113 protein-coding genes, 1 tRNA gene and 1 pseudogene are annotated in these 113,916 nt (G+C 53.3%); 45 read left to right on the top strand and 70 right to left on the bottom strand.

Annotation, left to right across the window (positions count from 1 at the left end; genetic code table 11):
* The first annotated feature begins 195 nt into the window (after window positions 1–195).
* On the top strand, window positions 196–1,173 hold the full coding sequence (locus tag H6F67_RS17705; RefSeq protein WP_190767940.1) for a diguanylate cyclase: 978 nt from the start codon (window positions 196–198) through the stop codon (window positions 1,171–1,173).
* A gap of 246 nt (window positions 1,174–1,419) precedes the next feature.
* Here H6F67_RS17705 and H6F67_RS17700 read toward each other — a convergent pair whose 3' ends face one another.
* The 6 genes from H6F67_RS17700 to H6F67_RS17675 form a co-directional block, all read right to left on the bottom strand.
* Window positions 1,420–1,785 carry a hypothetical protein gene (locus tag H6F67_RS17700; protein WP_190767939.1) on the bottom strand — a complete coding sequence of 122 codons (366 nt, stop codon included), beginning with the start codon at window positions 1,783–1,785 and terminating at the stop codon, window positions 1,420–1,422.
* A 67-nt stretch (window positions 1,786–1,852) separates the two neighbouring features.
* The gene (locus tag H6F67_RS17695; protein ID WP_190767938.1) at window positions 1,853–2,740 is read right to left on the bottom strand and encodes an ABC transporter permease; all 888 of its coding nucleotides are present in this window, start codon (window positions 2,738–2,740) and stop codon (window positions 1,853–1,855) included.
* Between the two features lie 115 nt (window positions 2,741–2,855).
* Window positions 2,856–3,341, bottom strand: coding sequence for a nuclear transport factor 2 family protein (locus H6F67_RS17690; RefSeq protein WP_190767937.1), 486 nt, complete (start codon window positions 3,339–3,341; stop codon window positions 2,856–2,858).
* Window positions 3,342–3,351: 10 nt separating this feature from the next.
* Complete coding sequence (locus H6F67_RS17685) at window positions 3,352–4,020, bottom strand: DUF6962 family protein (RefSeq protein ID WP_190767936.1); 669 nt, start codon at window positions 4,018–4,020, stop codon at window positions 3,352–3,354.
* Window positions 3,957–4,439, bottom strand: coding sequence for a pentapeptide repeat-containing protein (locus H6F67_RS17680; protein WP_190767935.1), 483 nt, complete (start codon window positions 4,437–4,439; stop codon window positions 3,957–3,959). Before H6F67_RS17680 ends, H6F67_RS17685 begins: the two co-directional genes overlap by 64 nt.
* A 133-nt stretch (window positions 4,440–4,572) precedes the next feature.
* A complete protein-coding gene (locus H6F67_RS17675) occupies window positions 4,573–4,962 on the bottom strand; it encodes a hypothetical protein (RefSeq protein WP_190767934.1) in 390 nt (129 codons plus the stop codon).
* Between the two features lie 159 nt (window positions 4,963–5,121).
* On the opposite strand from H6F67_RS17675, the gene queA reads away from it, so the two are divergent.
* Window positions 5,122–6,207, top strand: a complete 1,086-nt coding sequence (gene queA / locus H6F67_RS17670; RefSeq protein ID WP_190767933.1) for a tRNA preQ1(34) S-adenosylmethionine ribosyltransferase-isomerase QueA — start codon at window positions 5,122–5,124, stop codon at window positions 6,205–6,207.
* Here the strand turns inward: queA and H6F67_RS17665 are convergent.
* Together H6F67_RS17665 and moaD are read right to left on the bottom strand one after the other, a co-directional pair.
* Window positions 6,194–6,958, bottom strand: coding sequence for a hypothetical protein (locus H6F67_RS17665; protein WP_190767932.1), 765 nt, complete (start codon window positions 6,956–6,958; stop codon window positions 6,194–6,196). The two genes, queA and H6F67_RS17665, sit on opposite strands and share 14 nt — an antisense overlap.
* Window positions 6,959–7,065: 107 nt before the next feature.
* The gene (gene moaD / locus H6F67_RS17660) at window positions 7,066–7,320 is read right to left on the bottom strand and encodes a molybdopterin converting factor subunit 1 (protein ID WP_190767931.1); all 255 of its coding nucleotides are present in this window, start codon (window positions 7,318–7,320) and stop codon (window positions 7,066–7,068) included.
* Between the two features lie 92 nt (window positions 7,321–7,412).
* On the opposite strand from moaD, the gene H6F67_RS17655 reads away from it, so the two are divergent.
* On the top strand, window positions 7,413–8,678 hold the full coding sequence (locus H6F67_RS17655; RefSeq protein ID WP_190767930.1) for an ABC transporter substrate-binding protein: 1,266 nt from the start codon (window positions 7,413–7,415) through the stop codon (window positions 8,676–8,678).
* 4 nt (window positions 8,679–8,682) lie between these two features.
* Here H6F67_RS17655 and H6F67_RS17650 read toward each other — a convergent pair whose 3' ends face one another.
* Window positions 8,683–8,874, bottom strand: coding sequence for a hypothetical protein (locus tag H6F67_RS17650; RefSeq protein WP_190767929.1), 192 nt, complete (start codon window positions 8,872–8,874; stop codon window positions 8,683–8,685).
* A 123-nt stretch (window positions 8,875–8,997) separates the two neighbouring features.
* Between H6F67_RS17650 and H6F67_RS17645 the strand changes: the two genes are divergently transcribed.
* From H6F67_RS17645 to H6F67_RS17635, 3 genes are read left to right on the top strand one after another with little or no spacing between them, the layout of a single operon-like run.
* Window positions 8,998–10,551: a pitrilysin family protein gene (locus H6F67_RS17645; RefSeq protein WP_242020689.1), complete on the top strand. Its 1,554-nt coding sequence runs from the start codon at window positions 8,998–9,000 to the stop codon at window positions 10,549–10,551.
* Window positions 10,552–10,563: 12 nt separating this feature from the next.
* Entirely contained in the window at window positions 10,564–12,033 is a 1,470-nt protein-coding gene (locus H6F67_RS17640; protein WP_190767927.1) for a pitrilysin family protein, read from the top strand.
* The gene (locus H6F67_RS17635) at window positions 12,034–13,353 is read left to right on the top strand and encodes a glutamine synthetase family protein (protein ID WP_190767926.1); all 1,320 of its coding nucleotides are present in this window, start codon (window positions 12,034–12,036) and stop codon (window positions 13,351–13,353) included. It begins immediately after the preceding gene.
* On the opposite strand, the gene H6F67_RS17630 is transcribed toward H6F67_RS17635, so the two are convergent.
* From H6F67_RS17630 to H6F67_RS17600, 7 genes are all read right to left on the bottom strand, one after another.
* The gene (locus tag H6F67_RS17630) at window positions 13,350–13,709 is read right to left on the bottom strand and encodes a carbon dioxide-concentrating mechanism protein CcmK (RefSeq protein ID WP_190767925.1); all 360 of its coding nucleotides are present in this window, start codon (window positions 13,707–13,709) and stop codon (window positions 13,350–13,352) included. The genes H6F67_RS17635 and H6F67_RS17630 overlap by 4 nt on opposite strands.
* Window positions 13,710–13,861: 152 nt before the next feature.
* On the bottom strand, window positions 13,862–14,170 hold the full coding sequence (locus H6F67_RS17625; protein WP_190767924.1) for a carbon dioxide-concentrating mechanism protein CcmK: 309 nt from the start codon (window positions 14,168–14,170) through the stop codon (window positions 13,862–13,864).
* Between the two features lie 187 nt (window positions 14,171–14,357).
* Window positions 14,358–14,936 (bottom strand): hypothetical protein, encoded by a 579-nt coding sequence (locus H6F67_RS17620; protein ID WP_313926854.1) that lies wholly within the window; start codon window positions 14,934–14,936, stop codon window positions 14,358–14,360.
* Between the two features lie 91 nt (window positions 14,937–15,027).
* The gene (locus tag H6F67_RS17615; RefSeq protein ID WP_190767923.1) at window positions 15,028–15,495 is read right to left on the bottom strand and encodes a MarR family winged helix-turn-helix transcriptional regulator; all 468 of its coding nucleotides are present in this window, start codon (window positions 15,493–15,495) and stop codon (window positions 15,028–15,030) included.
* Between the two features lie 138 nt (window positions 15,496–15,633).
* Window positions 15,634–19,212 carry an alkaline phosphatase gene (locus H6F67_RS17610; RefSeq protein WP_190767922.1) on the bottom strand — a complete coding sequence of 1,193 codons (3,579 nt, stop codon included), beginning with the start codon at window positions 19,210–19,212 and terminating at the stop codon, window positions 15,634–15,636.
* A 344-nt stretch (window positions 19,213–19,556) separates the two neighbouring features.
* Window positions 19,557–19,697 carry a hypothetical protein gene (locus H6F67_RS17605; RefSeq protein WP_190767921.1) on the bottom strand — a complete coding sequence of 47 codons (141 nt, stop codon included), beginning with the start codon at window positions 19,695–19,697 and terminating at the stop codon, window positions 19,557–19,559.
* Window positions 19,698–19,780: 83 nt separating this feature from the next.
* The gene (locus tag H6F67_RS17600; protein ID WP_190767920.1) at window positions 19,781–20,869 is read right to left on the bottom strand and encodes a glycosyltransferase; all 1,089 of its coding nucleotides are present in this window, start codon (window positions 20,867–20,869) and stop codon (window positions 19,781–19,783) included.
* 285 nt (window positions 20,870–21,154) lie between these two features.
* On the opposite strand from H6F67_RS17600, the gene glcD reads away from it, so the two are divergent.
* Complete coding sequence (gene glcD, locus H6F67_RS17595) at window positions 21,155–22,624, top strand: glycolate oxidase subunit GlcD (protein WP_190767919.1); 1,470 nt, start codon at window positions 21,155–21,157, stop codon at window positions 22,622–22,624.
* A gap of 184 nt (window positions 22,625–22,808) precedes the next feature.
* Here glcD and H6F67_RS17590 read toward each other — a convergent pair whose 3' ends face one another.
* Window positions 22,809–25,349: a sigma 54-interacting transcriptional regulator gene (locus tag H6F67_RS17590; protein ID WP_190767918.1), complete on the bottom strand. Its 2,541-nt coding sequence runs from the start codon at window positions 25,347–25,349 to the stop codon at window positions 22,809–22,811.
* Window positions 25,350–25,484: 135 nt separating this feature from the next.
* On the opposite strand from H6F67_RS17590, the gene H6F67_RS17585 reads away from it, so the two are divergent.
* The 3 genes from H6F67_RS17585 (at window position 25,485) to recR (ending at window position 27,720) form a co-directional block, all read left to right on the top strand.
* Window positions 25,485–25,775 carry a hypothetical protein gene (locus H6F67_RS17585; RefSeq protein ID WP_190767917.1) on the top strand — a complete coding sequence of 97 codons (291 nt, stop codon included), beginning with the start codon at window positions 25,485–25,487 and terminating at the stop codon, window positions 25,773–25,775.
* 12 nt (window positions 25,776–25,787) lie between these two features.
* A complete protein-coding gene (locus tag H6F67_RS17580; protein ID WP_199304484.1) occupies window positions 25,788–27,002 on the top strand; it encodes an MFS transporter in 1,215 nt (404 codons plus the stop codon).
* Window positions 27,003–27,108: 106 nt separating this feature from the next.
* Window positions 27,109–27,720, top strand: coding sequence for a recombination mediator RecR (gene recR, locus H6F67_RS17575; RefSeq protein WP_190767994.1), 612 nt, complete (start codon window positions 27,109–27,111; stop codon window positions 27,718–27,720).
* Window positions 27,721–27,737: 17 nt separating this feature from the next.
* Here recR and H6F67_RS17570 read toward each other — a convergent pair whose 3' ends face one another.
* Genes H6F67_RS17570 through H6F67_RS17560 form a run of 3 tightly spaced genes read right to left on the bottom strand, consistent with a single transcriptional unit; the run spans window position 27,738 to window position 28,966 of the window.
* Window positions 27,738–28,073: a DUF1294 domain-containing protein gene (locus H6F67_RS17570; RefSeq protein WP_190767916.1), complete on the bottom strand. Its 336-nt coding sequence runs from the start codon at window positions 28,071–28,073 to the stop codon at window positions 27,738–27,740.
* 5 nt (window positions 28,074–28,078) lie between these two features.
* Window positions 28,079–28,396 carry a cold shock domain-containing protein gene (locus H6F67_RS17565; RefSeq protein WP_190767915.1) on the bottom strand — a complete coding sequence of 106 codons (318 nt, stop codon included), beginning with the start codon at window positions 28,394–28,396 and terminating at the stop codon, window positions 28,079–28,081.
* A 33-nt stretch (window positions 28,397–28,429) separates the two neighbouring features.
* The gene (locus tag H6F67_RS17560; protein WP_190767993.1) at window positions 28,430–28,966 is read right to left on the bottom strand and encodes a response regulator transcription factor; all 537 of its coding nucleotides are present in this window, start codon (window positions 28,964–28,966) and stop codon (window positions 28,430–28,432) included.
* Window positions 28,967–29,242: 276 nt separating this feature from the next.
* Here H6F67_RS17560 and lipA point away from each other — a divergent pair, with 276 nt between their 5' ends.
* Both lipA and psaX read left to right on the top strand, forming a co-directional pair.
* Window positions 29,243–30,142, top strand: coding sequence for a lipoyl synthase (gene lipA / locus H6F67_RS17555; protein WP_313926853.1), 900 nt, complete (start codon window positions 29,243–29,245; stop codon window positions 30,140–30,142).
* Between the two features lie 140 nt (window positions 30,143–30,282).
* Entirely contained in the window at window positions 30,283–30,426 is a 144-nt protein-coding gene (psaX, locus tag H6F67_RS17550) for a photosystem I protein PsaX (RefSeq protein WP_190767914.1), read from the top strand.
* Between the two features lie 66 nt (window positions 30,427–30,492).
* Here psaX and H6F67_RS17545 read toward each other — a convergent pair whose 3' ends face one another.
* A complete protein-coding gene (locus H6F67_RS17545; RefSeq protein ID WP_190767913.1) occupies window positions 30,493–31,359 on the bottom strand; it encodes a branched-chain amino acid ABC transporter permease in 867 nt (288 codons plus the stop codon).
* 379 nt (window positions 31,360–31,738) lie between these two features.
* On the opposite strand from H6F67_RS17545, the gene H6F67_RS17540 reads away from it, so the two are divergent.
* A complete protein-coding gene (locus H6F67_RS17540; RefSeq protein ID WP_190767991.1) occupies window positions 31,739–32,515 on the top strand; it encodes an RNA polymerase sigma factor SigF in 777 nt (258 codons plus the stop codon).
* A gap of 63 nt (window positions 32,516–32,578) precedes the next feature.
* On the opposite strand, the gene H6F67_RS17535 is transcribed toward H6F67_RS17540, so the two are convergent.
* Window positions 32,579–32,848 carry a hypothetical protein gene (locus H6F67_RS17535; protein WP_190767912.1) on the bottom strand — a complete coding sequence of 90 codons (270 nt, stop codon included), beginning with the start codon at window positions 32,846–32,848 and terminating at the stop codon, window positions 32,579–32,581.
* A 70-nt stretch (window positions 32,849–32,918) separates the two neighbouring features.
* Entirely contained in the window at window positions 32,919–34,097 is a 1,179-nt protein-coding gene (locus H6F67_RS17530) for a M20 family metallopeptidase (protein WP_190767911.1), read from the bottom strand.
* A gap of 265 nt (window positions 34,098–34,362) precedes the next feature.
* Between H6F67_RS17530 and H6F67_RS17525 the strand changes: the two genes are divergently transcribed.
* A complete protein-coding gene (locus H6F67_RS17525; protein ID WP_190767910.1) occupies window positions 34,363–35,439 on the top strand; it encodes a hypothetical protein in 1,077 nt (358 codons plus the stop codon).
* 11 nt (window positions 35,440–35,450) lie between these two features.
* Here the strand turns inward: H6F67_RS17525 and H6F67_RS17520 are convergent, their stop codons facing one another.
* Window positions 35,451–35,870, bottom strand: a complete 420-nt coding sequence (locus H6F67_RS17520) for a fasciclin domain-containing protein (RefSeq protein WP_190767909.1) — start codon at window positions 35,868–35,870, stop codon at window positions 35,451–35,453.
* A 184-nt stretch (window positions 35,871–36,054) separates the two neighbouring features.
* On the opposite strand from H6F67_RS17520, the gene H6F67_RS17515 reads away from it, so the two are divergent.
* Complete coding sequence (locus H6F67_RS17515) at window positions 36,055–36,483, top strand: DUF4112 domain-containing protein (RefSeq protein ID WP_190767908.1); 429 nt, start codon at window positions 36,055–36,057, stop codon at window positions 36,481–36,483.
* Window positions 36,484–36,528: 45 nt separating this feature from the next.
* On the opposite strand, the gene H6F67_RS17510 is transcribed toward H6F67_RS17515, so the two are convergent.
* The 4 genes from H6F67_RS17510 to trpS all read right to left on the bottom strand — a co-directional run bounded on the left by H6F67_RS17510 (window position 36,529) and on the right by trpS (window position 40,200).
* Entirely contained in the window at window positions 36,529–37,260 is a 732-nt protein-coding gene (locus H6F67_RS17510) for a glycosyltransferase family 25 protein (protein ID WP_199304482.1), read from the bottom strand.
* A gap of 216 nt (window positions 37,261–37,476) precedes the next feature.
* Window positions 37,477–38,022, bottom strand: coding sequence for a GNAT family N-acetyltransferase (locus H6F67_RS17505; RefSeq protein WP_190767907.1), 546 nt, complete (start codon window positions 38,020–38,022; stop codon window positions 37,477–37,479).
* A complete protein-coding gene (locus tag H6F67_RS17500; protein ID WP_190767906.1) occupies window positions 37,997–38,947 on the bottom strand; it encodes a methylenetetrahydrofolate reductase in 951 nt (316 codons plus the stop codon). The genes H6F67_RS17505 and H6F67_RS17500 overlap by 26 nt, the downstream gene beginning before the upstream one ends.
* A 242-nt stretch (window positions 38,948–39,189) precedes the next feature.
* Window positions 39,190–40,200, bottom strand: a complete 1,011-nt coding sequence (gene trpS / locus H6F67_RS17495) for a tryptophan--tRNA ligase (protein ID WP_190767905.1) — start codon at window positions 40,198–40,200, stop codon at window positions 39,190–39,192.
* 162 nt (window positions 40,201–40,362) lie between these two features.
* Here trpS and H6F67_RS17490 point away from each other — a divergent pair, with 162 nt between their 5' ends.
* Window positions 40,363–41,823, top strand: coding sequence for a DEAD/DEAH box helicase (locus H6F67_RS17490; protein WP_190767904.1), 1,461 nt, complete (start codon window positions 40,363–40,365; stop codon window positions 41,821–41,823).
* Here H6F67_RS17490 and H6F67_RS17485 read toward each other — a convergent pair.
* From H6F67_RS17485 to H6F67_RS17465, 5 genes are all read right to left on the bottom strand, one after another.
* Entirely contained in the window at window positions 41,820–42,107 is a 288-nt protein-coding gene (locus tag H6F67_RS17485) for a hypothetical protein (protein ID WP_190767903.1), read from the bottom strand. The genes H6F67_RS17490 and H6F67_RS17485 overlap by 4 nt on opposite strands.
* A gap of 67 nt (window positions 42,108–42,174) precedes the next feature.
* Entirely contained in the window at window positions 42,175–43,104 is a 930-nt protein-coding gene (locus H6F67_RS17480; protein WP_190767902.1) for an NAD-dependent epimerase/dehydratase family protein, read from the bottom strand.
* A gap of 40 nt (window positions 43,105–43,144) precedes the next feature.
* Window positions 43,145–43,822: a 5'/3'-nucleotidase SurE gene (gene surE, locus H6F67_RS17475; protein ID WP_190767901.1), complete on the bottom strand. Its 678-nt coding sequence runs from the start codon at window positions 43,820–43,822 to the stop codon at window positions 43,145–43,147.
* 8 nt (window positions 43,823–43,830) lie between these two features.
* Window positions 43,831–44,547: a hypothetical protein gene (locus H6F67_RS17470; protein ID WP_190767900.1), complete on the bottom strand. Its 717-nt coding sequence runs from the start codon at window positions 44,545–44,547 to the stop codon at window positions 43,831–43,833.
* An 84-nt stretch (window positions 44,548–44,631) separates the two neighbouring features.
* Window positions 44,632–45,168 carry an SRPBCC family protein gene (locus tag H6F67_RS17465; protein ID WP_190767899.1) on the bottom strand — a complete coding sequence of 179 codons (537 nt, stop codon included), beginning with the start codon at window positions 45,166–45,168 and terminating at the stop codon, window positions 44,632–44,634.
* 199 nt (window positions 45,169–45,367) lie between these two features.
* Here H6F67_RS17465 and H6F67_RS17460 point away from each other — a divergent pair, with 199 nt between their 5' ends.
* Window positions 45,368–45,565, top strand: a complete 198-nt coding sequence (locus tag H6F67_RS17460) for a hypothetical protein (protein ID WP_190767898.1) — start codon at window positions 45,368–45,370, stop codon at window positions 45,563–45,565.
* Between the two features lie 11 nt (window positions 45,566–45,576).
* Here the strand turns inward: H6F67_RS17460 and H6F67_RS17455 are convergent, their stop codons facing one another.
* The 4 genes from H6F67_RS17455 to psbN all read right to left on the bottom strand — a co-directional run bounded on the left by H6F67_RS17455 (window position 45,577) and on the right by psbN (window position 47,966).
* A complete protein-coding gene (locus H6F67_RS17455; RefSeq protein ID WP_190767897.1) occupies window positions 45,577–46,347 on the bottom strand; it encodes an alpha/beta fold hydrolase in 771 nt (256 codons plus the stop codon).
* Window positions 46,348–46,380: 33 nt separating this feature from the next.
* On the bottom strand, window positions 46,381–46,836 hold the full coding sequence (locus tag H6F67_RS17450; protein WP_190767896.1) for an NUDIX hydrolase: 456 nt from the start codon (window positions 46,834–46,836) through the stop codon (window positions 46,381–46,383).
* A 93-nt stretch (window positions 46,837–46,929) separates the two neighbouring features.
* The gene (bcp, locus tag H6F67_RS17445; protein WP_190767895.1) at window positions 46,930–47,427 is read right to left on the bottom strand and encodes a thioredoxin-dependent thiol peroxidase; all 498 of its coding nucleotides are present in this window, start codon (window positions 47,425–47,427) and stop codon (window positions 46,930–46,932) included.
* A gap of 407 nt (window positions 47,428–47,834) precedes the next feature.
* The gene (psbN, locus tag H6F67_RS17440) at window positions 47,835–47,966 is read right to left on the bottom strand and encodes a photosystem II reaction center protein PsbN (protein WP_190767894.1); all 132 of its coding nucleotides are present in this window, start codon (window positions 47,964–47,966) and stop codon (window positions 47,835–47,837) included.
* Between the two features lie 78 nt (window positions 47,967–48,044).
* On the opposite strand from psbN, the gene psbH reads away from it, so the two are divergent.
* The 4 genes from psbH (at window position 48,045) to H6F67_RS17420 (ending at window position 50,523) form a co-directional block, all read left to right on the top strand.
* Complete coding sequence (gene psbH, locus H6F67_RS17435) at window positions 48,045–48,248, top strand: photosystem II reaction center phosphoprotein PsbH (RefSeq protein WP_190767893.1); 204 nt, start codon at window positions 48,045–48,047, stop codon at window positions 48,246–48,248.
* 196 nt (window positions 48,249–48,444) lie between these two features.
* Entirely contained in the window at window positions 48,445–49,038 is a 594-nt protein-coding gene (locus tag H6F67_RS17430) for a DUF1517 domain-containing protein (RefSeq protein ID WP_190767892.1), read from the top strand.
* 35 nt (window positions 49,039–49,073) lie between these two features.
* Window positions 49,074–50,000: a hypothetical protein gene (locus H6F67_RS17425; RefSeq protein ID WP_190767891.1), complete on the top strand. Its 927-nt coding sequence runs from the start codon at window positions 49,074–49,076 to the stop codon at window positions 49,998–50,000.
* Complete coding sequence (locus H6F67_RS17420; protein ID WP_313926852.1) at window positions 49,939–50,523, top strand: DUF4112 domain-containing protein; 585 nt, start codon at window positions 49,939–49,941, stop codon at window positions 50,521–50,523. Before H6F67_RS17425 ends, H6F67_RS17420 begins: the two co-directional genes overlap by 62 nt.
* A 2-nt stretch (window positions 50,524–50,525) precedes the next feature.
* Here H6F67_RS17420 and H6F67_RS17415 read toward each other — a convergent pair whose 3' ends face one another.
* From H6F67_RS17415 to H6F67_RS17385, 7 genes are all read right to left on the bottom strand, one after another.
* Complete coding sequence (locus H6F67_RS17415) at window positions 50,526–52,064, bottom strand: trehalase family glycosidase (protein WP_313926851.1); 1,539 nt, start codon at window positions 52,062–52,064, stop codon at window positions 50,526–50,528.
* A gap of 35 nt (window positions 52,065–52,099) precedes the next feature.
* Entirely contained in the window at window positions 52,100–54,883 is a 2,784-nt protein-coding gene (gene treY / locus H6F67_RS17410) for a malto-oligosyltrehalose synthase (RefSeq protein ID WP_190767890.1), read from the bottom strand.
* 11 nt (window positions 54,884–54,894) lie between these two features.
* Window positions 54,895–56,715, bottom strand: coding sequence for a malto-oligosyltrehalose trehalohydrolase (gene treZ / locus H6F67_RS17405; protein ID WP_190767889.1), 1,821 nt, complete (start codon window positions 56,713–56,715; stop codon window positions 54,895–54,897).
* A 114-nt stretch (window positions 56,716–56,829) separates the two neighbouring features.
* Window positions 56,830–57,945, bottom strand: a complete 1,116-nt coding sequence (mutY, locus tag H6F67_RS17400) for an A/G-specific adenine glycosylase (protein ID WP_313926850.1) — start codon at window positions 57,943–57,945, stop codon at window positions 56,830–56,832.
* 3 nt (window positions 57,946–57,948) lie between these two features.
* A complete protein-coding gene (locus tag H6F67_RS17395; RefSeq protein ID WP_190767888.1) occupies window positions 57,949–58,281 on the bottom strand; it encodes a DUF760 domain-containing protein in 333 nt (110 codons plus the stop codon).
* Window positions 58,282–58,519: 238 nt separating this feature from the next.
* A complete protein-coding gene (locus tag H6F67_RS17390) occupies window positions 58,520–59,002 on the bottom strand; it encodes a GNAT family N-acetyltransferase (protein WP_190767887.1) in 483 nt (160 codons plus the stop codon).
* Window positions 59,002–59,937, bottom strand: coding sequence for a folate-binding protein YgfZ (locus H6F67_RS17385; RefSeq protein WP_190767886.1), 936 nt, complete (start codon window positions 59,935–59,937; stop codon window positions 59,002–59,004). Before H6F67_RS17385 ends, H6F67_RS17390 begins: the two co-directional genes overlap by 1 nt.
* A 207-nt stretch (window positions 59,938–60,144) precedes the next feature.
* Here H6F67_RS17385 and H6F67_RS17380 point away from each other — a divergent pair, with 207 nt between their 5' ends.
* On the top strand, window positions 60,145–60,894 hold the full coding sequence (locus H6F67_RS17380; protein WP_190767885.1) for a metallophosphoesterase: 750 nt from the start codon (window positions 60,145–60,147) through the stop codon (window positions 60,892–60,894).
* Between the two features lie 70 nt (window positions 60,895–60,964).
* Here H6F67_RS17380 and H6F67_RS17375 read toward each other — a convergent pair whose 3' ends face one another.
* Entirely contained in the window at window positions 60,965–62,128 is a 1,164-nt protein-coding gene (locus H6F67_RS17375) for a class I SAM-dependent methyltransferase (RefSeq protein ID WP_190767884.1), read from the bottom strand.
* A 514-nt stretch (window positions 62,129–62,642) separates the two neighbouring features.
* Here H6F67_RS17375 and glgB point away from each other — a divergent pair.
* Entirely contained in the window at window positions 62,643–64,919 is a 2,277-nt protein-coding gene (gene glgB / locus H6F67_RS17370; protein ID WP_190767883.1) for a 1,4-alpha-glucan branching protein GlgB, read from the top strand.
* Between the two features lie 35 nt (window positions 64,920–64,954).
* On the opposite strand, the gene H6F67_RS17365 is transcribed toward glgB, so the two are convergent.
* Window positions 64,955–66,106, bottom strand: coding sequence for a site-specific integrase (locus H6F67_RS17365; protein ID WP_190767882.1), 1,152 nt, complete (start codon window positions 66,104–66,106; stop codon window positions 64,955–64,957).
* A gap of 187 nt (window positions 66,107–66,293) precedes the next feature.
* Between H6F67_RS17365 and hemH the strand changes: the two genes are divergently transcribed.
* The gene (gene hemH, locus H6F67_RS17360; RefSeq protein WP_190767881.1) at window positions 66,294–67,457 is read left to right on the top strand and encodes a ferrochelatase; all 1,164 of its coding nucleotides are present in this window, start codon (window positions 66,294–66,296) and stop codon (window positions 67,455–67,457) included.
* A gap of 33 nt (window positions 67,458–67,490) precedes the next feature.
* On the opposite strand, the gene H6F67_RS17355 is transcribed toward hemH, so the two are convergent.
* Window positions 67,491–68,057, bottom strand: a complete 567-nt coding sequence (locus H6F67_RS17355) for a DUF4126 domain-containing protein (protein ID WP_190767880.1) — start codon at window positions 68,055–68,057, stop codon at window positions 67,491–67,493.
* 107 nt (window positions 68,058–68,164) lie between these two features.
* A tRNA-Arg gene (locus H6F67_RS17350) sits at window positions 68,165–68,237 on the bottom strand.
* A 300-nt stretch (window positions 68,238–68,537) separates the two neighbouring features.
* Here H6F67_RS17350 and H6F67_RS17345 point away from each other — a divergent pair.
* The 4 genes from H6F67_RS17345 (at window position 68,538) to H6F67_RS17330 (ending at window position 71,689) form a co-directional block, all read left to right on the top strand.
* Window positions 68,538–69,221, top strand: coding sequence for an Npun_F0813 family protein (locus H6F67_RS17345; RefSeq protein WP_190767879.1), 684 nt, complete (start codon window positions 68,538–68,540; stop codon window positions 69,219–69,221).
* Window positions 69,222–69,326: 105 nt separating this feature from the next.
* Window positions 69,327–70,229, top strand: a complete 903-nt coding sequence (locus H6F67_RS17340; RefSeq protein ID WP_190767878.1) for a hypothetical protein — start codon at window positions 69,327–69,329, stop codon at window positions 70,227–70,229.
* A gap of 175 nt (window positions 70,230–70,404) precedes the next feature.
* Window positions 70,405–71,412, top strand: coding sequence for a transposase (locus H6F67_RS17335; RefSeq protein WP_190767877.1), 1,008 nt, complete (start codon window positions 70,405–70,407; stop codon window positions 71,410–71,412).
* Between the two features lie 112 nt (window positions 71,413–71,524).
* Entirely contained in the window at window positions 71,525–71,689 is a 165-nt protein-coding gene (locus tag H6F67_RS17330) for a metallothionein (protein WP_190767876.1), read from the top strand.
* Between the two features lie 88 nt (window positions 71,690–71,777).
* Here H6F67_RS17330 and H6F67_RS17325 read toward each other — a convergent pair whose 3' ends face one another.
* The 4 genes from H6F67_RS17325 to H6F67_RS17310 all read right to left on the bottom strand — a co-directional run bounded on the left by H6F67_RS17325 (window position 71,778) and on the right by H6F67_RS17310 (window position 78,996).
* Complete coding sequence (locus H6F67_RS17325) at window positions 71,778–75,590, bottom strand: SdrD B-like domain-containing protein (protein ID WP_313926849.1); 3,813 nt, start codon at window positions 75,588–75,590, stop codon at window positions 71,778–71,780.
* A gap of 120 nt (window positions 75,591–75,710) precedes the next feature.
* On the bottom strand, window positions 75,711–77,111 hold the full coding sequence (locus tag H6F67_RS17320; RefSeq protein ID WP_190767874.1) for a 1-acyl-sn-glycerol-3-phosphate acyltransferase: 1,401 nt from the start codon (window positions 77,109–77,111) through the stop codon (window positions 75,711–75,713).
* 8 nt (window positions 77,112–77,119) lie between these two features.
* Entirely contained in the window at window positions 77,120–78,115 is a 996-nt protein-coding gene (fmt, locus tag H6F67_RS17315; RefSeq protein WP_190767873.1) for a methionyl-tRNA formyltransferase, read from the bottom strand.
* Window positions 78,112–78,996 carry an OmpA family protein gene (locus H6F67_RS17310; protein ID WP_190767872.1) on the bottom strand — a complete coding sequence of 295 codons (885 nt, stop codon included), beginning with the start codon at window positions 78,994–78,996 and terminating at the stop codon, window positions 78,112–78,114. The genes fmt and H6F67_RS17310 overlap by 4 nt, the downstream gene beginning before the upstream one ends.
* 263 nt (window positions 78,997–79,259) lie before the next feature.
* On the opposite strand from H6F67_RS17310, the gene H6F67_RS17305 reads away from it, so the two are divergent.
* Window positions 79,260–79,943 (top strand): hypothetical protein, encoded by a 684-nt coding sequence (locus H6F67_RS17305; protein WP_190767871.1) that lies wholly within the window; start codon window positions 79,260–79,262, stop codon window positions 79,941–79,943.
* 94 nt (window positions 79,944–80,037) lie between these two features.
* Here the strand turns inward: H6F67_RS17305 and H6F67_RS17300 are convergent, their stop codons facing one another.
* Window positions 80,038–80,499 carry a hypothetical protein gene (locus tag H6F67_RS17300; protein ID WP_190767870.1) on the bottom strand — a complete coding sequence of 154 codons (462 nt, stop codon included), beginning with the start codon at window positions 80,497–80,499 and terminating at the stop codon, window positions 80,038–80,040.
* A gap of 108 nt (window positions 80,500–80,607) precedes the next feature.
* Between H6F67_RS17300 and H6F67_RS17295 the strand changes: the two genes are divergently transcribed.
* The gene (locus H6F67_RS17295; protein WP_190767869.1) at window positions 80,608–81,027 is read left to right on the top strand and encodes a hypothetical protein; all 420 of its coding nucleotides are present in this window, start codon (window positions 80,608–80,610) and stop codon (window positions 81,025–81,027) included.
* On the opposite strand, the gene H6F67_RS17290 is transcribed toward H6F67_RS17295, so the two are convergent.
* Together H6F67_RS17290 and H6F67_RS17285 are read right to left on the bottom strand one after the other, a co-directional pair.
* Window positions 81,004–81,150, bottom strand: a complete 147-nt coding sequence (locus H6F67_RS17290) for a hypothetical protein (RefSeq protein ID WP_190767868.1) — start codon at window positions 81,148–81,150, stop codon at window positions 81,004–81,006. The genes H6F67_RS17295 and H6F67_RS17290 overlap by 24 nt on opposite strands.
* Window positions 81,151–81,162: 12 nt before the next feature.
* Complete coding sequence (locus H6F67_RS17285) at window positions 81,163–82,158, bottom strand: RNA polymerase sigma factor, RpoD/SigA family (RefSeq protein ID WP_190767867.1); 996 nt, start codon at window positions 82,156–82,158, stop codon at window positions 81,163–81,165.
* A 964-nt stretch (window positions 82,159–83,122) separates the two neighbouring features.
* Between H6F67_RS17285 and H6F67_RS17280 the strand changes: the two genes are divergently transcribed.
* The gene (locus H6F67_RS17280; RefSeq protein ID WP_190767866.1) at window positions 83,123–84,115 is read left to right on the top strand and encodes a response regulator transcription factor; all 993 of its coding nucleotides are present in this window, start codon (window positions 83,123–83,125) and stop codon (window positions 84,113–84,115) included.
* 12 nt (window positions 84,116–84,127) lie between these two features.
* The gene (locus H6F67_RS17275) at window positions 84,128–84,751 is read left to right on the top strand and encodes a hypothetical protein (protein WP_190767865.1); all 624 of its coding nucleotides are present in this window, start codon (window positions 84,128–84,130) and stop codon (window positions 84,749–84,751) included.
* A 249-nt stretch (window positions 84,752–85,000) separates the two neighbouring features.
* Here the strand turns inward: H6F67_RS17275 and H6F67_RS17270 are convergent, their stop codons facing one another.
* On the bottom strand, window positions 85,001–85,279 hold the full coding sequence (locus tag H6F67_RS17270; protein ID WP_190767864.1) for a hypothetical protein: 279 nt from the start codon (window positions 85,277–85,279) through the stop codon (window positions 85,001–85,003).
* A 259-nt stretch (window positions 85,280–85,538) separates the two neighbouring features.
* Here H6F67_RS17270 and tatC point away from each other — a divergent pair, with 259 nt between their 5' ends.
* On the top strand, window positions 85,539–86,342 hold the full coding sequence (gene tatC, locus H6F67_RS17265) for a twin-arginine translocase subunit TatC (RefSeq protein ID WP_190767863.1): 804 nt from the start codon (window positions 85,539–85,541) through the stop codon (window positions 86,340–86,342).
* 46 nt (window positions 86,343–86,388) lie between these two features.
* Here tatC and H6F67_RS17260 read toward each other — a convergent pair whose 3' ends face one another.
* Window positions 86,389–86,706: a DUF3067 family protein gene (locus tag H6F67_RS17260; RefSeq protein ID WP_190767862.1), complete on the bottom strand. Its 318-nt coding sequence runs from the start codon at window positions 86,704–86,706 to the stop codon at window positions 86,389–86,391.
* Window positions 86,707–86,764: 58 nt separating this feature from the next.
* Complete coding sequence (locus tag H6F67_RS17255) at window positions 86,765–86,932, bottom strand: hypothetical protein (protein ID WP_190767861.1); 168 nt, start codon at window positions 86,930–86,932, stop codon at window positions 86,765–86,767.
* 83 nt (window positions 86,933–87,015) lie between these two features.
* Here H6F67_RS17255 and petC point away from each other — a divergent pair, with 83 nt between their 5' ends.
* Window positions 87,016–87,558, top strand: coding sequence for a cytochrome b6-f complex iron-sulfur subunit (gene petC, locus H6F67_RS17250; RefSeq protein ID WP_190767860.1), 543 nt, complete (start codon window positions 87,016–87,018; stop codon window positions 87,556–87,558).
* Window positions 87,559–87,601: 43 nt separating this feature from the next.
* Window positions 87,602–88,579, top strand: coding sequence for a cytochrome f (gene petA, locus H6F67_RS17245; protein ID WP_190767859.1), 978 nt, complete (start codon window positions 87,602–87,604; stop codon window positions 88,577–88,579).
* 110 nt (window positions 88,580–88,689) lie between these two features.
* Here petA and H6F67_RS28530 read toward each other — a convergent pair.
* Window positions 88,690–88,977: pseudogene (locus H6F67_RS28530) on the bottom strand (DUF29 domain-containing protein).
* A gap of 128 nt (window positions 88,978–89,105) precedes the next feature.
* On the opposite strand from H6F67_RS28530, the gene H6F67_RS17235 reads away from it, so the two are divergent.
* Window positions 89,106–90,449, top strand: a complete 1,344-nt coding sequence (locus H6F67_RS17235) for a DUF3370 domain-containing protein (protein ID WP_396798332.1) — start codon at window positions 89,106–89,108, stop codon at window positions 90,447–90,449.
* A gap of 1 nt (window position 90,450) precedes the next feature.
* Window positions 90,451–90,576, top strand: a complete 126-nt coding sequence (locus tag H6F67_RS28180; protein ID WP_277874606.1) for a hypothetical protein — start codon at window positions 90,451–90,453, stop codon at window positions 90,574–90,576.
* Between the two features lie 56 nt (window positions 90,577–90,632).
* Here H6F67_RS28180 and H6F67_RS17230 read toward each other — a convergent pair whose 3' ends face one another.
* From H6F67_RS17230 to H6F67_RS17215, 4 genes are all read right to left on the bottom strand, one after another.
* Entirely contained in the window at window positions 90,633–91,457 is an 825-nt protein-coding gene (locus H6F67_RS17230) for a carbonic anhydrase (RefSeq protein ID WP_190767858.1), read from the bottom strand.
* A gap of 1,015 nt (window positions 91,458–92,472) precedes the next feature.
* Complete coding sequence (locus H6F67_RS17225; RefSeq protein ID WP_190767857.1) at window positions 92,473–92,736, bottom strand: hypothetical protein; 264 nt, start codon at window positions 92,734–92,736, stop codon at window positions 92,473–92,475.
* Window positions 92,737–92,889: 153 nt separating this feature from the next.
* A complete protein-coding gene (locus H6F67_RS17220) occupies window positions 92,890–94,185 on the bottom strand; it encodes a hypothetical protein (protein WP_190767856.1) in 1,296 nt (431 codons plus the stop codon).
* Between the two features lie 76 nt (window positions 94,186–94,261).
* The gene (locus H6F67_RS17215; RefSeq protein ID WP_190767855.1) at window positions 94,262–96,799 is read right to left on the bottom strand and encodes an ATP-binding protein; all 2,538 of its coding nucleotides are present in this window, start codon (window positions 96,797–96,799) and stop codon (window positions 94,262–94,264) included.
* Between the two features lie 175 nt (window positions 96,800–96,974).
* Here H6F67_RS17215 and H6F67_RS17210 point away from each other — a divergent pair, with 175 nt between their 5' ends.
* From H6F67_RS17210 to H6F67_RS17190, 5 genes are all read left to right on the top strand, one after another.
* The gene (locus H6F67_RS17210; protein WP_242020686.1) at window positions 96,975–97,853 is read left to right on the top strand and encodes a circadian clock protein KaiA; all 879 of its coding nucleotides are present in this window, start codon (window positions 96,975–96,977) and stop codon (window positions 97,851–97,853) included.
* 40 nt (window positions 97,854–97,893) lie between these two features.
* On the top strand, window positions 97,894–98,214 hold the full coding sequence (kaiB, locus tag H6F67_RS17205; RefSeq protein WP_199304481.1) for a circadian clock protein KaiB: 321 nt from the start codon (window positions 97,894–97,896) through the stop codon (window positions 98,212–98,214).
* 7 nt (window positions 98,215–98,221) lie between these two features.
* Window positions 98,222–99,781: a circadian clock protein KaiC gene (gene kaiC, locus H6F67_RS17200; RefSeq protein WP_190767854.1), complete on the top strand. Its 1,560-nt coding sequence runs from the start codon at window positions 98,222–98,224 to the stop codon at window positions 99,779–99,781.
* A 171-nt stretch (window positions 99,782–99,952) separates the two neighbouring features.
* A complete protein-coding gene (locus H6F67_RS17195; protein ID WP_190767853.1) occupies window positions 99,953–100,783 on the top strand; it encodes a hypothetical protein in 831 nt (276 codons plus the stop codon).
* 262 nt (window positions 100,784–101,045) lie between these two features.
* On the top strand, window positions 101,046–102,509 hold the full coding sequence (locus tag H6F67_RS17190; protein ID WP_190767852.1) for a S8 family peptidase: 1,464 nt from the start codon (window positions 101,046–101,048) through the stop codon (window positions 102,507–102,509).
* Here the strand turns inward: H6F67_RS17190 and H6F67_RS17185 are convergent.
* Window positions 102,500–103,642, bottom strand: a complete 1,143-nt coding sequence (locus tag H6F67_RS17185; protein ID WP_190767851.1) for a Ycf66 family protein — start codon at window positions 103,640–103,642, stop codon at window positions 102,500–102,502. The two genes, H6F67_RS17190 and H6F67_RS17185, sit on opposite strands and share 10 nt — an antisense overlap.
* Window positions 103,643–104,098: 456 nt before the next feature.
* On the opposite strand from H6F67_RS17185, the gene H6F67_RS17180 reads away from it, so the two are divergent.
* Window positions 104,099–105,127: a tetratricopeptide repeat protein gene (locus H6F67_RS17180; RefSeq protein ID WP_190767850.1), complete on the top strand. Its 1,029-nt coding sequence runs from the start codon at window positions 104,099–104,101 to the stop codon at window positions 105,125–105,127.
* Window positions 105,128–105,221: 94 nt separating this feature from the next.
* On the top strand, window positions 105,222–107,510 hold the full coding sequence (locus tag H6F67_RS17175) for a hypothetical protein (protein ID WP_190767849.1): 2,289 nt from the start codon (window positions 105,222–105,224) through the stop codon (window positions 107,508–107,510).
* A gap of 4 nt (window positions 107,511–107,514) precedes the next feature.
* On the opposite strand, the gene H6F67_RS17170 is transcribed toward H6F67_RS17175, so the two are convergent.
* The 6 genes from H6F67_RS17170 to H6F67_RS17145 are packed head-to-tail and all read right to left on the bottom strand — an operon-like array spanning window position 107,515 to window position 113,456.
* On the bottom strand, window positions 107,515–109,026 hold the full coding sequence (locus tag H6F67_RS17170) for a GMC oxidoreductase (protein ID WP_190767848.1): 1,512 nt from the start codon (window positions 109,024–109,026) through the stop codon (window positions 107,515–107,517).
* Between the two features lie 11 nt (window positions 109,027–109,037).
* Window positions 109,038–109,646 (bottom strand): heme-copper oxidase subunit III, encoded by a 609-nt coding sequence (locus tag H6F67_RS17165; RefSeq protein WP_190767847.1) that lies wholly within the window; start codon window positions 109,644–109,646, stop codon window positions 109,038–109,040.
* A 3-nt stretch (window positions 109,647–109,649) separates the two neighbouring features.
* A complete protein-coding gene (gene ctaD, locus H6F67_RS17160; protein WP_190767846.1) occupies window positions 109,650–111,347 on the bottom strand; it encodes a cytochrome c oxidase subunit I in 1,698 nt (565 codons plus the stop codon).
* A 12-nt stretch (window positions 111,348–111,359) separates the two neighbouring features.
* A complete protein-coding gene (locus H6F67_RS17155; protein ID WP_190767845.1) occupies window positions 111,360–112,337 on the bottom strand; it encodes a cytochrome c oxidase subunit II in 978 nt (325 codons plus the stop codon).
* 18 nt (window positions 112,338–112,355) lie between these two features.
* The gene (locus H6F67_RS17150) at window positions 112,356–112,958 is read right to left on the bottom strand and encodes a DUF2231 domain-containing protein (RefSeq protein ID WP_190767844.1); all 603 of its coding nucleotides are present in this window, start codon (window positions 112,956–112,958) and stop codon (window positions 112,356–112,358) included.
* A complete protein-coding gene (locus tag H6F67_RS17145; protein WP_190767843.1) occupies window positions 112,959–113,456 on the bottom strand; it encodes a DUF2231 domain-containing protein in 498 nt (165 codons plus the stop codon). It lies immediately after the preceding gene.
* 243 nt (window positions 113,457–113,699) lie between these two features.
* Here H6F67_RS17145 and H6F67_RS17140 point away from each other — a divergent pair.
* On the top strand, window positions 113,700–113,916 hold a 217-nt coding region (locus tag H6F67_RS17140), incomplete at its 3' end, for a helix-turn-helix domain-containing protein (protein WP_190767842.1).

The following is a 113,916-nucleotide window of genomic DNA, read 5'->3' as shown; positions in this document are numbered from 1 at the left end:
TTTCTTCTTCTGGCCTGTTAAGCAATAATGCTAAGATAACGCTCCTTTTGTAAACGCCCTCACTCCTTGCTGCCGATCGCCCCCAGTCGTTTTTGATTGCGATCGATGGCGTGGAGTTGTTTTGTTTGGCGCTGCTGCCGTTGTTGCATTTATCCCCGTTCCATCCGTGTTATTTTTTGATCTACAAATCCCTGAATGGATGCATCAATTCTCTTGGTCGGCAACGGTGCATTTCGATCGTTGCTGCTGAAATCGATTCAAGAACTGGCCGCTTTTACCGTTGAGGTTGCGCCGAACCCGGACGAAGCTGCGCCGCTCATTCAAGCTCAACAGCCGGACATTTTGGTGATGCAGGCAAGCTTGCCCGGTTGCCTGGAGCTGTGTCGCCAAACGAAAAACCAAAGCCGACTCGCGTGGATTTGCTGCATTCTGCTTGACGATCGCCCCTGCCCCGCTCGCCAAATTCAGCAGGCAATCGCCGCCGATGCGCTCGAAGCAAGTGCCGACGGCTATGACTGGATTGTACTTCAACCTTCAAACACCGAAATTCTTTCACAGCAGCGTTTGCTTCAGGCTCATATTCGATCGGGTCTGCGGCGCGTGCAAAACCATCGCGAACTGATGCGAGCCAACGATTTGCTGTCGGCGATCGCGCTATCCGACCCGCTTACCGAACTGAACAACCGTCGCGCCTTGGAATGGGAACTGCCGCGCCAAATACACAGTGCGCGATCGCAAAAAACGCCGATTAGCCTGATGATGCTCGATGTTGATTTCTTCAAGCACGTCAATGACACCTATGGGCATCTGGTTGGCGATCGCGTTCTGACGCTGCTAGCAGCGCGGCTGCGCTATAACCTACGCTTCTATGACACGCCGTTTCGCTATGGCGGCGAAGAATTTGTGATTATTTTGGGCAACACCAACTGCAAAGGAGCGTCACGGATTGCACAGCGCATTTGTCGCTTGATCGGCGATCAGCCGTTTGAAATCAATGCTGGCTTGGAACTGCAAATCACAATTAGTGCCGGAATTTCAACGCTGCTGGATGACGACGACGCTAAAGGCATCAGCTTACTGAGGCGAGCCGACGAAAACTTGCTGCAAGCCAAGTCGCAAGGCCGCAATCGCGTTGTCGGCTGCTGGAATCTCGACACCACCAGTCGCCGCTAAGCTAAATCGCCAACAATGCCACTTTGCGCGATCGCCCTTCGCAAGGCTTGTTTTGCCGCTGCCTGTAGGCGTGGAATCGATTGGGTAATGCTGCCCGTCTCACACTTGAATTTGCATACAGGACTGAAGCAAAGCCGCGAATTAAAATTCCGGCTGAAAGCGCAAACGCATTGAAATGGCTTCCTGAATGCCTGCCATGATAGCGGGCATTGAGTGAAGTGGAATTTCTTGATAGGTGAAGCCGAATTAGGGCGTGGTCACAGGTGCAGGCTGAACTTGCTGCTGCAACAGTTCAAGCTGGCGCGATCGAAAATCCGACGCTTCGCTGTTGATCGTTTCGCTCTGCTGCCGATTGAACTCGTCGGGGGGCATGTATCCGCCCGAAATTGCTCGCTGTACCAAATCCATGACGCTGCCCATCTGCCCACTACCGTTCTCCGAAAACGGATCAGATGTGAAAGCACCGTCACCACTTTGAGGATTGAGCAGCAGGGCATCTGTTCCACCACGAGCCGGAGGCTGCACAGGCGCTTGAGCAAAAGCAGGCGCGGCGATCGCACAGGCCATCACTCCGACCATTAATCCAGCAGCACGCACTGTAGAAATCTTCATAGCAAGCTTGAAAAGAGTGAGTTAATGCTTAGTCTAGCTGACGTAGTGGAGTTTGAAAGGATTCCGATCAGGCAAAAGTGCGCCGCAGCAAGCCGCGAATGCTCAAAAAGGCGATCGCATCAAACCCGATCAAAACCAGCAGTGCGGCTCCCAGCGTCACATCACCAAACGGCGCATTCATCACGACGCTGCCCAGCGACCAGTCGGAATGCAAATAGAGGTAGCGGATCGGCTCGATCGCGTAGCTCAAGGGATTAAGGCTTGCTACCCACTGCAACCAGCGCGGCATAAACGCCAGCGGCGCCAGCGCCGTACTTGCAAACAAAAGCGGCAAGTTTGTCACAAAAATGGCCGCAATCAGTTCAACGTGACCAGGCAGCGCAAACGCTAAACCCAAGCTCAACGCCGTCACGCCCAAAACTAGCAGGAGCACGATCGCCGCAACGAGCAACAGTTCGATCGCTCCGGGCAAACCTGCGCCCAAGGCGGCACTTGCCGCTACGATCGCCGCTGTTTGAATCATGCTCAGCGTGGCGATGAAGATGGCGGAGGCAAGGACGATCGAAAAGCGCGAAGTCAACGGGGCGACCAGCAGCCGATTGAGAAAGCCAAATTCGCGATCGAACATCACAGGCAATCCGGCGTTCAGCGCTCCGGCAAACGCCGTGAAGACGATTACGCCTGCGCCCAGAAACTGACCGTAGTTCGTGCTCTCGCCAAACAAGCCCTGCGGCGCATTTTGAAACAGTGCACCAAACAGCAAAAGCCACATCAGCGGCTGAATCACGCCTGCAATCAGCGTCGTCGGACGCCGCTGAAGCTGAATGAACAAGCGGCGAGTCAGCGCTCCGGTTTCCTGCACAAATTCGGGGAAGCCCGCAGACTGTTGGGCTTGAGCCGGACGAAGCGGAGCATCTTGAAGATTGGCGGGGGGTGGCGTTAGCGTTTGACTCATGAGGCTGTCCTCGCGTTGAGTGCGGTATTGATTTTTGCAAAGCTCGATACCTATCTAGCCTAGCGCATGTTCTGCGAGCGGCTACAGCGCGATCGAGTCACCGCTTCACAGCCCTCTATTGTCCTTGCAAAGCCTGTCCTTGCAAAGCTGGATGAATCGAGCGATCGCCCTCACTCACCGTCACCGTCTGCCGAATTCCACAAATCAACCAGCGTTCATCGATTTGGACGAACTGATGGTAGTAATTTCCGGCTGTATCAAGCCGCTGTGCATTGATTTCGCGCGTCGGATCGAGTCGAAAAATGTAGTAGGCGGAATCGCATTCCGCAGAACTGCCTTGAATTTTGACTGCATGATTTGTGCTGATGTGGAGCGTTCGCAGATGAGCAAGGCTTTTCGATCGCTGCTGTACATATTCCGCTGCCGCAATGCGTTTGGGCGCTTCACCGCGAAACTCTGAGTAGTCGATCGCGACTTCCTCAGTGAGCAAATCGCGCAGCTTTTGCCAGTCTTTGCGATCGAGCGCATTCGCAAAACGAACAATCGTCTCGATAATTTTGGTGCGGTCAATCAACCACTGAACTTCGGCTAAATTTTGCATGGCGATCGACTCAGAGATCTTGACTCAATCTTGCGCCTTGAAAAAACAAACCGATCGCGCCCATTTGCACCAGATGAAACAGGCCGTTCGCATCGAACACACCGATCGCCCAGCCGCTTTGCTGAACGCCTGCCGCAAAACCCGAAACCAAGACGCCCGCCGCAATCCAGCCTGCAATCCGAAGAGAACTGCCCCAAAGCTGAAGCATCAACATTAGCACCATTGCCGAAAGATAGTCCGCAACGCCCAGCCCGAAATTTGCCAAATAGAGCGCTAGACCAATGAAGCAAACAGCTTTAACAGCCGCGATCGTCCACCAGCCAAACTGCTGCGATCGCGGCACAGCACTCACCACGCTAGCGGCCAGCAGGCAAAAGCTGACGCCGCTCAGCGCACAGAGCATCAGCCGCCACAGCCAATTGTGCAGCGTCGGATCAAGCCAGAAGATGAAGCCGTGAAATGTGCCGCCCAAAATGGCCGCGATCGCGAGACAGACAAATGCTCCGCTCCAGAAATGGCAGGCCGTTTGCCGAAGTGGAATCAAACAGCCTGCAAAAACGATCGCTTCTAGAGCAAGCGCATAGTCGGTCAGCGTAGTTGCGGGTTCACTCAGCATCAGCGAGACGAACGAGGGCAGTTGCGATCGGCCATTTTGCCGTTGGGTTCGATCGTGTGGCACAAGCGCAACTCGGCATAGCGAGATTTGGAGATGTTCGCCTCTTTGAGATTTGCGCCGCTGAAGTCAGTCGCAACCAGATTGGCAAGCGTCAAATTGGCTTTGCGTAAATCAGCATCTCGCAAATTGGCAGCGGCCAAGTTTGCACCCTCCAAGTTTGCCCTTTGCAAGTTGGCATGATTGAGATTGACGCCGCGCAAATCTGCGTCCTTGAGGTCTGCCCCGCTGAGGTCACACTTGACGCAAATTCGCTCTTGCAGCAGCTTTTGCATCTGATCGAGATTTGCAGCTTGAGCAGGCGGAATCCAAACCCAAAAAACCAGAAGCACGATCGCGATACCGCTTCGGAACGCCACGATCGCACGTTGCAAACTTAAAATCTCCCGGAACATCGCGATCGAACACCGAATCGAATTCAACATGGTTGTCTTGTCAAACAAAAAACGGCTAGCTTGCAGTATGCCCCGTTTTTCAGGGCGATCGATCACAAAAGACCACAAAAAAGGAGCGTAAGCCCCACGCCCCCAACTCATCTGCTCAATTTTTCTAACCTGATCAGGCCAGCGTTTCCGGGCAATAGCCGAGTCCCTGGACGAACTGCTGGCGGAATTCTTCGATTTCGGTGCGATCGGGCTGACCGTGCGAAACGATCGCCACCTGATAGCGACGCATCACCTCAACGGGCGACTGTCCGGTTTCCAAACCCCACAGCGCCATGCGGACGCGAATATCCGGTTCGCAAGGGATGCCAAGCTCGTTGAGATAGGCGCGGAGATTGCCTTCTTCCGCTTCCGTCAGCGGGTGGAGCAGCTTGACCTTGACCACCCAGCCGTCGATCTGGTGAATGACGGTGATGAAGCGCAGAGAGAGCCAAGGACTGCCATGAAGATGTTCAACCACCCTCAAGGTTAAACTGGCATTCGCGAGGTGATAGAGAAATTCCATAGAAGCGAACACCCCAGCAGTTACGAAACAATTCGACATCTCCTATTGTTAAGGAAAGCTGACCTGTCGAGTAGGGGAATGCTCCCCGATCTCGCATAGGGAATTCTCCCCAATTTCAGCAACTTTGCGGATTGCAATTGCTCGATCGCCTGATAATCCATGACCCACGCCGACACCACGACCAACCTCGATCGCTTACTGAGCAGCTACGACTATGACCTGCCACTCGATCGCATCGCTCAAAATCCCGTCGTACCCAGAGATAGCGCTCGACTGCTCGTCGTCGATTCACCCACCACGCATCAGCATCGCATCTTTCGCGATCTGCCGGAGTTGCTGCGCCCGCACGATCTACTGGTCTTAAACGATACTCGTGTGATTCCCGCCCGACTGTATGGGCGTAAGTCAAATGGCGTTGAGGTGGAAGTGCTGCTGCTGGAGGAACAACAGGTGAATCAGTGGTTGGCCTTGGTGAAGCCTGGAAAGCGTTTGAAACCTGGTGCGGCGATCGAATTTGGTGACGGGTGGGTGCAGGCGGTCGTTCAGTCGGTCGATCGCGCCACAGGCGGACGCATCCTCAAGTTCGACGTACCCGAAGGAAAATCGCTGCTGCAAGTGCTGCCGGATCTAGGAGTTGTTCCCCTGCCGCCCTACATCACGCAGGCGGAAATCGACCCAGAGCAATATCAAACCGTGTACGCCGCGCAACCGGGAGCCGTTGCCGCGCCGACTGCGGGCTTGCACTTCACGCCCGATCTGCTCGATCGCCTTCGAGAACAAGGAATCGATCGCGCTTTTGTGACGCTGCATACTGGAATCGGCACGTTTCGCCCGGTCGAAGTCGAGGACATTACGACGCATCCGATGCACGGCGAATGGCTGGAAGTTCCCAAGGCAACGGTTGAGCGGATTGAGCAGGCGCGATCGCAAGGCGGTCGGATCATCGCCGTTGGCACAACGGTAATTCGTGCTCTCGAAGGAGCCGCAGCCGAAAGCGGCAAGCTGGAGCCGTTCTGCGGCAAAACGAATTTGTTTATCTATCCGGGCTTTGAGTGGCGCGTAATTGATGGGCTGATCACGAATTTCCATTTGCCCAAGTCCAGCCTGATGATGCTAGTGAGTGCGCTAATTGGGCGATCGCGCCTGCTTGCCCTATACGAAGAGGCGATCCGAGAAAAGTATCGCTTCTATTCGTTTGGTGATGCGACGCTGATTTTGCCCGAAGCTCGGCTTACAGCAAGTTGAAGCGCTGAAGCTGAAGATCGATCGCGTCCGGCAAGCTTTTGTGCAAATCGGTTTTGCTGCTGTAGACGATGCGGTTGCGTCCGGGCAAATCGAAGGGAAACTGTCCGCCGAATTCCGATCGCTCCATCTGAGTCAGCAAAATTTGCTCGGATCGCTTGCACTGAAGCGCGTAGCCGAGTTCGACACAGACGTTGGGACTGGGAATTAGCTGGGCGGGCGTGGTGTTCAGTCGATCGATCGCCGTGCCATCCGCGATGAACAGCAAACTTTGGCGAATTTTTCGCATCAGGGTACTGCTCATGCGGATCGGGCCATCGCTGAGACGGTGCGATTCTTCCAGCATCAAGGGCAGGCGCGATCGACGGTTGGCTTTGTCGAGGTAGGCTTGAATTTCGTTGCGGAGCAGTTCGCTCGATTCCTTGAACTGCGTTTGATAGCACAAGAACACGATCGGCTCTAGCGTCGCCATGATGTCTTGCTTGGTGAAGTAGATTTCGTGGCTGATCAGGTCGATGTTGGAAATCGCGTAGCCGCCGCTGCCTTCGATGTAAAACTCGATCGGTTCGCCTTCGAGGTAGCGCTGAAACCATTCGGACTGCTTCACCTCTTCGCTGTCTTCCAGAAAATCGGCTCTGAGCGCGGATTTGAGCAGGCTGTTTTTGCTCAGGCGCAGATCGTGCGGGCGTTTTTCAAGGTCGCGGACGGGTTCATATTCGCGCAAATACCAGGCTTTCAGCGCAATGATCGCCATAATACACCTGTACTCATTTAGGTTAGTTTATCATATCGGAAATTGAATCGCATTTCGAGGGCGATCGCGGAATTTCGATCGGGTGTCGGCTAGAGGGCGATCGATCGTTATCCGCCGCTGACGGGGGGAATTAGGACGACTTCATCGCCGTTTTTGAGTTGTGTTTCGGGTTCGACGAACTGTAAATTGACGCCGAATCGGGTGAGATCGCGCCATTTTGCAAGTTCGGGGTGTTCGGTGATTAGGCGATCGCGTACCGAGGCAACCGTTGCATCAGCAGGCAATTCAAGCTGCATTTCCGGCACTTGATACGCTTCTTGATAGGCGGCAAATAGCTTGAGCGTTACGGTAATGGTCGTCATCTTTTGTAATTAGTAAAGCTTCACTGATCCTATTTCGATCGAAGCAGGTTCGATAAAATTTGAGGCAGGACAACGGTTAGAAATTTGATTTGATGTTGAAGTCAAAGTTATTACGATATGTGGCGATCGCGTGGGCAGTGGCGATCGCGCTGATTAGCTGCCAAAGTGCCACGCCTCTAGATGCGAATGCTGTGACAGTGAAGCTCAGCGGTTGGGGCGCAAGTCCGACTGAGCAAAGTTTGATGCAGCAGCTTTTACAAGATTTTGAGCAGACGCATCCAAAAATCAAGATTCGCTATGAAGTGATCAACGATCAATACATGGACGTGATCAAAACGCGATTGATCGGTGATGCTGCGCCGGATGTATTTTATTTGGATGTGTTTCAAGCACCGTTTTTGGTGAGTCAAAACGTTCTAGAACCACTTGATTCTTATGTCGGCTCAGACTTTGATTCGGCTGATTTTGAAGCACCATTGCTGAATGCATTTCGCTATGAGAATCGCATTTACGGCTTTCCGAAAGACTTCTCAACGTTGGCATTGTTCTACAACAAAACAATGTTCGCCGCTGCCGGATTGTCGCGTCCACCGGAAACCTGGGATGAACTGCGGGAATTTTCTAAGAAGCTGACGATCGACTCCAACAAAGATGGAAGAATCGAACAATATGGCTTTGGGGTTGCACCGGAATTAGCGCGTCAAGCCATGATGATTCGAGCAGCGGGCGGCGAACTCGCAAACTCCGAAGGGAGAGCAACTTTTGCAAGTGAAAAAGCAATAGTGGGACTGCAACCTGTGATCGATCAGTATCGCCAAGACCGCACCTCGGCGCAAAAATCTGACGTCGGGACAAACTCCGGTAGCGAGATGTTTGGACAGGGAAAAGTGGCGATGGTGATTGAAGGAAATTGGGCAATTCCTTATCTACAAGAAACCTTTGCGGATATCGAATTTGGGACAGCGGAAGTTCCGAAGCTGGGCGATCGCCGCAGCAATACGGCCTTTACCGTTGCCTACGTGATGAATCAGCAATCGGAGCACAAATCGGAAGCATGGCAACTGATTTCTTACCTGACGAGCAAAGCCGGAATGCAGCGATGGACAAGTACCGGATTCGCTTTACCGACGCGAAAATCGGTAGCGAAAACGTTAGGATTCGATCGCGACCCGTTGCGATCGGCGTTCATTGCGGGCGTACCTTACGCGCAACCTTGGCAGGCGGGAGCGTATGCGGAAACGTTGATGAATAACTTTGACAATCAGTTCATCAGTGCGCTGCTGGGTGAGCAGTCGCTTTCTGAGGCAATGCAGCGGGCAGAAGAGGCAGCGAATCAGCAAATTGAGGCGATGCAGTGAAAATTCACTCCAGTTCCTCTAACTCATCGATGTTCTGAGTTTGAGCATTCAGCAATTGATTTTCGTAGCGGCGATTGCGGCGGCGACCTTTGGCAGGGGTGGCTCGCTTGATTGATCGCTTGTCGATCACGATGCGATCGAGGTCTTGGGCATCGTCCCAACTGTGAAGATCGGTGGTGTAGGTTCGCCGTGCCATCGGTTGACTCAACAGGTTTTGTTAAGAAATATAACAAGATTGCTTCCCCAGCGGTGGAAGCTCCGTCATCCGCTGATGTTCGTAAAAATCTTTATGCTGGATAGTGTTGATCGATCGCCTGCTATGAAGCAATTTCGTTTCGTCCTTGTTCGTCACGTCACTGCGCTGCTGTGTTTGCTGCTGAGCCTGTTTGCTTGGGGCGGTTGGCCGCTGAGTGCGTTTGCCCAACCGAATATTCAACCGTATCTTGATCGCGTGGTCGATCGCGTCACGGAATTTACGCTGGACAACGGCATGAAGTTCATCGTGCTGGAGCGGCATCAAGCTCCGGTGATCTCGTTTATGACCTATGTGAACATCGGCGCAGCCTATGAAGAGATGGGAAAAACCGGAGCCGCGCACTACTTAGAACACTTGGCATTTAAGGGCACATCGCGGATTGGGACGACGAACTATGAAGCCGAGAAACCCTTGCTCGATCGCATGGATGCCTTATTTGATCAAATTCTGGCGGCAAGAGCGGCGAACGATACGGCAAGCGTCGATCGGCTTCAGGCGGAGTTCGATCGCGTCCGGGCAGAAGCCGCGCAGTACGTGAAGCAAAACGAATACGGACAAATTGTCGAGCAGGCGGGCGGCGTCGGTCTGAATGCAACCACTTCCGCAGATGCAACGCGCTATTTCTACAGCTTTCCCTCAAACAAGCTGGAACTGTGGATGTCGCTGGAGTCTGAGCGCTTTCTCGATCCGGTCTTTCGCGAATTCTACGAAGAAAAAGACGTGATTTTGGAAGAGCGCCGGATGCGAACAGATAACTCCCCGATCGGCAGAATGATCGAAGCCTTCCTCGAAACTGGATTTCCCAATCATCCCTATGGTCGTCCCGTGATTGGTACAGAAGAAGACTTGCGGAACATGACCCGCCGCGACATTCAGGAACTCTTTGACACCTACTACACGCCAGATAACATCGTTGCTGCCGTTGTTGGCGATGTTGATCCCAACGAAGTGCGGCGACTGGCCGAGATTTACTTTGGTCGGTATGAGGCGCGATCGGGTGCGCCAGATCTAACCGTTGCCGACATTGCACAAACCGAACCACGAGAATTCACGCTGCAACTGCCCAGCCAACCTTGGTATCTCGAAGGCTATCACCGCCCACCGATCACCAATCCCGACAACGTGGTGTATCAGATGATCGACGGCTTGCTGGTCGGTGGACGAACTTCGCGGCTGTATCAATCGATCGTGCAAGAACAGCAGCTTGCCCTTGATGTGGCAACGGCGAACGGATTTCCGGGCGATCGCTACCCCACGATGATGCTGATCTACGCTCTCACTGCTCCCGGTCACACGGTTGACGAGATCGCCACCGCCTTTGCAGCCGAACTCGAAAAGCTGAAAACCGAACTGGTTTCGCCCAACGAACTCGATCGCATCAAAACGCAAGCCCGCGCCGGACTGCTCTACACGCTGGCTTCCAACGAAGGCATGGCGAGTTTGCTGCCCGAATACGAAGCCAAAACCGGAAGCTGGCGAAATCTCTTTGACGATCTCAAGGCGATCGAAGCTGTGACTGCCGCAGATGTGCAGCGCGTGGCGCGATCGACCTTTCGCGCCGAAAATCGCACGGTAGGCCGCCTACTGCCTACGGCTGAACCGCAACCCAATTCATAGGAGTTCTTGAAAATGCCGCGTCGAAATCGGACGATCGCCTATTTGCTGATGGCGATCGCAGTCTTTGCAATCACGCTAACTGGATGGGGTCGCGATCGCGCTTTGGCCGACACGCCGCGCCACTATACTGAACTGCAATTCGCACCCGCCCCCGAAGTCCGATTGCCCGACTACACTCGCTTTGAGTTGGAGAATGGGCTAGTCGTGTATTTGATGGAGGATCACGAACTGCCGATCGTCAGCGGGTCAGCGATGATTCGCACGGGCGATCGACTGGAACCTGCCGATAAAGTCGGACTGGCGGGCATTGTGGGTGAAGTGATGCGGAGCGGCGGCACAACCGAGCATTCCGCCGATGAACTCAATCAACTATTGGAACAGCGAGCCGCCTCGGTTGAAACCGGGATCGATATTGCTGTTGGGTCGGCCAGTTTCGGATCGCTGACCGAAGATTTGCCGGAAGTCTTCAATTTGTTTGCGGAAGTGTTGCGCCAGCCTGCGTTTCCACAAGACAAAATTGACCTGGCAAAAACGCAGCGATCGGGCGGCATTGCTAGACGCAACGACGACCCTGACGAAATTGCCGGACGCGAATTTCAAAAGTTGATCTACGGCGCAGAAAGTCCTTATGCCCGCACGATCGAATATGCCTCGCTTGCTAACATCAACCGCGAGGATATTGTCAACTTCTACCGCAGTTATTTCCACCCCAACAATATGCTGTTGGGCATCGTGGGCGATTTTGATCCGACTCAGATGCGATCGCTAATTGAAGCCGCTTTTGGTGATTGGCAACCCGACCCCGACCTGTCGCAAGAACAAACATTACCGACCGTCAATCAAGCGCAAGCAGGCAAAATTTTCCTGGTCGATCAGCCGCAGCTAACCCAAAGTACGATTCAAATCGGACACTTGGGCGGACGCTTAGATAATCCGGCTCATGCCGCTTTGTCTGTGCTGAATGAAGTGCTAAATAACTTTGGCGGACGACTGGTGAATGAAGTGCGATCGCGCCAAGGTTTAGCCTACGTTGTCTACGCTTTTTGGAGTCCGCGCTTTGACTATCCGGGCTTGTTCGTTGGTGGTGGACAAACGCGATCGGAAGCGACTGTTCCGTTTATTCGATCGCTCGGTGCAGAAATCGAAAAAGCGCGGACGACATTAGTGAGTCAAGCAGAACTCGATCGCGCCAAAGATTCAGTTCTAAATGCGTTTATTTTCAACTTCCAAACGCCCGCCCAAACGCTCTCTCGACTGATGCGCTACGAATATTACGGCTATCCGTCCGACTTCATTTTCCGCTATCAAAAACAGGTGGAAGAAACCACAGCCGAACAAGTCCAAATCGCTGCCGAAACCTATCTAAAGCCAGAGCAGCTTGTAACGCTGGTTGTGGGAAATAATGCCGCGATTAGTCCACCTTTAAGCGAGTTAGGCAGACCGATCGAATCGATCGACATTACGATTCCACCTGCGCCCTGAATGAGCAAGCTTTCTAAATTTTTGGATGCTCAAAAGATTCGCTTTGTCCGAATTTTGTGGTGCGACAATGCCAACATCATTCGCGGCAAAGCGTTTCATCGCAAATTTTTGAAAGCGCATCGATCGACTGGCATCGGTATCGCAATGGCACAGCAGGCGATCCCCGTCATGTACGATGCGCTGGCTCCCGATAGTGGCCTGACTCCAGTGGGCGAAGCATGGCTGATCCCCGACTGGTCAACGCTCAATGCTTTGCCCTACGCGCCCGGACATGCTCGCGTGATCGGCAATTTGGTGGTGAATGGTCGGCCTTGGGCGTTGTGTCCGCGTGAGTGTCTCAGGCGATCGATTCGCGCTCTCGCTGCCTTTGGTTTGCAGGCGAAAGCATCTTTTGAAAATGAGTTTTATCTGTTCAAAGATATTGATTCGCTGACTCCGGTGGATCGATCGGTCTTTGCCGCGACGCTTGGCATGGATCTCAATTACGCCGTCATTAATGACATTACCGAAGCACTAATTGCACAGAATATTCCAGTTGAACGCTACTATCCTGAATCCGGTTGGGGACAGCATGAAATCGCGATTCGCTATACGGATGCAATGGCCGCTTGCGATCGCCAAATTGCGTTTCGAGAAACCGTTCGCGGCGTCGCTTTGCAACACCATCTCCGCGCTTCTTTTCTGCCGAAAATCTTTGCAGATGCAGCAGGAAGCGGCTGTCATTTGCATCTCAGTTTGTGGCGCGACGGAGAAAATTTGTTTCCCAGCGAGAACGGCTTGAGTTCGATCGGACGCGCCTTTGTTGCCGGAATTTTGCATCACCTTCCCGCACTGATGGCAATCACCACGCCCAGCCCGAATTCCTATCGCCGCCTTCAGCCGCACTTCTGGAGCGGGGCGTTTCGCTGTTGGGGGGTGGACAATCGCGAAGCAGCGGTGCGTGTACCCAGCAATCCGATCGCTCCCAGCCCAACGCACATCGAACTCAAAACCGTTGACGCGACAGCAAATCCGTATCTGGCAATGGCAGGGACGATCGCAGCCGGACTCGACGGCATCCGCCACAATCTCCAACTCGGTGAACCTGTGAATCAAGATCCGGGTGATTTGAGCGAATATGACCGTCAGTTTCGCCAGATCGATCGCCTCCCCACGAATTTAGGCGAAGCGATCGATCGTCTCAGCCAAGACCAAGTATTGCTCGATGCGCTGGGTTCCGACCTCGCAAAAGCGTTCCTCGCCGTTCGCCGTGCCGAGTGGGAAGCGATGCGAAACATCGACCTTGCCGACGAAGTGAAGCTGCTAATTGAGCGGTATTAGGAATTGCTGCCGTTGAGTCGGCCAATGATGCGCGGCTGTTCGACGGCATCGCGGAAGCGCTCCACGCTGTCGCTGTAGGCGATCGGCAAGACGGCTTCGACGTTTTCGTGCGGACGGGGAATGATCACCCAGGATTCGAGGGTTCCACCGTAGACGTTTTCGACTGCGGCGATCCCCGCTTCCATTGCGGTTTTGACTTCGGACACATCGCCGCGAATGTTGACCGTGAAGCGGGCGCTCCCGACGCGAATGTATCCGACCAGCGTGACGCGACCTGCTTTGATCATCGCGTCTGCTGCCGCCAGCACAGCGGGAAATCCTTTTGTTTCAAGCGAACCAACTGCAACCGACGACATGACTCTCTCCCAAGTTCTACGAAGTAAACCCAAGCTTTATTGTACGTGCCTTTCCCTCACCCTAAATCCCTCTCCCCAAGGGAGAGGGACTTCCGATCCGGTTCTTGTCCCCCTTCTCCCTTGGGGAGAAGGGGTTAGGGGATGAGGGCATTTCAAACGCGGAACGGTAGGTCTTTATCGGTGAAGTCGATCGGCAACACGGCAACGACATTTTCGGGCGGATTCGGGATCATGTAGTGAACCATCACCTCGCCGCCAAACGTGCTTTCTGCCGCCGCCAATCCTGCATCCATTGCCACTTTGACTTCCTGCACACCGCCGCGAACGGCAACCAGCATATTGCCCCGCTCGGCAATGCCGTAATACACGATCGTCACCCGTCCCGCTTTCACCATCGCATCCGCCGCCGCCAGCACAGCGGGAAACCCTAGTGTTTCAATCACTCCAACGGCCTGCGGCACAGTTCACCTCGACAACGCTTGCGATCGCCATTGTACGCAGGTTTGCGACCCGATGGACGATCGTGAAGTTTCTCGATCGAATCATCGAGAAAGATAAATCACCCTTCAGTTTTCGTTACAAAATTTGCTTCACCGCTGACTCAGTTAGAACGGCTCAAGTCAGCGGTGAAATATGATGCTGATTTGACTAATTTGAACTTGTTTGGTTCTTTGCCTGAGTGGGTCGTCTTCCCCAAGGTTTCAAGACTGAAATTCCAATGATCACAAATAGGAAAAGCACCTGAATGATTGTCCCTAGCAACACACCTTTTGCATCAAAAGTGTAGATCGGATTTTCAAGGGCTTGTAACCCTTCGCGGCCAGAAAGTCTAGCCGCAACATTGCCCCAGGGAAATAGCCAGAACGTGCCAAAGATGACCAGTCCAGTTGTCAATATCCATTTTGTAATCACCCAGTAGAATTTCACAAAGCCATAATTTGTTACCCAGCAAAGGAAAGTTGCGGTCACAACTGAACCGATCGCAGCAGGAATCACAATCCAGTCATCGAGCAGCGTAATTGCAGAATCCAGCGTGTACAAAACTTCTGCATCAGTTGAATGGGTGTTTCTCAGTGACAGCAGAAACATACTCAAAACGGCTCCTGTCCAAAGTGCTGCAAAACCAATATGTGCTGACAGCAGCCAGTTTTTCTGATGGATAGTAAGTTTTGGCATTTGTCCTCCTGAATTGTTGTAATTGAAAGCCGCAAAACGTTGAGCCTGCACGAATTCAAGCTGTGCAGAACAAAAAATCAGCGTATTGATAGTTAATATATGAAGTAATTTTCAAAAAAGCAAGCTCATCGAGCTAAAAACACTATAAAAAATTTTCAATGATTCGATCGAGCAGCTTCAAAACCGTTGTCTGTTCTGCTTCAGATAGATCATTCGTAGCGCATTGAATCGTTTCCGCGCCCAGTGGAGGCAGCACTTTCATCAGTTGCTTTCCTTCATTCGTCAGCCAGACTCGGACAATCCGGCGATCGATCGAGTCGCGTTCTCGGTAAACAAGATTGCGATCTTCCATGCGATCGACGACTCCCGTTAAAGTTGCGCCTAACTGCTTCAGTTTGTCCGCAATTCCGGTTGTCGAAAGGCCATCTTCCTCCCACAAACAGCAGAGAACCAGATAGTGAAACGGGGTCAGACCGTAGGGCGCAAGTCGGTCTAGAAAATCGCGATACATCAGTTGAGAAGCGAGTTTCAGCTTGTATCCCAGGTTGTAAGGCGCAAGGGCATATCGCCATTGCTGAAGAAATTCAGCGTTTGAAGATGAATCAGGCATTGATATCGAAGCGGCGATTGCAGCAGATCGTTAGCGTGTTAATCATTTTACGTTGCTGATTCAACAAACCGTTGCAAAAGAAATCGTAGGAGCAGAAAATCCCGCCCCTACGAATCGCACAGCTTTTAATTCAAGCGATTAGGCAAACACAGAACTGGTAATCGAGCTAGCCTGCACCGATTTTAAGGTGGCAAGTCGATCGCTGCCTGCGCTGATCGTGGTGTCGCCGCCGTTTTGGGCGATCGACAAATCGCTAAACTGCAAGCCGCCACCCAGCGCAATTCGATCGATCGCGCTGTTGAAGGTAATCACCGTTGCGTTTCCGGTTCCGCGTCCGAGTTGGAGGCGATCGCGACCCGACCCAATGTAGATCAAGTCGTTGCCCGACGAGGCGATCGTGTTGTTGCCTTCTCCGGCGTAGATCGTGTTGTTGCCTGCGCCTGCGCGGATGAAGTCATCGCCCGCCCCGACATCGATCAGGTCGTCACCCGCTCCGGTCACGATGTTGTTTGCGCCTTCTCCGGCGTAGATCGTGTTGTTGCCGCCGCTGGCGTTGATGTAATCGTTGCCTGCTCCGGTGAAGATGCGATCGTCCCCTGCGGCGTTGGTATCGGTTCCCGCGCCCACCGTGATCACGTTGCGGCCTTCTCCGGCGTAGACGGTGTTGTTGCCACCCAGCAGGCTGATGATATCGTTGCCCGCTCCGGCGTACAGGGTGCTGTTGCCGCGACCGACTGAGAGACGGTTGTTACCTTCTCCCGCGTAGATCGTTTGGTTGCCGTCATCAGTGCTGACCACATCGTTGCCTGCGCCGACATAGACGGTGCTGTTACCCACGCCGATGTAGACACGGTTGTTGCCTTCTCCGGCATAAACGATGTCGTTGCCGCCGCCACCGATGAACGCTTCATCGGAAGAATTGCCAAACAGCGTGTCGTTTCCGGACGTGCCGTCGATCGCGCTGGAATCACCCAGTTCACCGAACAGCGAGAAGTACATTTGCTTGTAGATCTCGGTGTTGTCCAGCGTCGAGGGGAGGCGATCGGCGTTCAAGCCGTAGGATTTGGCGACGATGTTGCCAGGGAAGTCGGGCGTTCCGACCCAGCCGATGCCAAAGCCACCCATCGCGCCATCCAGACTCGGCTGCGACTGGAAAGCCGTCCAGGGAGCCAGCCGACCGTTTTGGCCGTCTAGCGGATTTTGGTTGGTTCCCACATTCGTCGGGTTGACGGGAATGGTGGGCGTGGTCGGTAGCGGCGTGGTGGGGAAACCCGGAGCGAACGGAGTCGGCTGCCAAACTTGCAGGCCGCCCGCCTCGCTGTCTGCGGCTGTCAAAATCATCGTGTTCGGGTCTACCGTGTTCACGAAGTTTTGGGCAACTCCGATCGCAGCATCGGCTCGCAGCGTCGCCTGAATCGTGGCGGCAGCATTGTTGCTGTTGGGGAAGTTGTCGGTTCCTTCTTCCTCGGAGGCAATGAAGAAGCCGTTGGGCGCGTTGCGAACCGATCGCAGTGCCCCTTCCATCATTTCGGCCACAGTCGGCGGATTCGGATTTCCGGGCTGACCGTAGGGCTGCAAGCCTCGCGCCTGCAAGTTTTCCTCGGTCGCGGTGTTGTAGGTGTCTTCCCAGGCAAACACGCCGAGGATTTTCTCGCCCGGTTGAATCGTCGCGAGTTCTTCGCGGGTAAAAATCACGCGATAGCCAAGCTGCTGCGCTTCCGCAATCAGGTTCAGCCCGTCCGTCCGCGCACCCACACCAAAACGTCCGGCCACGCCTTCCGGCAGCATCCAGCGTTCGCCGCCGCCCATGATCACCTGAGCGCCCGACTCCATGATGTGCTGGCGGACGATTTCGTTGTTGTCGCCTCGGCTGGACACTTCAGCAGCAAATGCGCCCGATCCCGGTTCGCTGATGCGGCCAGAGTTGATCATGACAACGGCTTTGCCGCGATCGCGAGCTTCTTCCAAAATCGTGCTGCCCACCTTTCCGGAGAACGGTGTCACACGGCTACCGTCTTCGTTCAGGCCGTAGGAATCTTGGAACACCTTGACGCCATTGGCATGAACGACACCGCTGCCATCTGAAGCACCAGTCAACTGGTCAGTCAAATGTCCCAGATAAACGCCCGTGTTGCTCATTCTGTCCCAGTTGAGGCGACCATCTGGCCCCTCGCTGACAAAGCGAGCCGCGCCAAACATCGCCGGACTGTGACCGTCGGGATGGAAGAAGATCACGTTGCCCGTTGTGCTGGTGGCGGCAGGCGCTTCAGGGGCATCGGCAACGCGAGCAGGCAGATCGACCCCGAACAGCGTCAAGTACATGGCGCGGTAGATGTCGGTGTTGTCTACGGTCACAGGCAGCGTATCGGCGTTCAAACCGTGCGCTTTCGTGACGATGTTGCCTGCAAAGTCCGGCGTACCAACCCAGCCGACGCCAAAGTTAAACGAATTGCCCTGCGCGTCTGGGGCTGAAGTGAACGGCTCGGTTCGAGAACCCGATCGCCCATCTAGCGGATTGTTGAACGCGCCCGATGGTTGACCGGGAATGTTCGTCGGGTTGGCGGGAACCGTGCCGACATTGCCCGCAGGCAGCGGATCGCGAACCTGTAAGCCGCCCGCTTCGCTGTCTGCCGCTGTGATGATCAGCGTGTTGGGATGGCGATCGTGAAACGCCAAGGCTTGACCGATCGCGCCATCCGTCCGCCGCAGCGCTTCGAGCATTCCCGCTGCGTTGTTGATGTTGCCGAAGTTGTCGGTTCCCTCTTCTTCCAAAACGGTGAGCGAGCCATTTTGAAACTTGGGATTGCGCTCCATTAGCGTTTGCGCCGCTGCCAGCATTTCGCCCACCGTCGGCGCAGAAGGCACGTAGGGAGCATTTCCGGTCGCAATCAAATTTTCCTCAACGCCGCTGAGGTTGCCCGTGCCAGTACGAACGTTGTCGTTAAAGGTGTCTTCATTGGCGAAGATACCGAGAACTTTTGTCGTGCGGCCATCGGCAACAACGGCGTTAAGCTGCTCTTCGGTATAAACGATCGTGTAGCCGAGCGACTGTGCCAGTTCAATCAGGTTGATGTTCGGACGCTGACTGGCAGATCTCGAAATGGCATCAAGCTGAGCGGCGGAGGTGGCGTAGGTCGCTCCGGCTGGCGGCTGAGTGCCAACAGGCAGATAGTTGACCAAGCCGCCGCCCAAAATCACATCAACACCCGATCGCACCACTTGCTCGGTAATCTTGGCGAATTGCGATCGCGGAAAATTCTCAAAGCCCGATAAGCCCGGAGGAACATCGGTTTGTCCGACCTGTGCCACAAACGCACCTGTACCCGGTTCTGCGATCGCGCCAGAGTTGATCAAAGCCGTTGCTTTATTGGCGGCGACGGCTTCTTCCACGATCGTCTGCTGCTTGCCCGACAAAGCCGTCAGCGGTGTTTCCAGGGCGCGGCCATTGGCGCCAACAGTGGGATTGCCGTTGGCGTCCCGAACCACTTCCAGGCCAAACGATTCGGCATAAGCTTTCACTCCGGTAGCGTGAGTGACAGCGCCCGCATTGGAAGTGCCCGTAAGCTGGTCTTCCATGTGCCCCAGGTAAACTCGCGCCTCATCAAGGTTGTCCCAGTTAAGCCGACCATCTGGGCCTTGAGCGACAAACCGCGCAAATGCAAAAGTTGCCGGACTGGTTCCGTCGGGATGAATAAAAATGACGTGATTGCCTGTCATGTCTTCTGAATTTGAAGGTAGATAATGTGGATGACCGACGAATTAACGCGATCGCAACTTCCAGCCGCTATTAGGTCAGCTAAATTCCTAGCAGCCTGCTGGTGTTGGGATCGAAATGCATCCCGAATCCGTTCGCGCTACGCCAACCTAGATTGCTGCAAGCGCAACCTGAGTCGAATGTTCGCAGCTTCGATCGACTAGCAACCGTGAAATTGTGGAGTCGATCGCACCTACCTTCTAGAATTTCAGTTCAGTATTAGCTCACGATTAATAAATTTCTAAGAATTGCAATGACTTCGATTAAGACAAAGTAGAACTCTATCGATTCATTCAATCGATAGAGTTCAGGCTTTGCTTGAAGCGATCGAGTCGATCGCTTCTGAGGCCAAGATGGTTTGGAACGCGGTTGGACAGCGATCGCCGCCTTGAAATGATGCACCCCAATACAGCAGTTTCTCCGCACCAGCACCAAGGCACGGAGACAAAAATATAAGTTAAACGTCAAGCTTGTAGATGGAAAACTGCACCGCAGTGAAGCGAGTTCTGCGTGCACCCCGACAGCACGAATTTAGAATTTTGCGTTGCTCAACGGCTGTGCAAATGGTGTGAGTTGAGCAGTCGCTTCACACATCAGCACCGGAGCACCAGAAAGCAACGCAGCGGTACTTTCCTTGCGCTCTTGTTCTTCGGCAGCATCAGTCTGTGGCTCAACAGAGCCTTGTTCGGTCGTGACAGGCTCGGCTGCCCACAGGTCAGCATAGAACTTGTAGCGGTAGCGCTCAGTATTACCTGTTGCACTTTCTACGGTGCGGTGAATGACCCACTCCGTGAGCATTTTCAAGCAGGCGAGGCGATCGCCCACAGGCATGGAAAACATCGAAATTGCTTCGAGGTACTTCCCAAAGCGCACCACAGGTGCAAGCACGCGGGGAACTTTTGACTTGGGCGCTTGACATTTACGCATGACTGCGTAGTTTCCGGCGTTCCGAGCCTGAATATGAATTGCGGTTTGAGCACCTGCATGGTCACGACGGCTAAACAGCCCTTCCTCAACGTAGCCAATGTTGCCTTGCAGCAGCATTTTCGCCAGCATTGTCCGCTCGGAACCCACGTAGTTACCCGCTAGCTGCGTTTTGGTGAGCAGATCCGATCGCATGACGCCATAAACTTCGTAGATGTCAATCGTCCACAAAATTGCCCAAAAGCGATCGCGGACTCGATCGCCACTGAGCCGCAAATTATTGTATTTGCCGATTTCTTGACTCTGTTCATCAATTTGCAGGGTGATGCAGTGCGCCATCGACAGAGAGTCGTCCTGTTCAAGCAGTTCCAAGCACCGCTGCAAATAGGTAGGTTTCAGCAAATCGTCGTGAGCAACCCACTTGAAGTAGGGCGATCCCTCAGGCTGAAAAACGAAATTGAAGTTGTTAACAAAACCGAGATTCTCTGACTGCCGATAGTAGCGGATGCGATCGTCTCGCTGAGCGTATTCGCGACAGATCTCACCTGTTGTATCGGTTGAGGCGTTGTCGCTAATCACTAAACGGAAGTCCGTTACCGTTTGCGCCAAGATCGAGTCGAGCGTTTCACGGATATGCTTTGCTCCGTTGTATACGGGCATCCCCAAAGTAATACGGGGCACAGTGTTATTCTTCATAAACGATTGTTGGTGAGGTCTACCAGAAGCGGCGGGATTTCATCCAGAGAACTACTGAGAATCTAACTGTTCCAACAATTCAGGGTCACGTGCTTCTACAGGGATTTACCGTTTCTTAACCGGGTTAGGAGTGTGAAAAAAGTTTCGGGGGATACACTTCTCTGCCGATGTACCCTACAATTATGATGGGGTGACTTTGAGCAATTAGCACTTTCAAATCTTTATGATTTGACTAGTCAATTTCTCTGATATTTCATGTTGGTTCAGTAGTTCCTCTGATACTTTATGCTTGCTCAAGATCTTCACCGAGACTGGAAACCGATCGTCCGCGAGTTTGAAGCTGCGATCGGCAAAGCGGGCGTGATTGCCAAGCGTGAAGAACTGCTTGTCTATGAGTGTGATGGTTTGACCAGCTATCGCCAACGTCCCCAAGTCGTAGTTTTGCCGCGCACGACCGAGGAAGTTGCCGCCGCCGTCAAAATCTGCGATCGCCACAACATTCCGTTTATCGCCAGAGGAGCCGGAACCGGATTGTCGGGCGGCGCACTGCCGATCGAAAACTGCGTTTTGATCGTGACCGCACGGATGCAGAAAATTCTTGATATTGACTTGGAAAATCAGCGAGTCGTTGTGCAGCCCGGAGTCATTAATAACTGGGTAACGCAGGCGGTCAGCGGAGCCGGATTTTACTACGCGCCCGATCCGTCCAGTCAGATTGTCTGTTCGATCGGCGGCAACGTCGCTGAAAATTCCGGCGGCGTTCACTGTCTCAAATATGGGGTGACGACAAATCACGTTTTGGGGCTGAAGGTGGTTCTGCCCGACGGATCGATCGCGGATATCGGCAGCAAAATTCCTGAAACGCCCGGATACGACCTTACCGGATTATTTGTCGGCTCAGAAGGCACACTCGGTATTGCCACTGAGATCACCCTGCGAATTTTAAAAGTTTCTGAAGCGATTCACGTTTTACTCGCGGACTTTACGAGCGTCGAAGCGGCAGGACAAGCTGTTTCCGATATCATTAGCGCGGGCATCATTCCGGGCGGCATGGAAATGATGGACAACTTCAGCATCAACGCGGTTGAAGATGTCGTCGCTACCAATTGCTATCCGCGCGACGCAACTGCAATTTTGCTGATCGAACTGGACGGATTAGAAGTCGAAGTCGCAGCCAACAGTCAGCGCGTCGAAGCGATCTGCCGCCAAAATGGAGCGCGAAACATTCGCATTGCCACCGATTCGATCGAACGCCTCACCTTATGGAAAGGCCGCAAAGCTGCTTTCGCTGCAATGGGAAAAATCAGCCCTGACTACTATGTGCAAGACGGCGTAATTCCCCGCACGAAACTTCAAGAAGTTTTAGCCGAAATCGAAGCGCTCAGCCAAAAGCACGGATATCCGGTCGCCAACGTTTTCCACGCCGGAGACGGCAATTTACATCCGCTCATTCTCTACAACAACGCCATCCCCGGTCAGCTTGAGCAGGTTGAAGAACTGGGCGGTGAAATTCTCAAACTCTGTGTCAAGGTCGGCGGCAGCATTTCAGGCGAACACGGCATCGGTGCAGATAAACGCTGCTACATGCCGGAAATGTTCAGCGAAACGGATCTCGAAACGATGCAGTGGGTGCGATCGACCTTCAACCCCAAAGGACTCGCCAACCCCGAAAAAATCTTTCCTACGCCGCGCACCTGTGGCGAGGCAGCAAGAGCGATCGATCCGGCATTATTTCCGAGCGTCGATCGATTCTAGCTGCATCACACGACGACTGGAGGATCGGACAATGCCGACAAGCAGCATCCACACACGCGGAAGCTATCAAACTCATCTCAGCGCTGCTCCATTCCATCTTCCGCACAAACTACCAGTTCTCGATCGCGTTTAACTGTGGTGAGCAGGGCGGCAGGTACTACATCACAGCCCCAGTTCCATTTTCCTACCATCCCACAATCAACTTCCAAAACAAACACCCGATCGCCAGGGTTGCCAAATGCTGCGGCAGCAAATTCGCGATCGGCTGTCGCGCAATATTTTGAGTCAGCAGCACACTCAGCCAAACCGAAACAATCAGCGTCACACCCTGCAAAAAAGCAATGATGATCGGGTCAGCCACCGCCACAGGCATTCCCACGTTCGACAGGCCAAAGGTTGCCAGCGTCACGGGCACAACCCGCCCCGCTTCCGTCAAACCCAATCTGAGATAGTGTGCCAAGCTGCCGCCCAACACAAGCGGTAGATATCCATAAGCTAGTTCTAGAAACGGTTTGGGCTTGAGGCGATACCGTTCCGGCGCTGCGCGATCGACCAGTTGCAGAATGGCATGGGCAGTTAGAGCGATCGCACCCGGAACCGACAGCGCAACCATCGAAACGCCCGCATGAACGCCAAAATTTTCAAGTCCCAACTGCCAGCCAAACTGCGCCTCAATTTCTGGCAGACGATGCAGCAAAACCGCGCCAAACAGCAAAAATAACAGCGAGACTTCTGCGGCTGTTGCCGTGTGCGTCGTCCACAGTTCAATGCCCGGTGGCCGCAAATTCAGTTCGACCGATCGATGCGGACAAGCCTTCAAACAGGTCATACACAACACGCAGTTGCGATTGTCTTGAAGCTGCGCCGGATGCGAATAGACCGGACAGCCATTCGTTTCCATGCCTTCGCCTTTTTGCGGCCCGCCTTTGTAGCACTGATAGGTCGTGCAGGTGGCCGAGCAAATGCCCTGCTGCGCTCGCAGTTCCACGATCGACAGCTTCGCAAACAATCCATTCATGCCACCGATCGGACACAAATATCGACACCAAAACCTGCGCTCAAATAAAAGCGAAAAGATCACCGCACCGGAGGTAATGAGCAGCAGCAAACAGGCCGACAGATACGCAACGTTTTCGAGATTCCACAACTCTTCCCACAGCAAAATCAAGGCAAACAGGCCGAACAAAAACCAGCCGCCCCATCGTTCTGCCTGCTGACGCGGCCAAGGCAATAGCTGACGCGGCCACAGCTTCAACGAAATGGTCTGCGCCAGTTCGCCGTAAATCATGAACGGACAAAATGCACACCACAATCGCCCAACAAACGGAAATCCGATCAGGATAATCGGCCACCACCACGCCCAAAATAGATTTAGCCCGATGTTAGAGTCGCGAGACTGCGGTGCGAGAAACAAGATGGCAACGACGATCGCAAACGCCGTTAAGGTAAAGCCATAGTTAATTCGATCCGGCCACCAGTCGCTCCGCAAAAACTGCCGCAGACGCGGATATGTGTTGAGCAAATTGACGCGAAACCGTTTGCTGCGGGTACTCGCTGACCAAAATACTTCTTCGGTGAGGACAGCAGCGCGGTCGCACTGCACGATCGCCCGTGCCAGCAAACCTTCTAGTTCTGCCAAATTTCCGGGAAAATCGTAGCCTTGCAGTCGCCGCAACGCTTCTGGGGCAACGTCCGGCGGCGTAATGCCCCGCGATCGCGCAATCAAGCTGAGGTAATACTTCACCTGCGCGGCAATGTCTGCTTTTCGCACCCGCAGCGGCGGCACTTTGATCGAATGGCCGATCAGCGATTTGCGATCGATCTTGGGCAGCGATCGCTCGGTTGTCAACATAATTCGAGCTTCCGATCGCTTCACAGTGGCATCCGGCTGACCAATGGGTGTGTATTCACCCGTTTCCAGCAGACGAATCAGTTTGGCTTCTAGCTCGATCGGAAAATCCTGCATGTTGTTGAGCATCAGCGTTCCCCTGCCGAGCCATTCAAGCAGCCCAGGTTTGCCGCCCACGCGCCCAAACAAATCCGCGCCACTAGACTGCAACGTGTCGCAGTTCACCTTGATCAGCGGCTCGTGGCGATCGCTCGACCCAAAGTGAATTAGCGCGGCAATGTTGTCTTTTCCCAATCCTGGCTCGCCCAAAATCACAACCGGACGGCGATCGCTTGCCGCCTTTTTAATATCACTTCGCAATCGCACCGCATACCGACTCGACCCAACAATGCCGCGCCGCACTTTTGGAACTAGATAAGGCCGCAAAGCCGTTTGTCTAGCTTGCTCAAACGCCAGCTTTGAAGAAATTTCGCTCAGTTCAGCCGCAAGCTGACGCGAAACCGTCAGGCCAATTTCGGGAAACTGCTGGGCGATCGCCTCAAACTTCGAGCGATCGATCGTCCACAGTTCACACTCGGTCAGCGTGATGATTGTTTGTTCCGCCAGTCGATCGAGCAGCAGTTCACGCAGACAGAGGACGCTGCCCGCCAGCAAGCTCGTCGCGTTGGCCGCACTCGTCGGGCTGGTGCGATAGCTTTCAAGATGTCCGTCTTTGAGAATGTAGAGCGCAGGCGGAGCCGTATCTTCCAAGACAAGACGGCGATTTGCCTGAACGATCTCGATCGAAACGGCCTCAGCGATCGCCGCCAAAGCGACATTCGAGAGCGATCCGAGCAGCGTATTGTCTTTTAGCCACTGCTGACGTTCCGCATTCATTGCTCCACCTCGCGATCGCTGCACTAAAACTCAGTCTACAGTTTTGCTTTTAGAGACCGTTGGCAAAATCAATGGATCTTATTGAGGCAGGCATTCCTAAAATTGGATTTTGTCCGGCTACTCTCAACCCAAATCATGCGCTTTCAAATTGGAAATCCGCTGCATCTCTCGCCGCCATCCGCTTATGAAGATGCTTTGCTTTCAGCCCTGGCCTTCTTTCGCCAACAGCCCCGCGAAACGCAAGCGCTCAACTGCTTATCGATGTATCTGCGCCAGTCAGAATCGCGAGTGATCAGCGAACTGAAATACTACGCCGCTCAAGCTGGACTTGATCCTCAAGCGTTGCTGATGCTGATTCACACCAACCCGGCTGAAGCAGAAGCCCTGATCGCTCAGGCGTTGGGCGATCGCAATGCGTCACCCTAAAACGTCTACGATTTGATTTCCACTCATTTTGCAGGAATTGTGATGTCGATCGATACGCCTCGCGCCAAAGTGCTGCTGCTGGCTTTGTGTCAAGCACTCGCCATGACCGGAAGCATTGTGCTGTTTACCACTGCTGCACTGGTTGGTCAGTCGCTTGCGGCCAACAAAGCACTGGCAACACTGCCGCTAGCTCTGCTACAAATTGCCACAATGCTCACCACGATTCCCGCTTCTTTGCTGATGCAGCGCATCGGGCGACAGCTTGGATTCATGGTCGGCGTTTTAATCGGTTTGGCTGGAGCAAGTTTGGCGATCGCAGCCATCTTTGCCGCCAACTTCCCGCTGTTTTGCTTCTCCACCATTTTGTTTGGCAGCTTCAACGGCTTTGTCGGCTTCTACCGCTTTGCCGCTGCCGAAATTGCCAGCGAGAAATTTCGATCGCAGGCGATCGCGTGGGTGGTAGCAGGCGGGGTGATCGCTGCTCTGTTGGGGCCGCAGCTTGCCACTTGGTCAAAAGATGCTCTGACCGCAACCTTTGCAGGTTCCTACGCGGCGATCGCCCTGCTGCAAATTCTCTCGCTGGCCGTTCTCCTGCTGCTGAAAATGCCGCGTCCTGCTCAAGCAGAGCGGGGCTATTCGGGGCGATCGATTCCAGAAGTTGTTCAGCAGCCCGTCTTCCTCGTCGCCATCTTGGGCAGCATGTTGGGCTATGGCGTCATGGTGCTGGTGATGACGGCAACACCGTTGGCAATGGTAGCGCAGGCACATCCGTTCCAAGAAGCCGCACTGGTGATTCAGTGGCACGTCCTGGGCATGTTCACCCCGTCGTTTTTCACGGGCTATCTGATCGCTCGCTTTGGCGTGCTGAACATCATCGGTGTGGGTGGCGTGCTGAGCTTGATGTGTTTGGCAATGAATCTGCTCGGATCGGGACTGGTGAATTTTTCGATCGCCCTCCTCCTCCTTGGCATCGGCTGGAACTTCCTCTATATCGGCTCCACCACGCTACTCACCGAAACCTATCAGCCGGAAGAACGTGCCAAAACGCAAGCCCTGCACGACTTTCTCATGTTCGCCTTTGTCGCCCTGGCAACAATGCTCTCAGGCACGGTTTTCCAGCAGATGGGCTGGTATGCGGTGAACTGGGCGGGCTTACCGATGGTTGCCGTTGTGCTGATTGCGGTTCTGTGGCTGCGGCAGCAAAAATCGATTTTCCTTTCTCGCTAATCGATCGGAGATTGCTGCTGCCAAAGTTCGGCAAGGCGAACAAGTTCGGCTGTGGATGCGATCGCACCAGTGCGCCACCAGTCGCTATGATCAAGCTTTGGGTTGAATTGGAGGAAGACTCACGGTTTACACACGCCCCCTCGCTCGCTTGATCGAGCAGTTTCAGCGCTTGCCTGGTGTTGGCCCCAAAACGGCTCAACGGCTGGCGCTGCATGTCCTCAAACGCCCCGAAGCCGAAGTTCATGCGCTGGCTCAAGCCCTTGTCGAGGCGCGATCGCAAGTCGGCCTGTGTTCGGTGTGCTTTCACTTTTCGGCTGAACCCGTTTGCGAAATTTGTCGATCGCCCAGCCGCGATCAAAACACGATTTGCGTCGTTGCCGATTCGCGTGACGTAATCGCTCTGGAGAAAACGCGAGAATATCGCGGCAAATATCACGTCTTGGGCGGCTTGATCTCACCGATGGACGGCATCGGTCCCGACCAGCTTCACATTGTTTCGCTCGTCCGGCGCGTCAGCCAGCAGAGCATTAAAGAAGTAATTTTGGCGATCAGTCCGAGCGTTGAAGGCGACACCACAACGCTGTATGTCGGCCAACTGCTCAAGCCGTTTACGAAAGTGACGCGAATTGCTTTTGGTTTGCCGATGGGCGGCGACCTGGAATATGCCGACGAGGTGACGCTGGCGCGGGCATTGGAAGGTCGGCGCGAGCTGGAGTAGAAGTGCGATCGCACTCCTCAACTTATTAAAAGACGATTCCCGATCAACTTCAACAGCGCTTCACTCAAGAGGAGTGAGTCAAACCAAAAAGCAAGGTGGAGAGCGACGATCGATCGAAACAAAAACTGATATGAGGTCTTGCTGATCTTGTGGTGAAACGTTCGCTGTGCAACGAAGCCGCCGATCCAGCCACCCAGCAGGTCGAACAGAAGCAAATTGCCTTCTGGAACTCGCCATTTGCCTTGCTCAGCACGATATTTATCGTCACGATACAGCGCAAAGCTCAGCAGACTCATGACGCAGTACAAAAGCAGCGGAATTGAGTTGACCGCTGTTAATGCCAGATGAATCACTCCCCCTACAGGCAACGTAGACAGCAGCGCAACCTCAATCCAAGTTGAAGATGAAGTGGTTCGTTGCGGCGATCGCTGGCACTGGTTGCCAGAGCTTGGGCGGTTGCTCCAACAATTCGAGCGTTAGAGGCGTAAATTTTGCCAGCTTGATCAGTTGCCAACTGATAGAAAATTGTGTCTCCGACTTGAGGACGGCGAGTTACGGTTTTCACCTGAGAAATATGGAGAAAAACTTCTTTGCCGCCCTCGCTGGGCTGAATGAATCCAAAACCTCGGTCGTCCTTCCAAGTAACGAGTTGACCCTTGTGCAAATCGGATTTCATGCTGACTTTGAGTCAAACGAACTTGCTGTTGGTCTACTTTAACTTCTGGCGAATGAATGTCAAAAGCTGACCCATTTGCTTTTTGAGCAGGTCAATTTCGGCCTGCATTTTTTCGACCTTTTGGTTGAGCGCGGCAACATCTGCGCTGCCCGCGTCGGCGACGGTGGCGACCTGTGCAGGCGTCGGCTGCGGCCATTTCTTGTACTTCGCCATTGCCGATCGAATCGCCTCGACGAGTTCGCGCTGCTCAAACGGCTTTTCGATGAACTCGAAATACTCGAACGGTTCGGGAATTTTTTCGGTCACTTCTTCTTTGCGACCGGACATCAGCACCAAGGGCGCTCGCAAATTCGCCTGTGCATTAATCTTTTGAAACACTTCCCAACCGCTCAAGCGCGGCAGCAGAAAGTCGAGCATGATCAAATTTGGCCGCTCTTGCTGAATGGCGTTGAGTCCTTCCACTCCGTCTTTGGCTTCCAGGACTTGAAAGTTACCTTTCGGCAACATATCGCGTACCATGTTGCGAATGACTCGGCTGTCATCAATGACGAGAATTTTGTGACTTGCCACAACGGACTCCTGTGAAGTGACTGGAACGATCGAAAGCTTTTCTCCTGCAATTTGGGATGGAGCAAAGCCAAGGTAGAGTGCAAAGCAGCGAGAAGCCGCGATCGGGCTAACTTGCGCCAACAGCAACTAGTTTAACTGCTGGCAGCGTTGCTGCGATCGACTGACTTCAGCTTGCGGCAAACGCCACACTTTCATTAGATAGCCCAAATTACCAAGTTTCTCCACAGCCAGATTGCTCATTAGAATCGAAACAGTCCCGATCGTCTTCCATTTGCTGTGAATCCACCGACTTCTTCTCGCCGCCCGATCGAACCGCCATCCGAAAAACTGCCTACTTGGTTGAAAGGCTCGATCGGCAAAGCCAGCGAAATTTCTACTGTTCAGCAAGTCATCAAGCAGCGGCAGATTCACACGATTTGTGAAGAAGGCCGCTGCCCAAATCGCGGCGAATGTTACGCCCAAAAAACCGCCACGTTTCTGCTGATGGGACCAACCTGCACGCGATCGTGCGGCTTTTGTCAGGTCGATAAAGGCCACGCTCCGATGCCGCTCGACCCCGACGAACCGCAAAAAGTCGCAGAATCAGTTGCCCTCCTCGGTTTGCGCTACGTTGTTCTGACTTCGGTTGCGCGGGATGATTTGCCGGATCAAGGTGCAGGTTGGTTCGCACAAACGATGCAGACGATTCGTAATTCCAATCCCGACACGCAAATCGAAGTTCTGACGCCGGATTTCTGGGGCGGTCACGGTTCACAAATCGATCGCATTGCCACTGTCGTTCGCGCCCGACCCGCCTGCTATAACCACAACATTGAAACGGTTCGTCGCCTGCAAGCTCCTGTCCGGCGCGGCGCAAAATACGATCGATCTCTCCAAGTCCTTCAAACGGTTAAATCGATCGATCCCACGATTCCCACCAAGTCCGGTTTGATGGTCGGTCATGGTGAAACGGAGGCTGAAATTATCGAAACCTTGCGAGATCTCCGGGCGATCGATTGCGATCGCGTCACGATCGGGCAGTACATGCGTCCTTCGCTTTTGCATCTGCCTGTGCAGAGATATTGGACGCCAAAAGAATTCGATCGACTGGGCAACATTGCACGCGAAATGGGCTTTTCACATGTCCGCTCTGCTCCGCTAGTCCGCAGTTCCTATCATGCGGGAGAGGAGTCGTAACTCGCAAAATTCGCCTTGAGAAGCAGAAACAGCAAGATTGAATTTTGCCACAAGGAAGATTTGTCGGGGTACGTTTAATTGAATAATGAGTAAACGATCCCGCATGGGATTACTGAAGTTTACTAGAGGAAATTTCACGTATGACTGCTAAATCTGCTCCTGGGTCAGAACCTCCTGTGATCGGCGGCAGAAAACCGCCCTACCCCTACCGCACCTTTTGGGCGCTGCTGCTGCTGGCAGGTAACTTTTTGATTGCCGCTTTTTACTTCGGCATTCTTCACTAAACTGCATCAAAAATTCGATCGCTGGAGGCTGCAATTTTGCGTCTCCAGCTTTTTGTTGAATTCCGGCTACATTGTGCCGCGAAAAATGCCCTGCGGACGCACCAGCAGCACGGCCACCATGATCATTAGGGCAATCCCTAGCTTGTATTCCGAAGGAAGCCAATAGCTGCTCACTTCTTGGGCAATGCCAATCACAAACGCTCCGGCGATCGCGCCATACGGATTGCCAATTCCGCCCAAAATCACCGAGGCAAACATCGGCAAAATCAAAAACCAGCCCATATTCGGACGCACAGCGGTAATGATGCCGTACATGCCGCCACCCAAGGCAGTCAGTCCCGCCGCAATCACCCAAGTCCAAATCACAACGCGATCGACGTTGATCCCCGACACTCGCGCCAGGTCGGTGTTGTCCGCAACCGCTCGCATCGCCTTGCCAATTTTGGTATTTTGCAGCAGCAAATGCAGGCTGACGATCGCCAGCAGTGCCAATCCAACCACGATCAGACGGTAGAACGGAATCCGCAGACCAAAAAAATTGATCGCGCTGATCACAGGCAGTTCATACGACTGGTTAGCGCCGCCCCAAATCAAGATAATGCCGTTGCGTAGAAATAAAGCGAGTCCGATCGAAATGATGATCAGCGTAGTCGAGGTGGCGCGGCGATCGCGCATGGGCGACCACAGCAGTTTTTCGCATAAAAGGGCGACAGCAATGGTCAAAGCGGCACCGACGGCGATCGCCAGCCAAATCGGAAGGCCGATCGCGTTCATCAGCAAGCTAAAGTACGCGCCCAAGGTCATGAAGTCGCCATGTGCGAAATTGGAGAGCCGCAAAATTCCATAAGTGAGCGTCAAGCCAACAGCGGCCAGCGCAATAATGCTGCCAACGGCAATGCCGTTCATAAGAAGTTGAATAATTTCTGCCGTCATAAATTTTCAGTCGAATCGTCGTTCTGTGAGAAGATGGAGTCTACACGAAATCAGGGCTAAGAGCATCTCAAGTTTAGTCATCTGTCTGAAAGAAGATGTTGCTGCTGCTTCACACTCTCTTTAACAGATTGCGATCGCACTTTGCTTTCTTACTGCAAGCAACGCTGATCTCGGCAATCGATGTAACAATAGTCTAGGAAATTCCGAGGCACATCAGGAATTGAGTTCCGTGAAATTGCAGTTGTACGCGAATCAAGCGAACGAATAACTTTATCTGCATTGGGCAGCTTCAGCGGCAGCAGGTGATGATTTCGATCGCAACCCGCTTGCTGAACGAAGACTATCAAATCGAGTGCTTACCTACCTGAAATCGTCTATGATGCCTACCTCCGTCACGAAAGAGCTAAAGAGCGAAAGCCTGCAACTGCTGCGAGAATATCAAAAGTCGCCTTCCGCCTCTGTTCGCAATCAGCTTGTGCAGCTCAACCTCGGCTTGGTTCGGAAAGAAGCGCATCACTGGATCAATCAGTGCACTGAGAGTTATGAGGATTTGCTACAGGTTGGCAGTTTAGGGCTAATTCGCGCGATCGAGCGTTTCGATATGGCCAAAGGCCACGCCTTTAGCTCGTTCGCCATTCCCTACATTCGTGGCGAGATTCAGCACTACCTGCGCGACAAAGGCTGTCCCGTCCGCATTCCCCGCCGCTGGCAAGCTTTGCAGCGTCAGGCCGTCCACATGACGCGCGAACTACGGCAGCAACTCGATCGCCAGCCGACCGATGCCGAACTTGCCGCCGCCCTTGACATTCCGATCGAAGAGTGGCAAGAAATTCGCTTGGCGCACCGCAATCGATCGCCCCTCAGCCTCGATGCGCCCATGCGCGACGAAGAAGAAGGCTCCGCCTCGCTAGTTGAACTGCTGCCCGACCCGCAATACCGCAGCTTCCAGCTTGCTCAAGAAGACCAAATTCGCTTGCAGCAAGCGCTAATTCAGCTTGAGAAGCGCACTCGCGAAGTTTTGGAATTTGTTTTCCTACACGACCTGACGCAAAAAGAAACGGCAGAGCGATTAGGCATCAGCGCTGTCACCGTTTCGCGTCGCGTCAAGAAAGGACTGCATCTGCTGAAAAAGTCGATGCTTGGCTTAGGCAGCTAGTTTTGGCTAGCAAGATTGGTAAAACAGCGATCGCCCTAACGGAATCGATCGCCGTTTTGCGCTTCACAAATTTCCGTCTAATCCTGGTCCAATTTCGACTCCGGGCGGGTCAAGCTGAATGGTCGCAGTGGGGCGATCGACATCCGTGAGCAAATCGCTTAGTTCATTCACCTCCACGCCGATCGCTTGACAAGCCTGCTTGAGTTCCTGCTGAAACTGGCTGTAGTCGCTGCCGTAGCCGCATAGTTCAGCCGCCGTTTCAATGCCCTGTTTCGCATTGGCCTTCGCGCAGTCGATCAGTTCCAAGCCTTTGAGCGGTGTAGGTGAAGCCATCGCAAATTCCTCTGTTATGTTTCAAGTAAGTTACCTGCTTGCAAGGGCGATCGCATCTCTCTGGAGGAATTCATCGAGTCTGCCAGTACCGATAGGCGGCATACGCCATTGTGACGACACCCGTAACAATGCAGGATTCTTCGACGTGAAACTGTGGATGGTGCAGTGGGTAGTTGGGACGATCGGCAAAAGCGACGCCCAAGCGAAACATGGTTCCGGGCGCATGGTCGAGGTAGATCGAAAAATCTTCGGCTCCCAAAGACGGCTCCATGAGAAGCTGCACGCGATCGCGCCCCCATGCTTCTTCAGCAGCAGCTTCCATCAGTTGCGTCAAGGCCGGATCGTTCTGCACCGAAGGTACGCCGCGCCGATAGTTCATTTCATACTTGGCGCCGTAAGTTTGACAGACGCTCGCCACAATGTTTTCAATCCAGGTTGGCAGCATGGCACTGGTTTCTGGATCGAGCGATCGCACCGTCCCCAGCAGTCGCACCTGATCGGCAATCACGTTTGGCGCACGTCCGCCACTGATCTGCCCGATCGTCAGCACAATCGGTCTAAGCGGATTTTGGGTGCGGCTAATTGCCTGCTGAAGAGCGGTGATCACCTGAGAAGCGATCCAGATAGCATCGATCGCTTCATGTGGTCTTGCGCCGTGACCCGATTCGCCCATGATCACCAGTTCCAAATCGTCGGCGGCAGCGGTGAGTGCGCCGTAGCGAATGCCGATCGATCCGCCGGGAATTGTAGGAAACACATGAACGCTAAAAATTGAACTGACGTTTTGCATAACGCCATCTTTCACCATCCACGACGATCCTTGTGCTGTCTCCTCGGCAGGCTGAAACAAAAAGCGAATTTTTCCCGGCAGCGGTTCGCCCAACTGCGCCAAAATCATCGCCGTTCCCAAACCGACCGTCGTGTGGACATCGTGACCGCAAGCGTGCATGATTCCCGGCTGGCGCGAAGCGTAGTCTAATCCGGTGCGTTCTTGAATCGGCAGAGCGTCCATGTCTGTGCGGATGGCAAGCAGGCGATCGTCTTGTCCTGTGCCGTCAAGTTCACCGACTACCCCAGTTTTGCCGACTAGCTCTTGCACATGCAGTCCAGATGAGGAGAGAACGCCTGCCACATACGCGGCAGTTTGATATTCCTGCCCGCTCAGTTCCGGATGACTGTGCAGGTGGCGGCGAATCTCGATCAGGCGAGGGGCAAGGTTGGCGGCAAGGTCTTTAATTCGGCTGAGCATCGGCGGATCATGCGGAGGAACATTCCCTCATGATATGCAGAAGTTAAGATTCTTTACCGTCTTTCGTGATGCAGATAACAGCGATCGCCCGTTCCTGAAAGCGGGATTTTGCCCATCTCACTTCAATTGAGTGATTTTTAATTTAGTAATTAAAGATTGCATGAAGCGAAGAGCAAAGATTGCATAAAGCGAATATAAAGCAGGAGAATGAATTGAACCCAGAAAGTCAGGGAGCGCATCGATTCAAACCGCATGAGGAAAAACGATGCGAAGAGCCAGATTATTTTTCTCTCGATTTGCGATCGCGCTGTGGGCTGTTGTGACGATCGCATTTTTGATGCTGCTCACGTCCAACGCGCCCCGCGTTCCGAAGTACACGCCGTTTGCAAGCTTGGCAATTCGCGCCGATTCGATCGTCCATTTACCAAATCGCATCTTCACTTGTACTCGTGAAAATCAACAGTTCGAGTGTCAAGCTGAGATTCAAAATCGCCTGCTTAAAGTAAACTTAAGTCGCGATTCCCAATATCAATTTGATGACTATCAGTTCAGCCGTTGCGACGCTTTTTTTGACGGCAAATCGATCGAGTGTGAGAACGTCGGCTCAACTTATGCGCCCGTAATTTCTCAGCTTTATGAAGTCAAGAACTTGGGTTTAAGTGCTTCCGAACTGCGATCGATTCAGCAGCAATATTGGGGAATCAATTTGCTGATGCAGTTAGGAGAAATTCGTATCTTTTGGATTAGCACAGGGCTGTCGATCGCCGCTGGTCTGATTGCCGCTAGTTTCGCTTGGCAGTGTCCGAACAAGCTGACCAAAATCTTTGCGAGCTTGATGTGTGGATTGGGAGCGTATCAGATTGGGTGGAGCTTTTTGGGACGTGTTCCGTTCGATGCAGTCACGCCTTACGGAATCGTTCCAGAAACTTGGAGCCTGATGGTTCAGGTGCTTGCGATCGCTACCGGAATTGCGGCCACGATCGCCACCATTGCTCTGTTGGGGCAGCGATCGAACCGCGCAATTAGAGTGCTGCTGAGTCTGGGAATCAGTGCAAGCATTTTTGGTTTGTGCTGGCAGGTTTTTGGCTGGGTAATCAGAGAAATTGCGGGATTTGTCGGCTTCAGTTTTGGAATTGATACTTCGACCATTGCCACGACAATTCTGCAAACTTGGCTGAGCGCAGCGGCGATCGCTCCTGCGATCGTAGCCGCCGTTTTGCTATGGTCGCGCACTCCTCGATCGATCAAAGCATTCCTCGCAATTAGCAGCGGGTTTGGTGCAGTGGCAATCGCGACGAACTTCTTTCTATTTCTGCTGCTCGGATTAGGATATGCCGATTAGGTTGAGCTTGTTTAGGTGCCACCTGCAAGCATGGCAGGCATGATCACACCGTCAATAATGTGAATCACGCCGTTGTCAGCCAAGATGTCAGTTTTCGTGACGGTGGCTTCGTTGACCTTGAGGCTGTCGCCATGCTCGATCGCCACGACCGAACCTTCTTCGGTTTCAGCTTCTTCGAGTTCTGCCAGGTTTTCAGCCAGCACTTCTCCAGGCAGCACGTGATACATCAAAATCCGCTTTAGCTTGGGTACATCTTGCAGCAGTGCGTCAACCGTACCTTCCGGCAGTGCCGCAAATGCATCATCAGTGGGAGCCAAGATCGTAAACGGGCCAGGGCCGTTGAGAAAATCGACGAGTCCGGCAGCTTCGGCGGCAGCAAGTAAAGTGGTGAACGATCCGGCCTGCGATGCTGTTTCTACCAAATTTGCCATAGTGCGCTCCAATATGATTTTGTGTGGATCATCAATCGATCGCCTCACATTTCACATCCTTCGCAAGAGCGACATTGGAAAACTGCGTATTTCTCTTGATAGGTAAAAAGTTCTGTCCTGTGGAACTGGGCGATCGATCGCCCAGTCCATAGAATCAGAAATATCAATATTATTGTGCCGACGGATGAATACCGTACAACGTATCGCGACGCTAAATCGAATTCGCAAACTCAGCCGCCTGTTAGACAGTTCCTTTCGCATTCCATTCACCGGATTTCGCTTTGGACTTGATCCGATTATTGGTTTGATTCCTGGTGCAGGCGATATCATCGATACAATTTTCTCGGCCTATTTGATCTATCTGGCAACGCAGTTTGGTCTGCCAGGAAAAACGCTACAAAAGATGATTTTCAACATTGGATTAGAAGCCGTTGTTGGAACGGTTCCTATCGCTGGCGATCTATTCGATGCCTATTTCAAGTCAAACATTCGCAACTTGGCATTACTAGAAAAACATCTGCAAGAAACTGAACCGGATTTGACCGAAGCCGATTCAGAAAATCTCGACAGTGCAAAAACAATGGTGGGTGCAGGCTCTCAAACGGGCGTTTAGCCATTAGGCAGAAAGCGGCTTTGCATTTCGATCGCTCTGCAAATGCTAGACAGTTGAATTACGCCTGCGCCAGTCTTTCACGGTTCGTAATGTGCTCAAAAGTTGGGCAAATGCGGGCAGCGTTTCAAACCACTTGTAGCCTGCGATACTGCTGGGTGACGATCGCTGCAATCCCAAACTTGGGTTGGCAATTAACGTGGTCAATTCGGGATGCAGCATCCGAAAAGTCGTGTATGCACCATCAACATGCATGGGGCCACCTTGTGGATGTCCAGGCGGACGGCTTAACACTGCTTCCAAGAAATCGACCAGTTGAGCGATCGTGTTTCGATTGAAAGCAATAAAATGAGCAAGCACTAAGGGCTGAGAATATTGTTGAAAGATTCCTTTAGTGCTAGGAGCTAAGTTTTCGCCATGTCCAGGATAAACAATATCCCAGTTCAAAGACTCTAGCTCATTCACAATTTGAGCTTGCTGCTTGATTAAGAAGCGAGTAAACAGCAAATCATCTTCCAGGATCAGCACGTTGTTTAAATTTTCGCGTTTTGCTTCCTTCAGCACCGCCAGATGACTTAGGAAGCAACCCCTCGCACCAAGGCTAGGAAAATCACCTTGATCGGCAGGCTTGATGGCGGGAAAGAAAACGACTCGTGATGGCTCAACAGAACCAAGCATTTTCAGTTCCTGCTCCATCTTCTTGCGCCGATCGATTCTTTCAGGAAGATTAATAACGTAAGACTTTTCAAAGAAATTCAGCAAAGAAGATTTAGGTGTCATAATTAACCGTCTAATTGGCTATTGTTTCTGAGCGAGTTATCGAACAGACTCGATCGATCCAACTCCTCGGCTGCATATCAGCACTTTTCCTGCAACTATCCATCGCTCCTACAAAAGATTACCCACTTTTTAAGAACGTTAACAGGAACATTGCAAAATCAAGCTTGCATTCTTCACTTTTCGTTTAACCGAATTGCGAATCTCAAAAAGGTAGCTTCATTTTGCTGATCGATCGCCCCGCAGCAGTGCAAACGATCGCAAATCGTGAAATGTGCCTTTCCAAAATCCATAGTCGCGCAAAATGCCTTCTTCTTGAAAGCCGAGCTTTAGTAGCAGTTGGGCAGATGCCGTGTTCTCCAGCATTGTAAATGCTTCAAAGCGGTTGATGTGGGTCGATCGCCAACCGTAGCCAATGATCGCGGTGAGCGCTTCACTCATGATGCCTTGTCGCCAGTAGGCAGGGGCAAGTTCATAGCCTATTTCGGCGCGAAAGCCCGGACGCAAGGAGAAGCCGCACGACCCAATGAGACGATAGCTGGACTTGAGCGCAATGCCCCAGCGAACGGCCTGACCGCTGCGGAAGCGATCGCTGCGATGCAAAATGATGCGTCTAGCCTGCTCGATCGAGGCGATCGCCTCCAAGTCAAGGTAGCGCGTCACGTCAGCATCCGCATAAACGTGATACAGCGCTTCGGCATCTGAAAGCTTTGCCGCCCGTAGAATTAAGCGATCGGTTTCAAGTCGGGGAAACGAATCGCTCATAGCTGTGCAGCGAGGGAATTCCAGCGCGATCGAGAATTTCGGGAATTAGATCTTCGCGGCGCACGGCCATCAGGTGAACGCCCTGACAAAGCTGTTTTGCCTGCTGCACCTGTTCGGCAGCGATCGTTACGCCTTCTTGCAGCGGATCGCGAGCGGCTTCGAGGCGATCGATAATTGTTTGCGAAATCTGCACGCCTGGAACGTTGCGGTTGATGAACTGTGCATTCTTGGCCGACTTGAGCAGAAAAATTCCGGCCAAGATCGGCTTATTGCAGCCTGCCGCAATTTGATCCATGAATTTTTCCAGGCGATCGAAATCGCAAATCAGTTGGCTTTGAAAGAATTGCGCTCCGGCTGAGAGCTTGCGCTCAAAGCGCGACTGCAAACCCGACCAGCTTCCACACTGCGGATCAATCGCCGCCCCGACAAACATATCGATCGCGCTGTCAGGCAGCGGTGTATCGTTCGCGTCCACTCCTTGATTGAGCTTGTGGATCAGCTTGATCAGGCGCACCGATTCGAGTTCAAACACGCCTCGCGCCTTGGGATGATCGCCCGCCTTAATCGGATCGCCCGTCAGCGCCAGAATATTGCGAATCCCCAATGCCTGAGCGCCCATCAAATCCGCTTGCAGCGCGATCGAGTTGCGATCGCGGCAGGCCATTTGACAGATTGGCTCAATTCCATGCTGAAGCAAAATGGCCGAAGCCGTCAGCGACGACATCCGCAAAACGGCACGACTGCCATCGGTGATGTTGACGGCATGGACGCGATCGCGCAGCAGTTTTGCCATCTCGATCATGTGGCAGGGATCGCCTCCCTTCGGCGGCATTGCTTCCGCCGTAATCAGAAATTCTTGCGCTTGAGCGGCGGCACGAAAGCGAGTTAAAGGCGTGAGAAGTTGGGGAGTTGGGCGATCGGACATGAGCTAATAAATATGGATTTGAATCGTCGAACAGAATAACGAGGGCAGGGAAAAGAGGTAGACTCTTCTACCCTAACCTCTAGGCCGTGCTTTAAAGCCCACTTGATCCTCCCCAACCCTCCTTACCAAGGAGGGAGTCATCCTCAAAGTCCCCCTTAGCAAGGGGACAGGGGGATCGATCGCAAACGATGCACCTCTTTTGGAGCTTTTACAACACGCCCTAAGCCCCAACGCCGAACCGCTCACTCAGGAATGGTGTAGCCAAGCGCATTTTTCACTTTGGCAAGCGTCACGTTGGCGATCGCCTCCGCCTTCTCTTTACCTTCGCGCAGCACCGACTGAATGTATCCCGGTTCCGCCATGATTGCGTGATATCGATCTTGAATCGGTTTGAGGGCGGCGATCGTCGCCTCGGTTAAGAGCGGTTTGAACTGTCCCCAACCCATATCGGCGCATTCTGCCGCGACTGCTGCTTTCGTTTGGTTCGACAGCATCATGTAGAGCGTCAACAGGTTGTTGCATTCGGGGCGATCGACATCGCCAAACACCAAGCCGCGAATCGGGTCGGTTTTGCAGCGCTTAATTTTGTACTGAATCTGATCGGGCGGATCGAGCAAATTAATTCGACTCAAATCTGACGGATCAGACTTTGACATCTTCTTGGTACCGTCCGTCAGGCTCATCACCCGCGCACCTTCTGCCCGAATCATCGGTTCCGGCAGCTTCAAGATCGGCTCATCTTCTTTGCCAAACTGATAGTTCAAGCGAGCCGCAATGTCGCGAGTCAGCTCAAGATGCTGCTTTTGGTCTTCCCCAACTGGAACTTTATCCGGCTCATACAGCAAAATGTCTGCCGCCTGCAACACCGGATAGGTGAGCAGTCCGGTTCCAACATTTTCCCCTTGCTTGATCGCTTTTTCCTTAAACTGCACCATGTCGTCCAGCCAGTTCAAGGGCGTGATGCAGGTGAGCAGCCACGCAAGTTCGGGATGGGCAGGAACATGGGACTGAACGAAAACGGTCGATCGCGCCAGATCAATGCCGCACGCGAGATACATCGCTGCCACCCCGTAGGTATTTTCGGCCAGCACTTTCGGGTCGTGCGGCACGGTGATGGCGTGCAAATCGGCCATGAAGAAAAAGCTGTCGTAGTCTTCTTGCAGTTCGACCCAGTTGCGAATTGCACCCAGATAGTTTCCCAGGTGCAAGCCTCCGGTCGTCTGAATTCCAGAAAGAATACGTGGCTTGCCCATAGCGATTGAGTGCGGATGATGAACGGTTCCCCTATTATCGCCCACGATCGAACGGTAGAGGCAGGGCACGCCGTGCCCCACGACAATTCATCCCGCTAACCCACCAGCGATCGCCAGCCTCGCCAGGCCTACAATAGGTTGAAACCCCCTTTCCTTCGTACAATGCCTCGCCCTGCCATTTTGAAGTTCGATCGCGGCACGCTCGTTTTGCATCCACCGCCCAAAGGCAAAGCCTGGATCGATTTTGCGACCTGGGACGATCGCATCGAGCGCTTTCGGATTCCGGCCAACCAGTATCGATCGCTGGTTGAAACTTTGCAGGCCGAAGGAACCCCATTTACCGACGAAGCCAAGGAATTTGCGCCGATCGCCTTGGGCAACCTGCTCGATCGCCAACCTTATCCGCACCAGCAAGAAGCCCTCGACGCTTGGGTGCAGGCCGGACGGCGCGGTGTCGTTGTTCTACCCACTGCCGCAGGCAAAACCTTTTTGGCACAGATGGCAATGCAGGCTACGCCTCGCAGTACGCTGATTACCGTGCCGACGCTGGACTTGATGCATCAGTGGTACGCCCAACTGCTGGAAACCTTTCCAGATGTCGAAGTGGGACTGTTGGGCGGTGGCTCACGCGATCGCACTCCTATCCTCGTTGCCACTTACGACAGTGCGGCCATCCACGCTGAAAGCTTGGGCAATCGCTACGGTCTGCTGATCTGCGACGAGTGCCATCACTTGCCCAGCGACTTCAATCGCGTGATTGCCGAATATGCGATCGCGCCGTATCGCCTCGGTTTAACAGCTACACCCGATCGCGCCGATGGTCGCCATGCCGATCTGGATTTTCTGCTGGGACAGGTCGTCTACGCTCGCACGGCAGAAGATTTGGCGGGTCACGCCTTGGCCGAGCATGACATTGTGCAGATCAAGGTGAAGCTGACGGACGAAGAGCGCGATCGCTACGATCACCTGATGGGAGTGCGAAATGCTTTCTTAGAGCAGGCGCGAATTCGGCTTGGTTCGGTGCAGGGCTGGCAGCGATTTGTGATGGCAAGCGCTCAGTCGCAAGCGGGCAGGCGGGCAATGCTGGCGCATCGAGAGTCAAGAGCGATCGCCCTCGGCACTGAAGGCAAACTGCGGACGCTGACAGAACTGATGGCGCGACACTTTCCCGAACAAACCTTGATTTTCACCAACGACAACGCCACCGTTTACCGGATTTCACAGGATTTTTTGATTCCTGCCCTGACACACCAAACGCCCGTCAAAGAGCGACACGACATTTTGCAGCAGTTTCGCGAGGGTCAATATCGAGCGATCGTTGCCTCTCACGTCCTCAATGAAGGCGTCGATGTGCCAGAAGCAAGCATCGCAATTTTGCTGTCGGGCACAGGCTCAACTCGCGAATACATTCAGCGTCTAGGCCGCGTGCTGCGAAAAGGACAAGTTGGCAAACGCGCCATTCTCTATGAAGTGATTGCGGAAGAAACGACCGAAGAGGGCATTTCACGAAGACGACGCGACGTGAAGCCGCAATCGCCCCAGCAGCTTGAACTTGTGCCCGATCGCCCGCAGCAGTTTCGCGCGGCGGAATCGGGAACGAAATGGCTTCAGGAGGAACCTTAGTCGCGATCGAAACAGCGGTAAGCAGCTTCGGCCATCAGTTCAGAAATGTCAGGTCTGCCGCGCTTGTGAAACAGGTCAGCTAGCGAGTTGAAAATTTGAAAGTCCGTAATTCCCTGCGCTTCAAGGCTTTTGAACTCACGAACGGTGATCGTGTAGGCTTGCTCTGCCGACATGGACGACTCGATCGAGTTTTTGGAAGGCTCCATAAAAGTCACGGTGTTTTTTGCCCAGCGTAGCGTCGGGGCGGCAGTGGGAAATCGATCGCAAGATTGAAAAGCAAACATAGACGCTGAAGTTTACGGGCGATCGAAGCGCTTAAACCTCGATCGCCCGAAATTCACAGCTAACTGATTACGAAGCGGCGAGGATTTCGTCATCGACGGAGAAATCGATCTCAGCGCGATCGCGTCCACTCGCCAGATAATCGTTTTGGAACGAATCTTTGAGGCCGGAAACCAAATCAAACTGCGGTTTCCAATTGAGTTCCTGTTTGGCTTTGTGGATGTCGGTGAAAAAGTGCTGAGCCCGCATCGGAAAGGCTTTGCGCTTGCCGAAGTCAAAGGCTGTCGGATCGTAGTGGACGATTTTGAGATCGTCGGCGGATTTGCCCACTGCGATCGCACAAGCTTTTGCCAAACCATCAAAGCTGACGGCGCGATCGCCAGAAATATTGTAAATTTGCCCGATCGCCTGCTGATTTCCTAACACGGCTGCCATTGCCGCTGCCAAATCCTGCACATGGCCGAACTGCGTCAGGTGAACGCCCGAACCGGGAATGGGAACGGGGCGATCGCGAACGATGCGATCGAAAAACCACGCTTCGAGGTCGTTGTAGTTTTGCGGGCCATAGATATAGACCGGGCGAATTGAAGTGAAGGGAACGCCCTGCGAATCGAGATAGTCTTCTGTTTCAAATTTGCCTTTGTGACGACTTTTCGGATCGACCGGATCGCCTTCAACGTGCGGCATCTGGTCAGATTTGCGATAGACGCCTGCCGAACTGACGTAGACAAAATGCCGCACTTTATCGCCAAGTTCGACCAGTGGCGCAGTATCGCTCAGTTCGCGTCCGTTGTTGTCGAAAATGGCGTCGAACGATTCGCCTGCCAGCTTGTCTCGAAGCTGAGCCGCATCGGTGCGATCGCCTTGAATCTGCTCGACGCCAGCCGGAGCGGGCTTGTTGCCGCGATTAAACAGCACGACTTCGTGCCCTTGCTCCAGCAGGATTCGCGTCAGGTAAACGCCAATAAAGCGCGTGCCGCCCATCACCAAAATTCGCATCGATCGCCTCCCGATCAAACCGTCATGTTTGATCCTACGGTCAAAGGCGGATCAGCGTGATGGCAATGCTGCCCGAAAAGCACACATCCACATCCGATTGCGGATCGCGTTTGCGCTGGCTGTATTCGCCGCTGTAGCGAAAATTGTCGCCGTCTCGCTCATAGGCCACCGGAAGCGGCTGACGGCACAGCGGACAAAAGACAATTTCCGGTTCGGGCGATCCCGGTGCGAGATGTGGAAAATTGACGTTCCAAAAGCTGCCAGGTTCGATCGATTGCGGCAAGAGCTTATCGAAGACGCGAGCGGCTTGCTTCGCGGCCATGTCCCAATCGATCGCCAGTCCACGCTTGATATAGTGCGAAACGGCAATGCCCGGAATGCCCAGCATTGCCGCTTCTCGCACAGCCGCCACCGTACCAGAGATGTAGGTATCCGAGCCTAAATTGCCGCCCGCATTGATGCCGGAAAGCACATAGCTGACGTCTGGCACAAGCTGGCTGAGGGCGAGGCGGGTGCAGTCGGCAGGTGTGCCATCGACGGCATAGCGAAATTCATTGCGTTTGTGAACTGGGATCGATCGCGTCGTCGTGACCTGATGACTACAGCCGGAATGGTGATGCAGCGGTGCTACGACAATGCCTTTGCCATCGATCGCTTGCAAAAGTGCTTGCAGTCCGGGCGCATCAATGCCGTCATCGTTCGTGAGTACGAAGGTCATGATCCCAACTAGTTGCCGATCGCCTCAGCAAAGCCAGCGTCATACAGACAAATGGCGTAAAGCTGCGTGGAACTCAAATTGGGCACAGTCTGCTGAGCTTCTGTTTCAGTCATGCCTGGAGCCGTGCAAAAGCTTGATACTACAAAGCTTGTTTGCTCTGGCGTGCCGAGCAGTGCTTCAAAGCTGTCTAAACGGTTGAGGGTTTCAGCGGCTTTTTGCAACGTGGCATCAACGAGCAGATCGATGGATTCTGGCGAATTGGCCGGAACAAAAATATCGTTGGCAACTGCCACTTCTAGGCGGGGGCGAATCTCGTCTGCTCCGCCACCTGCCAGATAGGAACCTGCCATTCTCGGCGTTAATCCGGGTTCTCTAGCTGCCCCTTCGCTCACGCCGAGCAAAAAGCTGGCCGCAAAAAAATTAGAGGCCGTATCAAGATAGCGAGCATAGGGTACGTTCACCGTTGAGCCATCGCCGCAGATCACCGAATCGCCGCCTGCACTCGCCTCCAGATTGACGCCGCCCGCCGTGACGCAGGTGAATAGGGTCGATCGAATATCGGGCGAAAACATTTCGGCCAGTCGGCTTCCTAATCCATCCAGTTCTTCCTGCGATGGTTGTCGAACCGGCTGGCTGTGGGCTGGAGCCACAACCACACCGCCACTTAGCCCGATCGCCACCATGCCGCCCCAAGCGATCGATCGCTTCAAAATTTTGCTTGCCATAACGCTCTTTTTTGCCAGAATCCATTCACGATAAGCGATCGTCGCTGGCAATGGCTAGGTCACAGCGTTACTGATTGCAAAGAACTATCGATTGCAAAGAACGTGCCGCATCGATCGCAAATTTGCAGGCAGATCGAGCTTCATGCCTTCTTGAATTAGCAGCGAGGGAACGGGGATCGCTGGCGTGGCCTGCACCGAGTAGGTCAGCAGCGTCCCGGTGTGAAAATCTTGCAGGCGAAGCTGGGCTGAAAAATCGCGGAAGCTGCCGCGCTCAAGCTGAAACAAAATTTGCTGCTGGTCAGCCGTTGTCGAGTCGATCGCCCTTAAGACAATTTCCACTTCTGCCGCAAACATCAAAACCGCTTTGCGCCCGACTTGATACAGCCGCTTGCCCTGCGAAATGCTGCCCAAAACGTCACTTCGCACAATGTCGGGAAAGTATTCAACCCAGCGCGGATAGTTTGTGACCTGCTGCCAGGCCGATGCCCGATCGATCGGTAAAAACAGTTGTGCCGTCACCGCTCCGCCCCAAGCCGAATGCGCCCGCGTTTGAATCTGCACTTCGCCACTTCGCAAAGCCGCCAGATTGTCACTTGTCGGGCGATCGATCGCGCTGACCATTTTTCTACCTCATCCACCACGCTATCCATAACGTTACTCGGCCTCGATCGGAATAACACAAGGCCAAGATGAAGCAGTCAATAAGTTTCGGTAAGAATTCAGAAAGTCAGTAGACGCTGGAGTGCCGACTCTCGACACCGAGCTGCGTGGCACAATGTAAATTCCGGGGAAATTCGGCAGACTTGAAGGAGAATTTGCTGTGAGGCGATCGCCCAATCTTGGTATCACCATCTTTCTTTATATCGCTGGCATTTTGCTGGTGATGTTTGCGATCGTGCTGCTGCTTCAAGCATTTAATGTGCTGCCGTCAATTCCGCGTGCGGCAGTTTGGGCACTTGTTTTGCTGGCCGTTGGATCTGGAATTTTAGCTGGAATTCGCAGTCAAGAATTGCGCTAAATCATGAATCTCTAGGCGAGATTTTGCAAAAAGCGATCGATCGCCGCAATTGCTTCGGGTTCACACAAGTTGCTGTCGGTTCCGACACAGGTTTCCACCTGCACTGAAGGCGCTTCGCGAGCGATCGTTTGGTTCACCGCCCTGACAGTCGCAGAATCCTGTTCACCTTGCAGCAGCAAAATCGGCACTTTTAGCCACGCGAGGCGATCGCGCCAGCCTTCTGCTTGAATTTCGCGGGCGCGGCGGCCAAGCAGCAGCTTAAAGCCGACGGGCGACTGCTCAAACGGTTGCTGATTGAGCCAGTCTGCACGCCTGAGCAGTTTGGCAACCAGGCGAAGCGGTTTGAGTAGAGCCGGAAAGCGATGCAAAACGCGAGCCATCTGCCAGCCTTGATTTTCCAGAAATACGCCTTCTGGGTTGAGCAGAACGATCGCCTGCACCTGTTCAGGAAACCTCAGCGCATAGCTGGCCGCAATCCACGCGCCGATCGAATCTCCAATCAGGCAAACTTGGCGGAGGCGCAGTGCTTCTAGCAGTTCTGCCAAGCACTCGACTTCCAGTTCGATCGAATAGTGCAGCTTGGGTCGTTCCGACTCACCAAAGCCCAGCAGATCCGGCACAATGCAGTGATAGCGCGAACTGAGATCGGAAAGCCACGATCGCCACTGGTTGCCGTCACTCCAAGCGCCATGCAAAAACACGAGCGTTTGCCCCCGCCCGCCTTCTCGCCAAAACAATTGACCTTGCGACAGGCGCAGACGAGCATTGCGAATCGGTGTCATCTTTGATGAGTCGATTTGAGAGAACAGTAGATGCTAAGCCAGCGTCGTTTGACCGTTGAGATAATCTTGAAGCTGGCGATCGTGGTCGTGCGACAGCGTACCGATCGGTAGTGCCGTCGGCAAAAATGCTTGCACGTCCCTAATTTCCAGCTTATCGTGAACCTGCATCGTTCCCTGCACAGCGGCTTCAACGACCACACAAATCGAGTGAAAGCGCGGGTCGCGATCGGGCGCGGAATACACGCCCACCAGCCGATTGATTTTCAGCAGTTCCAAGCCTGTTTCTTCCTTCAGCTCACGCTGAACCGAAGCTGAAATTTCCTCGCCCCAGTCCACAATGCCACCCGGTAAACTCCATCTGCCGTTGTCGTGCCGCTGCACCAGAACAATGCGGCCATCTGGCAAAACGGGAATAATGCTCGTGCCTGTAATGGGATGGCGAAAAATTACGCCGATCGCGGTTTGAACCAGCCGCCATAATCGATCCATAAGTAATAGAAGAACGCTAAATCGATTGTTTATCTAACTTCAAAAGATGCAGCACCATTCTCAAGACATTGTGAAACCCGAATTTTGACTGAACTAGGGCTGCTGTATTGCGCCTGATTCTTCAAACGACAGTGTAGCGAAGTCTGCCAAAACTTCAGCCGCATGAACCTCAGGCTTTACCTTCCGATAAATTTTTTCAATGCGACCATCTGCCCCCACCACAAAGGTACTGCGGCTCACGCCCATGTACTCCTTGCCCATAAATTTCTTGAGGCCATAGCTTTCATAAGCCGTTGCCACCTGTGCGTCCTCATCACACAGCAGCGGAAACGGCAAATCAAATTTCTGAGCAAACTTCGTGTGCGACTTGGCATTGTCCGTACTGATGCCCAGCACGATCGCTCCGCTTGCCAAATAGTCTGCATACGCATCGCGAAATCCACACGCCTCCTTTGTACATCCAGGCGTATTGTCACGCGGATAAAAATACAGCACCACTCGCTGCCCTCGAAAATCCGCTAGCCGCACCAACTTCCCCTCCGCATCCGGCAAAGCAAACTCCAGCGCAACATCCCCAACCTTCAAACTCATGGAATATCCCCAGAAATACAGCTTGATTGTAGGGCAAGAGGATGGAAGCTAGCGAAAAGCGAACAACACGAGAGGCGTGGACGACATCACCAATGTGGCGCACCTTGACCTTGCGAGTCAGCCCTTGCGTAGAAGTGCAGATGGAGCCTCCGAAGAGTTGCAGGATGAAGGAGGGGCAGCACCCCTAGGGGTGTGTTAAAACCTCCTGATGGTTAGAGTTCTCTACTGAGTCCCCCCAAATCCCCCTTAGGAAGGGGGACTTTGAGGGGTGGTTCGGCTCCCTCCTTGAAAAGGAGGGTTGGGGAGGATCAAAGGGTTTGAAAACACGGCCTAACCTCCAGTCAAGGGTTTGGGAAAGCAAAAGTAGTCTAAACGGCGATCGCCCCGTCCCTCAGCAACCCAAACCGCTAATCTTCATGATCCTCAAACGGATCTTCTAGCTCCTTTGAAGGCGGCCCAAACGAGGTATAGATCGCAAAGCCCGTCACCGCCACGAGAAGCGCAGCGATCGAAATACTAAAAACTGTTGCAGGTTCCATTGTTGGGTTTTAATTATGAGTCGTATCACCTTATAATATTACAAACCTTTACAGAGCAAAAATTTTTGCAGGTTACTCATGGCACAACGGACTTGGTTGGGAGACGTTCTAAAGCCGCTGAACTCCGAATACGGTAAAGTGGCTCCGGGCTGGGGCACAACGCCGCTGATGGCGGTTTTCATGCTGCTGTTTTTCGTGTTTTTGCTGATCATCTTGCAGATTTACAATTCCTCCTTGCTGCTCAAAGACATCAACGTCGATTGGACATCGCTTGGCGGCTAATCGACTTAGACAATTTGCACTTGTCAGCCTCAGCTCAAGCTGGGGCTTTTTTGCAGCTAATTCCAAACTCGATCGCAGCGGAAATCTCTGCCAAACCAATACGGAAATCACCGCCTTGATCGACCTTTGGACTAAGGCGATCGTAACCCCCACTGCTTAGACTAGAACTTGAGCAACATTACTCACCAAAAACGTCATGAGCTTGCGCGATCGCTTCAATCAATTCAGTGGCCGGACGCGATTTGTCGTTAGTCGAATTTTTGTGCATCTCGCCGGACGCGAAGTCGCCCCCTTGCTGGGCGTACTCAACGAAGCCGGACGTGAAGCGATCGACTCTGAAGGCGACATGCAGGTGTTGGGCGAACAGTTGGTGCGAGTTTGCGAAAGTTTGCTGGAATATGAGACGTTTTGGCGATCGGCAGCCAACGAAGGCGATGTTCTGTGGGACGAAGGCGAAGCCGGAGATTATGTCAACGAACTGTTTACTGATTCCGCCAGTCGCTACGGCAGCGCCACCGATTTTGCCATAGAAGACAATACCGAATTCGCAATTCCCGTCACGCAAAACGTCGTCGTGATGATTGCTGTTGCCTTTGAAGGTGAAGTTCCTGAACTGGAAACCAACCTCGCTGATGTGAATGCACTCAAAGCAGGATTGAAAGCTCTGATTAATCTGCAATATCGGGGAACGCTGAGGGCCATTCAGGTGCATTTTTCTCCTGCCCAACTGGGAGACGAACTGACCTCCGATCAGCTCATTGAAAACTTCCCTGAATTGATTCCGCTCTAATCGTTATGACTCGCCGCTCTTTCTCCCTTAAAACTATGCTTCGCAAATTAGTCATTTCCTCAATGGCGCTCACGCTTGTCTGGACGACGCTCGCCTGTGGCGCATCCGACACTTCTGCCTACAATCAGCAACCCACGCAGACCACCACATCACAGCCGCAAACTCAGCCTGCATCACAGCAAGCGACCAGCGCGATCGCCAACGGCACATATCCCGTCCAGCAGGCCAGCTATGATGACAGCACTGGGGAATACACCCTGATGCTGCTGAACACGCCGCCCGGACAATCGATGTTCCGCAGTACGAATCTGCCGCTGGCTCGACTCACCGATGAAGAAATTTCAGCCGGAAAAACGAGCGAATTGCGCGTTGAAAACAACCAGCCCGCACTGTATCTGACGCCGGATTTCCGCATCGAATACGTCCACAACGTCACGGAAACGCAGGTCGATCCCCAAACTGGACAGCAAGAAGTGGTGATCGTTCGCCAGCAGCCGAGTTTCTGGACGCCGTTTGCAGGAGCGTTGGCGGGTCAGGCGATCGGTAGTTTGCTGTTCCGTCCACAATACTACATGCCACCCGTCTACACTCCTGGCGTTGTTCTCACGGGCTATGGTGGCTATGGCCGCAGCTACAACGAAGCCGTGTCGCGCTATCAGTCGCGCTATCAAGCACCGCCTGCTGAATATCGCAATCGCCAGTTTCGATCGACCGGACGACTGCGATCAAACGTTGGTACTGCCCGCACTCCCGGCTTTGGCAGCGGCTCTAACGTCCGCCGTTCCCCCGGTATCGGCACAACGCCACGCACCAACACCAGCCGACCATCGGGCAGCGGTTTTGGCAACAGCACCCTGCGGCGTAACAATCGCCCGACCGAGCGCGTCCGGCCTTCAACTGGTGGCTTTGGTAGTTCGCGCCGTGCCGCTCCACGCCGTAGCTTTGGCAGCAGACGCCGTTAATCAACAGTTCATCCAAATTAATTTCCCGCTGGAGATCGCTGTGCCGCCTGTGAAACCGCCGATTCAATCTGAAACTGACGCTCTGCAACGTTTGCGTCGGATCAGTTTTTTGCTGGATAATGCCATTCCGATTCCGGGCATCGGGCGAATCGGTCTTGACCCGTTCATCGGTTTGATTCCCGGTGCGGGCGATACGGTCGGCGGAGCACTCTCGGCCTATATCGTTTGGGAGGCAGCCCGGATAGGACTGCCTCGATCGATTCTCTTTCAAATGGCGTGGAACATCATTTTAGAAACTGTTCTCGGCTCCATTCCGTTTCTGGGCGATTTTTTTGATGCAGGCTGGAAGGCAAATGCCCGCAATGTCGCCTTGCTGGAACGCCACCTGACGCGATCGCGCCGTCACCGCACCGACTGGCTGTTTTTTGCGCTGATGATTGCGATCGTTTTGCTGGTGGTGATTGGATTTGCAACACTCTCGGTCTTGCTGCTGCGGAGTCTCTTGGGCGCGATCGGCGGTTAGTTTCAAAGTTCCGCTAGGTCAAGGTCTTCTTCAAGTCCTAGCAGGGCAAGAAGTTCAAGAAAAACGCTGTTTGTCCAGCCAAAGCCGATTTGGTTGCTGCTGTAGCCGTAGAGAATTTCTGCTTCCACGTTAGACGATCGCGTGTTAACGTCGTATTTCTCGACCAGCGTTCCCGTCTGCTCAAAATCTTCCACCAGCATCGAGATGAACTTGCGGGCGATGCGCTCGGCCTCGCTGCGGTAGCCGTAGCGATCGAGTCCCTGCACGGCCAGCAAAACCAGCGGTGCCCAGCCAAACGGTGCATCCCACTGATTTCCGGTCACGGTCGTACTCGTCAGCAGCCCGCCCGGAGCTTCAAATCGCGGTAAATTTTCAACAACGCGACGCGCTTGCGCTTCTGAAGCAATGCCCGCCCAAAGCGGATAGAACGTCGTCGCATATTCATAAGGGCGGCGCATTCCCGTCGCAAAGTTATAGTCAAAATATTGTCCGGCAGCTTCATCCCACAGGAAATGATCGATGCGGCGACAACGTTCAGTAGCGCGATCGCGCCACTGCTGCGCCAAATCAGGATGCCCTAAAATCTCATTAATCTTTGCCGTATCAAGCTCCATCTGATAGAGCAAAACGTTCAGACAAACCGGAGCGTAGTGAATGATATCGATGCTAAACGGGCCAAAGCGATTGGTGATATCGAAACCGGATTCGCGCATCGATCGATCGCCTTTGTAAAACAAATCAGTCAGCTCATCGGTTTCGCGATTGTAATATTGGCTGACGTCATAATCGAGAATTTCATGTTCGCGATAATATTGCTTAACGCGATCGTAGTGTGTCCGTCCGCTTTCATCAATTTCATCTGCAACTGCTTCCGGTGCAGGTCCTTCTCCTAAAGCGAAATAGCGGGAAAGTCCCGTCGCCTGATTCAAATGCGGCGGCACAACCCAGAAGAAATAGTAGGCTTCAACAGCAGGCAAAATCGATCGCAGCCAGTCAACATCTTGCGTCTGTTCAAACTGCGCGAGAATCATCAAAGTTAGGACAGGCGGTTGCGATCGCGCGAGTTGATAGGTTCGATTCGCATTCAGCACCATGCCATAATGCTGTACTTCATAGACAAGCTGATCGACCATGCTTTTTGCCAGTTCAATTTCGCCATCTCGCAACAGTCCAAGCTGAATGAAATAGCTGTCCCAGCCGTACATTTCGTTGAAGCGCCCGCCCGGAACGACATAGTCATGCGGCAGATACAAAAGCCCGTGCTGCTCAATCATGCCGACTTCAGCAGGCAGCGTTCTCAAGTCAATTTGCCGCCATTCTTCCGGCGGCAAAATTTGCTGTAAATGCTGTTCGATCGCATCTCGGTCTTCCTGTGGTGAAACATAAACCGGATAGCGATCAATTTCGGCATGAAACTTGGGATCGCGAGCCGCATCCAAAATATGCTCTTGCGATCGCGTCAGCGTTTTCCAAGTTGCTTTGATGTAGCGACGAACGGCTTGAATTTGTGCGATCGACGGAAGACTTTCTACAGAAATCACAGCGGTATAGCCCTTATAAACAGCGATCGATCAAATTATGCATTGCTGATCAGCAGTGCAACTGGAAAAGCAGCCAGCACTGAACTAAGCGACAAAACTTCTCCTTCATTGACAGCTTGATGTGTAACTGCATCTTGCCACTGCGTCGGCATTTTCGAGGGCAGCTTCAACACAGTATCACCCCAAACTTCACCGAGCGGCAATCCACCAGGTTGAACAAGCTGGGTAAAGAAACGAGGAGCGATTGCGATCGCCGTTTTCCCTTCATAATGGCGGGCAAATGCAATCACGTTCGATGAGTGCTGGCCTGCGATCGTCAGCGGTTCGTAGCTGCCATGCAGAAAGAGATCGGTGTGAATTTTTCGCGCTTGCAGCAGCTTATAAGTCAAGAATAGTTTGACGGTTGCGGTTTCCTTTTCAGCTAACAGTTGTTGGGCAAGGGCGATCGAATCATCTGCTGATTTGATTATTTCAAGCATCTGCATCCGCTGCTCATAATCGACTGGACGACGATTATCCGGATCGACCATGCTCAAATCCCAAAGTTCCGCACCCTGATACAAATCGGGAACACCAGGAGACACATTTTTCAACAGAACTTGCGAGAGGGAATTAAACACGCCATACTCAGCAATTTTCCGTTGAAACGGCTTAAATGCTTCTAGAAATTCGCGATCGGCTAGAACCGCATTGATAAAAGCAACACAACCTTCTTCGTATTCACTATCAGGACGCAGCCAAGCTGTGTGAACCTTTGCTTCTCGAATCGCTTTTGTAAGGTAATCTTTGATGCGCTGCTCAAATTCAGGAATTTCTGAGTCAGCAAATGGAAACGAGCCAATTAGCGTTTGATAGAAGAAATATTCGTCATTGCGATCGGGGATCGTTGCACCTTTTTTTCCCTTTACCTTCTTGGATTGATTCATCTCACTCCAAGTATTAATTTTCTCGCGCCATTCTTCAGGTAATTCAGATAGAACATTGAGGCGCGATCGCACATCTTCACCGCGCTTAGTGTCGTGCGTTGCGGTTGCACTCATTGCTTCCGGCCAGCGTTGCAATCGATCTTGGTTGTAAGTATGAAACTGATCAACCGTAATGCCAAAATGTCCTGGATTGCCGCCCACTTCATTGAGTGAAATCAAGCGGTTGTAGACATAGAGCAGCGTATCTTCGACACCCTTCGCCATCAATGGTCCTGTTACTTGCTGCATCCGCATCACGAATTCAACTCGCTCATCTCGATGTTCTGTAATCAGTAATTCTTGATCTTTGCCTTCGAGAATATTTTGAATAAATTCGAGTTCTTTGGTGAGCAATGGAATATTTGATTTGGCTTGGGCGATCGCTTCCTCAATGTAGTGGCGATCGCTTTCAGTAACCTTACCTTCCTCAGTGATGTAAGTTCGATAAACCGGAAACAGTGCCAGCACTTCGCTCAGCGCCCGCTTCAAGCCATACAGCGTAAAATCGCTTCCGCGCCGAGTTTGTCCAGCAATTCGCTTGAGCCGCTGCGCCAAATTCTCAACATCTCCCGCCAAGTTTTTGTCGATGATGAGATATTTTTTCTGGGCAACCAATTCTTCGTAGGAGTCTTCAAGCTTTGCGAAATCGTAGTAGATCGCTTGGAAAACATCGGCATTTTCAGGCAGGCAGAACACACCATTGACGTAGTTGAGAAAATCGTAGCCGCTGGTTCCTTCAACAGGCCAGTTTGGAGGCAACTGTTCACCGATTTCGAGAATCTTTTCTACTGTGATGTAGATATCGCCGACTTTTTCACGGAGTCGATCGAGGTAGGTCGCCGGATCATACAGTCCATCAATATGGTCAATCCGCAGCCCGGTAAACCTGCCTTCTTTCACCAACTGCTCAATTAAAGAGTGCGTCTTGTTGAAAACCTTTAGTTCTTCTACACGAACCGAAATAAGTTCGTTGACAGTAAAGAAACGACGGTAGTTAATTTCTTCTGCACCAACCTTCCAAAATGACAGACGATAAAATTGTTCTGTCAGCAATTGGTGTAGCGGTTCGATGCTATCTGGATTGTCTTTTGCGCTGCTGAAGAACCGAACATTGTCATCAATAAACGCTTTAACATCAGGATTTTGCTCGTACAGTTCGCGCAGCAAACCTTTCACAAAGGTAATTTGATCGTAGCGCTCTTTTCCTTTCGCTTCATTCGGTGCGCTTTTGAGCAGGTAAAGAATTCCAAGTAACTTGATGAAATCGGGATGACGACGACCGATCGATCGCGCCAAAGACCCCAAATTGTGCGTCAAAAACCGAGTGTAAGATTCAATCCGAACAGGCAGTTTCAAAGCGTAATAAGTCACACTCAAACCTGACTCATCATACTCCAGCTTAATCTCGCCATTTTCTAGACTTTCGCCGTAAAAACTACCAAGCAGCGGAGCCAGAATGCGACCGTGAATATCTTCATAGGGATGATTCCAATTAATATCAAAATAATCAAAATATTCAGAGTTTGAGCCGTTTTCAAGGACATCCATCAGCATCAGGTTATCGTTATCGTAAGCCATGTGGTTTGGCACGATATCTTGCAGCCAACCCAGCGATCGCCCCTGCACCGCTTCCATCAAAGCCGTGAAGTCTTCAGATGTGCCTAGCTCAGGATTTAGCTGATTTGGATCAACCACATCATAGCCGTGTGTGCTGCCCGATCGCGCTTTGAAAATGGGCGAAGCATAAACATCAGAAATGCCCAAATCAGCAATGTAGTCGATGATTTCTTGAGCAGCACCAAACGGGAAACCGGAATGAAATTGAAGACGATAGGTTGCGGTGGGAATTTTCATAGAAATAATCTTTAGGCTGGTTGATAAATTAAGAAGCTATGGCCTTGAATGGAGATTTGATTGGATTGGGAGGCATCGATCGCACGACTTCCAGAACCCATCCATTTTTCTTCCGCCGAATCGAGAATTTTATGCCAGTTGCCTTTAACCGGAAACTCGATCGATTTCTGCTGCTCGTTAAAGTTAAGCACGGCAAGAATCTGGCTGTCTTCATGCCAGCGATGTAGGAAGATCAGCTTTTCTGCTTCGATCGTCCAAGCATTCATCGACTGTTTATCAAGATGCTTCAAGGCGGGAATTGTTCGACGTAGTTGAATTAGGTGTTTGTATAAATCGCGTAGAACTTTATGTTTGCCGTCTTGCTGCCACAAGTTCCAGTTGAGTTTCGATCGCTCAAACGTTTCCGTACTCTCAGGGTCGGCGTATTCTTCTTCCATGTGAAACGCTTCAAATTCCTTTTTGCGACCTTTGCGAACTGCTTCGATCAAGTCGGGATCGCTGTGGCTAACAAAGTACAAGAAGTTTGCTTCCTCACCGTATTCTTCGCCCATGAATAAAAGTGGAATGTAGGGCGCGAGCATGACGGCAGCGGCGGATAGTTTGAGTTGTTCAAATGTGACGATATGCGAGAGTCGATCGCCCAAAATACGATTGCCAACCTGATCATGATTTTGCGCGAAAACGACGAATCGATCGCCCGCAATATGACTCGAATCGCTGCCGTGCCAATGATTTCGATTCGGTGCAAACTGCCAGGAATAAACAAAGCCTTGTTTGTAAGCTTTTACCAATTGCTCACAGCTTCCGTAGTCTTTGTAGTAGCTGAGTTGTTCACCTGTCAGCAGAACGTGAAGGCAATGATGAAATGCATCGTTCCACTGTCCATCGAGTCCATAGCCATTATCTTCAGGCTTGCTGACGAGACGAATATCGCTGAGATCGTTCTCGGCTACTAACAGAAACGGTCTGCCTTTTTGCTGAGCAAATTCATGTGTAGCTTCTGCAAGTTCACTTAGGAAATGTTTTGCGCCAATGTCAAAAATTGAGTCGGTTGCGTCTAGCCTGAGCATGTCAATGTGGAAATGCTCGAACCAGTAGAGCGCGTTTTGAATGAAGTAGTTGCGAACGCCGTAGCTGTATGAATGGTCAAAATTGAGGGCTGCGCCCCAAGGCGATCGATACGCCTCCGTAAAGTACGGTCCAAAATTCCCGATGTAATTTCCTTCAGGACCAAAATGGTTGTAAACCGAGTCTAAAACAACAGCAATTCCTTGTTCATGACAAGCATTTACCAGCCGCTTGAGTCCTTCGACTCCGCCGTAGGAATTTTGAGTTGCGAAGGGATAAGTGCCGTCATAGCCCCAATTTCGATCGCCCGGAAACTGCGCGATTGGCATCAGTTCGATCGCATTCACACCCAGTTCCTTCAATTCCGTCAATCGCGGAATAATTGCATCAAAAGTACCTTCGGGTGTGAACGTGCCGACATGCAGTTCGTAGAGAATCATTTCAGCTTGGGGAATATTTTTCCACTGCTGATCTGTCCATTCAAACTGTGAATGATCCACTACAGCGGACGCTTCATGCACACCGTTAGGCTGAAATTGTGAAGCGGGATCGGGAAAGGTTCGATCGCCTTCTAATTCAAATAAATATTCGGTTCCAGGCGGAATTTCCTCAGCTTCAACTTGCCAGTAGCCGTACTCAAGCTGCTGCATTGGCAAGCGCTTTTCGATCGGCGCAATCACCTTAACCGCGACTTCTTTTAGCTGCGGTGCCCAAACTGTAAACTTGCAGCGATCGCTCCCCAGATATTCCGCTCCAATCTTCACCTTTTCGCCTCTGGTCTTTCATGCGGCAACCTCCCAAACTGTAAAAGCCACTCAAAAGGTAGAGGCACTATCGAAAGATGTATTTTTGTGAATATGTCGAAAAGCGATTGGGGTTTATTTTTGTTGCTTCTGCCGTAGCGCAGCAATGATTTCTAAGTTCGCCTTCGGAAAAGGGAACTGCTCAAGGTCAGCCAGTTCCACCCAGCGGATTTCATCACACTCAATCGGTTGCGGTTCACCGCCCAGATACCGACAGTGGTGGACGTTGAGCGTGACGCGGAAGTGCGTGTAGGTGTGATCGACCGTGACCAAGTGATCCCCAACTTCGATATCGATCGCCAGTTCTTCTTGGATTTCGCGGCGGATGCACTGCTCGATCGATTCTCCCGGTTCAATTTTGCCACCGGGAAACTCCCACATGCCGCCCAAGAGTCCTTCGGGGCGACGGCGATCGATCAAAATTTGGCCTTGGTCGTTCCAAATCACGGCCACGCCGATCGACTTGTGCGGAATCGGGGCGCGACTTTCAGAAACAGGAATGTCGTTTTGCATCCCTAAATTGTACGCCTGACAGGATTTTTGCCAAGGGCAAAGCAGGCAGGCGGGCTGCTTCGGGGTGCAAATTGTCGCGCCCAAATCCATGAACGCTTGATTAAAATCGCGGGGTCGATCGCGATCAAGCAGTTCTTCTGAAAGCTGCCAGAGGGAAGCGATCGCCTTACTCGGTGCAACCGGAAGCGCGGCAATTCGGGCAAGAACACGCTTGACGTTGCCATCGAGGATCGGTACGGGCAAATCGAATGCCGCTGAGAGGATGCCGCCTGCGGTCGATCGCCCGATTCCCGGCAGTGCCAGCACCGTCTCTAAGTCACGCGGAAATTCACCCAGGGCGACAACTTCCTGAGCCGCCCGATGCAGATTGCGAGCGCGAGCATAGTAGCCCAAGCCCTGCCACGCCTTCAGAACTTGTTCTTGGGAAGCGGCGGCGAGGGCTTCGACGGTGGGGAAGCGATCGAGCCACCTGTGATAATACGGAATCACCGTTTTCACCTGGGTTTGTTGCAGCATAATTTCTGAAACCCAGATGCGATAGACATTGCGAGTTTGTCGCCAGGGCAGATCGCGACCGGATTCGGCGTACCAAGTGAGGAGCGATCGCCTTAGCTCAGAAACGGGAAAACTCGGCAGAGTCCACTCTACCGAGTCAAGGTTAGGCTTGCGTGTCCTCACGGTTTATTCGGCATCCGAGTCGCCTTCGGACTGCCAGGATTGCTCAAACTGAAGGCGCTGTTCGGCGTTGCGGAGGAAGTAGCCGCTGACCATCGCGGAAGCGAGGAGGCGACCTAGCTGTTCGCGGCTGGTGGAAATTTCGACATCAAACTCTTCGGGAGGCAGACCGCCAAGCAGTCCGATGATGTTGCGCTCCATCACCTTGAAGACTTCGGGCGAGGTGGGCTGTGATAGCTGGGCGATCGTCTCAGGACTCATGGATTTCACATACTTCCACAAGCTGCCAGATTCTGCCTGACCGCCAAAGAAGTTGGAAACGTTAGAGGTGTTGTTCATCGTGAAACCCTTGCTATTGCTCGTTAATATTACTTTAACAACCGGGGTTGGATGATTACAGTGGGCGCAACCGAACTGCAAAATAGAGAATTCCACACGCGATCGATCGAGGCCAGGAAATTGCCAGGAAATCAATTTCCCGCTCAAAGCGAAAACCCATTTCAATGAGTTAAAGCCGCTGATGGACAAGGGTTTGAGTCCGTTTCAACGGACTTCAGCTTTTAGCCCGAATTTTAATTCAGGGCGATCGCAACCGCTTCACGTAAACGCGATCGCACCGCTCCGTCTCAACGCCCGTCGTCGGCTTATAGCCGCTGCTTTCGTACAGCTTGACGGCTTCCTTGAGAACGCTGGCCGTCTCAATCCAAATTTGCTCAAAGCCTTTGGCGGCGATCGCCTCCTCCAACTTCTCTAGCAAAAATCGCCCCAACCCCTGCCCACGAGCAGCAGGCAGCAAATACATTTTGCGAATCTCAACGGCTTTTGGCGCACGGTCGATTGAATAATATCCTGCCGTCCCCACGATCTGCCCATCGCGCTCGACTATCCAAAATTCGCCGCCCGATCGCCAATAGGCTTCTTCAACGCGCAGCACATCCGTATCCGCGCCGACAGGTTCGCAGCCTAAGCCGTATTCGGTCAGGACGGAGAAAATTAGGTTGGCGGCGATTTCGCGATCGATCGGCTTCCAGTCACGAATCCAAAAATCACGGTACTGCATTAAATGTATTCGTGTGAGAGATACGGCAGTGCGACCAGTTCAGCGGAGCGATCGCCCACTTTCACTTTCAAATTTGGCTCGATCGCCTTGGTGCGAATGTAGGCCAGTCCAATGTGGTCGATCGCGCTCGTCAGCTTCCCAACCTTCTCATCGCCCACAAAAACGGGCGTTTCCGGTTGGGCTTCACCATCGAGCCGCACGCCCCAAAGCTGCTGCTTCACGCCGCGATAAGTATGCAGACGGGCGATCGTTTCCTGCCCGATGTAGCAGCCTTTGCTGAGCGAAATCGTGTGCCACAGTCCAGCTTCCAGCGGGTTGTAATCTTCGGTCAGTTCGCGATCGGGCATCGGGCGACCCTGCTCAATCCGCAATTTCTCCCAAGCGGCATCATCGAGCATCGTCATGGCGCTAAAGTGCTGCCGCAAAGCATCGGCATCGGCTGACGAAGCGATCAAGGTGTATCCCGGTAGTGCCAAACCTGTGCCGACGCTGAGCCGAGTTTCGATTCCGGCGATCGAAACAACCTGATGCGAATACGGTCGATCAAGTTCTGTAAAGCCGATCGAGTCGCGCAGGTCTTCCGGCGAACCAATCAGCGTGAAGCAAACGGTGCTGGAGGTGAGATTTTTGAGTTCGACGCGATCGGCAAAGAAAATGTAGCGATCCATCCAGTCGATCAAGCGCTGATCGTAACCGGGAGAAGTCAGCAGCAAAACCGAATCTTCCAAGACAAGGGCAGTGACGAGATCGATCGTCCGTCCGGTCGAAGTGACGAAAACGGTTTCGCAGCCTTGTCCGGGCTTGAGGCTTTGCAGATCGTTGGTCGTCTGGTTGTGCAAAAATCTCAGCCGATCGTCACCGCTCACCTGAATGCGTCCCCAGTGCGATTGATCGACAACGACATTGGCGATCGAAGAAGTCGAAAATTCCGGCATAGCCTTAATGAAGTAGAAAGACAAGCTGTCTCCCTTCAGTTTAAATCTCGTGATGCCGCTTGAGGAATTGCGAAACGCGATCGATTGGCATGATTCTGTTGCGATCGATCGTTTTGAAGAGTTTTTACTTAGCGAATTGCACCTTTGAGAACCACGCTATCTTGAATAGATTCGTGCTGCTTGAGATCTGCAAAGGAGGAAATTAAATTGAGATTTGCCGTTTTGTCAGACATTCACGGAAATTTTTGGGCACTGTCGGCAGTTCTTGAAGATGCGAAATACCGAGGAATCACACAGTTTATTAACCTCGGAGATATTCTGTATGGCCCGCTGAAACCATTGGAAACTTACAACCTCTTAAAATCGATCGATGCTGTCACCATTCAAGGCAATGAGGATCGAGATGTTTATGAATTTTATCCAAATCGAGATGGAACTCACCCAACCCTTACTTATATGCTCGAAGAATTGGGAAGTGAGCCTGTTGAATGGTTGCGATCGCTGCCAACAACAACAGTAGTCGCTGAAGAAATCTTTGCCTGTCACGGCATTCCGACAAATGACTTGGTTTATTTGCTAGAAGATGTTTCTAGCGGTTTTCCGATCGTCAGAGACGAAGCAGCAATATTGCACTATCTTGAGGGAGTCAATCAGCCGATCGTTTTGTGTGGACACAGCCATGTTGCACGGGTGGTTCAATTGTCTTCAGGACAATTAATTATCAATCCGGGTAGTGTGGGCGTTCCTGCTTATGATGACGATGCGCCAAACTATCATGCAATGCAAAACTACTCACCCTTTGCTTCTTATGCAGTGCTTGAGAAGCAGAATGAAACATGGCAAGTTGAACTGTTAAAGATTCCGTATGATGTTCATCTGGCCGTTGAGCAGGCACAGCGTCAAGGTCGAGAAGACTGGGCATTTTGGATAGAAACAGGACGAGTTGCGGCGGCATAAAAACTCATTGCACGCGATCGCTTTCTTGCGTTCACGAAGCAATTTGTCATTGTGAACCTTACACAATCAGCTAAGGCAAACTCAAGCCTTTGAGCCGCTTTTGCTCATCGTTCAATCCTTTTCCCTGCACCAAAACGCCAAAATTTCCGAGTCCGGTCGGATTCATCAGGGCATGGAGGCTTTCGCGGCGGCTGAACAAATCGGAAATTTCGATCGCCCCCGGATTCGACAAAGCGCTAATGCGATCGCCCAACCCCAACGCCATCAAAAATAAACCTTGCTGCGTAAAGCCGATCGTTTCCAGCCCGATGCGCTCACCTCGCCGCTGAAGCGTGGTGAAATCAACGTGAGCGGTTAAATCTTGTCGTCCTACTAGAACGTAGGGATCAGAATGGTGTTGATGCTGAAAGTAGCATTGCAGCGTTCCTTCGCGGCGGAAGGGGGCGTAGTAGCGATCGGCGCGATAGCCATAGTCGATTGTCAAAACGTAGCCGCGCTGAAGTCGATCGCTCACCGTTTGCAGCCAGTCGATCGCCGCCAAATTCACCTCGGTTCGATAGCCGTCCGGGTAGGTGGTGATGGGGATGTCAATCGCCTCAAAATACTCGCTCAGCTTGGGGGTGGAAAGTTCGCCTGTGGTTTCCTTAAATTGATTTGCCGTCCAAGTCACGTAAATTTCTTGAAGCTGACCGTTTTGAACAATCACCTGATGGACGGGAAAGGCATCGACGAGTTCATTGGAGAAGCAGCAGCCGACGATCGATCCCCACTCAATTTCGTCCCACGTACACCAGTTTGGTCGCCAAGATTTCATCAAAGGCGCGAGTCTGCGCTGCTGTTCGGCAATCAGGGCAGGCGATTGCTCGACGATGCGATAGTCGATCGACTCGAAGCAATCGTAGTGATGGCGATGCAGATAGCGCACGATGTCTTGCACGAGCAGACCTTGGCCTGCGCCCATTTCCAATAGCGTGAACGGCTGGGGGCGATCGAGTCGTTTCCACATTTCGGCAAGCTGCACGGCCAGCAGTTCACCAAAATCTGCGCCCAGATGCGGCGAGGTGAAAAAGTCGCCTTCGATGCGCGGCTGTGTGGTGTAGTAGCCGTGTTGTGGATGGTAGAGCGCCAAATTCATAAATTCGGCGAAAGTCATGCGCTGCTGCGGAGATTGAGCGATCGATTGGGCGATCGCTGCTACCATCAGCGGATTACTTTCGGTTGTGAGCAGATCCATATCTTGTGCAAAAACTGTGCGATCGGACAATAATCTGTAGGAGCAGTAGCCAGATTCACCGGAAACTTGATCTTACGATTCTTTCTGAGGAGACAAGGAACAGGCATTCCGCGCTCCGACAGCGATCGACGCTGTTCACCAATTTATTTGGTACTGGCCGGAGCGATCGCAATCCAGGTCACGAGCCGCAGCAGTAACGATGAGAAGGCTGATTTGAGGTTGGGAACGCTACGATCGAGCCAGCCAATCGGAATTGCGGAAATATACTGGAGTGGTAAGCCACAATTTGATAAGGTTAGTAACAAATTCGCGTAGTTTTTTAACATTCTTTATCAGTTTCGATACAATTTCTTGACATCAAGCCTTTTGATGCCTGGTCAGCCCTCGATCGCCGAGTGCCTCCACTCAGATTGATGATCGGTAGACAATTGATAATAGTAACAATGCCTCTGCATCTATTCGATCGCGATGGCTAGTTTGCGTTTTCCCCGTTTTCAGTGAGGCAGGTAATTTCATGGTCATGACGATCGCCCCAGAGCAAATCGATCGGATTGTTTGGAATCAGCACCAAGATCCGTTTGAGGTGCTTGGCCCCCACCACATCCACGAAGACGGGCGATCGGTTTGGGTCGTGCGAGCCTATCTGCCAAACGCCGATGCCGCCTGGGTTGTGCTGCCCGAAGAACGGCAGGAATTTTCGATGCAGCCCGTGCATGATCCCCACTTTTTTGAATGCACGATCGATCGGGCAGATTTGGCAAACTATCAGCTCCGCATTCAAGAAGGCGATCACGTCCGCGTCAGCTACGATCCGTATGCGTTTCGATCGCCGCTGATCACTGATTTCGACATTCACCTGTTCGCCGAAGGCAATCACCACCGCATCTACGAAAAACTTGGCGCACACCTCACCGAAGTCGAAGGCGTCAAAGGCGTCTACTTCGCAGTTTGGGCGCCAAACGCCCGCAACGTTTCGGTGTTGGGCGACTTCAACCGCTGGGATGGCCGCGAACACCAAATGCGTAAAAATAGCGGCGGCATTTGGGAATTGTTTATTCCCGATCTCGGTGTGGGGACGCATTACAAATATGAAATTAAAAACGCCGCCGGACACATCTACGAAAAATCCGATCCCTACGGCTATCAGCAGGAAGTGCGTCCAAAGACGGCTTCGATCGTCACCGATCTAAGCGCCTACGAATGGCACGACCAAGCGTGGCTCGATGCCCGTCGCCAAACTGACCCGCTGAAGCAGCCGATCTCGGTTTATGAAGTGCATATCGGCTCGTGGCTGCACGGCTCATCCGCCGATCCCGCAAGAGATGTGAACGGTGAAATTGTGCCGCCCGTGATCGTCGCGGAACTCAAGCCCGGAGCAAGATTTTTGACATATCGGGAACTGGCCGATCGCTTGATCCCCTACGTCAAAGAGTTAGGCTATACGCACGTGGAGCTGTTGCCGATCGCCGAGCATCCGTTTGATGGCTCATGGGGCTATCAGGTGACGGGCTACTATGCCTGCACGTCGCGCTACGGCACGCCGCAGGACTTTATGTATTTTGTCGATCGCTGCCACGCTGAGGGAATTGGCGTGATTGTCGATTGGGTTCCCGGTCACTTTCCCAAGGACGGACACGGACTGGCGAACTTTGATGGCACTGCACTGTATGAACACGCTGACCCGCGCAAAGGCGAGCACAAGGAATGGGGCACGTTAGTTTTCAACTATGCGCGTCATGAAGTCCGCAATTTCCTCGTTGCCAACGCGCTCTTCTGGTTCGACAAGTACCACATTGACGGCATTCGCGTGGATGCAGTCGCCTCGATGCTGTATCTCGACTATTTCCGCAAGCAAGGCGAATGGCTGCCAAATCAGTACGGCGGACGCGAAAACATTGAGGCGGCGGATTTCCTCAGACAGTTGAATCACTGCGTGTTTAGCTATTTTCCCGGCACGCTGTCGATCGCCGAGGAATCGACCGCTTGGCCGATGGTGTCTTGGCCGACTTATGTGGGCGGCTTGGGCTTTAACCTGAAGTGGAACATGGGCTGGATGCACGACATGCTCGACTACTTCCACATGGATCCTTGGTTCCGCCAGTTCCACCAAAACAACATCACCTTCAGCATCATGTACGCCTTCACGGAAAACTTCATGCTGGCGTTTTCGCACGATGAAGTGGTGCATGGCAAAAGCCCAATGATCGGCAAAATGCCCGGAGATGAATGGCAAAAGCTCGCCAGTTTGCGCTGCCTCTACACCTACATGTTCACGCATCCGGGTAAGAAAACTTTGTTCATGAGCATGGAATTCGGCCAGTGGAGCGAGTGGAACGTTTGGGGCGATCTCGAATGGCATCTGCTGCAATTTGAAGGACATCGCAAGCTGAAAGACTTTATGGGCAAGCTCAATCAGCTTTATCGCAGCGAACCCGCGCTTTACACGCAAGATTTCACCGAAGACGGCTTTGAGTGGATCGACTGTAGCGACAATCGCCACAGCGTCGTGTCGTTCATCCGCAAAGGCAAAGACCCCGAAGATCAGGTAATCGTCGTGTGCAACTTCACGCCGCAGCCCCACGCCCACTATCGCATTGGCGTTCCCGAATCCGGCTTCTACACTGAACTGTTTAACAGCGATGCTCGCGAATACGGCGGCAGCAACATGGGCAACTTGGGCGGCAAATGGGCAGAAGAATGGTCGCTGCACAATCGTCCCTACTCGATCGATCTGTGCCTACCGCCTTTGGGCGTCTTGGTGCTGAAGCGCAATCCAGACAAAAAGCCCTAAAGCTCGATAAATGGGATACTGATTAACCCACGTCATCACTCGATCGCTGCCCGCCGCTGCAAAACTGCTTCCACTGCCTGCTGCTGATCGCGTCGAGTCAGCCAGCGGTGATAGGTTTGCGTGTGGATGGCGATCGAATGTCCCATCATCCGGGCGGCGACGGCATCCGGCAGGCCAAAATGAATCGTGCGGACTGCCCATGCGTGCCGCAAATTATACGGCGCAAACGGCAGGTCATAGCGGCGAAACTGAGCGCTCACCTGCTGACCGACGCGCTGAAGCGTGGTGTGGTTCAGGTCGGTGTTGACGGCAGGAAGAAGAACATTTCGTAAATCAAACTGCTCGATCCATTCCGGGTAGAACGGCCAAACTTCATGTCCGCCCGTTTTGGTGGTGTCTAGGACTTCGATCGAATTTTTTCCCTGCTGAAGATTGCGGTAGTCACAGAAAAAAACTTCGTGATTGCGGAGGCCATAAGCCGCCATGATGCCGTAGACAAAGCGCCAAGCCGGATTGGGAATTCGGTCGATCGCCCGGATAATTTCGGCATCAGTGGGCAGCGATCGCGCCTGTGTCCGATTGGGACTGTAGTTTCCCGCATACTGCTTCAGGTTCGTGGGCAGTTCAATGGCAAGAAATTCACACAGCGCATTCAGGGCAGTACAGCAAATTTGCCGACTGCGCGAATTTGGCTTAGTGGACTGAACAGCAGCGTAGATCGCTTCCGGCAGACTGAGGGCAGAGCGGGATTGGGCGATCGCGCTCAGCTTCCGCAAATAGGGCGCATACGCCGTTTCCCAAGTCGTGCGGGCAGAGGCTGGCCGACTCGTGCTTTGAGCGAAATAATGCTGCTCAAAAGCTTGCAGTTTGGCAGGCAGATCCATCTGAGGAAGTCGATCGCCGTTGACAATTAGATAGTTGCGCCAGCTAAACGTGTTTTGCAAAAGTTGGGCAGCGATGATTTTGGCTTCTTGTTCGGCCTGCTTGAGTCCCGCAGGCGTGGCAGGCAAATTCAGGCTGAGGCGTTGCTGGTGCGATCGCAGCCGCTCACTGTCGGGACGAGGCGGAAACGTGCCGCGCAAACTCAGCTTTTGGCCGCGCCGTTCGATCTGCACGCCCAGTTGAGCGATTTTGAGCCGCTGATTAAGCTGGGTGATTTTGGCGTCGATCGCCTGCTGCTCGGACATCGATCTATCGCGAGATGACACTGGCTGTCAAATGAGAATGAATGTAGATAAAAGATTAAAGTAAAATTTAGGAAGAAATTGGTTCAGTTGCAAACTGTGAACTTTTGGCCGGAAAAACCAGTTGCCTCAAAGCCGTTATTGTTAAAATCAGTTACAAATATTAAGGAATAGCAAGCTGGTGGGAACTATGGGTCGTGTTGGAGTATTACTGCTGAATTTAGGTGGGCCAGACCAACTAGAAGATGTCCGGCCATTTCTGTTCAACTTGTTTTCTGACCCTGAAATTATTCGTATCCCATTCCCCTGGCTGCAAAAACCGCTCGCCTGGATGATTTCCACTAGCCGTAGCAAAAAATCGCAGGAAAACTACAAGCAAATCGGCGGTGGTTCTCCTTTGCGCCGCATCACCGAAGAGCAAGCCCAAGCGCTTCAGTCTGCCCTGAAAGACAAAGGCCAAGACGCCAACGTTTACATCGGAATGCGCTACTGGTATCCGTTCACCGAAGAAGCGATCGCCCGCATCAAGCGCGACGGCATCGATCGACTCGTCATCCTCCCCCTCTACCCCCACTTTTCGATCAGCACCAGCGGATCAAGCTTCCGTCTGCTGGAACAGCTTTGGGAAGAAGACCCCAGCCTGCACAAAATTGACTATACGGTGATTCCGTCCTGGTTCGATCGCCCTGGCTATCTTCAGGCAATGGCCGATCTAATTCGTCAGCAGCTCGATCGCTTCCCCAATCCCAACGACGTACATATCTTCTTTAGCGCTCACGGCGTTCCCCTCAGCTATGTCGAGGAAGCGGGCGATCCGTATCAGCGCGAAATTGAGCAGTGTACCGAATTGATTATGAAAACGCTCGATCGCCCCAACCGTCATACGCTCGCTTATCAAAGTCGAGTGGGTCCCGTCGAATGGCTGAAGCCGTATACGGAAGAAGCGATCGAAGAACTGGCCGCTGAAGGCGTGGATAATCTGCTGGTCGTGCCGATTAGCTTTGTTTCAGAGCATATCGAAACGCTGCAAGAAATCGATATGGAATATCGCGAAGTCGCCGAAGAAGCCGGAATTGAACATTTTGAGCGCGTCCCCGCCCTCAACTCGCACCCCATTTTTATTCAAGATTTGGCCGATATGGTCGTGGATGCACTGAATTCACCGAGCCTGCATCTGTCCGAAGTGATGCACCCACCAACGCGCACCAAGATGTATCCGCAAGAGCGTTGGGAATGGGGCATGACCACAACTGCCGAAGTTTGGAATGGGCGAGTTGCGATGCTCGGCTTTATCGCCTTGATCATCGAATTGATTAGCGGACATGGGCCGCTGCACCTTGTCGGATTGCTGTAACCCTTGCGATCGAAAATTCAACCTGTCTAACTCCTAATCTCTCGATCGCCTGCGCTGTCCTTCCTGATACCAGCGCTGCCACTCTGTTGTGCTGCGGATCGCCAGCCACAGCAGCAGCAGCGCGATCAGCCCGCCCTGCTCTGGTGCATCAAAGGCAAACAGGACGAGCGAAACGCACAAAAAATCTTGCAGAAAAATCATCCACAGGGGCAGGCCGCGCAGCCGGAAAAACCAGCCGACCTGCACCAGTTGCAGCACAAAAGCGAGCAGGCCACACACCAAACCAAGAAGCCAAATCAAGCCGCCTGAAATGTCTGCCGATCGCGCTACCGTGATGCCTGCGATCGCGCCGACAAACGGACTAAAGCAAAGCTGCACCATCTGCAACATTCGCTGTCCCAACCGTCCTTTGGAGACAAAAAGTTCGACCAGCGACCAACTGACCAGGACGCCCAGCAAGATCGGCGGCGGAATGTGAGATAGAATCGGCACATCTGCCCACAGATCATTGCCATACAGCAAGCCAATAATCAGCAGCGGCAACGCAATTCTCATGCCGACCGCAGCAGCGATCGAAAGTGCGGCTAGGATTTCTACCATCGACGCTTCATCTGCTGTTGTTCGCTCCGCCTGCTGAGGAGGTGTTGACTTTTACACTTTTTACACTATAGAAATTTTTGGCGATCGAGCCAATGTGATTCCAGAAACGCTCCAGGTAGGGATCGAACCTACGACCGACCGCTTAGAAGGCGGGTGCTCTATCCACTGAGCTACTGGAGCAAAGACGGTAAAAAAAGCGCTGAGCTTTCGTAATTTTTCACCTTGGCTGGGAAAAATAATCAGCAGCGATCGCGTTTGCCCTCATCTATCGTACCAACACAACCGCTATGATGTTGATTTCACCGGGCGGCTTGACGCCAGCGAGCGCCCGCTAGCGATTACACTAAAAACCAGCCTCTTGTTGCCAAGGCAAATGCCCACCTGGATTCAATTTTACTTTCTCGACGGTTGCGATGTCAGCATCAAGCGCTGTGCGATGGCTTGGCTGAAGAATCGCACGATGGGAATGGAGGCATCGCCATGTTCATTTTGAAGCGGCAAGATGTTGAAATCACCACGATTCAGCATCCCAAGAAAGACCAGCAGGTTCCGGTTTTGCACTATCAGGGGCAAACCTTTCGCTTGTTGAACGTTTTCAGCGCAGCGCAAGAAGAAGACGCCAAAGCGCTGTGGCGCGACTTGACTGATAATCGGGGCAAAGCTTGCGTCTTGCTCGAAGAACCCGATCGCTACAGCGTTTGGGGCAAAGTGCGGCTTGACCAGCTTGCTCAAGAAGGCGATCATCCCGTCAGCAGCGAAGCTTCTACTGCGCCGATGCTGTTTATTCAGGCCAGTCTCTTGCTGTTGCAGGCGGTGTATTTTGACATTGAGGATTTGCTCGGTGCACGGCAGCTCAGCATGTTCCAAAAAGAGATCGCTGCTGTGTTCGCGCAGGGACGCTTTCCCAAGGCAGATTCGCCTGCCGCAGTGCAGCATTTGCTGACGGCAGATCCGCTTGTCACGCCACAAATTCCGCCTTGGCAAGAGCATCACCTGAACGTGCTGCTGCAAGAACTGTATCGGCTCGGTCGTGAGCATTTTGGCAATCCCAGCTTTGCCAGCCGTGTGTTAGAAGCACTGCAAGATTTACCCGCTGCCGATCGCAACCAGTTTCTCGCCTGGATGAAGCGATCGCCCGCAGGCAAGCTGTGGAAAGTGGTTTAAGAATGATTGCACAAGCGATTTTAGGTGAGTCGATCGTGCAACGCTAACTCCACTCATCGCTTTTCGTGCCCCTTCACTGTTTTTCTTGTTTGAGGTGCAGTCCCCGTGAAAAAGCGTTCAACCGAATTCAATATTCCCACTGCGGCGATTGTGCTGGGCGCGATCGCTTGGGCAGTCGTCTCACTGCTGTTTTTCCTGCTGTTTAGCGTCTCACCGTCTGGAGAAGGCCGCCCCTACTGGTACAGCATCACGACCTACGTATTGGAGAGCGGCGCATTTTTGGGAGCGGGAATTTTGTGTTTACGCAACTGGCGCAGTCCTCAAATTGTCAGTGGGCGATCGGTCTGGCTGGCGTTGGGCTTGGGAATGTTTTCTTTCTTCATCGGCAACTTGTTTTTGGGCTATTGGGAAATTGTCTTGAAGAAAGAACCCGACGTTTCTCCCGGCGATTTTTTCTACATCTTGATGTATCTGTTTGTCGGGGCGGGTATGTTTTTGGCGGTTCTCTCGCGCCGCTTGAATTTGTCGATCGCTCAGTGGGGCACGATCGCTGGTATTGGCTTTTTGGGTTCGGCACTGGTGTATTTTCTCTATGCCGCTCCCGAAGAAGCAGTTGCAGAAGTTGCCGTTGAAGCGGAATCTGCGGCGGAAGTGGCGGTTCCGGCTTGGGCGCTGGCCGTTGAAGCGCAGCTTGCACCGCTGGCCGATATTTTTGCGCTGCTGTATGTCGTCGGTGATATTTTGCTGGTGATTATGGCGACAACTTTGCTGCTGGCCTTTTGGGGCGGGCGGTTTTCGCTCTCTTGGCGCTTCATTGCGGCGGCGGCGTTTTGCTTTTACATTGCGGATGTTTGGTTTGGCTGGGCAATTCGCTACATTCCCAATTATCAAACGGGCGCTTTGCCCGAAGTGTTTTGGATTTTTAGCGCCGTGCTGTTTGCGATCGGAGCCGCGTTGGAATACGACCTTTCCACCAAATCGCGCCGCAGCAGTCGCCGCCGCGCCTGACAATTTTGGGACGGCTCTGCCAGCTTCGGGTAATCACCTGCCACAATGGAAATTGCAACACTGTATCTCGATCGCGCCTGTCAAGTCTTGCCAGTTGCGATCGTCTCGGTGTTAGGCTGGTTGCGATCGCTTGGGCGGTTGAGTTGATTTCCTGTTGTTTGCTGACAAAGGCTGCATGGCTCCCCAAAAACTTTCGGATTCAGATAAGCAAGCGGTTCTCGATCTCTATCGCACCAGCGATGAAACGTCCTCGACGCTGGCGGCTCGCTATGGCGTTAGCAACACCACGATCAGCCGCATCCTCAAGCAAGGATTGTCTGAAGACGAATATGAAGCGCTGATTCAGCGCAAGCGGATCGCCGGACGCACCCCTGCGCCTGCCGTGACGACCCCTCAGCCTACAATCGACCCGCCCGCTTCTGTTGCCCCCCCAGAATCGATCGCTGCTGAACCGGAAATCCAGCCGTCGATCGCTGAACCGTCATTTACTGAGCCATCCCTCACCGAACCGTCACCTGCGGACAAGCCGCTGCGTCGCCGTCGATCGAGCGCACCAGAAGTATCGAGTGTGCCAGAAGCAGCAAGTGCGGCAGTCGAAGCGTCCAATCTCGATCGCTTCGCGGTTGAAGAAATCGCTGAAGAAGTGGCGACTGTGCAAACGGAGCCGAAGCCGAAGCGCATTCTCGATCCGATTCCCAATCGCAGTTTGCCCGATCGCGGTTTGGCTGCTGCACCTGCGGATTTTGAGGATGAGGACGACCTGGATGACGACCTCGATGATGACCTAGACGACCTGGATGACGAGGACGACCTGGATGACGATGAGGACGGGCTGGCAGCCGTGCAGGTGCAGTCGAAATCTTTCATTCAGGTGTTGCCGCTCTCTGAAGCAGCGATGCCCAAAACTTGCTACCTGGTGGTCGATCGCGCCTCAGAACTGATTACGCGCCCCTTACGCGATTTTGCTGAACTCGGCCAGATTCCCACTGAAGAAGTGCAGGCGAAAACGCTGCCGATTTTTGACAATCATCGCGTGGCTCGCCGCTTTTCGCGTCGGATGCAGCGCGTCGTCAAAGTGCCGGATAGTCAAGTGATTGCCAAGGTGAGCAGCTACCTTCAGGCCAAGGGAATTACGCGCCTGCTGATTGACGGGCAGGTTTATTCGCTCTCGGAAGAAGTCTAGCGGCACGATCGCGGTTAAAATGTGGCGATCGCTTTCATCAAGTTTTGCTGTTCAATATCTGAATATCTGTTCATATGTTATGATTTAGCTACCAACTCATGGAGGAATCCTCATGGCAACCGTCACCCAAATGAAATGCGCCTGCGAATCATGCCTTTGCATCGTTTCGCTCTCGGATGCGATCGAAAAAGACAACAAGCACTATTGCAGCGAAGCTTGCGCCGAAGGTCATCCCAACGGACACGGCGATTGCGGTCATTCGGGCTGCACCTGCTAAGGTTACGCTTAAAGCTGAAAAACCGCTGTAGTCGATCGATCGAATGGCACTACAGCGGGTTTTTGAGTGGGGCGATCGCCGCCTCGCTCTACCTCATCATCTGAACTTGACCAAAGTTGATGCTGCTAACGGTCTGATCGAAGCCCAAGTTAAAAGTGTGGGTACGGATGCCGCTGCCTTGTGGCAGGTCTTGATTCCTCAAGCTAAACATTCGCACTCCCGCACCAGTTGAGAGAAATAGGCGATCGCCGTTGTTGCTAACGGTCATCACGCCCGTGCCAAACGCCGAAGAAAAAGAAATATCTTCTCCGATCGCCATGCGGTAGCGTTCTTTCCAGGTGTTGGTGTCGTAGGCGATGATTTGGTCGGTTGTGGAATTGACGGCAAAGAGAAGATCGTCAGTGGGGTGAAAGGCAAGGCCAGCATCCACACCTGTCAAATGTTCAACGGCTTTGAAGTCGCGATCGAACACGGCGACACCGCCATTCAACTGCATTCCAATCAGCGAGCCATCGGAATTGACGGCAGACAAAGTGTTGTTCAATAACAACATTGAGTCGGCTGCTTTCGCGAACTGATTGCTGTTGGCATCAAAGCGAGCAATGGGGCCACCCGAACTGTTTGATCCGGTGAAAAATAGCGTACTGCGATCGCGGCTGCGATGAATATGCGTATCTTGTCGCACAGAATTGGCTCGCCGCGAAATGATGTCGGTGTTCAGGTCAATTTCTCGCAGCATAACGCTACCCGAACCATTGAAGCGACCCGTCACCAAAGCCCTTCCGCCCGAACCGATCGCCACATCCCACGCGCCTCCTTCAGACGAAGTTAGGCTGTAGGTTAAGTTTGAGACGCTGCCCGTCGTGACATCAACTTTGCGGACAATCCCTTGACCGGGAGCCGTGCGATTTTCCGCCACATAGAGAAAACGGTTGTTAGAAGTGATGTCTGCGCCATTGAGTGAGATTCCGATCCTCCAGGGAGTCAGCAGCGATTGAAATCCTGCATGATACCGCTCAATTTTGCCGTCACTGGTGGTGATGTAGAGCGTATTGCGCGTTGAATCAAACACGAGATCGCGACGGTTGATTACAGGAATCAACACGCTGGGACTGCCCGCAGTGCCGCCCGGAGCCGTTGGACTCCATCCGGAGGGAACGACTTGGGCGACCGTATAGTTTCCGATGGGCAGATTGGCAAACGTGTAGTTGCCGCTGGTGTCAGTGGTGGTTGAGGTTTCGCCGCTATCAAGTCGGTTGTTGGCGTTGCGATCGAGAAAAACCGTTCGGCCTGCTAATCCCGTTTCACCTGCATCTTGAACGCCGTTAGCATTGACATCATTCCAAATTGCGCCTTGGATGCGGTTGGTTTGTCCGGCTTGGCGATTGCCAAAATCTACCTGTTGCGATTGGCCTGCGCTCAAATCAAACGTGGCGGTGTTCGGAGTATTGAATCCGGGTAGTCCCAAGATTCGCAGACCCAATCGCGTTGAAATTGCCAAGAATTTGCTGTCAGCGCTCAGGGACAACACGCCACCCGTATTTCGGCTGGAAGGAAAAACATCTTCACCGATCGCAAGGCGATACAGTTCGCTCCAATCGTCGGTGCTGTAGGCAATCACCTGATTGGTGGTTGCATTCACGCCATACAAAATATCTTGATTGGGATCAAACGCAATGCCGCCATCGATGCCTGTTAGCGCGTGAACAAGCATGAAGTCTGAGAAATTGAGAATATCAATTCCTGATTGTTCCAGGGCAATCAGCGTTCCGTTGCGATTCACAGCAGAAGAGGCATCGCTCAGAAAACCGGAGGTTGTGCTGTTGAGCAAAAATGCATCACTCGTGGCGCTGTAGTTGAAGATGGGGCCAGCAGAACTGTTGGATTCCGTAAAAAAGAGCGAGGTGCGATCGCCACTGCGCTGAATCCAGGTGTTTTGCCTGACTTGATTGCCACTGTTGCCTCTCAAATCGGTGCGAACCGAAATCACATCCGTATTCAAATCAATTTGGCGCAGCGGAACCGAGCCTGATCCACCAAACTGTGTGGTAAAAATGGCGCGTCCGTTCGCGGCGATGGCAATATCAAACGCGCCTCCTTCGCCAGAGGTGAGGTCGTAGGTGAGGTTGGTCACTGCGCCCGTTTGCAGATCGACTTTGCGAATCATGCCTTGAGCGGCGCTGCGCTGACCTTCTGCGACATACAGCGTGTTGCCATCGGGCGTGATGTCAAGGCCGAATAGCGATACGCCTACTTGAAGCGAAGGTAGCCATTCTTCGGTGTCAAGGCGATAGCGTTCGATCGTGCCGTTGGGTGTGCTGTAGTAGACAATTCGGCGAATCGGATCAAAAACGTGATCGCTAATGGGGAAACGAAAAATTGGTTCATACGGCAAGAGCGTGTTGGCGCTTCCGCCTGCGAAACCGGGCGAAGTTTGTGCCCAGTTCGTGGGGATCACCTGCGCGATCGTGTAGCTTCCTGCCGCAAGATCTGCGAACAAATAGTTGCCGCTGGCATCGGTGAGGGTTGAGGTTTCACCTGCATCGAGCAGGCCGTTTTGGTTGGTGTCGAGGAAAACGGTTCTTCCGGCAAGTCCACTTTCTTCGCTCTCCTGTGTGCCGTTGGCGTTGCGATCGTTCCACACGCGACCGCGAATTTCCGTTTGTGGTGGCGGGTTGACTGTGATTTCGATCGAATCCGTATCGCTGGTGGAATCAGTGCCGCTGCGATCGTCTGTCGCAATCTGCACCGTTGCCGTACCGCTGTTGACGGTCGGATCGAACTGTAAGCCGTTTAGCGCCGTGTTGATTGCATCGATCGTTCCAATCACCGTGAAGCTGGAATCAGCTGTGCCATCGCCGGACTCGAAGCTGAGATCAATCGTATTTGCCAAAGTCAGCGTCCCGTTAGTTGCCGTCAGCGTGACGCGAATCGGGTTTGTGCCAGCGTCGATGTCTGCGATCGAGATACCGTTCCCGTTTGCGGCAGAAAAGTTCAGCGCGGTATTGGTCAGCGTGGTTTGGGCGGTTGGAACCGTATTGACCGGAACATCGTTTACCGCGTTGACGATCAGGCCGAAGGTTTGACTCGTTGTGGCTGTGCCGTCACTGACGCTGAGGGTAATGGTGGCTCTGCCGGACTGGTTGACGATCGGGGCGATCGCGATCGTCCGATTTACACCCGTTCCAGTCAAAGTGAAGCCGCTGTCGGGGATCAGTGCCGGATTGGAAGAAGTCGCTGTGACGATCAAGCGATCGACGCTCGTTTCGCGATCGCCAATCATAAAAGCAATGTCGCCTGTGGTGGCATCTTCGTTAATGGTTTGAAGAGCGATCGCACTCAGCGTCGGGGCTGTGTCGGTAGGTGTTGGGGTGGGAGTAGGTGCAGGTGTAGGGGCGGGTGCAGGGGTCGGGGCGGGAGCGGGCGTGGGGGCAGGGGCAGGTGTGGGAGCGATTGGGCGAAAGGCGGTTTCGGTGATGCGGCGGGCGTTGGTGTTTTTGAGGACGAGGATGATTGCACCCGTGCGGCGATCGCGGATCACGGTGTCCCGCTTTTGTTGGCCTTTGCCCTGAGCAATTCTGAGATTGCGAAACTGTAAGCCGTCGATCCAGTCACGGCCAATCTCAAAGTCGGTGATGGTTGCAGTGTGATTGCGAGAGGGGCGGATGACGAAGCGATCGCTGCCTTCGCCGCCTGTCAGCGTGTCGCGACCGGAGGCAGAAATCAGCGTGTCGTTGCCGCGATCGCCCAAGAGTCGATCGTCACCTGAGCCACCGTCGAGAATGTCGTCACCTGCGTTGCCGCTCAAAAAATCGTTGCCTTGCAGTCCGAGGAGCAGGTCATTTTTGCGTCCGGCTTGGATGCGATCGTTCTTGCGAGTGCCACGATATCGTCTGACCACGCCTAAATTTCTCCGTATAAAGAGTGACAGAACTATTGTTCCCAAATACGGAGGAAAAAATTAAGGGTGAGCGATCGAGACAGCCTGGAGCGAACCTGCCTTTTGCCAACATTCGATCGCCTAGCGAATCAATTTTTCCAAAGCAGTTTGCAGATCGGCAGTCAGGTCGGTGACGGCTTGGCGACGGTTGGCTTTGTAGGCCGAGTGGCGATCGCTGACGGAAAGCGGTTCTCCAACTGTGACAATCGCGGTTTGGCAGGCGAGTTTGGGGCGGGGAAAGGGAAATTGGCCTTGGATGCGGCGGCTGACATCCCAAAGGAGCAGCAGCGTTTCGGCAAAGCGATCGGCAGTGAATTTTTCGCGGACATAGTGGCCTGTGACGCTGACCAGCGTTTCCACGATTCGCATGTGCCAAAGGGATTCCTCGGCTTCTTGGGCGACGCGATCGGCCAAAGCGCGATCGATTGGCGAGAGTGTTTCCAGGTCGGGCAGATCTTCGCGGTAGATGCGATCCCAAGCGGCTTGTTCAAGGCGGCGGCAGCGATCGGTGAAGCTGCCTTTGGGCGGCAAGTTGAAGGTGATTTCGGAAACCGTCAGCGCGGCATTCATCAGCGCGGAGAGGCGATCGGCAATTTGCGCGTTGGCAACGTCGAGATTGGCATCGAGCGGTGCGGTTTGCGCGGGCGTCGGTAAGGGCTGATGGTAAAACTTGCTGTAGAACTGTTCTAGCTGCGTGAGCAACTGGCCGCCCAGCCGCAAGAGGCGTTGATACAGCCGCATTTCCTGGTCGGGTGTTAGCGGGTCGGCGGTGGCGATCGCAGGCTCGGCCTCCAGTCCGGTCGCCGTTTCCAGTTCGCGCAGCAGTCGATCGATCGCGTTCCAGGGCGGCGTGTCGTAGAAATACTGAATGCCGATCGGTACGATCAGCACGTCTTCAGAACGATCGCTTTTTTGCAAATCTTCAACGCACCAAAAGCCAAATTGGGCGATCCCCGGTTCGATCGCGCCGACGATGCAGTTGTGGCCGTTGGTTGCGCCTTCGGGGGCGGCTCCGATTGGAAAAGAACCGTTGGCGAATAGCTGGCGGGCAGATTTGAGTCCGGCTAAGTCGGCTTTGCCGCGCCGAATCGGAGTGCCGCCCAAGTGTGCATACGTCCAGCCGACGAGTTTGCCTGCCCACAGGGGAATGCCGCGATCGTAGATGAAATGCGAGTGCGGCGGCTGGGTGATTTTCAATCCTCGCGCTCTGGCAGCACGGGGAAGCCGATTCCACACCAAGGTTGCCATGCAGAGCGGGTCGTTGGGGTTGGAGTGGCGAAAGGCCAGCAGAAAGCGGGTTTTGTTTGCAGCAAAATCGGCGTAGAGGTCAGCAAGGCGATCGATCCCCTCCACTTCAACTTTGCCAATCCCATAGTGCCACCGCAGATAGGGCAGCAGCAGGCGCGTGGCCGATCGCACGATCGGCGTGTAGTTCGGTGGAATGAATCGGAGCGGCGGTTGGGCGCGAACGGGTTGACTCATGGCGATACTCACTCCCGTCCATTCTCAAGCACTTCTCCCACCGTCAACCGAAAGCCGTTGACAAAATCCCAACCGGACTGCGATCGCTTGCCGACTGGCTGCACCTCGTGCAGCAAAATTAAGCCATCTCCCGTCTGCACGATCGCGCCCTGCTGCTTCAACAGTCCCACGATCGCTCCTGGATCAGTCGAGCGATCGACAGTTGCCCAGTTCGATCGCAGTTCCGCAAGTTCCGATGGCAAAGCGTCCACGTCGAGCGGCACAGTTGCGGTAATTTTAAGTGGTGCATCGCGAAAGGTGGCGACGCAGTTCGGATAAAAGCCGCGAATCTGGTTGTGCAGATCGATCGCCGCCTTTGACCAGTCGATCAGAAAATCTGGCTTTTTAATTAGTGGAGCATAAGTGGCGCGATCGTTGTCCTGCGGAATCGGTTCGATCGTCCCTTGCGCCAAGCCTTGCAGCGTTTCCACCACGAGATCCGCAGCGATTTCGGCAAGCTGGGCGGCGATCGAGGCGCTGTTGTCTGTGAGATCGATCGCGATCGTGCGCTTCAGCAGCATCGCGCCCGTGTCCATTCCCGCATCCATCAGCATCGTCGTGATCCCCGTTTCAGGTTCGCCGCGCACCAAGCTCCACTGAATCGGCGCGGCTCCGCGATAGTACGGCAAAATCGAGCCGTGCGCGTTGATGCAGCCCAAGCGGGGCATGTCGAGAATTTCCTGCGAAAGGATTTGTCCGTAGGCAACGACGACGAAGGCATCAGCCTGAAGCGATCGCAACGTTTCCAGCGTTTCGGCATCCTTCTTGATGCTGCGCGGCTGGTAGACGGGGATTTCGTAGGTAATCGCCACTTCCTTGACGGGAGAGGGGATCAGCGCATTGCCGCGTCCGCGCCGCTTGTCCGGCTGCGTCACAACTGCCAGCACGTCAAATTCCGATTCAGACAGCAGCCGCTTCAAGGTGGGAACGGCAAAATCCGGCGTACCCAAAAAAACAATTTTCATTCGCGGGGAAAAATTCCGATTTCAATCCGGCGGTTGCGCTGACGGTTGGCGGCGGTGTCGTTTGGGGCGATCGGTTGCGTCTGCCCGTAGCCGACCGCAACCCAGTGATAGGAATCGCCCAAGGTGGCTTCGAGCGATCGCACGATCGCCTGCGCTTGAGCAAACGATCGCGCCCGTGCCTGCGCTGCATTGTCTGCTGCATCCGAGTGAGCCGCCACCAAAATCGCTGAATTGGGATAGCGCTGAAGTTCGCCAATAACGGTATTGAGCAAAATCTGGCTTTCTGAACGCAAACTTTCACCTGTGAACAGCGCATCGATCGGCAGCGTCACGCCCAAGCGATCGGGGTCGGGTGCAGGCGGCAATACAGCAGGCACAGCGGCAGTGGGAGAGGCAGCGGCGGGCTGAAGCTGCTGGGCGATCGCTTGCAGGCGCGATTCAATTCCCGCTGTCGATCGCGGCAGTCCCACTCTGGTTTCGAGGGCAGTGGTGCGATCGCCCAAGCTCGCCAGTTGCGTTTGCAGGGCGGCGACTTCGGTTTGTACCTGCTGCCGCTCAGTCGGGTTAAGTGGTCGCAAGGCAGGCGTTGGCAGTGGTGGAGCAGACGCTGCGGGACTGGAAGCCTCTGTGACAGGAACAGGCTCCAGCGTGCCGCGCAGGTCGTTCGTTCGCTGCAAAAATTGCTCAAGCAGCGGCGGCTCTTCTGATCGCGGAGCCGGATAGAGTTGCGCTGCCAAAATGCCGAGCAGTCCGGCGATCGTGCCGCCAACCCCTAGCAGCAGCAGCCGAAAAATCAACACTAAAAGCGATCGCAGCGGATTGTCAGCAGGGCGATCGCTGCGTTTGGGGGGCGGACTTGGCGGAGTTGGGGCAGGCGTCATGCGTCAACCTCTGGCGAATCCTGATCTAGTGATGCTAGCTCAAGTGGGGACACTCAGCGCAGCAGCATGTGACGGGCATCAAAGGTTGGAAGTCGGCAACAGCCGAGTGCAGGGTGAGTTGCAGCGATCGATTCTGTCTCGATCTGCCCGTCTACCGCCACATCACAACAAAATATGTCAGGTAGGGCACAAAGGCGGACAGTTTTGCGATCGATTTGTTAACCTGAATCACCTCAATTTTTTTCATGAAGGGTTCTGCTGCCATGACAACCTCGATGCAGATTGACCCGCTCAATAGCCCACATCCAATTCCTTGGAACTGGGTGCTGGCAATGCAGGCCGAAGCAACCAACCAACCCAAGCTGCACTACTACCGCAGCCAAGCGCTGATTTCGCCCAATGGTGAATACGCCGCCTACAGCCGGATTCAGATGCAAACCGTTTCGGACTGGGTACAGTGCCATGTCAGCAGCGTTTTGTTTGTCGAAAATTTGCACACAGGCGACTTGCAGACGATCGCTGCTTCTTCGCCGCTCTCATCCGATCCGTTTAGCAAGCAAGACACGATCGATCCCCAAGGCACGATCGCGATTTTGATTCCGATCGGCTGGTCGGCTACCAGCGATCGCTTGCTGGCACGAGAATTTGAATCGCTCTTTTGCAGCAGCGTCGCCTCAGACTACGCCGTCATTTGGGATAAATCCATGAATCGCACTCATACGATCGCGCCGACGCGCATTTCCTATAGCAGCGCGATTCTGCTGGGCTGGAGCCGCTTGCAGCCCAACCATGTGCTGTTTCAAGCAGGCGAAATGGGCGATGAAAGCTGGCCGCTGTGGTCAGTCAATTTCACCGGACGCACGATCGCTGCCCAGTCTGAAGACCAGCCGATTATCTATGGGCGCACCGCAAATCACGTATGGGCAGGGCCGCAGGCAATGCGATAATCACAACTTGGAGGAAGCATCAATTAACAGCAAACACTGTAAATTTTAATTCATTTGATTTTTTTGAATTCTTGATAATTGACGACTGAAAATCCTACAGCAAGTCAATTCGACGATCGTGAATCCAACAGTTGCGATCGACCTGATGAAACCAAGATTCCCCGTTGCGATCGACCTGACGACGATCAATTTCCACAAACGAATTGCCAGCAAACAAAGCCACAACGCGACCCCAAGGCGCGACACGACAATTTGTTTGCTCATGTTCTGCTCCGGCGATTCTTCCGATGCGTGGAAAGACATCCGCATCGTCTGACAAATTTTCATCTTCATGATAAATATTGTCTAGATCAGAAGGATTTGGAAACGATCGCTGTGACAAAACAGGTAGTTGAACGAGTGCGATCGTCGCTCCTAAAATTGCGCTACTCCAAAAAATTCTTTGCACAAGATGCATCACTTTTGCGTCCTCACTGATTGCGCTCAAAGCGTTAACAAAAATGACTTCCTGCTGAATGCTGAGGTTTCCTGGCGATCGCCATTCATTGATTAGCATCAATTATTTCGATTGAAATGAACCGCTGGCACAAGCGAACCTCGACGAATTATGCTATTGCTGCACTCTGTTCAATCAAATTAATCAAAGTTGAGGAGTATCTCTGTCATGCACAAACTGCTGCTAAACCTGTTCGCAATTCCAACGGTTGCCAGTTCAGTTTTGATGACTTCGCTGATGGTGGGTGTTGCTTCGGCGACTGAAGTGCCAGCCGAACCGAGCACCCAAGCTTCCTGCGCTCCGGTTGAGGCCAAGACGCACTCTGTTCGGCTGACTCACACGAAGAACTTGAGTGATTCGTTCGATTTGCTGCAAACGCCCAATACGGATTTTAGCGAGGCAGAAAGCGATGCAGCAGTCACGCTGTTTGGCTGTGACTGTCCTTCCTGCATCGGGGCACTGCGTCAGTTGCAAACTCAAGCTTTAAGCGGCAGCGAAGGACACTGCTGGGGAGCGTTGCAGGCAAATGTTTCGCCAGAAGAAGTGCGACGAGTGCTGCAAATGCTAGAAACCCAAGAAGCCAATTGAACCAGCGGTTTCTGCCTGCGGGCGATCGCCCTCCTCAATCCGCAAAAAGCGCTCCTTGCAGAGCAGGAGCGCGTTCAAAGGAATATATGTAGCCGGATGCTCGACTCGGAGGCGATCGAGCATCCGGCAACGCGATTAAGCAGTCAGGTAGCCGCGCACATTGGCTTTGCGGCGACGCAGATGGTCAAGGGCTTGGCGCTCAAGCTGACGAACGCGCTCGCGGCTAATGTTCATCCGCTGGCCGACTTTGGCCAGCGAAAGCTCGTTGCCATCGTTGAGACCAAAGCGCAAGGTGAGGACTTCGCGCTGTTGCGGAGTTAGCTCAGAGAGCAAGCCTTCGAGGTCTTGGCGGAGCGATTCCTGCACGGTGTAGGTTTCGGGCGATGCGCCTTCGTCTTCGAGCAGGTCTTGCAGCTCGGTATCCTGATTGTCGCCGACCTTGAGATCGAGCGAAACAGGCTGACGCGCCATGATCAGAAACTCGCGAATTTGGGCAGGCTCCAGCTCAAGCGCCTTGGCGATCTCAACTGGAGTCGGGCTGTGACCCAACTGCTGCGTCAATTCGCGCTGGACTTTCTTGATCTTGTTGAGCTTCTCGGTGATGTGAATCGGCAGACGAATCGTGCGAGCCTGCTGTGCGATCGCCCGCGTAATCGCCTGACGAATCCACCAGTAGGCATAGGTCGAGAACTTGTAGCCGCGCGTCGGGTCAAACTTCTCAACGCCGCGCTCAAGGCCAAGTGTGCCTTCCTGAATTAGATCGAGAAATTCCAGATTACGCTTTTGGTACTTCTTGGCGATCGCCACCACCAAACGCAGGTTGGCTTCGATCATCTTCTGCTTGGCGCGAGTGCCCAAGCGAATCGCCTGCCGCAATTCAGCGTCGCCGAGCTTGGCAGCTTCTGCCCATTCCGCATCGGTCGGCTCGCGATCGAGCTTGGCAGTCAGCTTTTCCTTCGTTTCAAGCAGCGACATCATCTGCTGAACTTGCTTGCCGAAGACGATTTCTTGCTCGTGAGTCAGCAGCGGCACGCGCCCAATTTCGTGCAGGTAGGTACGCACCATGTCGGCGGTGAACATCGGCTTGGCGGCTGCTTTGGCTTTTGTGGGGGTCGTGTTGGCTGTTGGCATGGAACTGATGAACCTTAACTAGAAGCTTGTTGGGAACCGGAGTAGAAGCTGAAAACTCAGCTTGCAAAAGAAATGAAAGCTAGAAGAATATCGATCGAGATGTAGCGAATCAGAAATCGAGATGAATGAACGCCAGCGATCGGTGGGTGCAGAGGGCTGGCCGTATGGCTTCCTCACGCGGAGGAAAGTCGAAATCAGTATGACTTTGCTTAAATTTATAATAAGGCAACTTGAAGATAGAGTAAAGAGGTGGACAAGGAGTAGAAGGTGTATTTACCGAACCTGCTATGATCGGCTCAGGTCAGTGTGGCAAGTCGCCAGACGAACAAGCCTAGATATTAGCGAGGACGCGACCGATTTAGCGTAGTTCCACAGTCTAATTTCACAATTGTTTGCTCGACACCTCTCGATCGAGTCATTTGTTGTGACCATACTCTAACTCCATCCGTATTTCTATAGTCGCAGAACGCCGGACGATCGCGGGTAGGGGCATTACAGCGCGAAAGCCGAACCTTTGGGTACTGCTTCAACATCTCGCTTTAGGCACCTAAGCAGTAAGAGGCAATCATGCGATCGAGCGCAGTTTGGGTTTGAGAAACTCGGCAGCAACGGCGCGATCGAAAAATTCCAGCAGCCAATCATGCTTATCAAGCTCACATTGCCACTACCGTCCACTCAGCCCAAATTGCGATCGACCAGCACTCATTCCATCGCTGCTGTCATTGCGATGTAGCTGGCACGATCGCTGGAACTTGAACCGCGAATCCTGATTCGCTTCATAGCAGCTTTACAGTTCGCTTGCCAAACACGACAACATACACCAAAATCACTGATTTTCCTGATGGCGATCGGGCTGCTTGTTAAAGGAATTAGGCTTTCCGTGCATTCACCGAGTTGGGTTCTGAAGAAGCTAGCCGAATGCTCAACTGCCGCCTGCTGCCTGTTACTTCTCACACGACTTTGCATGATTCAGATTCTCCTGGTTGACGACCAAGCGATGATTCGAGATTCGATGACTCTACTGTTGGAGCAAGCACCTGATTTTCAGGTGGTGGGCACCGCAGATAGCGGTCAGCGAGCGATCGAGCAAGTCGCCGCCCTCCGTCCGGATTTGGTCTTGTGCGATATCGAGATGCCGGGAATGAACGGAATCGCCGCAACGCAAGTGATCCACCAGCGCTTTCCCAAAACCAAAGTCATCGTCCTCAGCAGTCACGACGATGAAGCGTATCTGGCGAACGCGCTGCGAGCAGGTGCAAAAGGCTATTTGCTCAAGAATTCAACCGCTGCCGATTTGATTGATACGGTTCGCTTAGTGCAGCGCGGGCACAGCCAGATGGGGCCAGGACTGGTCGAGAAAATTGTCGATCGCGTCGTCGAACCTCGTCCAAGCGCCATGTTTGACCTGGCTGCGCTGAAGCTTTCAGATGCAGATTTTCGCTTGCTGCTAGAGCATTTTGATGTTGAGGCGCTGCCGAAGTTGGTGGAAGATGCGATCGCCCATGCCCTCGCAACGCCGCTGTTGGCTTTTCTGGAACAATACCTAGAAACGCGATCGACTAGTTTGGCAGCTTTGTATCTATCAGGTGCGCTGATTCACCGCAGCCGTCAGCCCGGCTCGGCCTTGCTCTATCTCAAGTTTGGCTTTGAGGAAGGCGTGCGCCAGCAGCTTCCTCCAGCCGGGCTGCTGCTGTTTTATCGCGAAGGATGTTGCATCAATGCGGATGCGGCGGCAGCTTGGCTCACGCAGTCGGGCAGTCCTTGGGCAGACGACTGGCCGTTTCTGCTAGCAGAAGCCGCCGATCGATCTGGCACGGATTCACCGCTGTATCGATCGCTGTGCTTGCTGTGGCGCATTCGCGCGATGCAGCTTATTTGCGATTACACGATCGAGCTTGCCCCAAAGCTAGCCGCGCTTCAAAGCGGTTTTGATGCCATTCCACCTCTCACTCTTTGAACGGAGCCTTTCATGATCGAAGTGACTCGTGTTGAACAGGAACTTGCAGACCTCGAACGGCAGTTGCAGCAGTCGTTTCGCGTTTTTGATGAACTCGTGCAGGTACAGCAGCAGTTTGTCGGGCTGACTCAGACGCACCGCCGCTTGGAAGAATCGATCGATCGCCACAATGTCGCACTTGCCAAGCTTCAGCCGCAGCTTGATAGCCGCTTGGAAGCGATTGAAGCAAAGCTGCACAGCGAACTAGCGCCCCTTCAAACCGAGCAAAAAACCTTCGATCGCCGTTTGAGCGAAATGGAACAGCAAATTCAAGCACTCAGGCAAGAGCTAGAGCAGCGATCGCACATTATGCTCGAAGCGCACGAACGCCAGCAGGACGCGATCGCGGCTGCCCTGAATGAACTTGAAATTCGCCTGCAATCCGAACTCGATCGCCAAATTGAATCGATCAAACCAACTGCAATTCCGCCAACTTATGTCGAAAAGCTTGACGTTGCCTTACGCAATACGCGATCGAACCTCCGCACGGTCGAGAAGCAAATCGGTTCACTGCAAGTTTGGCTGACGCTCGTTTCCTTTGGCGCACTGGTCGCGCTCGTGATGTCATTTACGCCAGGTTTGTTCGGCACACGCTAGAGACGAGGTTTTGTTAACACAGGCGACACAACTTACGCAAAAGCCGTGAACTCAAGTTCCGGCTGAAAGCGAAAACCCATTCAAATGGGTTGGTTTACCAGGCTTAATCCGTTTCAATGGATTTAAGCTTTGAGCCAGGAAGCGAATTTCCTGGTGCTGATGCGTCAGTCCTAAAGCGAAATGGCAATCGATTGTTCATCACCCGATCGCCATTTCGCTTGTGGCTTGATCGCGCTGAACCAATCTCAATCACCAGAAGTTTGCGAGGTTCCAATATTCTTCCAGACTAATTTTGCGATCGCGCATGAGTTCTTCGAGTGCATGAATCAAAGCAGCGAGAGCCGTTTCGCGATCGATAAAATAATATCCGGCCTTCAGTGCAGACTGGTATGTGCGGTAGGTCGAGCCGTCTTCGTGAAATCCTTCTAGCTCAGAGCAGTAGCAGCGAAAACTATAGCGGTTGCGGCAGGCGACAACCTCGACCAGCCAGCCGTGATAAGGAATACCGTTAGACTCAGTGTTCAGCATAGCGGTTTAACTGCAAGATGACCGTTGATAAGATGGGCAAAGCTGCCAAACATCAAGCTGACCGAATCATAAGAAAATTGCCGAAGCCTGAAATGAGCAACTTTACGGAAATCTACGCGGCCAAAATGAACGAATCCGTAAATGTACGCCAGTAATTTCAGCAGGAGGACGCCTGTTTCTGCTGCACCAAAGCAATCTCGTTCCCGCGATCGAGCCAACCAGATAGAATAGACATCAAATCTGGACGTGAAGCGAATCCATGACCGCGCCTTCTGAACTCGAACCTGCAACCGAGCCGACCAGCACGATCCCCGCTGCTGAACCGAAGCCTCAGCCAGCCATCGACCCGGATGATGAACTGGTCGATGACGTGGAGATGTCGCTGTTTGACCATCTTGAAGAACTCAGGCAGCGAATTTTTTACGCGATCGTAGCGATCGTAGTCTGCATCATCGGCTGCTTCAGCGTCGTCAACAAAATCGTCGGCCTGCTTGAAGTGCCCGCGCAGGGCGTGAAGTTCTTGCAGCTTGCTCCGGGCGAATACTTCTTCGTCTCAATTAAAGTTGCAGGCTACAGCGGCCTCCTGCTCGCCAGTCCGTTTGTGCTGTACCAGATTATTCAATTTGTCCTACCCGGACTGACCAGGCGGGAACGAAGATTTGTCGCGCCGATCGTTTTTGGGTCAAGCATTCTGTTTGTGGCCGGAATCGCGTTTGCCTACGTTGCCTTGATCCCCGCCGCGCTGAACTTCTTCATCAACTACGGCGGCGATGTGGTCGAGCAGCTTTGGTCGATCGATCGCTACTTCGAGTTTGTTCTGCTGCTGATGTTCAGTACCGGACTTGCCTTTCAAATTCCGGTGATTCAAATGCTGCTCGGTCTGATTGGCATCGTCAGATCCAAACAAATGCTCGCAGGCTGGAAGTATGTGCTGCTGGGCGCGGTTGTTCTGGGTGCAGTGCTGACGCCATCGACCGATCCCATTACACAAAGCCTGCTGGCCGGAGCCGTGCTGTTTCTTTACTTCGGCGGCGTTGGCCTAGTGGTGCTGATTGGACGTTAGAGCCGCCCTGAACTAAAGTTCGGGGCGCAACGGGGCGCGATCGCCTTCAAAACTCCTCTAGCATCCACTCCGAGGCGCGATCGCCCAAGTCGATCGGGATGCTGACGGCTTTGCCCTGCCGGGGGCGATCGCGAGTTTGCTCGATAAACTCCTGCACTTGGAACGCGCTGCCCCAAGCGTTGAGATAGTTGGCGACTGTCTCAAGATGGTCAAAATAATCGGCTTCGCTAAGCGGAAACGATTTTTGTTCCAAATAGCGCCACATAATTTGCACAAAAATCTTGCCCTGTGTGCGGCGAATTTGAATATCGTAAGAGCGCCCCCACTTCTCCAGTAGAACTTGATGTAGTTCTTGTCCAGTCATTGCAAAAATATCTCAATTTTTTACATTTCTTTACAAACAGAATTCCTCGTGGCTGAGGCTATGATACTGATTCTGAGTAATGTAATAATACTTTTAGAAAAACTGTAAACCGCTGGCCGTTCTTTAAAGCAATGGTCAAGGGGCGAGGCTTTTCTTGCGGTGAAATGCCGCTTGCGTCAGTCTGCATACGGTTGATTAAACGTGCTGCTTGGCTTGAATTTGACATAGAAATTCTCCTTTCACAAGCAAGCGCGATCGCGACCTGGCTAAACTGCTGTTTTTTCCACTTCTCTTGTTGCGGTCTAAAGTATGGCTCAAGCTTCTGGAACTCCCGATGTGCCCGATATGGGGCGTCGCCAATTTATGAATCTGCTCACCTTTGGAGCCGTAACCGGAACGGCTTTGGGGGCGCTTTATCCCGTCATTAAATACTTCATTCCGCCTGTGAGCGGTGGCGCGGGCGGCGGCGTCATGGCGAAGGATGCGCTCGGTAACGATATTGTCGTCAGCGAGTTCCTGAAAACGCATGTCGCAGGCGATCGCACCCTCGCGCAAGGACTCAAAGGCGACCCGACCTACATCGTGGTTGAAAACGAAGGCGCGATCGCCGACTACGGCATCAACGCCGTTTGCACCCACTTGGGCTGCGTTGTGCCCTGGAATGCGGCAGAAAACAAATTTATGTGCCCCTGTCACGGCTCGCAATACAACAGCGAAGGCAAAGTCGTGCGCGGTCCCGCCCCACTGTCACTGGCTCTTGTCCACGCCAACGTCAACGAAGACGGCAAAATCGCGCTGACTCCCTGGACAGAGCAAGACTTCCGCACGGGCGAAGATCCCTGGTGGGCATAACTTCCGATATTGAAAATCCTGCATCCTTGGTGAACACAATTCCATGAAAGCAATTTGGTCAAAGCTGCCGCTTCGTTCGATCGCCAAAGCCGCACTGGTGGCGATCGTGTCGATCGGCTTGATCCTCACAGGCGACTGGCTCCAGCCGCAAGCTGCCCAAGCCTACCCCTTCTGGGCACAGCAAAACTACGAAAATCCCCGCGAAGCCACAGGCCGCATCGTCTGCGCCAACTGTCACTTAGGCGCAAAGCCAACCGAAGTGGAAGTGCCGCAGTCGGTTCTGCCCGACAGCGTGTTCAAAGCCGTTGTCAAAATTCCCTACGACACCAGCGTTCAGCAGGTGCAGGCTGACGGCTCCAAAGGCCCGCTCAACGTCGGAGCCGTGCTGATGCTGCCGGAAGGCTTCAAGATCGCCCCGGAAGACCGCATTCCCGAAGAAATGAAGGAAGAAGTCGGTCCCAGCTATCTCTTCCAGAACTACAGCGACGTGCATGACAATTGGGTGCTGGTGGGTCCCATCCCTGGCGATCAATATCAGGAAATTGTCTTCCCAATTCTCTCGCCCGACCCGAACACCAACAAGAATATCCACTTCGGTAAATATTCGGTTCACGTCGGCGGGAATCGTGGACGCGGACAAGTTTACCCGACCGGAGAAAAAAGCAACAATACGGTCTACAGCGCTTCGGTAGCTGGAACGATCGCCAGCGTCACCAAAACCGATGGCGGCGGCTATGAAGTATCGATCGCGCCCGAATCCGGCGATGCCGTGACGGAAACTATTCCCCCCGGACCCGAACTGATCGTCGCAGAAGGTGATGAAGTTGCCAACGGCGCACCGCTGACTGACAATCCGAATGTCGGCGGCTTCGGCCAGATTGATTCTGAAATTGTGCTGCAAAGTCCCAACCGCATCAAAGGTCTGATGGCCTTTTTGGGAGCCGTGACGCTTTCGCAAATCATGCTGGTTCTCAAGAAAAAGCAGGTCGAGCGCGTTCAAGCCGCAGAAATGAATTTCTAAGAGGCGATCGAGCTTCAAAGATCAAGCGGGATGAGCAATTCATCTCGCTTTTTTGTTTCTATTTATCTGCGTCGATTAACTTGCTAGGCTCACCGGGGTAGGATCGATCGCTAAATCTCCGCCAATTGATACGGAAATTCAGGAGATTGACTGCTTAGTAAATCAGTTTCGCTAACAGCAAGCTCAACTGCTTTGCGGTAGGCTTTGCCCAGTGCTTCTTCCAAATACGGTTTGAGACTTGGATTTTCTTCGAGCAGATCAAGCGTGTCTAAACGCTAAATTCGTAAGGTTGCGAGCCAGCTACGGCTGCGGCGTTCTGGCTGATATTCCCACTTCAGCAAATGCCCGACTGCAATAGATTGATTGTAAAGCAGCAAATTGTGGCGATCGCTTGACACGCCACCCCTTGAACCGCAACGCTTAAGAAACGCCGTTAGGGTGAACGATCGGCCTCATGGATGTCAAAGCAACGAATGTGGTGTTTGGAATGTTTGCGATCGCTTCAGTTTTATCTCTCGCGCAAGGGATGCCTACGCCGCCCGCACCCGCACCTTCCCCTCAAGAAATCGTGATTCCGCAACAGGTGCGCCCGCTGTCTGGACAGCTTGATACGATTCCAACCTTCAACAGCAACAGCCCGGAACTGGTGCAGACTGAGGGCATTTTGCTTTCGACCTTTCCGCAAAACGGCATGGCGCAACCTGCCGCGCACCTAAATTTTGGATTTAATGGACGATTTGATCTATTCGCGCATCACGTCTTTCGGGCGATCGATGCCGACCACACCAGCCTGTATATCGGCGTAATTCTCTACAATCCGAGTACGCAGCCTGTGACGGTGGATGTGCTGCAAGCGGCCAGCTATTTGAGTCAGCCGGATGCGCCGTTTGTGCAGCTTCCGCCCGCGATCGAAAATCCGGTCGGTCAGGTGTATGCGGGACCGGGAAGTCGCGTCATGAGCGATATTTTGCGGGGCAGACGCCAAGACATCTTTCCGGCTCAGATCGTGTTGCAGCCCGGATCGTATCAACTGCTGATGAATCTGCCGATTCCCACAACCGGACTGGAACCCGCTTTGAATGGGCGATCGACGCTGGCTCGACTCCGCAGCAGCGGAACCGTATATGCCGCCAGTCTTGCACTGTTGGGACGGCGAGCAGCAGACGGCAGCGAACAAGCTCCTTCCCTGAACGACTGGATTGCGCTGCTGCAAACGGGCGGACTGGCAGGAGAACGCGATCGCGCTCCTACCCCTCCCGATCAGGGCGGACAGATTATCTACGGTCGAGTCGCAGGCGTAGCGCAAGGATCGCGCTGGCAGGCACAGCTCACCGATCAGCCCGGCGGCGACGCGCTGCAAATTCCTGCACCGGGAACGGCCTATTCCTATGCGCTCAGTACGCTGCGGGGTGGACGGATGGGAACCAATCAGGTGCAGGCGGCTCCGATGCTGGTGCGCTATCCTGACACGGGCTATGAGGCGAACGGCAACTATGCGATCGAATACAACCTGACGTTGCCGCTGGTGAATCCAACGGCTGAGCCGCAGCGCGTTTCGATCGCTGTGCAAACGCCGATCAAAGAAGATGAGCTAAGTCGAGGGGGACTGCGCTTCTTTGATCCGCTGCCGACGCAAACTTTCTTTCGGGGTACGGTGCGACTGCGCTATGTGGACGATCGCAATTTGCCGCAAACGCTTTACGTGCATTTGGTGCAGCGACGAGGCGATCGCAGCGTGCCGCTGGTTGAGCTGAATATGGCACCGGGAACGCGCCGTCTAGTCTCAGTGGATTTCCTGTATCCGCCAGATGCCACGCCGCCGCAGGTACTCACCGTCACAACCGCAAACAATTCAGCACCAGCTCAGTAGTTTGATTCTCAAACTGGGAATTCTCAAAGAGAAGCGACGCGATCGCCTAGACAATGCCTCTAGCCGACTGCCTCGCTTCAATTGGTCTGGTCGAGGTGCGCGATCGCGCAAAAAAACGGTGCTGTAGCAACCACAGCACCGTGAGGGGATATTCGACAAACTTAATCAGCTAGCGACTTCGCCTTAAGCTTTGGGCGCTTCCAGGATTTGCACCACGCCCGTATCCAAGTCGTAGTAGGCGGGCAAAATCTTCAGCTTGTTTTCGCGCTCAAGCTGCGACAAAATGGGCGATCGCTTCAGCCGTGCCACCTGATTGTGAACGTTGAGCTTGATTGTCGCGTCCACGTCATCCCCAACTGAGGGGACACCTTCGCGCTTCACCTTTTCCGCGATCGTCTTAACGGCAGGTTCAATCAGCGGAACAAGCGTAGGAATTTGACCGGGATTGTCTGGCAGTGGAATTCTGCCCATTGAAGCGACAACGGCTCCACAGCGCTCATGGCCGATCACCAGCAGCACTTTCGATCCCAAAACCAGCGTGCCAAATTCCAAGCTGCCGATTTCCTGCTCGGTGGCAATGTTGCCCGCCACGCGACAAACAAAGCAGTCGCCAATGCCTTGATCGAACACTTCCTCGACCGGAACGCGAGAATCGGCGCAGCTTAAGAAGGCAGCAAAGGGAAACTGATCGACAGCAGTATCGCGGATGCGATCGATATTCTCACGGGGATGAATGGATTTGCCTTCGATGTAGCGTTTGTTGCCGTCAATCAAAAGCTGAAGCGCCTGATCAGGCGTCATGTCAGCGGCTTCAGGACGATTTTCGACAGCGGGATCAGGTGCAGTGGTTGCCGCTGCGGGGGAAGCCGCAGGAGAGGCGTTGGCCGTCGTCGTTTGCGTGGGTGAAGCGCTACAGGCACTTGCGGCAAGACCAACCCCGGCGGCTCCCAAGGCTTTGATCACGTCTCGACGCCCTAATCCCAAAAAACCATTGAATCGCTGCGTCATCGGTACTCTCCCAGAAAATGAATGCTACGAGGTTTGGTGGTGTGAGGAGTCAAGCGCGATCGCCTTTTTGAGGAAGGCGATCGCGCCAATCGCATCATCCGCTAGATGCTGACCTTTTTGACCGCAAGACTTCTCAGGTAAGTCTGGGGATCGCTCGCGTCGAATTCTTTGCCTAAATGTTTGTTGGCGATCGCAATTCTATTGCCCTGCGTGTCAGCAGCGCTGATTCAAAAATCGGAATGTATGCCAGTCGAACCGTTGTCACTTCCGGGGCAGCATCATTGGAAACGTTGACAGCCGGAGCCGCTTCAGAAGTCGCTGTGTTTGCCTGCTGGTTCGCTCCTTGATTGGCGCTAGGTGGATTGCCAGCAACCTTTCACAGGATCGCGCCTGCGGTGGAAGCGCCCGCTACAGCCAAAAACCGTCGTCTTGAAATTGACATCGAAATACCTCCGAATGAATGAGCGCAACGTAAGCTGGCAGAAAAATCGAGTCTTTCTACTTACTACTTAGAATTGATGTAGATGAGTTCAGCAATATTCGCAGAGTAAACTAGACCAAATGACCTAAAAATTTGCAGAGTTGCTAATGAAATAGCGACAGTCTTTTCGATCGAATCGATTTTCTGTAGAGCAGTGAATTGTTTCTTACTTATGAGTGAGAATACAGTTTTTTTAAATATCTAAATTTGAAACCAAGTAGTAAAAGAAAGCTTAAATCGAATCGATAAGAATTTGTTGTGCAAATGCAGCGATCGGTTACTGTTTCTATTTCATAAGTAGATTGTTGTTGATAAACATTAGGAATATCTGCTTAGTGAGGCAGCAATTTGTAGCGATCGATCAGACTTTTACCCATAAAAACAAATCATGATCATCAAATCAAAGTAATTTGATGATTAGCAAGTAGAAATGTTTATTTGGTAGTTTTCGCCAATTCTGATAGCAAAATGGCTGGCGAGACAGCGCGAATGTCCCGACAGCCAATCATCAACCAAAATTTGACGGCGATCGCCCTACCAGTAGCACTTGCCTTTTCCGGCCATGACAATGTGCAGGTGGGCGGGAGCGGCGATCGCTTCGAGTTCCGACCGGAGGGATTCGATCACTTTCAGCAAAAGGCGGTTGGGGCATTCCAAGACGATCGAGCCTGTTTGAGCGTCATAGCGAACACGACGGCAGGCTTTGAGGGCATGTTGCAGCGGGGGCGACTGACGAGCGGTGAAGCGATCGAGAATTTCTTGGGCAAACAGTGCTTCGAGCGCGATCGATTCTGTCATCTGCTGCTTCCTAAATATGACGATAGTTTTAAGATAACACCGAAAAGTCGATCGGAAAACCGATGTATTTACCTTTTAACAAAAACACCCGTATTTCTACGAGTGTCTGTGTTTAGGGTAAAGCTGATTTTCAAATGCGGCAAGCGTCGCAGATCAAAAGCCAGATTCCAAACGTCTGCGCCACTCTGCATCGATCTTGTCGGACTGGGCGAGTTCCTGCTCGGTCAAGTCAGTTTCCGTTGTGTAGGCCAAGCTGTCTGCCGAGACGATCGTCTCCGCCGCAAACTGACGGGCGTAAGTGAGCTTTTGCTGAAGATCGGGGGTCGGCTGTTCAAGCGCGATCGATCGCTGCTGCCGCTGGTGATTGCGGTTTTCAACTTTGGCGTTGCGGCCTTGCAGCCAAAAGTAGCGAATCAGCGGAACGGCGAGAAAGCCAACACCATAGCCGAGCAGCAGCGGGAAAATCACGTAGACAAATTCCACAATGCCGCCGAGTTGCGAGGCGATCGCCGGATCGGTGAAGAATGCACCCACCACCAGCGCCAGAATGATGTTGACAACGCCCAAGCTGGCCGCCAGCATGATTTGGCCGGAACCTGCTTCGCTAAATTTCCAGCGAGCTTCGCGCAAAAAGGCGGGCACGGGTACGGGTTGACGCCGCTGTGCCATCACCTGCAATTCCGGGAAGTGATAAACAATTTGTCCGGTCGGGCTAACTTCTGGACGACCGTTGAAGCGGGTGAGGACGGGCAGCATATAGTCGCCATATTCTTGACTGTAGCTGTCGCCTAAGTCATCAAGGTAGGGCGCAATTTGTTCGGCGGCAACCGCACCGCGATGGTTGCGAATCACGGTGGCGATCGTCTGCCAGCGCTGTTCTTCCAAATTGGCGTTGGGATTGCCATCACCAAACAGGAATGAGAAAACCGCTTCCAAAAAGTTCATCTGGCGATCGGGCTGGCGGCGGGCAACGCGGCGATCGTCATAGTAGTCAGGTGTAAACACCCAGAAGAAATCGGGGCCAAACCAGAAATTGGGCATGAAGACTACACCGCCACCGCTGTCACGATCGTCTCCGTCTTGGCTGGCACTGAGGGCGACGAAGATGACGATCAGGGCAACTGCTAAGAGGCCGATCGAGCCGACCAGAAAAATGCCGAAGGAAATACGGATGATGTAGAAAATGATTTTCCACACCTTGGCCCAAAATTCGCGACGACGCAACTGCGCGGACTTGCTGCGGAGAACGCTGCGAAAGTTGCGCGGAAACACGTAGGCAATTTCCCCGGTGTCCGACACTTGCAGATGTCCGTTTGCTTCGGAAGCAAGCGCGAGTACGCCCCGCTCGGCAACGTTGAGATCTAAGCCTGCTTGAGAAGCGACATCGGCCACCGTAACGCGATAGCCCAATTTCTCAACGGCCTGCATGACTTGAGGATCTGGAAGCATTTGGCACTCCGCTAAACTCGATTCGCTTCTTCCTTCAGTTTGACATTTTGATTACCGAATGACAGGAGTTGCGGCATCAAGCGAGGCAAGGCACGATCGCCTGACGGATTTGGGCGACCAGTTCGCTCATTGGGGCGGTGGCGGGCAGCGTGACGATCGCAGCGTTGGTCAGCCGCATTACCGTTTCGCAAGCAGCAGGCAAGGCGATCGGGTCGTGCAGCAGCAAAACGGGCGGCGGCTGAAGCTGCATCAGCGTCGTGATTTGCTCAGAGGGCACATCGGCCTGCGGCGGCAGCCACAGCAGCAGCAAATCAATCGATCGGCTGTCAATGTGCTCAATGGTTTCTCTCCAAGTGCGGCTAACGGTGCTGTCGAATCCAGCCGCTTGTAGGTGTTGAGCGATCGCGCCGAGCCGTTCGATCGGTTGAGCGGCAGCGTCGGGAAGCAAATCGGCCAGCAGCAAGCGTGGCATTGCGACTCGTTCGGTGGCAACATGCAGCACTTGCAGCAGCGGATTTTCGGCTTCTTCGCTGATGGGTGTCAAACAGGGAAATACGCTCAGGCCAGCAATTTGATTGGCCGCTTGGGTAATCGCCGCCGTCAGCGTCACGATCGGCAGTGTCCTCAGCGCGGGGTGCTGACTCAGTTCCGACAGCGCGAAGGCTCCGCCTCCTCCAAGCGACTCAACATCCACATCCAGCACGATCGCATCTGGTCGCCAAACTCGCGCCAGCATGTTTGCCTGCTCGATGTCGTCCACTTCCAGCAGGCGACAAGGATAAACGGCACGGCTCAAATCCTGCGATCGCCCCAGCCGCACATGCAGAATCGTCAAATTTGATGCAGCTTTGGCAGGCGACAGCGCGGGCAGCACTTGCCTCAAGGCGGCAGGCTCGATCGGCAGCGTCAAAAATCCGCTGGCTTTGTGCTGGTGTGCTCGCGATCGATCGGCCTCGGTTGCCATGACGATCGCGGGAATCTGGCGCGTTTCGGCATTCGTCTTCAGCAGCGTCAGCACGTCCCAGCCGGAGAGCAAAGGCAAAATTGGATTCAGCAAAATCACGGCGGGCTGCAAGCGGCGAGCTTTGGCGATCGCTTCTGGTCCCGATCGAGCGACGGCAACGCGATAGCCCAAGCGCTCAAGCTGGTCGCTCAGATGGGCAATTTGCGGCGGCGATTCGACCATCAGCGCGAGGCGCGGACTGCGAGGACGAACGGCGGGCAGCGGCGGGGCGGGCGGCAAAAGCAAGGTGAAGCGGCTGCCTTGTCCTTCGATCGATCGAAAGCTGACTTCGCCCCCGTGCAGATGGGCGAGCCGCTGCGTAATCGCGAGGCCAAGTCCGGTTCCGGCAAAGCGGCGCGTCAAAGGATTTTCAAGCTGCTGGAATTTTTGAAAAATCAAGTGCTGCTGGTCGGCGGCGATGCCGATGCCCGTGTCCGCGACGGTAAAGACAATCCAGCCGTCCCACAACTCCACCGTCAGCTTGACTTCGCCGCTGGGCGTGAACTTGAGCGCGTTGGAGAGCAGGTGAGTGAGCATCTGCCGCAATCGCAGTTCATCGGCCACGATCGTTTCCACGTCGGGCGCGATCGCCAGTTCAAATTTTGGTTCATCCAAGTCCGCAGGCTGGTCGGCTTTGATTTCACCCAGCACCACTTGTCTAGCCTGCTCATAGGCGCGATGGCACGCCGAAGCGATCGCCACTGGTTCTGGCGTCAGGCTAAGCTGTCCGGTTTCGCAGCGCGTCAGGTCAAGAATATTGTGAACAATTTGGCTGAGATGCCGTCCGCTTTGGTGAATCAGTTGGGCATAGCGCACTTGGCGATCGCTCAGGCCGCCGATCGACGGGTCTTTCAGCAAACTGGACAAACCGAGAATCGCCGTCAGCGGCGACTTGAGTTCATGCGAGATGCAAGCTAAAAATTCGTCTTTGAGGCGATTTAGCTGGACGAGATCGGCATTTTTTGCGGCCAGTTCCAGATTTGCTTCCAAACGGCAATCTTGGACGGCCAACCACAGCGGTTCGGCAGGCGGCATCACGGCGATCGCAATTCTTCGCACCAAATCCGGCTCGACTTCCGGCTGCCAAAGCATATTCTGGGCGATCGCTTCGCCATCGCTGGTTTGCAGCATCAGCGGAATCGGCAACTGAGAAATCAAATTTTCCCAGGTGGACAAAATTGGATTGGCCTGTGTATGGCTCGCCCAGCGCTGCAAAACTCGAAGGCGATCGACCAGTCCCCAATAGCAGCCTTGGGCATCCACCAGCGCGCAAGGTGCATCGGCGGCTTGTCCCAATTCGGCCAGCGTTGCTGATAAAGGAAACAGCCGCAGCGGTTCAAACAGATCGGCAGCACTGCGGACATCTCCCGTCGCGATCGCTTGTGAGCAAACAGGCTCGGCCACCGCGCCGACAGCGGCAGGCGCGGGCACAGCCAGCTTCAGCAGCAGGCGACCCAATCGCAACAGTCCGATCGGGCGGTGCTGTTCATCGACGATCACCACTTGGTCAGACCGCGATCGATCGCAGCAGCTTAGCACCGAGGCAAGGCTGGCGCTAAGGACACAAGCCGGAGTCGCATCGATTAATTCGCGTAGGGCAGTTTGCTCCATAACTTACCAGATGCGACCAAAGCAGGTACAGCAAAATTGCAGCCCCGTTCTTGCTGAACGGTAAAAAATACGAGTTGGCCGATTATTCTTCATTATCGCTGCTTATTCCGGCTGCGCTCTAGTCTCCCAACCTTTGCAATTACAATATTTGTAAAGTCTTCTGACTGAAAGTCTTTTGACTCAATATGTTGCCCGCTGTTTTTGGTGTTTGAGCGACTTGCGCCCTCTTTCTTTGTGTACGTTTGTAACTTCGGTGGCGCTGGCAGAACAGCTTCAGCGCTGGAGCGAGCAACCGCAAAATCTGGAGCGCTATCGATTCCAGATTTTTCACCAACCTGGCGATTTTTTGCGCTTTGTCGATCGCGAGCAGCACCAAATTGACTGTTTGATCTTGCAGGACACTCCGGATCTCGCCACTGTGTTCGATCGCCTGCAAGAACACGCGACTATGCTTCCGGCTGTTGTGCTGTTTGACGAATCGACGGATTTTTGTGCGCTGTATTTGAACGCGACGCGCTATCTGGCGATCGATTCGCTTTCGCAGCTTGACGGCGCGATCGACGAAGCGATGAGTAAGTTTTTGGCGATCGCGGCGGAACCGCCCACTGCCGAATCTCCGGTTGCGGCGATCGCTGTGACAAGTTCACTGCTGCTGCAACAGCGCAGGCTGGCCGACAAGCTGAAGCAGCGATTGGGCGATTGGGGGCTATACTACAAGCGCAATCCGCGCACTTTCTTTAAGCAGCTCGATCGCGACGAACGGCAAGTCCTGCTTCAGCAGCTCAAAAATGAATACAGCGAAATTGTGTTGCAGTACTTCACAGAAAGTCACGGACTGAATGAGCGAATTGATCTATTTGTTAATCAAGCGTTTTTTGCAGATGTACCCGTTGACGCGATCGTGCAGCTTCATATGGAACTGATGGATGAATTCTCGAAACAGCTAAAGTTAGAAGGGCGTAGCGAAGAAATTTTGCTGGATTATCGTCTGACGCTGATCGACACGTTGGCGCATCTGTGCGAAATGTATCGTCGATCGCACCCTCAATCCTAACCGCATGGCAGCTCTTACCAGAACGGGCTGAGATCGAATTATGCCGTTGAAAAAAACTTATATTCTCAAGCTTTATGTGGCGGGCAACACGCCCAACTCGATTCGAGCACTCAAAATGCTCAACAACATTTTGGAAACGGAATTTCAGGGCGTCTATGCTTTGAAGGTAATCGATGTGTTAAAAAATCCGCAACTGGCTGAGGAAGACAAAATTCTCGCCACGCCCACCCTGGCGAAAATTTTGCCGCCGCCCGTTCGCCGCATTATCGGGGACTTGTCCGATCGCGAAAAAGTCTTGATCGGGCTTGACCTTTTGTATGATGAGCTACGAGAAGACGAGCTAGAGAATCCCGAAGTTTGAATTTATCATGGAGCAACTAAATTCAATCGAGCAGCCCGACAACACCAAAGCGGGTGTGCAAAAGCTGCGAACCATGATCGAGGGGTTCGACGACATCAGCAACGGCGGCTTACCGATCGGCAGAACCACGATCGTCAGCGGCACATCGGGAACCGGAAAAACGCTGTTTGCCGTGCAGTTTCTCTACAACGGCATCACGCAGTTCAACGAATCCGGCGTGTTCGTCACGTTTGAAGAAGCTCCTACCGACATCATCAAAAACGCCTTCAGCTTCGGCTGGGATCTGCAAAAGCTCGTTGATGAAGGCAAACTGTTTATTCTCGATGCCTCGCCTGACCCGGAAGGCCAAGATGTCGTCGGCAATTTCGACTTGTCCGCCCTGATCGAACGAGTCCAGTATGCGGTTCGCAAGTATAAAGCCAAGCGCGTCTCGATCGATTCGGTCACAGCGGTCTTTCAGCAGTACGACGCTGCTCCGGTCGTCCGCCGCGAAATTTTTCGACTGGTCGCCCGCCTCAAGCAGGTCGGCGCAACGACGATCATGACAACCGAGCGCGTCGAGGAATACGGTCCCGTTGCTCGGTTTGGCGTCGAAGAATTCGTTTCAGACAACGTGGCGATCGTTCGCAACGTCCTCGAAGGTGAACGCCGCCGCCGCACGATCGAAATTCTCAAGCTGCGCGGCACGACGCACATGAAGGGCGAATATCCCTTCACGATCACCAATCACGGCATCAGCATTTTCCCGTTGGGCGCAATGCAGCTAACGCAGCGATCGAGCAACGTCCGCGTTTCCTCTGGCGTCAAAACGCTCGATGAAATGTGCGGCGGCGGTTTCTTCAAAGACTCGATCATTTTGGCAACCGGAGCAACCGGAACCGGAAAAACGCTCCTCGTGAGCAAGTTTCTCAAAAATGCCTGCGAAAGCGGCGATCGCGCCATTTTGTTCGCCTACGAAGAGTCACGGGCGCAGCTATCGCGCAACGCTTTCTCCTGGGGCATTGATTTTGAGGAATTAGAGCAGCAAGGCTTGCTGAAAATCATCTGCACCTATCCCGAATCGGCAGGACTTGAAGATCACTTGCAGAGCATCAAATCGGAAATTGCCGAGTTTAAACCGTCGCGAATTGCGATCGACTCTCTATCCGCCCTCGCTCGCGGCGTCAGCAACAACGCTTTCCGACAGTTTGTGATCGGCGTGACCGGATTTGCCAAACAAGAAGAAATCACCGGATTCTTCACCAACACGACCGATCAGTTTATGGGGTCGAATTCGATCACCGATTCGCATATTTCCACAATCACCGACACGATTTTGCTTTTGCAATACGTCGAAATTCGCGGCGAAATGGCGCGAGCCATCAACGTCTTCAAGATGCGCGGCTCGTGGCACGACAAGGGCATCCGCGAATATACGATCAGCAGCGACGGTCCAGAAATTCGCGATTCGTTCCGCAACTTTGAAGGCATCGTCAGTGGTTCCCCGACTCGCGTAGCCGTTGACGAAAAAAGCGAACTGTCGCGGATTGTACGCGGATTTCAGGAGAAGCCGAGTGATGATTTGTAGCGCGAACAGCTTGCCCTCATCCCCTAGCCCCTTCTCCCCAGGGTAGAAGGGGAACCGAGCCGAACCAAGTCTCAAAGTCCCTCTTCTTAGGGAGAGGAATTTAGCAAGGAAGTTCGGATCGCAATTCATCTCGGTTCGCCCTAAACTAAATGTTCATTCTCTTTCCGTGCCATGACTTCTGAACTGACAGCCCTCGCTCGCCAAGGCGATCCCAGCGCGATCGCGGCCTTGATGAATCGCACGCTCAAGCCCAAAGGCATTACGGCCAAGGCTGTGGCGCGGCAGGGCTGCTTGCAGATTCAGCTTGAGTCCACTCAGGTTCCCAATCAGACCGCACTGACCAAGTTTGTCTCGCAGGGGTTGAATAATTTGGGCGTGCGATCGATTCGATCGGTGCGGCTCTACGGCTATCAGGTCGGCTCAGAAATTCCCGCTTGGGAAGAAGAACTTGTGCTGCCCAACGCCGCTGAGGAGCCGACGATCTTAGAAATAGAAGAAGAAACATCACAGAACGGGGCAATGCCCGCCACGATGACCAGCAGTTCGTTTGATTCCGACTGGCAAGACGAATCAGCGCCACCGCCGCGCCGTCGATCGAATTCGCGCCTGCTGCTGCCGCTGTTGGCGATCGCGCTGCTGGCCGGACTGGGAGCGCTGGCCTATTATCTGCTGCCGCGTCTGAGTCCACAGCCGGAACCGCTGCCAACGCTGGCCGATTCACCTGTGGCAACCGAGCCAACTCCTGAACCGACGGCAACGGTTGCGCCGAGTCAAACGCCGTTTCGCGATGCGGTGAACCGTGCAACCGAGGCAGCCACGCAAACGCAAACGGCAGCAACCGCAGACGAGTGGCAGCAGGTTGTGACCTTGTGGGAAGAAGCGATCGTCCTGATGAATCAGGTGCCGCAAAATGACGCGAACTACGCGACTGCCCAGGAAAAAGTCAGCGAATATCAAGGCTATCTGGACTATGCCCAGCGCAAGCTGGATGAAGCAAGCTAGGCCGTGTATTAAAAGGCAGTGATCCTCCCCACCCCATAGAAAGGAGGGAGCCGAACCACCGCTCAAAGTCCCCTTTGTTAAGGGGACAGGGGGATCGATTTCTGCAAAGAGCGCTTCGCGGCCAGCAAAGCTGATCCCTACCGGATCGCACACCTTCCCTCCTGCTAGAGCTTTGCAAACACGGCCTAGGTAACGACTGCTGACACATCAGTTGCCTTTTCACCTTTGTTAAGGTAGCGGTGGCGCTTGTTCCTGAATTTCTATGCCTCTACCTTCTCGATCGCTGGCGTGGCCGAGTCAAAAAATTCCCGATCCATTCGCTTCATCAGCGCTCAAACTGCGGCGATCGTCTGCCTCGATCGCGATCGGTCTGGGTGAATCGCGCCAAGGTCAACTGACCGACTCTGATCGATCGAATTGGCTGCGGGCAGATGCCTATGCCGATGACTATCACCTGCGCGGCCTGAAAACCGGAGAAACGGTGCGAATCGATTTGCAATCTCGCGCGTTTGATCCGTATTTGCAGCTTGTCAACGCCAAAACGGGCAAACTGCTTTGGCACAACAACGATCGCACCGCAAACAGCACAACCGCCAGCATCACCTTCACCGCGCGCTCGAATCAGTTCTATCGCTTGCGCGTCACTAGTGCCGAAGAAGCAGGCAAAGGCCGCTATTTCCTCAAAACGATTCGCAATCCCAAACCGCAGATCGTCTTCAACCGCGAATATGGCTATGGGCTGGTGAATGCGGCGGATGCCGTTGCTGGTGCGATCGCTGCTTCCACCGGAAGCCGCTGGACACGATTTGCCAGCCAGCCCAACGTCAACGCTTGGAACCTGGATTTAATCAACGCATCGGAAGTTTGGGCGCAAGGCTACAGCGGCCAAAACGTGACTGTGGCAGTTCTTGATACAGGCGTGGACCACAACCATCCGGATTTGCAGACAAATTTGTGGCAAAACCTCAACGAAGTTCCAGATAACGGTATTGATGATGATCGAAACGGCTACATCGACGATGTGCGCGGCTGGAATTTTGCCGATGCCCAAGACAACAACGATCCGATGGATACCGACCAGCACGGCACGCATGTCGCAGGCACGATCGCCGCGACCCACAACAATTTCGGCGTCACAGGCATTGCCTACAGCGCCAAAATTATGCCCGTGCGCGTGATCGGCGGCGTGGATGACTATCGCGCCAATCTGTTCGATCGCAATGTCGCAGCGGGCATTCGCTATGCCGTAGACAACGGAGCGCGAGTGCTCAATCTCAGCTTGGGCAACTTCTTGGGCGACCCAACCATGAAGCAAACGCGATCGGCACTGCGTTACGCTACTAATCGCGGCGCGATCGCAGTGATGGCGTCGGGTAACGAGCGCAACGAAGGCGCAAATCGTCCGATCGAGCCTGCTGCTTTTGCCCGCTTTGGCTTAGGGGTGGGGGTGGGTGCGATCGATCGCACCCGCCAACTCGCCGATTTCTCTAATCCAGCCGGAAATCGACCGCTCACGTTTCTTGCCGCTCCGGGCGTGAATGTGCGATCGACCATCCCCAATCGTCGCTATGCCCAAAACGGCTGGAGCGGCACTTCAATGGCAACGGCACATATCAGCGCCACGATCGCCTTGATGCTGAGCGCCAATCCGAATCTCAGGACTGCTCAGGTCTTAAACATCCTGACGGCAACGGCTGACTCAACAGGCATCCAAGACTACGCTTGAGGTGCCGCAGGTTCATCTCCATCCGCTGGCGGGAAATCACTCGCCCCGTCATCCGCTGAAACCACTTCGACTGAGGCAACATCCGGTTCGATCGACGCTTCTGGCACGTCCTCGGCTGGCGGTGCTGCCTCCATCACTTCCACCTCAATCACTGCGACGCTGGGCGGCTCGTCCGGCTCAATCACAACCACCACCCCTTCGATCGCCGGATCATTCGGTTTCACCTCAGCCTTCTCGATCGGCATCTCCTCTGATTCAATAATCACCACCACATCTTCGATCGCTGCCTCCTCTGCCCCAACCTCTGACTCAACCACTGCCCCATCTTCGAGCACAGCCTCGGAGGTCGAGGCAGAATCGATCGTCTCCTCATCGTCCCAATTTTCAAACTCCTCTAGATCTGGCGAAGGTTCCGGAGACGGAATCGGACGCTGTGGCGCTTTCGCTTTCACCGCTTTAGGTTTGGGAGTGTTCCGCCGCAACCCGCCAAACAACCCGGACGGACGAGCAGGTCGAACAGGAGCAACAGGTGGTTCAACAGCAGCGACTTCATCGATCGCAGACTCACTGCTCCCCGCATCTACTACAGGCTCCGCAGCGATCGGTTCACTCACTCCATCACTCACAACAGGTTCACTGATTGCAGCAGGCACGATCGGCGAAACAGGCTGCTTGGACTTGCGCGATCGACTGCCGACCGGAGGCGGCTGCTTTTTCGGCTTGGCGATGCTGCCCGTCCAGCCTGCGATCGTGCCTGCCAGCCGATTCGTTTGATCAGCTAGCTTGGTTTGCTGCCAGCGCGATTTCAGTTCGCCTAGCTTAAACTGAGCCGCTTGCCCGATCGTCTTGGCTTCGTTGGGAAGCGGCGTGCGAAGCGCGATCGGAGCCAGTTCGCGCCGCAGGTTGATCGTCTGCCAGCCCAGCCAGCCCAGCAGGGCAACACTTGCCGTTTGCCCCAGCAGCACACCTCCAGTAATGCGTCCGGCACAAACCCACAGCACAAGCGCATAAAACAAGCCGATGCCGCTCCAGGTCAAATCGGATTTGCGGTAAACCTCTGGGAAAAAGAAGGCCGACATATACAGCGCAAAACTGAGCAGTCCCACTGTCAACGCCAAGATGTGAGCAAGCATGTTCCCTCTTTTTGTAATCACAAGCGTCTACCTCTCATTTTGCTTGAGATCGCGGCGTTGGCGATCGAAACTTCTTAGGACTGTAATGACGCTAAAAATTCAGGTGCTCTTGGCCGCTTCAGGGGTGTCAATCACTATGCATTGCTGATTCAAGCTCGCATTAGCGCGTGAGATTCGATCGCCCCGCTGAGAAAATTAACGATGACCATAGATAAACAGATGCAAAGTTGTGTTAATGTACTTGGTTAAATACTTCGCATCTACCCAAAGGCTTAACCCAAAACTAACCTTAGGATAGAGCAGTCGGGTAAGCTGAAGTGTTAAAGCGTCCGAATTGCGATCGCAACTGCAAGCGAGCCTATCAAGGATTGCTCGATTACGAAGCTGCATTCGCTACAGATTCGGGAGTTGCCTGCTCTCGTGTTTTCGCCCACTTCGCCCTTTTCGATTCACTCAATGTCAAAGCTTTCAACGCAAACGCAGGAATGGGATCAGCGCCGTACAGAGGCCACCGATTTTTACAAGCGCGGTCAGTTTGGTGAATATCTTCAGCTATCTGAGCAAAACTTGACGCTGGCAAGGAACTTGCACGACCGCCTGCGCGAGGGCAGCGCCCTCAACGATATTGGCTTGGCACACATCAACTGCTGGCAGCCACAGCAGGCACTAGAGTGTTTTGAGCAGGCATTGTCGATCGCCCAAGAACTCGAAAACGATCGCGGCAAAGCCACCGCCCTGAGCAACATCGGCTCTGCCCAAAGCCATTTGGGACACCTCAAAGAAGCCGTTCGCTGCTTCAATCAGTCGCTTCCCATCTTCCGCAAGCTCAGCGACTTTCAAGGCGAAGCCGCCACGCTCAACGACATTGCGCTGGCCTATACGCGCTTAGGCGAACCGAAGCGAGCACTGCTGCTGTATCACCAAATTTTGCCGATTCGTCGTCAAATTGGCGATTTTGCAGGCGAAGCCGTCACGCTCAACAATCTAGGCTTTACCTACAGCGCCTTGGGTCAGCCCCGTCGCGCCTTGGACTGCTTTGAGCAAGCTCTGCCGCTGCAACGCGCCACCAACAATCGACTCGGTGAAGCCACCACCATCAACAACATCGCTTCGATCTACAGTGAACTGGGCGAACCGAAGCGGGCACTGCTGCTTTACCATCAGGTGCTGCTGACTCGTCAGGCGCTGGGCGATCGCGCCGGAGTTGCCACCACGCTCAACAACTTGGGCTTCACCTACAGCCAACTGAACGAACATCGTCAAGCTTTACGACACTACAATCAAGCCTTGGTAATCGATCGCGAACTGTGCGATCGTCCCGGTGAAATCACCGCTCTACTCAACATCGGCGCAACCTACGCCACGCTCAACCAAAAAGACTGGGCATATTCGTTCTACACCAACGCCCGGATTTTGATTCGGCAAATCGAGCATCAGCCCTTGGCCGAACGAGTCGAGCGTTTGATTGCGGAACTGAATCTGTAGTCAGATCGACAACTGGCATAAATCCAGACACCCTTGCGATCGCGCCTGCGTCAGAGAAACTACTGATGTGTTCCCGATTCGTGAGGGTGTTGCTGTGATTTCTGCTGGTTGGTTCAAAACGTTGGCTGCGATTGTTTGTCTCTCGACCCTCAGCCCGTCCGCTTTGGCCGTCCAAATTGCTCAGGCTCCGATCTCGATCGCTCAAACGACGATCGACTGCTCTGCCGAACGCAGAGATATTCCGCTCGCGGCTGTGAGTGAACAGATCGAGCGGACTCGACAACTGGTGAACGATCGCCAAACGGATGCCGCTGTGCGATCGCTGACTGAGACCATTCAAGCAATCGGGCGTTTACAAGATGTTTCGATCAAAGTTTCGCTGCTGGATGGGCTGGTGAACAGCATTCCGGCCAATCCCAGCCTTCTCGAACAACTGGTGACGCAAACGCCGCCCGAACAGCGTCCGCGAATTGCCGCCGTTTTGTCGCAAGCCACGCAAATCGCCCAAAGCTTCAACACGGGCTACAGCGCAGCGAAAACTCGGACACTGACTTCGATCGCCCGCTACTACGCCACGATCGAGCAGCGGCAGCAAAGTCAAGCCGTCCTGACTCAGGCGTTGCAGGCGAGTCGATCGATTCGCGGAGCCGATTTTCAAGCGCCTGCCCTGATCGCCATCGCCCAAGGCTATGTGCTGATCAATCAGCCGCAAACTGCCGCGCCGCTGCTGGGTCAGGCGCTTCCTTTGGCTCAGTCGATCGCCAATGCCAACCGCAAAGCGATCGCCCTAGAGCAAATTGCCAGCCTCTACACGCAAATCAATCAGATCGATCGCGCCCTGCAAATCGCTCGATCGATCGCCGCTCCCTACTACCAAGCTTTGGCAACGCAGGCGATCATCGATCGATATCTGGGAGCCAATCAGATCGATCGCGCCCTTGAACTGCTGCAAGCCCTTCCGCAAACCGAGCAAAAAGCATTGATGCTGGCAGCGATCGCCGGACGACTGGAGGCACAGCAGCCACAACGAGCCAGTCAGCTTTATGCTCAGGCGGTGGCTGCGGCGCGATCGACTTCCGCTCCAAACGAGGTTTCGGGGCGCGTGGCACAGCGCTATGTCGAGTCGGGAGGACTGGTGGCGACGGCAGATGAAACGATTTTGGCAATTTCTGATCCGATCGTGAAAGCGCCCGCCTTGGGATCGATCGCGCTGTTCTACGCTAGGGCTGGACAGGAAGCGCTTTCGGAAACCCGACTGAGACAGGCGATCGACTTGCTGGCATCGATCCCCGATGAAATCAGCCGCAACAACGCCAGACAGCAGCTAATCGATCGCGCCGTTCTCAACGGACGCTATGATTACGCGCTGCGAGTTGCTCAGACGATCCAGCCTGGAGAGGAATTTCCGTTCGATCGCGTGGATGTCCTTGTGCCGATCGCGCTCGATGCCGCTAGGGGAAACAATCCCACCGCCGCGCTGCAAATTGTCGAGCAAATTCCGCCCAGCTTTGTCGATTGGCGCGATCGCGTTTTCCTAGAAATTGCCCGTGCCTATGCGCGTGGAGAAGATTTCGATCGCGCCGTTCAGATTGCCCAGCGAGCGAGTAACGGCACTGCCGTTCAGCCGCGCATTTTGGCGCAAGTCGCCACCATCATTCATCAAATGGGATATTCAGGCTATCCAGAACGAGCCGCCCAAATTTTTGCCCAGGCGCTTCAGACTGCAAATCGGCTGGAGGACGCGACTGCCAAAGCCGATGCGATCGCCGCGATCGCGATTGAATACAATCGCATCGGTCAGACGCAGCGGGGATCAGAACTGATCACGCAGGCGATTGCCACTGCCCAAACGATTCAAGACCCGGTGAGCCGTTCCGCCGCGCTGCGAACGATTTCGGAATATTTGACGGCGGCGAATCAGTATCAGGCGGCGATCCTTGTGGCTGAAGCGATCCCCGATGAATCCGAACGACTGTGGAAGCTGAATGAAACGATCGAAAAAGCCGTAAACGCCAACGAGTTCGCAGCAGTTTTGCCTGCCGTGAATCGCCTGAATAACCCCGTTCCCAAAACGCGCTGGCTGATTGCCATTGCCGATCGCTACGCCCAACAAGGACAACCGCAGCGAGCGATCGAACTGCTGAATCAAGCGCTTCAATCGGCGCGAACTGTTCCCGGTGATGAGTCGCAAACGATCGTGGTTCGGGGTGGCGAAAATCGGCTGGTTGTAGACGACGACCAAGATCGCGGTAGCTTTTACGAAGCGATCGCCCTGCGGTTTGCTCGCCTCAATCAGACGGGACGTGCTTTGGAAGTGGCGCGATCGATCCAAAATGCTCAGGCTCGCCAGCAGTTGACGCAGCGGATTGGCTGCTATCGGTAACGAGTTAGCCGAGGCGATCGAGCAGATGTTCACCGACTCGCAAGGCGTTCGCAAGCACGGTCAAAGCCGGACTGATGCTGGAGCTAGACGGAAAAAAGCTGCTGTCCACAACGTAAAGATTATCAACCTCGTGAGCGCGGCAGTTGAGATCGAGGACGGAAGTAGCAGGATCTGCGCCAAAGCGACAGGTTCCGCACTGATGCGCCACAACCGAAAGCGGCATATCGCTGCGGGGATGAACGCCGCTGCGGAACAAATCGGGATAGTCTGGTTCAACAACTTTGAGCAAATCGAGCCAGCGGTAAACAAGGCGATCGTGCGCTTCAAAGTTGTTGATTTTGTAGTCGAGATAGGTTTTTTCGCCTTTGACGCGGACGCGATTTTCGGGGTCGGGCAAATCCTCAGTTTGCAGCCACCACGCGATCGATCGCGTCGCTAGCTGTCGCAACCCAAACTCCGGCAGCAATCTCGCCACAAACGAAAAAATCGGCGGCGATTCCGCAAAAATCACATCCTGCAAAATGCCGCCCGCGTTTTCAATATGTCCCATCGGAAACAGAAAATTGTCGCCGCGATCGTCCTTCCAGTAAAAATCATTGACGCTGACCGATCGCTGAAACTGTCCGGCGATCGTGGCGGAAGTAAGCTGAACCAGCACGGATAATTGCTGCTTCATAAAGTTGCGTCCGACTTGATCGGAACTATTGGCAACGCCGTTTGGATGGGCTTCGTTGGCCGATCGCAATAACAGCGCTGCCGAGTTCACAGCCCCACAAGATAGGACAAAAATATTGCCGAAAAACAAATAGGATTGGTTGTTAATTTTGGCTTCGATCGCTTTAATTTCACTGCCGGATGCATTCGTGAGCAATCGAACCGCTCGCGCCCCAATTTTTAGCGTTACGTTATCCGATTTAAGAGCGGGCGTGATGCCTGTATCTTCGGAATCCGTGCGGCCTTCATTGCCCAAACCGATCGGCAAATAAGCCGGATGAAAGCCTTGTTTGGCAACCGAAGCAACCACTGCTTGAACGTGATATTCATGCGCTACTTCCGGCTCTGGATATTCTTCGCTATGCGGCGGCTCGGTTGGATCATCGCCCAGCCTGCCATGCACCTGATAAAGCTTTTCGGCCTCGGTGTAATACGGCTCGAAATCCTGATAGGTTAAATCCCAAGCAGGCGAGATTCCATCTTTATGTAAAACCTTGCCAAAATCTGCTTCTCGCAGTCGCATTAATGTGCCGCTATAGACTTTGGTGTTGCCACCCACGCCGTAGTTCGTTTGAGGTGAAAAAGGTTCGCCGTCGCGATCGAACCACTGTTCCGGCGCGTGATATTGCTCTTTGGTAAAGACATCCACATCTTCTAACTGCGAACTCTCTTTCTCTTGATATTCGCCGCGCTCCAGCACCAAGATTTTCTTTCCGATCGGCGCAAGCTTTCTTGCCAACGTGCCGCCGCCTGCGCCCGTCCCCACAATAATTACGTCATAGTGCTGGTCATCCACGATCATCTTTTAACGCCTCACTGCCACACATAAATGAGAATGTACAAAATGATCCAAATTACATCGACAAAATGCCAGAAAAGTGAAGTCGCTTCAACACCGAAGAAGCCATTTTCGTAGTTATTGGGAATGAACGATCGCCCCAACATCAACGTCTGTAAAATAATTCCAGTCAGCACATGCAGACCATGAAAGCCTGTTAACAAATAGAACGTGCCGCCGAACACCCCATCGGTGAAACCGAACGGTAAGCCTTGCCATTCGATCGCCTGTCCGTACAAAAAGTAGCTGCCCATAAGCATCGTTGCGATCAGAAACAGGCGGAAACCCCACAGCTTTTTGTCGTGCAAATAGCGCTCGGCAACGTAGATTACGAAGCTGCTAGAGACGAGAACGATCGTATTGATTTGCGGGTCTTTGGTCTCCAGACCTGTAACGCCTTGCGGATACCAATCAGTTGCCGTTGTTTTGAAGACAATGTATCCGGCAAAGAAGCTTAAGAAGATAACGGTTTCTGATAGCAGAAAAACGATGAAGCCGAATTTGCTGTTGCCTGCTTCGTCATGTTCTTGCGTTTCGCGAACATCGGCTTCAACGGATTGGGCAATCGATCGTTCGGCTGTCATAAATCACGCTCCAGGAGAAACTTCAACTTCGACGCGATCGGGATTGGGATTGAGGGCAACGATCGATTCGTTCGTGCCGTAGCGATAGGGCGGAGCGATCACAGTGGGAATTGCTTCAAAGTTTTCAACCGGAGGCGGTGAAGTGGTCAGCCATTCCAGGCCGATCGCTCTCCAGGGATTGTTGCCCGCCTGTTCGCCTTGAATCCAAGAACTCACCATGTTGAGAATAAACGGCAAGGTTGAAATGCCCAGCAGGAAGCCGCCCAGACTCGCCAAAACGTTCCAATAAGCGAATTCTGGATCGTAGGAGGCAACTCGGCGCGGCATTCCCAAAAAGCCCGCAAAGTGCATTGGCACAAAGGTTAAAGCCGTCCCCAAAAATGTTAGGGCAAAGTGCAATTTTCCCAAACCTTCGTAATACATTCGTCCGGTGATTTTGGGAAACCAGTGATAGAGTGCGGCGTAGATTCCCAGGACGATCGTGCCGTAAATGACATAGTGAAAATGGCCGACCACGAAATAGGTATTATTCAAGTTGATATCCAGCGGAACCGAGCCAAGCATAATTCCGGTAATTCCGGCAAATAGGAAATTCACCATGCCGCCCAAGGCGAACAGCATTGCCGTTGTCAGTCGCAGCTTGCCGCCCCAAATGGTTGCTGTCCACGCAAAAATCTTGATCCCCGTTGGCACCGAAACCGCCATCGTCGTTGCCATAAATAGAATCCGCATCCAGCCTGGAGTCGCACTGGCGTACATGTGATGAACCCAGACCAAAGCGCTGATCACGGTAATTAAAATTGACGAGACGGCAACGACGCGATAGCCAAACAGCGGCTTGCGGGCATAGACGGGAAACACTTCCGAGAAGACACCGAAGACGGGCAGCACCATCACGTAAACGGCGGGATGCGAATAGAACCAGAAAAAGTGCTGGTAGAGAATTGGATTGCCGCCGCGCTCCGGGCTGAAAAAGCTGGTTCCCACCGTCAGGTCAAGCAGCAGCATGACGGCTCCGGCTGTGAGAGCGGGCAAGCCGTAAAGCTGAATGAGTTGCGCGGCCAGAACTGACCAGACAAACGCAGGCATCCGAAACCAGGTCATGCCGGGGGCACGCATCCGAAAGATCGTTGTGACGAAATTGACGCCGCCCATGATCGACGAGACGCCCGATATGGCAACGGCCAAAATCCACAAGACCTGACCGTTAATCAAATTTCCGGTCGGATTTTGCAAACTCACAGGTGGATATGCCCACCAGCCGGACTGCGAAGGGCCACCCGGAACGAAAAAGCTCGCTAGCATCAAGACGCCGACAACTGGAATCATCCAGAAGGAAACGGCATTCAGACGCGGAAAGGCCATATCTCTTGCGCCAATCATCAGCGGCACGAGGTAGTTTCCCAGGCCGACCAGCACGGGAAATGTCCACAGAAACAGCATGACCGAGCCGTGCATCGTGAACAGGGCGTTGTAGAGGGTGCGATCGACCAAATCGGCATCCGGCGTAATTAGCTCACCGCGCACGATCATCGAGAAAATGCCGCCGACCAAGAAGAAGAAAAATGAGGTAACGATGTACTGAACGCCGATTACCTTGTGGTCGGTGCTGAAGGTGAAAAAGCGTTTCCAGTTGTCGGGTGCGCCCGGATAGGGTTGAGCGCGGGGAGCGTCGATCGCCTCGATGGGAATGTTAGCCATAGTGCAAGCAATTTAGGCAGGAGGGCTGTGCGGTTCGCGCTTGGGCGCATAGTTGACAACAGGTGGTGGTGCGGGCGGAATGCTGTGCCAGCCGCGCAAAGCACCTTGGTTGTCGTTCAACTGGTCATATTCATACGCCGCCTGATTAAAAGCGGGCGTCGGCGTCTGGGCAGCAGCATCGGCAAGCCACTGCTGATAATCAGCGGGAGACTGCACGACGACATCCGATTGATTGGCGGCGAAATACGTGCCGCTAAACATCGAGTCGCGGATTCGGTAGGTTCCCGTGCGGATCGGAGTGAATTCAAAATCGATCGTGTGATTCGGCACTACGTCTTGCTTAATCCGAAAAGCCGGAACGTAAAAGCCATGCAGCACATCTTCCGAGTGCAGAATCAGATGAGCGCGGCGATCGACGGGCAGATGCAGTTCAGTACTCGTCACATTATTCGGATAGCGAAAGATCCAAGCCCACTGTTTTGCCGTTACCTCGATCGGTTCGGGCGAAGCATTGTCGAGTGCGTCTTCGATCGCTTTTTCGGGATGGTCATCGACTTCGGGATTGTCGATCGGATCGGCATAAGCGGACTGCATCATCTGGGGCATATTCAGATGCACCAGTTCCATTGGACCGCGAATCGACATCTTATCGTAGGTGCGATAGCTGGCCGTTACCAGTCCAATGACGAGCAGAATCGGAACGGCTGTCCAGACAATTTCTAATGTGGTGTTCCCTTCGATCGGCGGGCCATCGCTGGGATCATATTTTCCCGCCCGATGGTAGATCAGCGAGTAGCACAAGGGACCAGTTACACCGAGGAAAATGAACGTTCCTAAGCCCACAAAAATGCTAAATAAATCATCAATTAATTTCGCTTCTGCTGCGGCTTGAGGTGGAAACCAATTGAATGACTGCTGCGCCATCCACCAGCTAATGAAAATGGCGAAAATGGCAAAAACAGTTAGTGTGATGATGGCGCGAATTTTCATAGCTTTGCAGCGGTTTTATTAAAGTTGCTGATTGGGATTTTCGCCTAGACGCAAAAGCTGATCGGCAGTGGTATGAATGCCAAACTCGCCACCCAAATGTGCACCCAGTGTGCCTTGTAAAAACATGACGCCAAAAATTAAAAGACCAACACCGACATAGCTCCACTGCACCTGTCGCGCCATTTCCTTGCGCCAGCTAAAGCGTTGAAAGCCGCGCCAAACCGTCATCCCTACGATCAGCAGCAGCAAGGCAACACCGCCGACACCGTGCCACAGCATCGTTTGCATCGCCTGCAATCCCCAAACGCTAGTTACATCGGGCAGCGGATTGGCAAGCATGATTTCGTAGAAGCCAGAGGCAACCGTAAAAAAGGTGATAATTGCTGCGCCAAGCAAATTGTACCAGCCGACATCAAATAAGCCCGATCGCGTAACAGGAATTGCCAGATATTTAAAGACAGCTTTTTCCACCGGAAAAAACAATCCAACAATGTCAAACGAGATTGCGGCAATAAATAATCCCAGCGTTAGATGTACCAAATTGGGATGAATCGGAATCGCGTAGGGAAGGCCATTGGCTCCTAATTGATCGCCAAGCTGGTCAAGCAGTTCAGGATTCATTTACAGCGCTCCTTCTCGAATCGCTTCAACAACCGGAACGGTGTGTAAACCATACACCCAAACGAGCAAATCGCCCAAATAAGTTTGCACCACAACGAGTACCAGCAGCAGAATACTAAACGCTAAATAGGGAATCGGAAGCTGTAGCCGAGGTTTCGATCGAATCACATAGCGCCAACCCGTTACGCCCGCCAGAATTCCTGATAGAGACCAGCCTAAAATTGTGTGTAGATTGAGTGTTGAAATTGAGGCGCGATAGGGTTCTGCAAGTCCGGCTTCAAGCTGTCCAAAAATAACTGCAATAAAGATAGAAATGGTCGCGAAAACTAAATTCCACCAGCCGACTTCATAGAGCCGAGTATTTTTTGTAAAGAAGCCCACGACATCACAACAGACGGCAAACAGCACCATTGCGATCACAAAATGCACGACGATCGGATGAATGGTATCGGGATAAGGTAAATTGTGTTCATTGAGCGGCGGCAGATAGTTAAACATGGCGATTAAGCATGGCGATCGATAAATCTAAAAGCAAAACGTGGTGAATGCTGAAAGTTTCTACCCGCTTTTTTATGACCTAGCATGACTCACTTCTAGCGCATCTGTTTCAGGAACGCAACTGAAGAAACTGTAAAGATTGTTGCTAATCTAAGCTTGCGTCGTCTGTGATACAGGCAGCCTAAATAGGATGTGAACAAATGGTAGGCTGAGGGTGTGCCTCAAACTCTACCCTCTCAGACAATGGAAACGCTCGAACAGTTTATTCAAAGTAACCCACATACATTGGAACTTAAGCGTGCGCTCGCTGTGCAGTTGAGTCAGAGCGGTCACAGTTATCGAGAGATCCGTGACATCCTGCAAGTGTCGGTTGGTTTCGTCACTGCCAGCCGTCAACGCTATGAAAGTTCAGGTGTGGCGGGACTACGCTCCAACTATTGGGGGACCAAAGGCTATCTCG

Source organism: Microcoleus sp. FACHB-1515 (genome assembly GCF_014696105.1).
GTDB lineage: Bacteria > Cyanobacteriota > Cyanobacteriia > Elainellales > Elainellaceae > JAAUTJ01.
The sequence above is the reverse complement of the archived record's forward strand: the minus strand, read 5'-3'. Positions and strand labels throughout refer to the sequence as shown.

Excerpts from the sequence above, each read along its gene's own strand:
- glcD (WP_190767919.1), top strand. The coding sequence starts at position 21,155 with ATGCTTGCTCAAGATCTTCACCGAGACTGGAAACCGATCGTCCGCGAG.
- H6F67_RS17310 (WP_190767872.1), bottom strand. The coding sequence starts at position 78,996 with ATGACGCCTGCCCCAACTCCGCCAAGTCCGCCCCCCAAACGCAGCGAT.
- H6F67_RS17565 (WP_190767915.1), bottom strand. The coding sequence starts at position 28,396 with ATGAAATCCGATTTGCACAAGGGTCAACTCGTTACTTGGAAGGACGAC.
- H6F67_RS17155 (WP_190767845.1), bottom strand. The coding sequence starts at position 112,337 with ATGAAAATTCGCGCCATCATCACACTAACTGTTTTTGCCATTTTCGCC.
- H6F67_RS17195 (WP_190767853.1), top strand. The coding sequence starts at position 99,953 with ATGACTTCTGAACTGACAGCCCTCGCTCGCCAAGGCGATCCCAGCGCG.
- fmt (WP_190767873.1), bottom strand. The coding sequence starts at position 78,115 with ATGAAAATTGTTTTTTTGGGTACGCCGGATTTTGCCGTTCCCACCTTG.
- psbH (WP_190767893.1), top strand. The coding sequence starts at position 48,045 with ATGGCACAACGGACTTGGTTGGGAGACGTTCTAAAGCCGCTGAACTCC.
- H6F67_RS17665 (WP_190767932.1), bottom strand. The coding sequence starts at position 6,958 with ATGGCGATCATTGCGCTGAAAGCCTGGTATTTGCGCGAATATGAACCC.
- H6F67_RS17645 (WP_242020689.1), top strand. The coding sequence starts at position 8,998 with ATGAAGCAATTTCGTTTCGTCCTTGTTCGTCACGTCACTGCGCTGCTG.
- H6F67_RS17600 (WP_190767920.1), bottom strand. The coding sequence starts at position 20,869 with ATGAAGAATAACACTGTGCCCCGTATTACTTTGGGGATGCCCGTATAC.
- H6F67_RS17150 (WP_190767844.1), bottom strand. The coding sequence starts at position 112,958 with ATGAATCCTGAACTGCTTGACCAGCTTGGCGATCAATTAGGAGCCAAT.
- H6F67_RS17280 (WP_190767866.1), top strand. The coding sequence starts at position 83,123 with ATGATTCAGATTCTCCTGGTTGACGACCAAGCGATGATTCGAGATTCG.
- H6F67_RS17690 (WP_190767937.1), bottom strand. The coding sequence starts at position 3,341 with ATGCAAAATTTAGCCGAAGTTCAGTGGTTGATTGACCGCACCAAAATT.
- H6F67_RS17480 (WP_190767902.1), bottom strand. The coding sequence starts at position 43,104 with ATGCGAATTTTGGTGATGGGCGGCACGCGCTTTATTGGCGTTTACCTG.
- H6F67_RS17170 (WP_190767848.1), bottom strand. The coding sequence starts at position 109,026 with ATGATCGTGGATGACCAGCACTATGACGTAATTATTGTGGGGACGGGC.
- H6F67_RS17540 (WP_190767991.1), top strand. The coding sequence starts at position 31,739 with ATGCCTACCTCCGTCACGAAAGAGCTAAAGAGCGAAAGCCTGCAACTG.
- H6F67_RS17295 (WP_190767869.1), top strand. The coding sequence starts at position 80,608 with ATGCACAAACTGCTGCTAAACCTGTTCGCAATTCCAACGGTTGCCAGT.
- H6F67_RS17635 (WP_190767926.1), top strand. The coding sequence starts at position 12,034 with ATGAGCAAGCTTTCTAAATTTTTGGATGCTCAAAAGATTCGCTTTGTC.
- H6F67_RS17285 (WP_190767867.1), bottom strand. The coding sequence starts at position 82,158 with ATGCCAACAGCCAACACGACCCCCACAAAAGCCAAAGCAGCCGCCAAG.
- H6F67_RS17655 (WP_190767930.1), top strand. The coding sequence starts at position 7,413 with ATGTTGAAGTCAAAGTTATTACGATATGTGGCGATCGCGTGGGCAGTG.
- H6F67_RS17455 (WP_190767897.1), bottom strand. The coding sequence starts at position 46,347 with ATGACACCGATTCGCAATGCTCGTCTGCGCCTGTCGCAAGGTCAATTG.
- ctaD (WP_190767846.1), bottom strand. The coding sequence starts at position 111,347 with ATGGCTAACATTCCCATCGAGGCGATCGACGCTCCCCGCGCTCAACCC.
- H6F67_RS17485 (WP_190767903.1), bottom strand. The coding sequence starts at position 42,107 with ATGTTTGCTTTTCAATCTTGCGATCGATTTCCCACTGCCGCCCCGACG.
- H6F67_RS17510 (WP_199304482.1), bottom strand. The coding sequence starts at position 37,260 with ATGACACCTAAATCTTCTTTGCTGAATTTCTTTGAAAAGTCTTACGTT.
- H6F67_RS17425 (WP_190767891.1), top strand. The coding sequence starts at position 49,074 with ATGCTTCGCAAATTAGTCATTTCCTCAATGGCGCTCACGCTTGTCTGG.
- H6F67_RS17145 (WP_190767843.1), bottom strand. The coding sequence starts at position 113,456 with ATGTTTAACTATCTGCCGCCGCTCAATGAACACAATTTACCTTATCCC.
- H6F67_RS17365 (WP_190767882.1), bottom strand. The coding sequence starts at position 66,106 with ATGTCCGAGCAGCAGGCGATCGACGCCAAAATCACCCAGCTTAATCAG.
- H6F67_RS17320 (WP_190767874.1), bottom strand. The coding sequence starts at position 77,111 with ATGAGTCAACCCGTTCGCGCCCAACCGCCGCTCCGATTCATTCCACCG.
- H6F67_RS17465 (WP_190767899.1), bottom strand. The coding sequence starts at position 45,168 with ATGGTCAGCGCGATCGATCGCCCGACAAGTGACAATCTGGCGGCTTTG.
- H6F67_RS17700 (WP_190767939.1), bottom strand. The coding sequence starts at position 1,785 with ATGAAGATTTCTACAGTGCGTGCTGCTGGATTAATGGTCGGAGTGATG.
- glgB (WP_190767883.1), top strand. The coding sequence starts at position 62,643 with ATGGTCATGACGATCGCCCCAGAGCAAATCGATCGGATTGTTTGGAAT.
- H6F67_RS17330 (WP_190767876.1), top strand. The coding sequence starts at position 71,525 with ATGGCAACCGTCACCCAAATGAAATGCGCCTGCGAATCATGCCTTTGC.
- trpS (WP_190767905.1), bottom strand. The coding sequence starts at position 40,200 with ATGGGCAAGCCACGTATTCTTTCTGGAATTCAGACGACCGGAGGCTTG.
- H6F67_RS17180 (WP_190767850.1), top strand. The coding sequence starts at position 104,099 with ATGTCAAAGCTTTCAACGCAAACGCAGGAATGGGATCAGCGCCGTACA.
- H6F67_RS17275 (WP_190767865.1), top strand. The coding sequence starts at position 84,128 with ATGATCGAAGTGACTCGTGTTGAACAGGAACTTGCAGACCTCGAACGG.
- H6F67_RS17375 (WP_190767884.1), bottom strand. The coding sequence starts at position 62,128 with ATGGATCTGCTCACAACCGAAAGTAATCCGCTGATGGTAGCAGCGATC.
- H6F67_RS17215 (WP_190767855.1), bottom strand. The coding sequence starts at position 96,799 with ATGGAGCAAACTGCCCTACGCGAATTAATCGATGCGACTCCGGCTTGT.
- H6F67_RS17220 (WP_190767856.1), bottom strand. The coding sequence starts at position 94,185 with ATGCTTCCAGATCCTCAAGTCATGCAGGCCGTTGAGAAATTGGGCTAT.
- petA (WP_190767859.1), top strand. The coding sequence starts at position 87,602 with ATGAAAGCAATTTGGTCAAAGCTGCCGCTTCGTTCGATCGCCAAAGCC.
- H6F67_RS17610 (WP_190767922.1), bottom strand. The coding sequence starts at position 19,212 with ATGACAGGCAATCACGTCATTTTTATTCATCCCGACGGAACCAGTCCG.
- H6F67_RS17535 (WP_190767912.1), bottom strand. The coding sequence starts at position 32,848 with ATGGCTTCACCTACACCGCTCAAAGGCTTGGAACTGATCGACTGCGCG.
- H6F67_RS17430 (WP_190767892.1), top strand. The coding sequence starts at position 48,445 with ATGAGCTTGCGCGATCGCTTCAATCAATTCAGTGGCCGGACGCGATTT.
- H6F67_RS17290 (WP_190767868.1), bottom strand. The coding sequence starts at position 81,150 with ATGCTCGATCGCCTCCGAGTCGAGCATCCGGCTACATATATTCCTTTG.
- H6F67_RS17345 (WP_190767879.1), top strand. The coding sequence starts at position 68,538 with ATGTTCATTTTGAAGCGGCAAGATGTTGAAATCACCACGATTCAGCAT.
- H6F67_RS17705 (WP_190767940.1), top strand. The coding sequence starts at position 196 with ATGGATGCATCAATTCTCTTGGTCGGCAACGGTGCATTTCGATCGTTG.
- H6F67_RS17305 (WP_190767871.1), top strand. The coding sequence starts at position 79,260 with ATGACAACCTCGATGCAGATTGACCCGCTCAATAGCCCACATCCAATT.
- H6F67_RS17230 (WP_190767858.1), bottom strand. The coding sequence starts at position 91,457 with ATGACGCAGCGATTCAATGGTTTTTTGGGATTAGGGCGTCGAGACGTG.
- H6F67_RS17530 (WP_190767911.1), bottom strand. The coding sequence starts at position 34,097 with ATGCTCAGCCGAATTAAAGACCTTGCCGCCAACCTTGCCCCTCGCCTG.
- petC (WP_190767860.1), top strand. The coding sequence starts at position 87,016 with ATGGCTCAAGCTTCTGGAACTCCCGATGTGCCCGATATGGGGCGTCGC.
- treY (WP_190767890.1), bottom strand. The coding sequence starts at position 54,883 with ATGAAAATTCCCACCGCAACCTATCGTCTTCAATTTCATTCCGGTTTC.
- H6F67_RS17585 (WP_190767917.1), top strand. The coding sequence starts at position 25,485 with ATGCGCTTTCAAATTGGAAATCCGCTGCATCTCTCGCCGCCATCCGCT.
- H6F67_RS17515 (WP_190767908.1), top strand. The coding sequence starts at position 36,055 with ATGAATACCGTACAACGTATCGCGACGCTAAATCGAATTCGCAAACTC.
- H6F67_RS17300 (WP_190767870.1), bottom strand. The coding sequence starts at position 80,499 with ATGCTAATCAATGAATGGCGATCGCCAGGAAACCTCAGCATTCAGCAG.
- H6F67_RS17590 (WP_190767918.1), bottom strand. The coding sequence starts at position 25,349 with ATGAATGCGGAACGTCAGCAGTGGCTAAAAGACAATACGCTGCTCGGA.
- H6F67_RS17525 (WP_190767910.1), top strand. The coding sequence starts at position 34,363 with ATGCGAAGAGCCAGATTATTTTTCTCTCGATTTGCGATCGCGCTGTGG.
- H6F67_RS17395 (WP_190767888.1), bottom strand. The coding sequence starts at position 58,281 with ATGAACAACACCTCTAACGTTTCCAACTTCTTTGGCGGTCAGGCAGAA.
- hemH (WP_190767881.1), top strand. The coding sequence starts at position 66,294 with ATGGGTCGTGTTGGAGTATTACTGCTGAATTTAGGTGGGCCAGACCAA.
- H6F67_RS17650 (WP_190767929.1), bottom strand. The coding sequence starts at position 8,874 with ATGGCACGGCGAACCTACACCACCGATCTTCACAGTTGGGACGATGCC.
- H6F67_RS17335 (WP_190767877.1), top strand. The coding sequence starts at position 70,405 with ATGGCTCCCCAAAAACTTTCGGATTCAGATAAGCAAGCGGTTCTCGAT.
- H6F67_RS17225 (WP_190767857.1), bottom strand. The coding sequence starts at position 92,736 with ATGACAGAATCGATCGCGCTCGAAGCACTGTTTGCCCAAGAAATTCTC.
- H6F67_RS17520 (WP_190767909.1), bottom strand. The coding sequence starts at position 35,870 with ATGGCAAATTTGGTAGAAACAGCATCGCAGGCCGGATCGTTCACCACT.
- H6F67_RS17640 (WP_190767927.1), top strand. The coding sequence starts at position 10,564 with ATGCCGCGTCGAAATCGGACGATCGCCTATTTGCTGATGGCGATCGCA.
- H6F67_RS17490 (WP_190767904.1), top strand. The coding sequence starts at position 40,363 with ATGCCTCGCCCTGCCATTTTGAAGTTCGATCGCGGCACGCTCGTTTTG.
- H6F67_RS17545 (WP_190767913.1), bottom strand. The coding sequence starts at position 31,359 with ATGACGGCAGAAATTATTCAACTTCTTATGAACGGCATTGCCGTTGGC.
- H6F67_RS17390 (WP_190767887.1), bottom strand. The coding sequence starts at position 59,002 with ATGCAGTACCGTGATTTTTGGATTCGTGACTGGAAGCCGATCGATCGC.
- H6F67_RS17165 (WP_190767847.1), bottom strand. The coding sequence starts at position 109,646 with ATGACAGCCGAACGATCGATTGCCCAATCCGTTGAAGCCGATGTTCGC.
- H6F67_RS17450 (WP_190767896.1), bottom strand. The coding sequence starts at position 46,836 with ATGGATCGATTATGGCGGCTGGTTCAAACCGCGATCGGCGTAATTTTT.
- H6F67_RS17615 (WP_190767923.1), bottom strand. The coding sequence starts at position 15,495 with ATGCCTGATTCATCTTCAAACGCTGAATTTCTTCAGCAATGGCGATAT.
- moaD (WP_190767931.1), bottom strand. The coding sequence starts at position 7,320 with ATGACGACCATTACCGTAACGCTCAAGCTATTTGCCGCCTATCAAGAA.
- H6F67_RS17255 (WP_190767861.1), bottom strand. The coding sequence starts at position 86,932 with ATGTCAAATTCAAGCCAAGCAGCACGTTTAATCAACCGTATGCAGACT.
- H6F67_RS17630 (WP_190767925.1), bottom strand. The coding sequence starts at position 13,709 with ATGTCGTCGGTTGCAGTTGGTTCGCTTGAAACAAAAGGATTTCCCGCT.
- H6F67_RS17355 (WP_190767880.1), bottom strand. The coding sequence starts at position 68,057 with ATGGTAGAAATCCTAGCCGCACTTTCGATCGCTGCTGCGGTCGGCATG.
- surE (WP_190767901.1), bottom strand. The coding sequence starts at position 43,822 with ATGACCTTCGTACTCACGAACGATGACGGCATTGATGCGCCCGGACTG.
- H6F67_RS17680 (WP_190767935.1), bottom strand. The coding sequence starts at position 4,439 with ATGTTGAATTCGATTCGGTGTTCGATCGCGATGTTCCGGGAGATTTTA.
- H6F67_RS17675 (WP_190767934.1), bottom strand. The coding sequence starts at position 4,962 with ATGGAATTTCTCTATCACCTCGCGAATGCCAGTTTAACCTTGAGGGTG.
- H6F67_RS17505 (WP_190767907.1), bottom strand. The coding sequence starts at position 38,022 with ATGAGCGATTCGTTTCCCCGACTTGAAACCGATCGCTTAATTCTACGG.
- H6F67_RS17260 (WP_190767862.1), bottom strand. The coding sequence starts at position 86,706 with ATGACTGGACAAGAACTACATCAAGTTCTACTGGAGAAGTGGGGGCGC.
- kaiB (WP_199304481.1), top strand. The coding sequence starts at position 97,894 with ATGCCGTTGAAAAAAACTTATATTCTCAAGCTTTATGTGGCGGGCAAC.
- H6F67_RS17695 (WP_190767938.1), bottom strand. The coding sequence starts at position 2,740 with ATGAGTCAAACGCTAACGCCACCCCCCGCCAATCTTCAAGATGCTCCG.
- H6F67_RS17185 (WP_190767851.1), bottom strand. The coding sequence starts at position 103,642 with ATGCTTGCTCACATCTTGGCGTTGACAGTGGGACTGCTCAGTTTTGCG.
- tatC (WP_190767863.1), top strand. The coding sequence starts at position 85,539 with ATGACCGCGCCTTCTGAACTCGAACCTGCAACCGAGCCGACCAGCACG.
- H6F67_RS17385 (WP_190767886.1), bottom strand. The coding sequence starts at position 59,937 with ATGCCGGAATTTTCGACTTCTTCGATCGCCAATGTCGTTGTCGATCAA.
- H6F67_RS17270 (WP_190767864.1), bottom strand. The coding sequence starts at position 85,279 with ATGCTGAACACTGAGTCTAACGGTATTCCTTATCACGGCTGGCTGGTC.
- kaiC (WP_190767854.1), top strand. The coding sequence starts at position 98,222 with ATGGAGCAACTAAATTCAATCGAGCAGCCCGACAACACCAAAGCGGGT.
- psbN (WP_190767894.1), bottom strand. The coding sequence starts at position 47,966 with ATGGAACCTGCAACAGTTTTTAGTATTTCGATCGCTGCGCTTCTCGTG.
- H6F67_RS17190 (WP_190767852.1), top strand. The coding sequence starts at position 101,046 with ATGCCTCTACCTTCTCGATCGCTGGCGTGGCCGAGTCAAAAAATTCCC.
- queA (WP_190767933.1), top strand. The coding sequence starts at position 5,122 with ATGACCCACGCCGACACCACGACCAACCTCGATCGCTTACTGAGCAGC.
- H6F67_RS17500 (WP_190767906.1), bottom strand. The coding sequence starts at position 38,947 with ATGTCCGATCGCCCAACTCCCCAACTTCTCACGCCTTTAACTCGCTTT.
- bcp (WP_190767895.1), bottom strand. The coding sequence starts at position 47,427 with ATGAGTTTGAAGGTTGGGGATGTTGCGCTGGAGTTTGCTTTGCCGGAT.
- H6F67_RS17235 (WP_396798332.1), top strand. The coding sequence starts at position 89,106 with ATGCCTACGCCGCCCGCACCCGCACCTTCCCCTCAAGAAATCGTGATT.
- psaX (WP_190767914.1), top strand. The coding sequence starts at position 30,283 with ATGACTGCTAAATCTGCTCCTGGGTCAGAACCTCCTGTGATCGGCGGC.
- H6F67_RS17470 (WP_190767900.1), bottom strand. The coding sequence starts at position 44,547 with ATGGCAAGCAAAATTTTGAAGCGATCGATCGCTTGGGGCGGCATGGTG.